We start from the raw sequence: 115,343 nt of genomic DNA on the forward strand, positions 1-115,343 counted from the left end.
GCCGTTTTCATATAACTTGACCATTTGAACTTTACATTCAGGGGTATAGGATCTTCTTTCTCTTTTCATTTGTAAGTCTCTCCTTAACTGAATAAGATGTGGTAGACTACCAAATCAGCGGGGAAATACCGAAACTTGACATGGAGCCTCCGCGGGCATGCTTTCCCTTCCAGGAAGCCAGCTAATCAATATACCTGGCTCGCCAAAAAGGCTAGCATACCCGCCACTCCATATAAAGTTTCTAGAATGGATCACTTATGCTTAATAAGCAGTATATCCAGATTTGACTGTTAGTCTACTTGACCTTAATTTTACTGTCCAGTTGAGTGTAACCTATTCATTCTGATTTCAGGAACAAGGGTTACTACCATGTGTAAGTAATACATGGTGTTTTGTGGGCTGGAGTGTCCCATATATCGGCTTATAGGTATCGGATCATAATATCGAAATTTCCCCCATCTTCGATGCATTTTCTCATACTGTTCACTGCAAATGTATGTCTTAACCCGTGACAGGTTGGCTTCTTACTGGTCTTTCCAAAGAATGAAGTCTTTCTAAGTATGTTGTCAAACAACCTACAGACCGAAGTATTGTTATACTTAGCTGCCCTACTAGATGGAAAAAAGTATTCACGGCCTGGATTCTTAGTCTCCATAACAGAATCATATTTACGGCAAAGTTCAGTCAAATCCGCCGACATATATACCACCCGATTTTTATGACCTTTTGATTCATATATTTTTATTGTGCCATCCTTAAGGTTTATTTCAGAGCATTTGAGATTACATGCTTCAGAATTTCTTAACCCGCAGCAATAAATCAACCTAAACATCACTGATGTTACCAAGTGTCTGTATGGAGGATATTTAACTGCCTTTAAGCCATCGCAGATTCGAAAGAATTCTTCTAACTGAGCATCTGTAAAAATATGCGGCTCTTTAGGTTTTGCTCTTTTAAGCTTGTTTTTAGTAATGTATGTATCACCCCGCAGGGGTAACATATAGTTACCAAGATGCATCATTGTTCGAAAGCGTTTTTGTACTTCCTGTATAGATTTTGATTTTGTATGATATACCCATGCCTCGACCAGTTCCTTATCAAGTGAAACCTTATTGGGAAAGTTGTTTCTGCAGAACCAATCAAACTCATCAAGGTGCTTTTCCATATATTTTAAAGAAAATCCTGAATTATGTTTTTCTTTTATCAAGCTTTCCATATATTGTGCAAAGTTGCTTTTAAATCTCCCATTCATTGTAGTTCCTCCCTTGAACATTCTATTCCATAGAGTCTTAAAGCACATTTACGCATCTTTTTGGAATCCGTAGAAATGTAGACATCAGCTGAATTTGGATTCAAATGGCCAAGCGATGCAGAAATGATACTTGAAGATACATTGTTTTCAAACAATTTTGTTGCTGCAGTCCTTCTCAAAATATGCAATCCCTTCTCAGGGCAATCGTCCGAGTCAAACTCTGAAAGGTATTTAAGAGGAACTTTACTAGCAGAGGCCGGCTGCATTGCCTTGTAAGGCGCATGTCCTCTTAGAAATATTTCATCTGCTTCAGAATTCATTCGTGAATTGAGTATATAATCCATTAAAGCATTTCCAACATCTGTTAGAAGGGGGAGTGTTACCGGAATTTTCGTTTTCTGCTGTATAAATGTTATCGAGTCATTCTGCCAGTCAATGTTCTTGAATTTTAACCCGACTATATCAGAACGTCGCACTCCAAGACGTAACGCTAGAAGAATTATAGCCTGATCCCTTTTTCCTAATGGGGTTGATAGCTTATCAATCGGATACAAGCTTCTGCTCAGCATCTTTGGATATCGTTGTTACTATTGAAACCTGCTTTGCATAAACTTTTGGAATTGCAAGATGTAGGTTTTCTTGTCTAATGAATCCATTTTCTTCGAGAAAAGTGAAGAATTTTTTTAACTTATATGCATAAGCCTGTATACCCGTTGGCTTTCTGCCGGACAGTACATCATTTCCCCAAAAGTCTGAGACATTTTTAGCTGTGAGCTTGCTTAAGTTGTCTATCTTCATGCTTTCAAGAAAACGAAAAAACATGCTCACCACTCTAAGTGAAAATGTTATAGTAGCTTTCGACATATTTTCTTGTAAAAGATATTGTTTATACTGTTCTAGTAAGTTTCTATAATGTTCGGTGGCTGGTCTTTGAGCTGTCTTTAACGGGTATACCTTCCATTCGCCAAGTTGATCATTCTGTGAGTCAAGCAAAAGCAGAGAAGCACGCCTATGAGATAGAAACAGTTTACGTTGACTTCGTGTTCCTTTCTTTAGAATCATAAATCCAGAAAGCCACTGCTCAGCATTCTCGGCAGAGAAACACAGGTTATTTTCTTTTAGGAAAGTTTCAAGGAGCCTGCAAGACCGCTTAAAGTTTTTTATTACACTTTTACTTTTAATGCCGAACGATCTGATTTTCTCAAGAGTTACTTCTGACAGTTCTTTAAAATCATCCAATTGTTTACCCTCCGATATATAAAATTGTCAGAGAATCTGACAAATCAATAATATCCGGAAAACAAAAAAAATATTCTGAGCTTTACAAGAAGAAACCTTGATAAACAAGGCTTTCTGGTAAAGATCAGAATAATTTAATGATTGGTATAAGGCGGGTTATTAAAACATTAGAATAACCCGCCGAAAATGCCATTCGGCCCAATGTTATCGGCCGCAAGAACTGGATCCATTCCGTTAGCGAGGCTGGCGCAAAGGCGAACGCTATTTGTTTGAGTCTTGCAGAGACGGCAAAGAGTAATGGCATCGATTTCTATGAATACCTGAAGAAGCTACTGATGGATTTGCCAAATCTCGATATTCATCAAAACCCTGAAGTTTTAGATCAGTATTTGCCCTGGTCTAAAAATATCCAAGCAACATGCGGAGGAAAATAAAAAAAGCCGTCTATTTCGATTCGAAAAATCGATATAGACGGCTTTTTGTGATGCGTACCGAAAGGTGCGCTTATTTTTTATAATTCGGGCTTACTCTTTACAAGAGGGAGCATTACAGTCTACAGTGAATGAAATATGTTGTATTCATAAAAATTGTTTTTATGACGAAAATAAGCTCCAACAAGAATTTGATTTTTATGCAAACACATATAATAAGTCAAGAGTACTACAAGTTTAACTAGAATCATTCTACTCATATAAAATAAAGACAACTCCACTAACAGGGAAATGCGACCAAGCCATAAAAGCCGGTCGCATTTCTAAAAAACATTACTCTTTATCGAAGGGATGCCGTTTCTTTACCGGCTATTGCATCATGGTAAAGATTATCGCCTTCTTTAAGAGTTTTTGTAATTTGTTCCGCTGGCAAGACTCTGGCAAATCCTCTTCTCATAGTTCGTAACGTTGCTTCATGTGCAAGAGCACTATCTGTCGCATTGATATCTTCCCCAAAAACAATATTATAATTTAGAAAGTAGCCGGTTCTGGCTGTCGATTCACAGCAAAAATTTGTTAATGTACCGCTAATAATCAGTGTTTTAACTCCTAAATTCCTCAATACGTAGTCTAAATCAGTGCCGGCAAAGGAACAATATGCATGTTTTGTTCTAATTACCCTTTCGTTTGGAAGAGGGTAGATCCCTTTATAAATATCTGCACCTGGTGTACCCTCTTTGATGGCCCCGTTTTTGATTGGCTCCCAGTATTGATAGAAACCCGCACTACAATCTTCTGCAATATTATGAGCAGTGAAAATGACCGGAACATTCTGGTCTCTGCACTCTTCGATGACGTTTTTCATCCGGGGAACCATCCTGTATGCCTCCGGAACACACATAGGATGAGACGGATTAACGAAATCCTCTTGCATGTCGATAACTAACAAAGCACATTCTTCTTTTTTGATTTCAAAAGACCAATGTTTGTCGGTATTATAGTCTTTTTCAGCAAATTCTATAAATTCTTTTTCTCCTGAAAATACACCTTTGGATTCCAATTGGGCGGGTGAAAGCAACTCTTCTTCTTTGCGATTATAAATCTGTAAAAAATCTGAAACTACTTTACTTTGCATGATTAATCTCTCCTTCTAATATGTGTATTTTTACTTCATTCTAATAAAGTGAATATTGACAAACATTCAAAACCAGCAACCTTCATTCATTAGTTCCAATTATTTTATCACTGCCTCTTTTTGGGATAAAGAAACTGTTGAAGTCTCAATTTCTTTATTTTCCCTCAAAAATAAGACGGAAATCAGGGATGCTATACATAGGATGGCTAAAAATGATGCAAGTGGAACCCAAGAATTATTGTATTTGCTTAACAAAAGTGTCGCAATCATTGGAGCCGTTCCTCCAAATAATGCAGAGCCCGTTTGATATCCAAGTGTGATTCCTGTATAACCAACATTGGTACTAAACATTTCAGAGAACATTGTACCGATTAACCCGGCAATAGCCGACCACATAATTCCTAAACCTATGATCGAAGCGGCAAAAAGCCAGATAGTAGATTGCAATGATAATAGATAGAAATATGGAAAAGAGAAAATAGTGAGGGCTAACGCACCCATAAGAAAAACGCGTTTACGACCAATTTTATCAGATAATATTCCCATTAATGGAATGCAAATCGTTGTCACAAGTGTTGCAACAGTAATTACATTTAACGCTGTAGTTCTTGAATATCCAATTGTATCTGTTGCATAGGATATAAAAAATGTGGTGAATAAATAGAATGGTCCGACTTCAACACATTTAGCACCTAATGAAATTAGAACAGCTTTCCAATGATATCTCAGCGTCTCAAAGAGGGGAACTTTTACGACATTGCCTTTTTCTTTTTCTTCCTTGAAAGCCGAAGTTTCGCTAATCCCGCTTCGTATCCAAATACCAATGACAACTAAGACTGCACTAAGTACAAATGGAATCCTCCATCCCCATGCGAGAAATTGTTGATCTGGAAGTAAACTCGCCAGTGAAACAGCGAATGTTCCAAGTAACATTCCAAGCGGAATTCCCATCGCGGGAAAACTTCCAAAAAACCCCTTTCTATCTTTTGGTGCAGATTCAACTGCCAGGAGTATGGCTCCTCCCCATTCCCCACCAAGTCCAATACCTTGTATGATACGGAAGGCCACAAGAAGAATAGGAGCCCAAATGCCTATTGTACTGTAGGTTGGAAGCAGTCCAATACAGACTGTAGAAATCCCCATTAATAATAATGAAATAACGAGAGTGTTTTTTCTGCCGAACTTGTCCCCCATATGACTAAAGATAAGACCCCCAAGAGGCCGTACAAAAAAGGTAACCCCGAAAGATGCATACGCAAGCAGTAAACTTACAAAGGGATCATCATTAGGAAAAAACAGTTTATTAAATACTAGCGCAGCAACGGTTCCGTAAAGAAAGAAATCATAAAATTCGATCGCGCTCCCCATTAAACTTGCCAATAATACTTTTTTCGATTTTGCATCTAGTTTCTCTTTCTTACTCATTCATACACCTCGATTTAACCAGATTTTTTATGAGATATAATTTCTGCTTAACTTGGAATTAGTTTAGATTAAGGTAACAGAATTTTCCGAAAACTCATTCGGTCAAAGCTGCTTTTTATAGATGAATGAGGATCTTTGAAAAAGGAATTCAATGGGCAATCAATAATAAGAATTCCTTTTTCAAAGTATGTTGATTTAATTACTAGATAAACTTATCCTTGCAATACTTACTGTTCAGCATTAACGATTTTTCCGTACTTTCCTTCAAAGAAGGTTAATGGAGCACCATCGCGAATGACAAGATCGGTTACTTCTCCGATAAAGAGGGTATGATCCCCGGCTATTTGTTTACTATGAATCTTACATACGATATTAGCAAGAGCATCTTTTATCACTGGTATTTCACTTACCCAATCAAACTCAAAATCGCGTTTTTCTTTAATTTGTCCCGCAAAATACATAGAGAACTCTTTTTGATCTTCTGACAATATATTAACAGCGAATGTTCCGGTCTCATTAATTTTATCAAGCATTCTAGCTTTCTCGCCTACAGATATTAAAACTAATTTTGGATTAAGGGAAACCGACATAAACGCATTTGCAGTCATACCATGTGCCTCATCGTCTAGTAAGGTTGTAATGACTGTCACTCCTGTAGCGAATTTTCCCATCGCACTTCTAAAGGTTCTATCGTCCATTAGTTCATAACCTCCTTCAAATTAAATTCATGTTTGGATTCCTGTGTTACCGGTAGCTGATTTAAGAATAGCACGATTTAATAATATTTTTGTCAATTAGAAAATTTTACAGTTTATTTTATTTGCCGTAATAACGGACTTCAAAAATTTTACACCCGTTCGGAGCTTTCCATGGTCCGTGTTTCATGCCGGGTGGACGGGTAGCAACCATCCCCGCAGTAAATTCTTCATTCAACTCTAAGTCAATGACGGAACCTTCAATAATATACAGTTCTTCCCAGAAATCATGAATTTGCACACCATTAGGCGATGTATCTGTGTCAGGTTCAAATTGTAAAATACGAGTAGCTACCTCACTCTCCGGATCTTTAGCAATCACTCTTTGGGATAATCCTTTTACGTTCTCAAAATGTTCAACTTCAAAGTTTGTATAAGGTGTAAATTCAAGCTCTTGTTTTGGCATGGTTTATTCCTCCTCAGCATTTTTTAAAAAGTTTGTTTTATAAGAAAGCGTGATTTTTCGCTCGAGCTTCCGGTCATATAATTCCGCCCGAAAAGCTTCTCCGAAAATAAATTCCCCATTTACAATCGGCGGCGTTCCGCAAAATAGCGCCAGGCCGGAGCTGTTATATCCACGCTCATCTACTATTTTCAGAAGTTCATTGGGAGAAAGAAACGACTCCAACTTACCTTCTTGATACAATGACTCTTCTCCGTTATTGGTCATCCAGCTGCGTAATTCAATCTCACCCATATGTTCCTCAATCTCTGCAAGAAGCCACAAGTCTTTACTAATCGGTTTGGGGCATACTTGTTTCGATTTTTGGATGGACACCGCCTCAAGTACTCTGTCGGTATGATCACTGCCCAATCCTATAAACCAAGTTCCATCTACTTCAAGTAAGACCACTTCTACCTCCCCACTGCTATCATTGTTCACGACAGCAATAGAAGATTCTGAAGTTAGTAAGCCGGGAGAAAGATCGTAGAGCATAGGAATTCTTGGCGGAGCCGGTATTCCTAATTCTTTTAATTCTTCGATATGCCTTCTTGCGGCTTCCTGGTCTTTTGCCGTGTAACCGGCAATGACAAGTCGATTGGGCACCCAGTTCTTTTTTTGGTTTTCAATTTGGATTTCCATTTTTATTCTCCTTTTGTCAATTTAAGGTCCCCACTTTTCAAAAAGAATTGATAGATTGTTATAACACCCGGTGCTTCAGCTGCGGAAACACCTCGCGGATGGACTCAATTTGTTCTAGATCGATTTCGGTTTTCACCACTGTTTCGAATTCTCCAGCAGAAGCAATGACAGTTCCCCACGGGTCAACAACCTGGCTATGTCCTCCCACCAAAACATTACTTGTTTTCCCTGCACAATTACTAGAGATTAAGAAACATTGATTTTCAAGGGCCCGCGCTGCATTAAATAACTTCCAATGTTCAAGTCGCTGATGAGGCCATGCGGATGTGACAAGGAAAATCTTTGCCCCTTGATCTACTTGGGACCGGAATAATTCCGGAAAACGCAAATCATAACAAGTCGAAAGGCCAATTTTTCCGAATTCGGTATCAATTACTATCGGCTTTTCCCCTCTGGTTAGGATTTCTCCTTCAGCAGAACCATAACGGAATAAGTGGATTTTACGGCTCGTTCCAACAAGCTCACCGTCCCGATTAAATAGAATGCTTGTGTTATAGTACTTGTCATCCTCTCTCTCGACAAAGCTGCCCGCATGTAAATAAGCTCCTAGTTTTTTTGCCTTTTCCGAAAAGTGCTGAACAAAAGAACCATCAATCGTTTCTGCCTCTTTCATATAGTTATCAAAGGAAAAATAACCTGTCGCCCAAATTTCAGGCAGAACAATCAAATCCTGGCCTTCCAGCGCATCTAACTTCGCGCTCACTCGATCGATACGCTGTTCTTTTGTTTCTTCATCCCTAATTTCAACTTGTACAGATGCTATTTTCATATTCAATTCCTCTTTTTTGTTTATTATAGTACTTGTTCTTCGAATGATTGGGGTATCTGATAACTCTCCAAAAATTGATCGACTAAATCAACCACTTCTTCATAGCGATAATTCCGGAAAGAATACCCTTTTGTCACAAATGGAGCGCCATTATAAAACAATTCGTATTGTTGATGGCGGCCCGCAAACTCTGAACCTATTACATCCCAGGCCAGTTTAAATAATTTCACGCGCTCTTCAGCTGAAACATCAGTAGACTTGATGTATCGGTTAATATCATCACGTGTCTCAGGATTGATCATATCTTTATATGAAGAAGGAACTTGAAGAACTCCGCCACCCACTAAATCTCGTAACATATGAATCACTTTAGGATAAATGGTATCCTGTAAGCCGACTACTCCATATAAAAATCTTCTATTTGGGTAAGCGGTTCCATTTTCATCCGTCGTATAGTTATACTCTGAAGCGAGCAACATTCCCTCTACAGAAGCGACGATAGCGGCTAATTCTCCTAATTTTTCCTGGACTGGCAGGAATTTGTCTATTCCATTCATAGCTGTCACTTTTTTGGCAATCCCTATAATAAATTTCAACTTCGTTACGAAGCGGATTTGTGCCTGGTTGTTTCCGTAAACATGTGCCGGTGTCTCATGGAATTGGGCTCGGACAATATCGATGTTTCGATAAACAAAAACATGTTCCCAAGGAATAAACACATCATCGAAAACGATCAGAGAATCACTTTCATCGAACCTGGTCGATAAAGGATAATCATAGCTGCTTGGTTTATCTGCTGCAAAACTAGGCCTCGAGTATAATTTTAGTCCAGGTGCATCGAGTGGTACGACAAACGAAAGTGCATGATCTTCATCTCCCGGCCTTAGCGGAGTAATACAACTGACAAAGATGTAATCGGACACAGCAGATCCGGTTCCTAACATTTGTGATCCGCGTACGATTATACCTTCTTTCTTCTCTTCATAAACTCCTACTGCGGTAAACTTATTTTCTTGTTCGTGTGATGCTTTACTACGATCCGTCTGCGGTGGAATAATCACATAGCTTAAAAACAAATCATTGTCTCTGGCATGTTTATAGAACTTACTGACATTATCCTTAAACTGCTCCCCGCCACGAGCGAAAACATCTGGGCGGCTTGCAAATCCCGCCAAATATCCGGCGACATGATCTGGACTTCTTCCAACAAAGCCGCATGTTGCGTTTGCCCATTTTTGAATGGCTTCTCTGCGATCTTTTAGATCTTCTATGCTTTTTGGAATCATGTAAATTTTGTTAGCAATTGTTCCATCTTCTGTTAAGTAGGTCATATTTTCCTTTTCATCAGAGGATATATCATATAAACCAGCAATAGTTTGGGAAATTCCTTTAAACGCAGGGTGAGTAGTGACATCTTGTACCCGTTCTCCACCAATATAAATGCAACGGTTATCCTTAATTGATTCTACATATTGCGCACCTGTTCTGACCAATGTAATCTTCCTTTCTAAAAAAATGTTTTATTTAAATGTTATCGCAAATTGAAATAACCAGTATCAAAAGGGAGTATGCGCTTTCATTTATTGTTGAAAAATAACCACATTTTTCATTCATCTTAGATGCAAATCTATAAATTTATGACTGACTCAGGAGACGGACTTACATGATTCACGTTTCTTTATTTACAAGCAACGATGTTTTGATTTCGTCGAAATGAATTCCTCCTTTCAGAAGTTTTAAGAGTTATCAACATCATTCAATGTCTGTTTCGTTTTGTATAGATGGTCAAGAATAAATTTTGAAGCTGATTTTGAATCCCGCTCCTCTATAGCCTGAATGATTTGACGGTGTTCCTTAAGCACATCTTTCATTCTTCCTTTCCGGCTTACCGCTTTTAACCCCATCAGTTGAGTAAGGTTATGGAGATTATTTAAAACCTGTTCCATTAGTGTATAGTTTGCAAGTCTTGTTAAGGACAAATGAAATGTTTGGTCTAAATCGATGAACGTAATATTATCATCATTTTTCATTGCTTCTTCTTGCTGTTGAATGATTACCTTAAGCGGCAACAGCTGTTCCCTTGAAATGTGGCTTTTGGAAAGCTTTTTTATCACTTCCACTTCAATAGAACTTCTTAGCAAAAAGATTTCATCTTGTTCTTCAGCGGTTATCTTTCTTACAGTCAATCCCTTTCTTGGAATAGAAACAAGCAAGCCTTCTTTTACTAAATTCTGGATCGCTCCCCTTACAGGTGTTCTGGAGGTGTTTAAAGTTTCTGCTAATTGAACTTCTGTAAAAATTTCTTCACTAGCAATAACCCCGTTAAGTATTGCTTCCTTAACCTGCTTATAAACTATGTCTTGTGTAGTGAGTTGTTTTATTGGCTTTAACCTGATTTCTTCCATTATTTATCGCCCTCTTCATACGTTGTTTCACACTACATACAATACCGATTTTAGAAGGTTATTGTGTTATGTGTACATTGTACATAATACAGAGTACAAGAGTCAACACAATATTAGAACTTTTTGAATAATTTTTATAACAGCATCAGTTATATTGAATCAATAAAAGCAGCCGATTGGCTGCTCCATTTTCATATATTTATATAATTTGTTAGCAAGGATGGCTATAGGTTAACCGTCCTCCTTCAATGCAAAGGTTTGCTTCAGCCAGCCGGCAACCTCTTCCACAAGGGCGTCCAAAATTACCTTGCCAGCAGCTGGGCTTGCACTGACTGGGTTCCCGAAGACACCACTTGGACTAATTGCGCGCACACCTTTAGCTTGCATGGTCTCCATCCATCCCGGGTCCCCTGTGGTATAGCCAGTTACTGTTTTATAAGACCGCACCCGGTGCTCACCCAACACGTGAAGAATAAGACTCGTCTCAAGCGCACCTGCGTGACTGTCTGTGGGTGCAAGGGACAATCCTGCCGCCAACCCGGCTTGGAACATGATACTTACAAAGCGTTTGAAATCGTTATATGCAACGACCTGGATTTCAGTCCGTATGTTGGAGATGCTCTCGGCATATTCACCGAGAAAACTGAAATTTCCTCCATGAAAACTAAGCAAGCAAACGCGTGTCAAACCCATATTCTCAAGCGTGTTGATATATGCCTGAATCTCGCTCCCAAGTGTCACCGGATCAAGTGTCACCGTACCGGGGAAATCCAAGTGGTGTTCCGAAAGTCCCGCCATGAGAGTGGGCGTTACAATAATCGGTTCCCTGCACCGGACAGCGACTTCAGAGGCAAGCATTTCAACCATGACGGAATCTGTAAACAGAGGCAAATGCGGTCCATGCTGTTCAAGCGCACCAATGGGGATCAAACCTATCGCACCGTGGTGCTCAGCAATCGCCTTTGCTTCAGATGATGTAAGATACTTCAGATCGATAAAACTCATGATAGCTGCTGTTCACCTGCAGTTTCCGGCACAGCGTTGCCTCCTATAGGTAGAAATACATCATCAAAGGTGATTTTCCCGCCTTCCCGCTTCTCTTCAGCGTACTGACCGCGGTTGATCAGCTTAAGTGGAGCGCGATCTTTTCGCATTTGTTCCCGTAATAACCGAGTGGCTTCCTCGTCAACTATATAATCCGTAACGAGACCCTGCATTTGCTTCTGGACAACTACACCATAATCTATTTCAGCAATTTCAATAGAAACTAACTGCCTTAGTACATCCATGCGTACAGCCTCAACATCCCGTTCCAACGGATCCCCCCAGCCGCCTCCGCCAGGGGTTGTAACCCGAATGATATCGCCCGCTTTTACAGGGATCCCCTCCTGGCAGAATTGGACAAGCCTCTCATTTGGTGTACCGGGGTTGATCCATGTTCCGCCTGGTTTACCTGGCCCTCCACCGTTTACACCAAAGCAGTTGAACGCAGTTCTGTCAACATACGTGACATAATTTCCATCGGTAAGAATATGGATATCCTTGACGTACCCCATACCGCCGCGATACTTCCCTGCACCGCCTGAATCAAGGTTAAGCGCAACACGTTCAATAACCACTGGATATCTTTGTTCGATAAATTCCGTTGGAAGGTTCTTGGCATCGTTTACCATGTCCACCGCATCAGTTCCATCCGCGTATGGCCGAGCACCAGAACCGCCTCCAAACACCTCACGGTAGAGCCATGGCTTCCCATCTTCGTCGTACCCGTAAACCCCGTAGACCTGTACACAGTTATTATCCGCGACCACATTTCCTCCAAATGCCTGTGCGAGAGCGGCTCCATACGCTCCAAAGCTCCTGAACCAAACCTGCATGCGGTTAATTACAGCAGCTGGGTATTCAGAGGTGAGCACTGTCCCGTTTGGCAGTTCACAACGGAAAACCCGGGTAACTCCCTCGTTGATCACGGTTCCAGGAGCAAACTGGGCCAGAAACGAGCCCACCCATTTGGACAAGAAGCGGCCATCGTTCGGCGCGTTCAGAGGACCTTCCGTTTGCGGATTTGTGCCTGTCCAGTCCAAAATGATCTTCTCTGGATCCTTGCGCAAGGTTACTTTCAGCTTGACAGGATCTTCAAGGTTGATTCCATCATTATCAAGGAAATCTTCCCCAATGAACTCGCCATTAGGAAACATAGGCAAGATCACGTTCCGTACCGCCTCTTCGCAGCGATCCATCAGCTTATACATAGCCGCCTCCACGATATCTGCACCCAGTCGGTCGCAAAGCTGTTTCACCTGTCGCTCGATAAGTCTGCAGGCGCCGATAAAGGCATCAAGGTCCCCCTGCATAGTATCCGGGAAACGCGTGTTGCGCAGAACGATCTTGTAAATGTCATCCTGAACCTTCCCTTTGCTGTAAAGCTTGACGGGCGGAATTTGGATCCCCTCTTCAAAAATGCTTGTAGAAGTGGTCGGCCAACTGCCTACAGACCGACCTCCAACGTCTTCGGTATGCCCGAAGATCATGCTGAATGCAATTAGGCGTCCACTGTGAAAGATGGGAACGCAAATGCAGTAATCGGGCAAATGCGTGATCGAACCATGCGAGTCGTAAGCATCGTTGAATAGAAATACGTCCCCCTCCTGGATCTCTTCCAGAGGAAAGTGGGCACGCACAGCGTCCGCACTGGCACCCCACGATACAGACGTCACATTATTACAGTCGACTGTACAAATGGAGGCCCGGTAATCGTGTTGCTCACGAATGATGGTCGAGCGTCCGGCGAGCTCAACGGCCGCTTCACCCTCGTCTACCGCTGCTTCTAGTCCACCCTCAACTACGTCAAGTGTTATGGGATCTACTTTCCCCTTGAAGTGTTCTATACGATCCCACTCCTCCCGAGGGCGTGGCCACTCCTGCTGCCGGAACGGCTTGTACTCGGGGGACTTGTATATGGAAGTATCGAAAATCTGAACGTTTTCATTCGTCATGCTATCGCTCCTCCTTCAGGGTTTCGGGTGATGAGTAAGTGACCGTACTCGTTCACTGTGACAACCCACCCGGGTTCCACAACTGTAGTAGTATCGTATTGTTCAATCACTGCTGGACCCGCAAGCTGCTCAGAGATTGGTTCTGTTGGACGTTCATACACAGGACAATTGACATAGTCAGATACTTCGCTAATATACAATGGCCGAGTGAACTTCAAAAGGTCGCTCCATTTGAGAACTGAATATTGTTTCGGAAGCTGACGAGGTGGAGCAAGTTGCCCAAATCCGGTAACCCCGATGTTTACGATCTCGACCAACGATTTGTTCTCGTAGGAATACCCGTACTGATCCTCATGGGTAGCATGGAAATTCTTGATCGCACCCGCAATTGTACTTGCAATAGACCCGTCCAGAATGTACAGGGGAACACGGATTTCAAAAGCCTGGCCAACATATCGCATGTCAATGAATGCCTGCAGGCGGATGCCTTCACTCGCAAACCCTTGACTTGCTAGATCCTCCTTAACCCGATTGCGCACTTGAAGGAACTCGTCATTTAGCTTTACCACATCAAGTTCGTCTTCGCGTTGCACGTCGGTAATAACGTGGTCGACACGCACATCCGAATAAAGGAGTCCTGCCGCAGCAGTAGCACCTGGTGATGCAGGAACAAGGATACTCTTCATATCAAGGGCATTGGCGACAGGGGATACCAAAAGCCCGCCCGCACCCCCAAACGGGAACAAAGCATAATTGCGCGGATCACGTCCGCGTCGGACAGATACAACACGGATTCCTGCGGAAATGTTTTGCGTAGCAATTTCTAGAATGCCCGCAGCCGCTTTCTCAACTGAGAGCCCCAGGGGTTCCGCAATCTTAGTCTTGATCGCATCATAGGCTGCTTCTCGGTCCAGTGGAATGGAACCGCCTAGCAAATATGGTGGGATCCGGCCAAGTACGAGGTTCGCATCGGTAATGGTTGGTTCTGTTCCGCCCCGTCCATAGCAAGCAGGACCAGGGGTTGACCCTGCACTTTGCGGACCTACCCGCAGAGCCTTGCTGCCTGCAAGCCAGGCAATGGAACCTCCGCCCGCCCCGACTGTGGTCATGTCGATCATAGGGGCCTTGATATCATAGATGTCAATCTTCCCTTCCGTTAATAGACGAGGGATACCTCCTTCAATCAATGCCATGTCGGTGCTCGTTCCACCCATGTCAAGTGTTAGAACGTCCTCGACCCCAGCAACCTTCGAAATGGCCGCCGCTGCGATAACACCTGCAGCCGGCCCCGATAGGGAGGCTGCGATAGGCCGTTTGATCAGTTCACCCACAGTGGCAACGCCTCCGCTTGACTTCATGACATAAAGCGGAGCTTCTGTTCCTGCCTCTCTTGTCCGGTTACCAAGGCGGTCGAGGTAGGTGGAAAGTAGCGGCATCAGTCCAGTGTTCAAACAGGTTGTCAGTGTCCGCTCGTACTCGCGGTATTCCCTGATTACATCTGCTGAAATCGAAACAAAACAATCCGGATATTCGTCTTGAATAATCTCTCGTGCCCGCTCTTCATGAGCAGGATTCTGGTAAGAGTGAATGAAAGATACTGCAATTGCCTTCACTCCAAGCTCGCGATATTCACGCGCAGCCAGCCGGATCTGTTTCTCGTCCAATGGGCGTAATTCTTCACCTCGATAGTTAAGCCGCCCATCGGTCTCGCGCACTAATTCCAGAGGCACAATCCGCGGCGGTTTAATCCAATAACTGATGGCTCCAAACTCCCCGGGCACATTCTGGCGAGCCACCTCCAACATGTCGCGGTACCCCTTTGAGACAATGAGTCCTAGACGAGAATATTTCCCCTCCAGTACAGCATTAGTGGCCACTGTTGTTCCGTGCAGCAACATGGCAATGTCTGAAGCCGGTGCATCGATCTCGTCGAGAACACCCTGGATTCCGTCCAGGAAGGCGCGTGAGGGATCGTTGGGTGTGCTGGAGGTCTTGAAGACCTTCTCCTCGCCTGTAGCATCATTGAGGGCTACTAAATCTGTAAACGTACCTCCTGTATCAATTCCTATGCGCCAACTCATTTATTTCTCCCCTTTCTGGTTCATCTTTATTGGGCAGGGTGTTGAAAGCGGTTTCAAAAAAAGCGCCGCGTATTCGTCTGCCTTGTCACAGTATACCATCGTGTTTACCTTCCGATATGTTCATTAGTTACATTCGAAGAGACATTTTATAAATTATCTTTTAAGAGTCTCTGGAACTATGGTATCACAGGTCCATACAGTGCTCAATCAATTCCAAAAGCCGCCAGTTGCTCAAGCCACGGCAAATCCTTGAAGGAAAGAGAGCCCTTCCGGAGATCCACAATCCCCCTTGCCTTCCAGCCGTTGAGTACTCGCGTCACCATTACCCTGGAGGTGCCCATTAAAGAGGAAAGTTCTTGATGGGTAATGGTTAATGACTGAGTACCTTCAGGTTTTCGGGTGATCATTTCAACCAAAATACGAGCAAGGCGGACCTCTGAAGGATCGAAGGTAATAGTCATCATTTGGTTGCTCAACATCCAAACCTTGTGGGCCATTGACTTCATTAATGTAAAAATAAAGTCTGGGCGAACACGATTGATTTTCTCCATAACTTCCTTTGAAAACACCCTCACTTCGGTGGACTCTACAGCTTCGCATGTATACCAGTGATTAGATTGCTGAAAAAAAGGAACATCGGCAAAAAACTGGCCTGGCTCTGCGAAGGCCAGCACTTTCTCGATACCATCCTGACGTACAATTGTGGCCCGTACATGTCCGGTTTGTACATAGAAGAAATGCCAAGCTGGCTCTCCTTGTAGGATAATAATACTTCCCTTTGAAAACAATTTAGACGTTACTAGTTCACTGACCTCGGGTGGCAAGGGCCCGAAACGACGAGGATGAAACGCTTCATCGACGACATGTTGCATTTCCATAGAACAAACTCCTTCCTCAGCTGATTAATATAATAAATAGTGGTTGATTTTAGGTATAGATCAATTACCTCTAGTAGTAACTATAAAACTTATTAACTATGTATTGTGTACACATTGTACATAATAATAAATATGTGAGTCAATTAAATAATAAATATTTTTTGAACTATTAAATTGGTAATTTAGTAATATGTCAATTATCCTATTTAAAGAATCGAGGTTTTTATTCAAAAGTATTGAGGTTCTTAGAAGTGATCCTCATTTTTCTGCTGGATCATTTCTAAGGGGAGCCGCTCTATGTACACAAATAATTTCTAAAAAGGATACAAACAAAAAGACCACTTTTATATTAAGTAGTCTCTAGCGTATTGCAATGAAAATGCCTTTATTAATTTTCCTTTTTATTTTTCCTTTTTATATGTTAACATCAGTTCAATTGCGATTCTGCATGCAAGGTATCATCATCCTTAGCGAGTTCTTCAAGAACCCTAATTGAAGTTAAATAATTTCCAAAAATCACTCTTTTAGAAAAAGCAAAAACTCCTGCATTTATCTAAGTGCTATCGCTCTTCCTGCATGCTGAACATAGGAATATACCTCTAAAATGGATACATGATGCAAATTAGCTGCCTGCTTTACTTCCTCATATTCTGGAGATATCTGATAAATGGTTTCCCCTTCGTAACCTATTTTAACGGTAATGTCGCCATATGGAGATTCTACTTTCTTAAATTTACGTGAAAGGGCTCTTCTGGACCATTCTGCTCTGCGTATTCCAAAAGTGCTCGTTTCCCGCAATAACAGTTCTTCCAGCTGTTTTTCATTCTCAGCCTTGCTTAAAACAGTTATTAGTGTGCCTGGGCGATTTTTTTTCATAATCACCGGAGTATAATAAACGTCAAGGGCACCGGATTCAAAAAGTTTTTCCATCACAAACCCTAATTGTTCCCCTGTCACATCATCGAGCTGGCACTCCAAGACAATAACGGTCTCTCTATTTGTTATTTCTTGCTCTTGAAAAAGAATCGCTCTTAACACGTTTGGATGCTCAAAGTCTTTTTTTCCTGCACCGTAACCGATTGTTTCCATAGTTAGTGGCGGGATCGGTCCATATTCATGAACCAAAGCATTTAGAAATCCTGCTCCGGTTGGGGTCGTCAATTCACCTTCCACTTCAAAATTCATCAACGGGATCCCTTTTAAAAGTTCTGCGGTGGCAGGAGCCGGGATCGGATAAAGTCCATGTGCCATCTTGAGCTTTCCAGATCCCGTCGGAACCGGGGAAGCGACAATTTTTCCAACATTCAGGTTTTCAAGTGCAAGGCATACACCGATCACATCGATAATGGAATCCATGGCACCCACTTCATGAAAATGAACATCTTTCGGATCCATTCCATGAATTTTACCTTCTGCTTCTGCAATTACTTGAAACACGACACTGCTTCTAGATTTAACTCTTTCCGGAAGATCGCTATTAGTAATCAAATCTAGTATTGTTGAAGCCTTTCGGTGACTGTGTTCTTGATGGGTATGGACATGCTCTCCAGAATGCTGTTCATAGTGATGAGTGTGACTATGGCCTGCATGGGAATGACTGTGTTCTTCAGAATCCAGATCATGATCGTGATGATGATGACTGCGGTCTTCATGGGAATGGCCATGTTCTTCAAAATCCGAATCATGATGGTGATGCTCATGAATGTAATCAGGATTAGTATCAAATCCCAACACAAGTTGCTTTGATGAAATACCCCTTTTATCCACTTTTATAATATTCATGTAAAAAGGATCGATTGGCAATGTTTGTAACTGTTCAATGATATAACTAAGATCAGCTCCCAAGTCGATCAGGGCAGCAAGTGTCATATCACCTGAGATCCCCGACTGACAGTCAAGATACAGTGTTTTCATTATTGGCCTCCTTCTGAAACGAGCTGGAGAATGGTCGCAGCTTGATAGGCTGCCCCAAACCCATTATCGATATTTACGACACTCATACCTGAAGCACAAGAGCTTAGCATGGCCAAGAATGTTGTTAAGCCTTCCAAATGGGCTCCATAGCCAATAGATGTCGGCACGGCAATGACCGGACGTTTGACCATCCCCGCCACGACACTTGCCAGGGCTCCTTCCATTCCAGCGACAACGATGAGTACACTGGCACTCACAATGTCTTCCCGATAGGCTAATAGCCGGTCGATCCCCGCAACTCCGACATCGTATAAACGTGCCGTTTCGCATCCCATCCAATCGGCGGTTTGTACAGCTTCCTCGGCGACAGGCAAATCCGAGGTACCTGCACAGATGACCAGAACCTGGCCAGTGTATTTTTTTTCTGTCGCACCATATGTTAAGATCCTTGAAACCTTGTCATACTGAGCATCCGGACACTCAGTCATTATGTATGCAGCTTTTTCTTCTGAAAGACGGGTTACCATTGCTTTCCGATGAACTTCAATCAGTTTCAGCAAGATATGTACGATTTGTTCTGCTGTTTTTCCCTCACCGTAAATCACTTCGGGATACCCTGTACGTCTTTCCCGGTCATAATCCACTTTGCTAAAACCCAGATCTTCAAAGTTTTTCATTTTCAATCCGCCTCCCTTGTGTAATAAATGCTACTGAAAAAATAGCCCATCGATAAACCCAATCGTATATATATAATAGAATCCATAACTAACGCTGATAATCGAGGCCAAACTTCCTAACACCCGATTGAATGTTTGCTTTTGTCCAGCCAATAGAAACGGAATGCTAAGTCCAGCCGTAAATAATAACATTCCGATGATGGTACCAATTCCAAACAGACTAATATAAACAAAAGCGTCCTTGATTGAATCTACGACTGAGAGAGCGATAAGTGTCATCGCTGCGCTGCCCGCCATTCCATGAATCTGGCCGATCACCATCGATTTCAAAAATAAACGATTTTCTGACTTATACCCCTTTTCAGTGCTTAGCTTCTTTTTCGAATGTGAAGAACGAAAGGAGATAATGCCTAAATATACAAGCATCACTCCTACAACGAGTTCAAAAAGCAAGGACCATGTCTCGGAAATCGCTTCTTTTGTGAGGGCCAATACCAAGAAAACTAACAACAGGGTTAACGTATGGCCCAATCCCCAAAAGAAACCGAGTAGGCTGGAACGCCAAATCGTTTTATGTTTTCCGACAATGGTAGAAACTGCAATGACATGATCTGGTTCTAATGCATGTTTAATTCCTAGCAAAAAACCGATTCCGAGTATGCCTAGTAAATTATCCATAACGTTTATTCCTTTATCCCCTGAAGAATCTGATTCATACTGCCACTTTTATAACCGATAAGATCCATGGTTACATAAGTATAACCAAACTCCTTCAGCTTCGTGACGATTTGGGTATGGTGCTCCAATAGAGTACTCATCGCATGGGGCTCTACTTCAATCCTGGCCATTTCCCCATGGGTTCGAACACGTACCTGCCGCACGCCAAGTCCTCGGATGAATTGTTCAGATTGATCTACTCGCTTCAGCTTTTCAATCGTTATCTGCTCTCCATATGCAATTCTTGAGGAAAGGCAAGCAAATGAAGGCTTGTCCCAAGTCGGCAGGCCCATTTCTTGGGATAATTCCCGAATTTCGTTTTTAAATAAGTTCGCTTCTTGTAATGGGCCGCGCACATTGTGCTCCTTTGCCGCCTGTGTGCCAGGACGATGTTCACCCATATCATCTGCAATCAGCCCGAAGACGATATTTTTGTATTGATGCTTTTCCATAATCGGAATCAGGTGCTCGAATAGGCTTTTTTTACAAAAATAACAGCGGTTTGGGGTGTTTTCTGAATATCCTGGAATACTCAGCTCTGATGTTTCGATGATCTCATGTCTTGCTTTTAAAAATATAGCGAGCCGTTTGGCTTCTTCTAATTCCTCAAAGGGATAGGTTTCAGAGTCAGCGGTAACAGCAAGAACGTTATCAGGCCCTAGGGTATCAAGTGCAGCCTTAAGTAAAAACGTACTGTCTACCCCTCCGGAAAATGCGATCACGACGGTTTCCATTTCGGTCAAAATTTCCTGAAGCTTTCCATATTTATCTTGCAACAACCAGATCACTCCTTCTTTGTTGGTAAGCACCAGTATTTCATGACATTATTCCTCGACATACGGAATGGTAAGCGGGCCAAGCGGAAGAACAGCGACGGACATCTTTTCCCCATACGTTTGCTTTAATTCTTCAAGAGTTGCTTCAATATCGTGGGTCGGTTTTAACATGGCCCGTTGAACCTGAGTGTCTGAAAGCGTAGAATACACAAAAACATCTGCCCAAACTTGAATGACAGCCTGTTTTTGAACCTGCCACTGATCAAACATCTTAAATGACGGATCATTGATCATCTCTAATAAATCCTCAGGGGTTTTGGCCATTTGTAAAATTCCCGAATAGTTTCCATGGTTCGGCAATCCATCAATGCATTCCGAGGCTACAATAATGGTGCCTCCTTGTTTCACAATTTTTTGAGCAGCGCTCATTCCTTTCACTGCCTGATATAGGTTTTGGTCTAAAGGGTAACCGGAATTGGAAGTAATGACGACATCAAAACGTCCATCACAACGAATCATGGCATGCTCTTTTACAAATTCGCAGCCTTTTTCATGTGCTTCAAAAAGCTCCCCGGCAAATACGTTGGTAATTTCTTTTTCTCTGTTCAATGTGACATTTAGCATAAAGTCTGCCTTGCACATACGATTGATCTCGCGAGTCATTTCTTGTACGGGATTATCCACCATATTTCCCCATGTAGAACGAGCGTCTCCAATCATTCTTGCATTATGGAATGTCATGATCGTTTCAATTCCGGCAATCCCGGGCATCATCCCTTTAGGCCCGCCAGAGAACCCCGCAAAAAAATGTGGTTCGATAAAGCCAGTGACGATTTTGAAGTCTGCCTCTACATAGTCTTTATTTAAATAGACATCACAACCGAATCGGCTCTTTCCTACATTGACTAACGTATCTTTGTCATGACAACTATTGTTAATGATCCGGACGTTATCTACGACCCATTCACCAAGCATTTGCACAAACTCTTCTCTTGTTTGATCCCGATGGGTCCCCGTTCCGTTAATAATGACAAAATTCTTAAGTGGTACATGGTCTAACTCTTTGATTAACAAGGGAACCAATTTATCGTTCGGCGTTGGCCTGGTAATGTCGCTAATGACAATTGCGACGGTATCACTCGCTTTCACCATCTCTTTTAAAGGTGGAGAAGCAATAGGATTTCTTAAAGCTTGTGTGATTGCTTCTGCATCATCAGCTAAGCCTGCAAGATTCTGCGGTTCCACCAAAAAACTATTCCCTGGTACATTTATCGTAAGATCGGTTTTTCCATATAGTAAAGCTGTTTCCATGTATATCCCTCACTTTCATCCATACGGTTCTATTAAAATAACGTTCCATCTGATTATTCGATGATATTTTCTTCCTATTATACCGAGATTGACTGCTAATCGTATACAATTATTAGAATTTTTATAAATTAAAAGTTTACAAGGATATCTATCTTGTTTTTTTGTACATAATCTTATTCATGTACAGAGGGTTACATACATGCCCACCTTTTAATTAATAATAATGTATCAAAGAAAAAAACGATTCTCCCTTTGAAGAATCGTTGAAAGTAATTATCTATTATCTGTATTAATATAATATTGATCCTCCCCGCTTGGCAAGATAAGAAACATAAATAATGCTAAAATGTAGAATATCGTTTTGGTCATGTTCATTCTGTTTAATCTGAACATGGATTCCTTTCTAGGTAGCATCAAGCTATGCTTTAAACAAGTTAAGAGTCCCACAAAGAACCTCCGGATTATTACATATAACTATGTGTTTATTAGCCATTTTCATTAGTTGTAAGCTGCCAATCAGATTCGATCTTTTCTCTAATATGGTCCATACACTCTTCGACTGTTTTTGCAAATATACGCTTACCATTTACAATCGCGTAAGGTCTTCGAGCACACATTCCACAAAATGACAGGCAATCGTTTTGAATTACCGCAACTTCAGGGTATTCATTTTCTAATATCTCTTCTACATTAATTGAAGTGATTAAACTGCCATCACATATTTCTACAATTACAATTCCTATCACAATACCCCTTTCTATTTTTGACTGCCTTACTAATCATTGATTCCGAAAAATATTTTCGCATTATGCTTATCAAGCTTCATTTGTTTTATCAACGGGTCAAGCCCGGAAAATTTAATTTCATTACGGATATAGCTAAGAAAAGATAACGTACCTTTTTTTTCGTACAAATCACCAGAAAAATCTATCAAATGTGCTTCAATTGAATATGTTTTTCCATCGATTGTTGGACGATACCCTGCACTTATAAGAGAATACCAATATTCATTTCCTAGATAACCGTTGTACCTTCCAGGGATCCTATTGAACAAAAAAAAGAGACCCTCTCTTTCGAAAAAGTCCCTCTTCTTATGTTTATTGTGGATGCTGCTTAAGCTGCATTTCATTTTTTTGTTCTTTTTCATGATCTACTTTATGTTGCTTGTAATTTCCTGCCGCTAAAACCCCGATTACAACCAAGGCTTCAAATCCGTATTTTACAAATGGATTCGTGAAGTAATCATGCAGGAAAGGTTCTCCGACAATCATCTTCGCAGCGGTCCAACCGAGAATACCGGAGCCGATGGTGATGATAAATGGATACCGTTCAATGAGTTTTAAGATCAAGGTGCTTCCGTACATCACTACCGGAATCGATACCAGTAATCCGATTACTACCAGTAGGAAATTACCATCTGCCACTCCTGCAACAGCTAACACGTTATCCAATCCCATGAGAGCATCTGCTATAATAATCGTACGAATAGCGGCCCACATAGAGTCGGCAGCTTTTACTTCGTGTTCTTCTTCATCAATAAGGAGCTTATACGCAATCCATACAAGCAGCAATCCTCCAATTAAATGAAGGCCAGGTACATCTAATAGTACGACTACCAACAGTGTTGCGATGATCCTGATCACAATCGCCCCTACCGCTCCCCATATGATCACCTTTTTTTGCTGATGTTTCGGAAGTTTTCTTGCAGCAAGGCCAATCAGTATCGCGTTATCGCCAGCGAGAACCAAATCTATCATAATAATTGCAAGCAGCCCTGTTAAAAATTCCATTTCCATGATATCTCCTCCTTGTTTTTTTTTTGCAAAAAATAAAAGAGACCTCTGCCAGTAATGGCAAAGGTCTCGCTAAGCACTAAGTAATTAGGCCAATAAAGCCGGTAGAAAAATCCCACGTAATGACGACTTTATTTCAGGGTTTACCTGACGCTACTCCCCCTTACGGGATAAGTCAATATGAAGTTTTAAAAGCCCTTTAAACACTAGAAAAAATAAGTAATTCTTATAAGTTATTATATAGCTATTGATATATCTTCTTTATTATAACAGAAATCAAGAAAAAAGGTAAGAAAAAGAAAATATTATGTTTGATAGATTGCTATCTTTTTTTTGGTTACTTAACATCACTTACCTTTAACAAAACTTTTCCGATACTTTGTCTGCTTTCCACCCACTGGTGTGCGCTTGCTGCATCTTCCAGGGAAAAGCGTTTGCCTATTTTCATGTTCAACCGGCCATCCGCTAAAAAGCCGAGCACCTGATTTGCCGTATCACGTAAAAAATGCGGACGGTTATTGCGGGTTGTTCCTAAACTAAATCCGAGAACCGAGCGGCAGCTTGAGTGCAGATCGGTTGTCTTAAACTGCCCGACCATCCCTCCTGCTGCGTTGCCGAAATTCACCAATCTGCCGTACATCGCCAGGCATTCCAGGCTTTTTTCTGCGACCCATCCGGAGATTGAATCTAAGATCACATCCGCACCCTGCCCGGCCGTTAATTCATTTACCTTCTCCGCAAAGTCTTCCGTCTCATAGCAGATGACATGATCAGCGCCGGCTTCCCGCGCTGCCGGAATCTTACGCTCACTTCCTACCGTTCCAATAACACGGCCCGCACCCAAAATCTTTGCTAACTGAATCGCTGTCGTGCCAATTCCGCCAGCAGCCGCATGGATGAGAACCGTTTCGCCAGGCTCAAGCCTGGCTACATCTGCGAGAAGCTTATATGAGGTAAAAGAAACAGTCGGACAGGCTGCTGCAGTATCAAAATCAACGTTGTCAGGAAGTACAAAGGTAAGGTTTTCGTCGGCTACTACATATTCTGAGTAGGAACCATTTTTAGGAAAGGCAATTACTCGGTCACCAGCTTTTACATATTGTACTTCAGATCCTGCCGCCTCAATGATGCCTGCTGCGTCCAAGCCGGGAATAAACGGCGGCTGTCCGGCACCATGATAGTTGCCGTGCCTTGATTTAATATCAGCAAAATTGACACTAGTTGCCACAACACGAATTAATACTTGTTTTGAATTAATTAAAGGTTTTTCTGTCTCCATATATTTGAGCACTTCAGGTCCGCCGAACTCAGTAACAACAACTGCTTTCATCGAGGATCCTCCCAATCTATTAATATCGTTTAGGCCATTCGATTACCAAGGCGTACCCATCAGCACGAATAACAGCCACGCAAGTCCTGGTCCAAGAGCTATAAAGAGGCCAGCAATCAGCAAGAGCTTTCGGAAAAATAGACGCTCATTCACACCCTGTACATTAGCCATAATCAGTGCCCCGTTCGTCGAGAAAGGACTTATGTCCACAACACTTGCCGAAATCGAAAGCGCTGAGACTACACCGATAGCCGACATGGTTGGATCCTGTAAGATAGGAGCCGAGAGTGGAATAACGGCCGCAAGAAAGCCTGTTGTAGAGGCAAATGCTGAAATGACTCCTCCTACATATGATGCCATAAGAGAAGCAAGTATCGGATTTCCTACGCTGGCAATTTGATCCGTCATATAATCCATAGTCCCTACCTTTTCCATTACTCCCACATAAGTCATGATTCCTGTCACCATAATCATGACAGCCCAAGGCATTTGCTTAATGATATCTGATTGCTTCTTTGGAGCCATCAATCCAAGCACCAGGCCAATCATCAATGCGCCAAAGCCCATGTTCATGTCAAATACAAGTGCTAGGAAAATCAGGAGGCCGATGCCAAAAAGGGTGGCGATTTTATACCAAGTTGATCCATTATCTTCTGTTTTAACAGTAATGTTCGCGGCATTTCCTTCGGCAGCAGCTGCAACTGCCATTTGAGTTTTTGTATTTTGTTTAAGCAAACGAAGTCCGCCAAAAGCAATGAAAACAACAATGGAAATTAATACGTAAAAAATAAAACAGTTAATGAAGAGCATGATTGGTGAATGCGGAATATTTTCCGACTTCATGATACCGTTTACAACCAATCCGAAAATATTTAGCGGCGAGAAGGAACCGGCATACATTCCCGTGGAAATCAACGTACCCATCAAAAGCGGATTGATTTTGTGCTGGTAAGCTAATCTTAATGCGATCGGGAATAGAATCGGACCGACCGCAACCGTCGACGCTCCAACAGCTGACAGTAGGGCGCTTAAGAAAAACAGAACCCACGGCAGGAGACCCACATTCCCTCTAACCAGGCGGAGCCCGCCGGAAATGATTAAGTCAAGCGTCCCGTTGTTTAGTGCAATCGCAAACAGGTAGGTAACCCCTGCAAGAAGGATGAACATGTCAACCGGAAAAGCGGCATAGATATCTTCTACGGCTAATCCGCTGACAAAGGTACCGACGACAAAAGCGGCAACCATGCCCAAAATGCCCATGTTTACTGAAATGATCGAGCCGATGATGAACATGGCCAGCAGTACGATAATTGTAATAAGTTCTAAACTCATATGATTCGCCTCCTATGCGGATAAATGTGTTGTAGGTCTGGACTATGCCCGGAAAAATCCAGTGTCCTGCCTGATGGATGATTTTCGAAATTCTTAAAGCGCTTACAAACAAGATGTAAAAATAGACCTCATGTCACTGAATAAAAGTTGTGTTCGGATCAAAGGTTCAGCTTGCCATCTCCTGTTTTTTCATATTTTTGAAGCATCACTCTCTGACGATCTAGTAAACATCAAAATTGACCACTCTTAAATTGTTGTAATAGCTCATAAAGCTGTATAGTTGTCTATTAATCTGAAGATGAGCCTGCTGTTAAATGAATGGCTTTCTTCTTATTAAAGAAGCGTTTACTCTTTCTTCATGGGTAACATCAGAAAAAAACGAATTTACAACGGTAAGAATTTTTTTATAAAAATCCCGATTATCTCATTTTACTTTGAGAAATCGGGATTTTCTTATTGAACTATGATCCTCAATCGTTCAATAAAAAGGCAGGCTATAGATGGTCTGTTCTTCCCCATTTTATCTTTTGTTCATTTTGTAAAATAACATAGCCTTGTAAAGCGACACCAATTCCTTCCATTTCCACCAGCTTGGTTAAGCTATCAGAGCAGAGGCCACCTAGTCGCCGTCTTCCACGATGGGCAATTCCATGACTTGTGTCCTTTAAACGCTCATGTTACTTCAGAGTGCCCAGAGCTGAGCTCACGGACAGCTAGCGCTTTTCAGCGTCCAGCTCGGCTTCGATGTGGGAGACCTTCGAAGACTCACCCATACGCCAGTAGACGATCAAGCTCACGGCAATGCAGGCAGCTACGTAGAAGTAGAAGAGCGACTCGACTCCAATGTTCTTCAGCCATAACGCGATGAATTCCGCTGTCCCGCCGAACACCGCGACTGTGAGTGCGTAGGGGAGTCCCACGCCAAGAGCACGGATTTCGGTCGGGAAGAGCTCTGCTTTCACGATTGCATTAATGGAAGTGTAACCAGTGACAATGATGAGACCTACCAACATGAGCAAGAAAGCAACCATAGGGCTTGTCGTCTGCTCCATAATTAGGAACAGTGGCACCGTCAACAATGTTCCAAGGATACCGAAACTCAGCAATAGCGGGCGTCGTCCAATTCGGTCAGACAGCGCCCCGGCTAGCGGTTGGAGCACGACGAATATCAGCAGAGCAATAAAGTTAATCCAGCTGACGACCTCCTTCTCGAGTCCCACAGTATTCACCATGAACTTCTGTAAATACGTCGTGTAGGTATAGAATGCGACGGTTCCGCCAAGCGTTAAACCGACAACTGTCAACACCGCCTTGGGGTATTTCATCAGAGCACGAATGGTTCCAGCGCTCTCCTTACTTTCAGAACCCATTTTTGAGAACTGCTCCGATTCGTCCATCGTACGGCGCAGCCACATTACGGCCAATGCGCCCATTGCTCCGATGACGAAGGGAATACGCCAGCCCCAGGCATACATATCGGATTCGCTGAGTACTTGCTGGAGGATTATTTGGACACCAAGTGCCACCATCTGTCCGGCAACAAGTGTGACGTACTGGAAGCTCGAGTAGAAGCCGCGGCGGCCGCTGCTGGCCATCTCAGACAGATACGTTGCAGAGGTTCCATACTCCCCGCCTAACGACAACCCCTGGAGCAGACGTGCGAGAACCAGAATAATGGGAGCCAGTATACCAATGCTGCTATAACTTGGGGTAAGGGCAATGATCAGAGAACCACCGGCCATGACAGTTATGGAAAGTGTCAGCGCGGCACGGCGGCCATGACGGTCGGCGTAGCGGCCCATCAGCAGGCTTCCTATCGGGCGCATCAGGAAGCCAACGGCGAAGATTGCTGCCGTGTTGAGCAGCTGGCTAGTCGCATCTCCCTCTGGGAAGAACTCTGACGAGAAATACACGGCGAAAGCAGAATAGACGTACCAGTCGTACCATTCGATCAAATTTCCAAGCGAACCTTTGAAGATGTTCCCTGTGATGCGTCGCGTCTCTGCGCGCTCAGTAGATTGATTCACTGTTAAATCCTCCTCTGAAGTAACGGTGTCGGACGCTCCTTTATTGGACTCGTCAACACTCACATGCTGATAACTACCAGAAACCCTTCTTCTTTTCGACTGAATCCCTTCATGAAATAGTCTTCCCTATCCCATCGAAATTAGAAGCAATCCGAAGAAAATGGCTGTTGAATGCTTAATTTCCGTTAACATCTAAATCTATATCTCAACATATCAAATTAGTTCTAGCAATCTCTTCCTTCGAACAGTAAAGCTGGCTCATGGTTTGATAGAAACATAGAATATTTATACAGCATCCCCCTATTTATTTAACTACTTTTAAAAATATTCTGCCTATTGTCAATATACCGTCTTCTTCGTTTACCGTCAACAGTTTACGATATATTTTTCATTTCTATTAATGTTTACCCAGTCTTTTTTGATCCTCAGTTTATTATGGCTTGAAGTTGTTCAGTGACCGCATCGCCAACCTCTTGAGTACTTGCTGTTCCTTCCATATCAGGCGTTAGTATCGCTCGCTCAGCCATCACTTTTTCCATAGCATGTAGGACTCTTTTCCCCCATACTTCCTGACCGAAGAAGTCCAGCATTTGACTTGCAGACCAAATAGAAGCAAGCGGGTTGGCAATTCCTTTTCCCGCGATATCGGGGGCAGATCCATGAATCGGTTCGAACATTGACGGGTATTCCCGTTCAGGGTTAATATTTGCTCCCGCTGCAAGGCCTAATCCTCCTGCGATGGCAGCTCCTAAATCAGTGATGATATCGCCAAATAAGTTGGAAGTGACCACTACTTCAAAACGCCACGGCTGCTTTACAAAAAACATCGCTGCAGCATCGACTAAATAGGAGTACGTTTTCACATCAGGATATTCCTTAGCGACCTCTTCAAACACCTGATCCCAAAAGACCATCGAGTAATTCAAAGCGTTTCCTTTGCTAATGCTCGTCAACGATCTTCCCTGTTTCCTTGCCTCTTCAAAGGCATAGCGAATAATCCGTTCTGTGCCGACACGAGAAAAGATGCCGGTTTGCAAAACGACCTCATGAGGTTGTCCTTTAAATAACCAATCCCCGGCTCCTGCATACTCTCCTTCACTATTTTCCCGGATCACCAGCATATCAATTTGCTCACGGGCCACATCCTTTAGCGGACATGGTGCACCATCCAACAGTGTAATCGGGCGAAGGTTCACATACTGATTAAAGCCTTTACGAATCTTTAATAATAGATCCCACAGGGAAATATGATCGGGAACTCCGGGATACCCGACTGCACCCAGATAGATGGCATCAAAGGACATAAGTTGTTCCAATCCGTCATCAGCCATCATTTTTCCATGTTCCAAATAATATTCACAGCCCCAGGGAAAGTGCGTGAACTGAAATTCAAACGATCCATCAAGTTCCGCAGCCTTATTCAATACCTTGATGCCTTCGGTTAATACCTCTGGTCCAATCCCATCTCCAGCAATAACGGCGATGTTATATTGTTTTTTCATCGTTTGATCTCCCTTCCTATGTAAAATGATTACGTTCAAAGAAAAAGGATGGCAGCTCCTACGCCATCCTTATGGCTTCTATTTAAAACTTTCCTGAAAGCAAATGTCCTGCGTTCGGAACATCTGTCTTAAGGTCCAATTGTTTAAGAATTTTATACACAGTAGCAACTCCGGCAGAAAGAACCGGGAGGCCCAAACGGTCTTCAACTCTTTGAATCGCTGGAAGCGAAGGCATCTGGACGCAAGCCGATAATACTACAGCGTCTGCTCCTGTTATATTTAATCGATCTGCATGACCAATGAGATTTTCAGGGTCCAAACGGCCAACTTCGAGATTGTCAGCTACCTCGAGGCTGATCGAATCGATAACTTCGATACCGGCTGCGTTCAAATATTCAATCACCGTGTTGGTTAGAGGTTTCATATACGGCGTAATAATCGAAACTTTTTTGGCACCGATTGTTTTGATCCCTTCAATTAATGCTCCTGCACTGCTGACAATTGGGGCTGGTCCTCCATTTTCAGCTGTTGCTTTCTCCAAACGTTCTTCAGAGATTTCATGATATCCCGGTCCCTGGCACATGATCGCTACCAAACACGCATAGGCTAACACATCACAACGAGCATCAGAAAGTTCCACGGCACAGCGGTCACTTTCCACATCCATCTTCTTTAATTCTTCCGGATTAACCTGCTGCATACGCATGCGTGCAGAATGGAAGGTAAACGTTTCTTCCGGTTTGATTTGCTGTCTCGCTTGAAGCATGGCTGGAATTTCTGTTTCCATAGTAGTATTCGAACTTGGCACGATTAATCCTACCCGATAATTTTGACTCATAGTGATTCCTCCTAATTATTTTATTTTAGTTTCCTTTAACTTTATGAAAATGGCCTGTCAATTCGCGAATCGTTAACGGTCTGACTAATTCCACACAGTTTAAGAGTGAAGGGAGATCCACCCCGGTATCAATCCCCATCTCATGCAGCATAAAGACGACATCTTCTGTCGCGACATTGCCTGCTGCGCCCGGTGCAAACGGACATCCTCCAAGCCCTCCAATTGAAGTGTCAAAGCGTGTGACGCCAGCTTGAAGAGCGGCGATAATATTGGCCTGGGCTAAGCCGTACGTATCGTGGAAATGGGCGGAAATCATCGCTTTCGGCTTTTTGGTGAATGCTTGTTGAAACAAGTCATACACTTGTGCTGGATTCGCCCGGCCAATCGTATCACAAAGAACGATTTCATCGACCCCTAAACGATCAATTCGCTGCAGCATCTCCAAAACGAGATCGGCATTCACCTTTCCTTCATAAGGACACCAGAACGACGTAGCGATATTATAACGAATGAAAATGCCATTTTCCTTTGCCCTTTTAATAACACTTTCAAACGTTTGGATCGACTCGTCCCTCGTCATTTTGACATTTTTCAGATTGAAGCTGTCGCTGGCACCTACGACCAGAGAAAGGGCATTCACGCCATTCTCTATCGCCCGCTCATAGCCTTTTTGATTCGGAATCAGCGCCATGTACTGAATGGAAGAGTCACGATCCATACCTTCCAAAACTTCTTTGGCATCCTTCATTTGCGGGACATAGACCGGATGGACAAAAGAAGTCGCTTCCATTCTTTTAATCCCGGTTTTGTTTAATGCATTAATGAGTGCAATCTTCTTGTCCGTCGGAATAAAATTTGCTTCATTTTGCAGTCCGTCTCTCGGCCCTACTTCAATTATTTCTACTTTTTTCGGCAGTTTCATGGATATTTTCACCCTTCCCGATTTAAGAGATTCCCAGTTTATTAGCCAAATAAGGCTCCAGGCCTCCAAGCTTCACCATTTCAATCAAATGTTCAGGCAGCTTCGTTCCTTTGTATTCGACTCCTTTCGTGTGATTGATAACTTTCCCGGCTAACAGGTCAATTTCAACCTCATCCCCTTCTTCGATGACAGAGGTATCCACCATCTCTACCACAGGAAGGCCAACATTGATGGAATTCCGGTAAAAAATGCGCGCGAAAGAGTTGGCGACAATTGCCCCTATTTGATGGTGTTTCAATACCATCTGTGCCGTTTCCCGGCTGGAACCAGATCCGAAATTATTTCCTGCTACTATAATATCACCTGCTTGAATCTTTCCGGCAAAATCAGGATCAATTGCTTCCATCGCGTGTTCAGCCTGTTTATCGACAGGCTGACTCATATATTGCCCAGGAGATATAATATCGGTATTGATATTGTCTCCGTATTTCCAGACGCGGCCTCTAATGATAAATGACATTTACATGACCTCCTTAAGGAGATATTTGCGCGGATCTGCAATTTTTCCTTCAATTGCTGTTGCGGCAACTGAGGCCGGTGAGCCAAGATATACCTCGCCTTTTGCACTGCCCATTCGTCCTCTAAAGTTCCGATTCGACGAAGACATCACCACTTCACCGGCACCGATGACGCCGCTCGTGAATCCGCCGCAAGCCCCGCAAGAAGCCATGTTCACAATACAGCCGGCTTCCGTTAGAATGTCCAGGATGCCTTCCTTATTGGCCTGCATCCAGATATGCTGGGAAGCAGGTACCACCAGACAACGAATGTTTTTCGAAATCTTTTTCCCTTTCAAGATTTGCGCTGCAATCCGGAGATCACTGATACGGCCATTCGTACAGGAACCTAGATAGACTTGATCAACAGCTTTTCCTTCTACCGCACTTACTGGATGTACATTATCGACTTCATGCGGACAGGCAACCTGAGGCTCCAATTCAGATGCATTATAATGTAAGGTACGAATATAGGAGGCATCCGGATCGCTGGAAACCATGTCAATCTCATCGGTGACACCCTTGGAACGTAAAAATTCAACCACTTTTTCATCCGGTTCAATCAAGCCTGTTTTTGCGCCTGCTTCAACGGCCATGTTCGATAAAACCAGCCGTTCATCCATCGACAAATCTGTAATCGCACTTCCGGAAAATTCAATGGTCTGGTAGGTTGCGCCTGCATGGCCAAGATCTTTAATCGTTTTAAGCACGAGATCTTTGGCGTATACTCCATGCGGAATCTTCCCATCCCACACTACTTTGATGGTTTCCGGAACCTTCAGCCAGGTTTCACCCGTTAATAGAACACCGATCATTTCAGTAGACCCAATACCGGTCGCAAACGCGCCCAATCCACCAGCCATACAGGTATGCGAATCTGTACCAAGAATCAATCGCCCCGGGCGGACATGACCGTGTTCGACTATAACTTGGTGGCAAGGTCCTTCGAATTCATAGTAATAGGGAAGATCCTGTTGCCGTGACCAATCGCGGGTGAATTTCAGGATATCAGCTTGCTGAACGGTTGCCGGCGGTGTACAGTGATCGGAGACAACGACAACCTTCTCTTTATCAAACAATTTCCCGCCTAAGCGGCGGAATCCGCCGTCCACAAGCCACGGTCCCAATAAATCGTGCATCATCGCAATATCAACATTGACCCATACAATATCTCCAGCTTTAACACTTTCCTGCCCGGATGCTTTTGCGAGAATCTTTTCCGACATCGTCATTCCCATACCCATTCATTCCCTTCTTAGATAATGCCTTTTTCCTTCAACTCTTTGATTTGTTCCGCGGATAAATGGATCTTCTCTGTCAACACCTCATCAGTGTGCTCGCCTAGTTTTGGACCTGCCCATTCGATATTACCGGGGGTTTCACTCATTTTCGGGACAATTCCAGGCATTTTCAACGTACCCAGCTCTTCGACTTCAATTTCACGAATCATCTCACGTGCCTGATAGTGCTGATCATTTACGATATCTTCAATGGAATAAATCGCCCCTGCAGGAACCTTCGCATCATCCAAATACTGCATCACTTCATTGAAAGGCATGCTCTTTGTCCATTCTTCAATCAATGCATCTAAATATTCCGCGTGTTCGGAACGCTTCGAATTATTTTCATAACGCGGATCTTCCGCAACATCTGCACGGTCCATTGCATTCATAAGACGCTTGAAAATTGCATCTCCGTTTGCTCCAATAACCACATACTTTTCATCAGCACATATGTATGTGTTAGACGGTGTGATACCTGGAAGCGTGCTGCCCGTTCTTTCACGAATCAAACCAGTGCGGCCGAATTCGGGAAGCGTACTCTCCATCATGCTAAAAACAGACTCATAGAGCGCAACATCGATTACTTGCCCTTCCCCGGTACCGTTCACATCGCGGTGATGGACGGCCATCAAAGCGCCAATAACCGAATAAAGTGCAGATAAAGAGTCGCCGATACTGATTCCGACACGTGTAGGCGGACGGTCGGGATATCCGGTAATATAACGGAGGCCACCCAATGCTTCGCCAATCGAACCAAATCCAGCTTTATCACGGTACGGTCCATCCTGTCCATAACCAGAGACACGAATCATAATAAGACGCGGGTTAATTGCCTTTAGTTCCTCGTAACCTAACCCCCACTTTTCCATCGTCCCGGGTCGGAAGTTTTCAATGAGAATATCAATCTCCTTTACAAGCTCGCGAACCAATTCTTGACCTTCCGATTCACGAAGGTTAATCGTGACGGACTTTTTATTTCGGGATTGCACATACCACCAAAGGCTGGTCCCATTCTCAACCACACGCCATGTACGGATTGGGTCCCCCGTCTTCGGAGATTCTACCTTAATCACTTCTGCACCAAATTCACCCAACAGCCTCGAAGCAGATGGTCCTGCAATCAATTGTCCCATTTCCAACACCCGTAATCCTTCAAGTGCTTTCTTCGCCATTTCAACCATCTCCTGAATTCGAATTTCATAAAATTAGATATTTTCTTAACTCTTTACAAACAGGTAAAGAGTTTGAAGTAATACTCAATGTGTGGTCATCAATTTTAGATTTAAACAGGATATGAACCAAGCGGAATCAACGGATTCCTTCTTAAAATCTACGAAAATATCAGTAAGCGTTTTCATTTTTTATAATCGTAACCCTTATAAAGTAAACTGTCAACCGTTAACAGAACATTTTTTACTTTGTGTATTATTTTTATAATAGATAAACTAAGAACGATATCTACGTAGTGTTATCTATAAAAGGTTGGACTTATATTGGAAGTATTGTAAACTATTTGATAAGGATATGAATCAGTAATCAGCGAAAACCAATCGGATAAGTTATATAGATACCTTAGGGGGATATTCGAATGAGGGAGATTAAGAAAACGGAACCGCTTCATAGTCAGGTTTATCATATCGTGAAAGAAATGATTATGGAGGGAAAATACCAGCCTGGTGAACGCCTGGTTGAAACCAAGGTAGCGGAAAAACTCGGTGTAAGCAGAGGTACCGTTCGCGAAGCGTTTCGAATGCTTACGAAAGATGATTTGCTTGTGCAAAATGACAATATTTTATTAGTCTATAACCCTGATGCCCAGGATATTTTAGATTTATACGAATGCCGCAAAAGCCTGGAAACCCTTTCAGCAAAACTCGCATCAATCCATATAAGCGACGAACAACTCGAGCAATTACAGCTTATTATTGAAGAATCCAAAGAAGCTTTAAAAATAAATGACACAAAGAGGCTCACTATTCTAAACCAGCAATTTCACGATCTAATTGCCCTTGCATCACAAAATAAGCAACTTATTCAATTATTTGAAGTCATCAATGCGAAAGTCCTTTATATACGAAACTGCATTCTGAAAGAACGTTTAGTTAGCTTCGCGGTACTAGTGAAAGATCATGAACAAATCTATTTGGCACTTAAGGAGCGCAACCCAGCAAAATCAGAAGAAACAATGAGCGCCCATATCCAGAGAAGCTTACAGGTAGCTAATACTTCATTACATGAACAAATGGCTAAGCCGGAAGAAAGCCTCAGTTAAAGGTGCAGGATCATTCTTTCATAGCACAATCTCTATTAGGCAGACTTTACCTTTGTTGCCCCTGAACTATGGATAATAATATTTAGAGTTGTTTCAATAAACAGTATATAACGTGCAAACATGTAAGTGACGCTGTCAAACAAATAAGAACAGTATCTGCTCCAGCTTGAACGCCAAGCCGATAAAAATAGGAATCAAGGTTACCACTGCTGTAGAGACGTTCACAACAGCAAGATCTTATCAAGCGGCATTAGTGCAACAGGAAGTAGTAACGCTGTCCTAACAGCAGCAGTAGTCGGTTTTATCCCTAATAGAAAAGAAAGGATACGTACACCCATATCCTTTCTGCACGTTCTAAAGAATCTACTACTTAACTAATCCTTTTTCCTTGGCAATTTCCTTGTATTTTTCTGTCTCTTCTTTTACTGATTTAGCGAAACCTTCAGCATCTTCATAAGCAGGGGTTACATTTATCGTTTTTAATTTTTCGATGAATTTAGGGTCATTTAGCATTTTATCAACTGTAGTTTCCCACTTTTCAACGACATAATCGGGAGTTCCAGCCGGTGCGGAGGCGCCGTACCATTGTGATGCATCAATGTCATTGATACCCTGTTCTTCCATTGTAGGTACATCAGGAAAAAATGGGCTTCTCTCAGGTGCAGCTATTCCTAAGATCTTCAACTTGCCTGCTTTCACGAGATTGGATACTTCACTTATCCCTTGAACGGCTAACTTGATATGGCCGCCGGCAACTTTTGGAAGGGCGTCACCTGCACCATTGGTTGCAACCTGTCTGGCTTTTGAGAAGTCAGCGCCAATACTATCCATAAACTGGATCGTGCCGAACGTACCGATAGCTGTAGGACCATTGCTGGCATATGTGAGTTTATCTGGATTTTTCTTCACCCATTCGATTAACTCATTTATATCCTTGTAGGGAGCATCAGAACTTACAACATAGGCAAGTGGTTCGCCTGTCAATTTGGTAAGAAACTGTTGATCTTCCATACTAAATGGTAAATTATTATTACCGGCGTAAAGAGCCGATACAGCGGAAACACTTTGAATCAAAACGGAATGTCCGTCTTTAGAACCTTGTTTAAGAACCGCTTGAGTTCCTGTGGCACCTCCAGCACCCGGTTTGTTTACGACAACAACAGGCTTGTCCCACTCCTCACTTAAATATTCAGTTACCGCTCTGGCAGTAAGATCTGTTCCTCCACCGGCTGCAAATGGTACGATCACTTCAATTTGTTTTGTCGGATATTCAGGATCCTTATTTTGATCACCTGAAGCCGAGTTATTTGCTGAAGAGCAGCCCGATAATGCGATACCCACTGATAAAACACCGGAAAGTAAACCTGCTAACGCTCTTTTCTTCATTCCATGTCCCCCTACACGTTTTTATCAATTAATGGTTATTCTGAAAGAACTTGCCCCAAATATATCGATTATGATACAGCTGCAGTTTTCTTTAATCTGCTGCAAATTTCGTCAGCAACTTCTATGGTGGTAGCATTCCCACCAATATCAGACGTTTTAATTCCATCATTCGTAACTTCTTCCACGGTATCGAGCAGTTTTTGGCCAAGTTCACTTTCGCCAAAATGGTCAAGCATCATTTTTGCCGTCCAAATCTGGCCTATCGGGTTAGCGATTCCTTTTCCTGCAATATCAGGTGCAGACCCATGGACCGGTTCAAACATCGAAGGATACCTGCCGTTAATATTAATATTTGCCGCAGGAGCAATGCCAATGCTTCCCATGATCGCCCCGCCTATATCCGTTAAGATATCACCGAATAAGTTGCTCGCTACAATGATATCGAAGATCTGGGGTCTGGTTACAAAGAAGGCTGCTAATGCATCAATATGATAGGAAGCGGTTTGGACATCGGGATATTCCTGTTCGGTTTCCTTGAATACTTCATCCCAAAATGGCATGGAATGGACAATTCCGTTCGATTTGGTCGCAGACGTAACGTGATTCCTTCTTTGTTTCGCCAGATCGAACGCATATTTCATCGCACGCTTCGTTCCCGTTTTTGTGAAAATAGCATTTTGAATCGCGATTTCATCCTCGCCTTTATGGATTCTTCCACCAACTTCACTGTACTCCCCTTCGCTGTTTTCTCTGACAACGATCAAATCAAAATCATTAGGATTCACAAGCGGTGACCTTAGCCCTTTGAAAAATTTAGCGGGCCGGATATTAATCGATTGTTCAAACTCTCTTCGAATCTTAATTAACAGCCCCCACAAAGATACATGGTCAGGTACAAGCTTTGGATTTCCGATGGCCCCGAGAAAAATAGAATCAAAGTTTTTTAGAATACCAAGCCCGTCATCAGGCATCATTTGCCCGTGCTCCAGATAATACTCACAGCTCCATGGAAATTCTTTATACTGAAATTTTAGACCACCATGTATATCAGCAATTGTATCCAGGACTTTTAATGAAGCAGGCACTACTTCTTTCCCAATCCCGTCTCCAGGAACTACAGCAACCTCATATGTTTTCATTTTTATAATACGACCCCTTTATCTGAATTTTTATGGTAGTTTTCATACTTTGGAATTTCCTGTTCATATAAATCCTGCCCATAAGAGTCATAGGCAACTAATAAAGGAAAATCCTCCACTTCAAGTCTTCTGATTGCCTCTGGTCCTAGATCTTCGTACGCTACCAGCTCTACAGCAGTAATCCTTCTGCTTAAAATCGTCGACAGTCCTCCAATAGCAGCAAATGAAACCGCTTTATATTGCTGGCAAGCTTCTTTGACACTTTCTCTTCTCGGTCCTTTTCCAATCGTTCCCTTAACGCCGTATTCATACATAGCGGGTGCATAAGGATCCATTCTGTAAGCAGTCGTCGGAGCTACCGGTCCAATTATTTGTCCAGGCTGCGGCGGGCAAGGTCCTGCATAAAAAATGATGTCTCCTCTTAGATCAACCGGAAGAGGCTGATTTGCTTCAAGAAGCTCAACCATTCTTTTATGTGCCGCATCCCTGGCCATATATATAGTACCCGTCAACAGCACACTGTCTCCTATTTTCAAGTTTTTAATATCGTCATTTGTTAGCGGAGTTGTAAGCCTATGTTCAGCCATTTCTTTCCCTCCTTATATTTCAATCGTTTTCTTCCGGGCTGCATGGCATTGGATATTGACCGCAACAGGAAGTGCGGTAATATGGCAAGCAAACGTTTCAATAGGCACCCATAAAGCAGTACTTGTTCCGCCCAAACCTTGAGGGCCGATGCCTGTGTTGTTGATTGCTTCGAGCAGTTCGTTCTCAAGCTCAGCAATATGGGGCTCCGGATGGTGTACGCCAATCTCCCGCAAAACAGCATGTTTCGCCAATGATGTCACCTTATCAAAGCTTCCGCCGATGCCAACACCGACAACAACGGGCGGACACGCCTTTCCGCCTGCCTCTTTGATAGTCTGGAGAACAAAATTCTTTACACCCTCCGCACCTTCTCCAGGCAGCAAAAACTTCATTGCACTCATATTTTCGCTGCCTCCGCCTTTTGGAAGAACCGTAATTTTGATTTGATCGCCTGCTACTATTTCTGTATGTACAACAGCAGGTGTATTATCATCCGTGTTCACCCTCACAAGTGGATCTCCGACAACTGATTTTCGTAAGAAACCGTCTCGGTAGCCAGTTCTTACCCCTTCCTGTACACATTCCATAAAATCTCCGCCAGTGATATGCACGTCCTGGCCAATTTCCATAAAAACGACGGCCATGCCTGTATCATGGCAATAAGGCATATGATTAACTTTGGCCTCATTTGCATTTACGAGAAGCTGTTGGAGAATACTTTTTCCAATTGGAGATGCTTCCGTTTTTTCTGCGCGCTGAAATCCTGCAACTACATCCTCAGGCAAATAATAACATGCTTCCCAGCAAAGTTTTGCAACCGCTTCCGTGATTTCCTTCGCTTGTATGATTCGCAATAATTATCGCTCCTTTTTCTGTCCGAGAATATGGACCAAATTTTTCAGATCTTCCTGAATATGTTCCTGCAACTTTTTCAATTCTTTTTCGGGGTTTCTTTCTTTGATAGCTAGAAATATTTGGGTATGACCCTTTAGTATTGTTTTCGCCCGATCAAACCCCACCATATTTAACACTCTGTAATAATGTGTTAAAGAATGAAGATCATCAACAAGCTTCTTTAATCTCAAAGATATGTTTATTTGCTTTTTTGTCGGTTGTCGACAGGCTTATTTTTATAATAGTATTTATTTTCTGACTCTTCAATTACTTTTTATTTTACTTGATGCTTTTTTAACACAATTGCTGTATATAAGCCCGTCATTTACAGTGTCTTCCATTAATCTTTCTTTAACAGAAAGCCCATCTTCACTACCATATCGGAATCCCTTTCCTTCTTCACCAATTAAATTTTTCTTCAGGAATCTCCGCATTTTCGAAAAATACTTCAGTTGTAGCATGGTTTATCATTGAATCAATGGGCTAGTCATAATCAGAAAGGCGTCATCCGTTTCGGACGACGCCTATTACATACTTTAATTAGCTAGGGGGCTGTGGACACTACCTTCAGTAGAATTGTAGACTGTAACTCCTAAGTATTGACTTACGATTACCCAATATTCATTTTTACTGTTGGAATGGCGATTTCCTGCTCGAATGAATGAGCAAAACGATACAGATTAGCTTCTTCCAACTGTTTTCCGATTAACTGAAGACCAATTGGCATGCCTGACGATGAGAAGCCGCAGGGTATTTGCAAACTTGGAAAGCCGTTTAAATTTGTTGGACCGTTAAGACGATTGATTGCAGAGCGGGCATGTTCCGGATATCCGTCAATAGTTACTTCGCGTTGTTCAATATCGGGCGGCAAAACCGGGACGGTCGGAATTAATATGACATCAGCCTCTTCAAGGACCTGGTTAAATTCATGAATAGCAACCTGTTTCATCTGTAAGGCTTTAACATAATCCAATGCTTTTGGTGTTGAGCCGCTTAATAATCGTTCTTTTACTTCCAAGTCATACAACTCCGGGGAATTGACTAGGGGTGATTCATGAATGGTATAGGCCTCGCATTTAACAACCATTTGATGTGCCAAAGATATTTGCTGTAGCTGGGGTATATTTACTGGACGAACTTCTGCACCGAGGCTTTTAAAAACATCAATCGCTTGGCTTATCTGATTCTTTACTTCTGAGTTCACTCTCTCAAAATAGAAGGATGTGGGGATGCCGATTACACTTCCTTTTATTCCTTTATCTAACAGCCTGGTGAAGTCTTCCTGTGTTGTTTTGATAGAATAATAATCTTGACTATCATAACCTGACAATGCGTTCAGGAGAATCGCGTTGTCTTTTACACTTCTTGTCATTGGACCTATATGATCCAGCGTCCAGCTAGTCGGATATAACCCGTATTTGCTCACCCGTCCAAAAGTTGGTTTCATCCCAACAATCCCGCAAAATGAAGAAGGGATTCTTACTGATCCGCCTGTATCAGTACCCAAAGCTCCGTAACATAATGCAGACGCAACAGCTGCAGCGGATCCACTGCTAGAACCACCGGTCATCTTTGACAAATCATATGGATTTCTTACAGGACCAAAATAGGAACGGTCGCCAGTAGGACCATAGGCAAATTCATGCGTGTTTTGTTTTCCGATGATTATTGCACCAGCTCGCTTTAACTTTTCGACAGCTGTGGCATCGTAATCCGGGGAAAAATTCTTGTACAATTGCGAACCCATCGTTGTTTTAATGTTTTTAGTATAAATAACATCCTTCACACCAATTGGAATGCCGTGAAGGGGTCCTCGCCAATTTCCTTCAGTAATTTCTTGCTCAGCTTGTTCCGCATCCTTTATCGCTTGTTCTGCTAATACGGTTATAAATGCATTTATTTTTGGATTAACCTGAGAAATTCGATCGATTAAGTGCGTCGTTACTTCCACAGGCGAGATTTGTTTGTCGAATATCGCATTGGACAATCTGAATAAGTCCCATTGGAGTATCTCATCCTTATAAGTTGCTTCCACTTGCCATTTCCCCTTTCTGCTTGCTATTAATAACCGAGCTCCCTGGCTTTACGAACATCATAGCGACCATACCGATAACTGTTGCGACAACAGCTGCGGTAAACATCGAAGGATAACCGTATTTGACAACCAAAAAACCTGTTAAGGTAGGAGCGATAATGGTGGCCAAATTACAAATGAAGTGTGAAATTCCCCCAAAGGTACCAGCGAGGTTTGGCTCAGTATCTAGAATGACAGACCAATATACAGAATTAGGTAAAAAATTAAAGGCATTGCCAATGCTCATCCAAAACATCACACCAACGATGCTGTCAGCAGTCGGTATTAACAGGAAGCACACAGCAGTTAGGAATAGCGAAACGACCGCCAGACCAGATCGGGCTATTCGTAAGTTTCCTGTTTTCCTTCTCAAGTAATCTGAAAGCTTTCCTCCTAAGATTACTGTAAAACAGGCGCCGACCCAGGGGATCATACCTAAATACCAGAGTGAAGCAAGTTCAAAGTCATACACATCCTGAAGATATTTAGGAGTCCATGTTAAAAGAAGGAAGGTGATGTACTGTAAAGCAAAATAGCCAAACGCATTAAAGACTAAGGTTGGATTTTTGAAAAAGTGGTACCATTTTTTTGTGCTAGAAAAATCCTCCTCCACTAATTCTTCATTAGGAAGAAGGTCAGCTTTTGAGCGGATAAGAGCTAATTCTTCCTTGGAAACCCTTGGATTATCTTCCGGTAGGTTTGTAAAAACTTTCGACCAGATTATAACCCATAGAATTCCAATTGCACCCAGAAAGATAAACATTACCCTCCAACTTGTGATGGATAATAATCCAACAGCTATAGGTGCTGTCAACAATGCACCCAAAGGGCTTCCCAATAGCCCCAAAGATGCTGAAAAACCTCGCTCTTTCGTTGCTGCCCAATTGGCGTTTGTACGATTAATCGTAGAAAATGTCGGTCCTTCCGCCAAACCGAATAATATTCGAAATACCGCGAAACCAGCTAAAGCCGAACCTCCAAAAAGCACCATACCGATTTCACCTGCAAAGGCAGTGGCAATTTCAAAAATCGACCATGCTATTCCTGCAACTATCCATACAAACTTCGGTCCTTTGAGATCAGCTAACAACCCGCCGAAAAAAGAACCAAACAGATAGCCGTAACCAAAAAAGCCAAGTACCGCTCCCCATGAAACGGCATTAAAACCAAATTCTTTAATCATGTCCTGCTGGGCGTAGGACAGGGCCCCGCGGTCAACATAATTAATCACGGTCATAAAAACAATCATCCCCATGATAAAGTAACGATAATTTTTCATAATTTACCCCCTTTAAATTCATTGAAGGTTTAGGAATTAATGTCCAATTATTTTGCGGATATTCCGGTAAAAGAAGAAGGCGGTATAAGTTTTGCAGGTAAACATTTTAAAGCGGAAAGCAATTGTCGATCATGATACTTTCTTGCCCAGATTTGCATTCCTAAAGGCATCCCATCCCTATCAAGGCCTGTTGGAATTGATGCTGCCGGAATGCCAATCATACTGCTAATGACCGTCATTACCGGATCTCCTGTAGATTGAAGGCTTGCTGGGGCCGGGCCCAAACTGGAAGGAAGCACAACGATGTCAAATTCATCAAATAGCAGATCTACTTGTACACTTAATTCATCTCGCTTTTTCAAAGCTGAGAAATACGACTCTATCGTAACTTTTTTCCCCTCTTCGATCACATCCCTAATTTCGGCCCCAACTTTGTCTCCTTCACCTTGCTTGATGATATACCCTAGACAATCGCTTGCTTCCGCAAGAAAAATAGGCTGGAAGATTTCCTCTGCATGAAAAAACCAATCTGGCAAAGGGATACCCTTTACATGGAAACCCTCTTCTTTGAGTCTGTGAGTGTAATTGGTCAGGGCTTGACTCATTTCAGGGTTTATAGAAGCCAGTCTATTGCAATCAAAAACCCCAATTGTTAGATCCTGAGACAACTCCTGTCTGATGGCTAAATTAATAGATCGTGGATCATTCTTATCATATTGCGCTAGAACTTCAAACACGCTTACGATGTCTTCAGGGCTACGAGCAAATATACCAGGATGGTCAAAAGAGGGGCACAAATGCGTCATACCGGCGCAACTGACCACTCCAAAGGTTGGCTTAAAACCATATATACCACAAAAGCTGGCGGGCCGAATTGTTGACCCTTTTGTTTGACTACCAATTGCTACCGGAACCATACCAGCAGCTACAGCAGCCGCAGAGCCGCTACTAGATCCACCGGGAGTGTGTTCCAGGTTATGGGGATTGCGGGTCGGGCCAGGGCGAAACCAACAGAATTCAGTTAGTTCGGTTGTTCCTAGCATGATGGCTCCGGCATTTTCAAGTAACCGTACCAAAGTTGCAGTTGTTTCTGGTATTCTTATCGGTTTTACATTGGCACCGTTTCCCGGTGGCCTTCCGGTCATTTCAAAGATATCCTTTAAACCGATTACTAAGCCTTTCAATGGACCGTTCTTAGCACCGTTATCTAGTTGGGCGGCCTGATTTCGCGCCGATTCTTCAAAAACGGCCTCCCAAGCGTGCAATTGATGGTCTTGACTTGCGATCGCCTGAAGACAAGCTTCCACATTTTCTCGCACAGAATTAAATGCGTTTTCCATATGCCAAACCTCCTTGAAAGATATATTTCAAGAGCACAGTGCCCGGAAATCCGCACGCCAGGTTTTGTGGGGTTTGAGCCGCCAATTGGGCGGCTCTCTGCCCGGAGTAGGAGGATAGATAGTCACCCCCTCCAACTTCGTTTATTACAATACATCCTTAACTCTTCAATACTTCCAAACCTTGCCTTAATTGCTTAGTAGCTTCTTCATCGATTGTTAAATCATCTCGAATAACCACTCGATAATCTTCTTTAGCTTTTTCTTTTGTAATAAAATCATCGAGTATATCTTCTAAAACGGCTTGAGGATCACGCTCAAAAGGATTTCCGTAACCTCCAGCACAAGGGGTACGAATTTCTAGCAAATCACCTTTTCGGATTTTATAGTTTGTTAGTTTAGCATGAAGATTTTGTTCACCATCAGTATCAGGATTTAATGTCATCGACCCAGTTAATCCGTTCTTTCCTCCAAAAACACCGCGGGGAGGGTCGGTATGTCGATCTCCTTCTCCTGTAAATAAACTGTCTGTAATAAATTCCCAGGTTCTGACGATGCCGATTCCACCACGCCATTTTCCCGCTGAAGCTCCTTCTTCTCGCAGTTCATATCTGTTACATCTCATTGGAAGACGCATTTCTAATTCTTCAATAGGATTATTTCTAGTGTTTGCCACAAGATTATCCACACTATCTAAGCCATCTTTACCATAGCGTCCTCCGTAGGAACCTTCATTTACTTCGATATATACCCAGTAATCGCCTGATTCTTCTTTTATACCAGCATATGAGTTAAAGTGTACATGTGCGGCGTTACCAGCAGTCGTCTTATCAGGTAAGACTTCTGAAAGGGCTAAATTGATTTGATCCGCCAGCCGCTGTACTTGATTAATACGGGCCGTACAGGCTGCTGGAGCTTTCGGATTCCATATGCTTCCAAGTGGTGCTTCTACTTTAATTGGTTTGAAGATCCCGCTATTTTGTGGGATAAAAACTTCTGAACTTGCTTCATCTAGAAGGATTGACCTTACAATTGTATATGTGGCGGGCAATGTCGAACCTGAGAAAGGGACATTGTAGGCGGTTTCAACCTGACCTGAACTTCCTGACAAGTCAACGGTTAAGTCACTTCCATTAACTATTACGCTGGTTTCAATTCGTAAACGCTGCCCATAATTTCTGCCATCATCATCAAGCCATCCAGTAGGGGCTTTGTATACACCATCTGGAATCTTTGCAATTTCTTTTCTTATCATTTCTTCAGAATAATCCATCCACCGTTTTTGAGCTGCCAGCACGGTTTGTAAGCTATATCGTTCAATTAGCTCGAGGTAGCGTTTTTTACCTAACTTGGCGGATGCAATCATTGCTTCAACGTCCCCTTTGTTTTCCTTTGGAGTACGTACGTTTTCAAAAATATGACGCCAGATTTCCTCGTTCTTTTCCCCTTTATTATATAATTTAATAGCATTATAATGCTTTCCTTCGGCGTAAACATCGACCACATCCACCATCAACCCTGGAGACATCCCGCCAGCATCAAGGACATGACCGGTATTAGCTGCAAAGGCTACAAGCTTACCCTCATAAAAAATCGGGATTATAATAGCTAGATCTGGAGTATGTGAAGCTCCATAATAAGGGTTATTGTGCAGAATGATATCTCCATCGTTCATATTATCTCCTAAAAAGTGACGAACCCCATCAATATACCCAGGCAGGGATCCAATGTGCATAGGAGTCGAATCACTCTCACATATTTCATTTCCGTCTATATCAAACAATCCGGCACCGAGGTCTTCAGACTCACGGATAATACTCGAATAAGCCATCCGGTAAAGTACCAATGCCATTTCTTTGGCAATAGAATTAAATGATCCGGCAATCACCCCTAGGGTAACGGGATCTATATTTTCATATCCTTTATTATCAGTCATGTGTATCCCCTTTCTATTTTTAAAAAGTATCTTTTTATCTACTAAACTATCTATAATTTCTGGAAAGAGAAAATTTTAATACACCGTTCAAATTGTTATCAGTTTTTTACTTGGTTAACGATGCCAATACTTCTTTAGATCTTTTTGTAGAAAGCTTCTTTTTCATATCGATCACAATGTTGCCGTATTCGTCAAAGGTTGCTGTACAGCTTGGAGGTATAAGGGTTGTACTGTCTTTCTGTTGAATTACTGCAGGTCCTAAAAGCTTTGTCCCTATTGGTATATCCTCACGATTAATAAATGTAGAATCCTGCTTTTCAAGCTTATCTTGAACCCAGAAATAAACTGGATAAGAAGGGTAGTTGTTTACATTGAAATCATCTTTACCTTGATCCAAAAATGATTGTTCTTTTTCAGGCTGAACCAGACCAATGCCAATAACACGAACATTAATGGCGACCACTTCCTGATCAGGAAATTGACTTGCATACTCACGCTCATGTGTTTGATGAAAGCGTTTAATGACTTCTCTTATCCACTCTTCATTGATTTCCCCTTCTGGTGCATCTACTCGAAGCTCGTACCCTTGTCCAGCATAGCGGCAATCACATACTCGTTTTAAAACAATTTGTGCCTCTGACAATCCGTCATCTGTTAGGGTTTTTAAAGATTCCTTTTCAAGCTTTTTAATTACATTTTGAATGGATGCTATATCAGGATTTGTTAAGCTTCCCCATAGTGTATGAACTTTTTCATATGCTATATCCGTTGACAGAAGTCCCATTGCAGCTGTAATTCCAGGATATGGAGGTACAACAACATATGGAATATTTAATTCTTCAGCGATATCACAAGCAAATAAAGGACCTGCACCGCCGGCAGCAACCAATGTAAAGCCTCGAGGGTCATAACCTTTTCGTACACTATTCATTTCGATTGCGTTAACCATGTTATGTGTCATGATTTTTAGAGCTCCGGCTGCAGCTTCTAAAGGAGTAATTTGTAACTTAGAAGCGATATGTTCATCAAATGCTTTCTTAGATAGCTCTGGTTTAATTTGCATGGAGCCAGCTAAGCGGCTTTGTGGATGAATGCGGCCCAATAGAACATTAGCATCTGTAGATGTAGGAACTGTTCCTCCACGATCATAACAAGCTGGACCAGGATCGGCACCGGCACTTTGGGGTCCTACACGAAAAATCCCTCCTTCATCAACATAAGCAATCGATCCCCCGCCTGCACCAATCGTATCGATGTCCACCATCGGAACCATTGCATTATATTGACCAATACGGGTATCTAATAAGTGACGCATACGCATATTTCCGTTTGGAGCAACACCAATGTCTGCTGATGTTCCGCCGATATCAAGAGTAATAATATTATCAAAATTAGCTTTTTTAGCTGCTTTAATTCCTCCAATTAACCCTGCGACTGGTCCGGAAAGAAGTAAGCTTATTGGCTTTTCAGCGGCCACCTGAGCAGTAGCAATCCCGCCATTTGACTGCATTAAGTTTATACTCGTTTTCAACCCCATCTTTTTTAGCACTTCTTCTAACCGTTGAATATATCGACTGGTTTTCGGTCCAATATAGGCATTCAAGGCAACCGTACTGAAGCGTTCATACTCGCGATACTGAGGTAGGACTTCGTTACTAATAGAAAGATAGGCTTCTGGATACTCTTCTTGAATAATTTCTTTTACTCGGTCTTCATGTTTTGGATTTTTAAAAGAATATAGGAAGCATACGGCAATTGAACTTACTTTTGCTTCTTTTAGTTTTCTTACTTGCCGGCGTGTTTCTTCTTCATCTAAAGGAGTCAATATTTCACCAGTTGCTAAAATTCTTTCAGGCACAACCAAGCGATTACGACGTCTTACAAGTGGATACTTTTGCCAAGGCAAATCTTGATATAAGGAAAAATTATAGGGGCGTTTATGACGGGCAATATGCAAAATGTCTCTGAAACCTTCAGTCGTAATCATCCCAACATCAGCACCGTTATGCTCTAATACAATATTAGTGGCAACTGTAGTACCATGGAAAAATTGTTCGATTTCAGACGGTTCAATACCGGCCATTTCACATATTTCAGTGACACCATTAATAACTGCTTCCGATGGATCTAAAGGTGTTGATGGCACTTTATGAACCCATGATTGATCACTTTCCTCAAGGGTTAGAACTAAATCGGTAAATGTTCCTCCAACATCAACGCCTAAACGTATCATTGTATTCCTCCTCGTATCCTTTGATTAATATATGTTAATACTTTGAAATACCTAAATAAAAACTGCTAGGAATCTTGTCCTCACCTTCATAAAAATTTCCACTTCAAAATGATTGCTTAAAATGACGATGGACTTCGATCGACTAAAAAGGAGTACTGCTTACGTGCAAAATCAATATCCTCGGCATTGTGTACTGCAGTTAATACTGCTTCATCTTGATGATCGACTCAAAGTTCTCCTTTTCTTAAAGTAGTATATTTTAAGTAATGCAAGTAACGTGCCAAATTACAAGATATTAAATATTTTTGTATAGAAACAGGCTGGGCTTGAGTATTAAGTTGTTTTTTTTAGAATCTATCTTTTAAAGATGCATATAAAGTTACTGAATGTTGCTCATTCCATTAGAAAACTATTATAATTGTCATAATAGTTAGTGAATTTGGAATAAAGGGGAGAAAATTTTATGGCGTTTTCAAAATTTGAACTGACAGATACAATTCTAAAGGAAGCATTTAATTCGTTCGGAATTTCATATCAGTTATATAGTAACAATCAAAAATTGATCTATGAAACAGTCAATGCTGAAGTTCATGATTTGTTTGAAAACCAAAAAGAAGAGTTCCTCCGGTATTTAAGTTATATTTATGAGAAAAAAGACTTGTGGCAAGGAACAATTGTAAGTAAAAAAAACATTGATATGCAAGTTACTATACGAATGATCCCCATTTTTGAAGTTCAAAATTTTGAAGGTGTTTTAGTAATTTACTCCAAGCCAGTTTTGAAAAGACTTGAGGAATACCAGGATATGGCGACAGATTTACAAGTCCTATTCGATTCTTCCTATGACGTTATTTTTGTCTCAGATGCAAATGGAAAAGCGTTAAGGGTTAGTTCAGCTTGTGAACGGTTATGGGGTAAAAAAAAGGAAGAGTTTTTAGAACAAACTGTTTATGAATTAGAAAAACAGAACGTTTTTTCTCCCTCAATCACAAGAATGGTACTTCAAGAAAAGCGTAAAATATCTACTATTCAAAAAACGTCGACCGGAAAAACCCTACTTGTTGTCGGAACACCTGTAAAGGATAAAGATGGGAATATCATTCGAGTTGTCAATGCTTCAAGAGACATAACAGAAATCAATAAATTACAGAGTGAATTAAAGGAAATGCGTGGGATTGCTGAACACTATCAAAGGGAACTTGAAGAAGTAAGACGAGATTATACTAGTCCCAAAAAACTAATTTATTCAAGCAAAGTAATGGAAAAAATCGCTGAACAGACCAAGAGGATTGCAATATTTAACAGTACAGTTCTGATAACTGGTGAATCGGGTGTTGGAAAAGAAATTATTGCTTCTATGATACATGAATTTAGCAATCGTTCTGACCAACCTTTTATCAAAGTAAATTGTGGTGCAATCCCGGAAAGTTTACTAGAGTCTGAGCTGTTCGGATATGAAAAAGGTACATTCACAGGAGCTGACAAAGAAGGTAAAAAAGGTCTATTTCTTGCGGCTAACAACGGAACAATACTCTTAGATGAAATTACTGAAATGCCACTCTCTCTTCAAGTGAAGCTTTTACGAGTAATACAAGAATCAGAAATACGCCAAATTGGCAGTGTGAAAACCAAAAAGATCAACGTTCGAATCATTGCTTCTACAAATCGAAAAATACAAACCTTAATTAACAAAGGACATTTTCGAGAGGATTTATACTATCGACTAAATGTCATACCACTTGAAATTCCACCTCTTCGGGAAAGAAAAGAAGACATCCCTCTATTGGTTGATTATTTTATTCAAGAATTTTACAAAGAATATAAGATTAAGAAGCCACTTTCCAATGATGCCATATATGAATTAATTAAACATTCCTGGAAAGGTAATATACGTGAGTTGCGAAACTTTGTTGAAAGGTTATTAATTTTTTCAAAGAAAGATAAAATAGATAAGAAGGATGTATTGGATATCTTAACTGATGATTCACAGGAGAAACCTTCAATTAATGTTTACTTTGAAGATAAACTCGATTTATTTAAAACTTTAGAGTCTGTTGAAAGTCAAATTCTAAAACGTGCGTCAATGAAATTTCATACAACAATAGAAATAGCTGAGGCCCTAAATGTTAATCAGTCAACCATAAGCAAAAAGTTAAGAAAATATAATATCAAATATAAAAAGGAAAAATAAAAGCGAACGGGATTTGAACCTTTAATCTGAATGATTTAAGATTCAAATTCCGTTTAATACTATCATTTAGGTTTTTCATAAATTATTTAAGATTCAATAATCGGCAACCAAGTTGGAAGAAGAAATCGCCATCTTTTCATATATCGATACTTACTAATGACAACCTTTCAATATAATGTAAGGAGTTGTTTCTACCATTACACCTAGTTGGGAACTTCATAATTTAAGATTATGTGAATTTTCCTCCACGGTATCCAGTGAAATTCCTGTTGTCCGCGGGGCAAGTATTCCAATATCCAAGATGAGAAGTAGCATGGCTGCTGCAATTATGGCGAACACTGTCGTAGCCCCATATTGATTTAATATAGGAAGTAAGATAAAAGGTAGTAATCCACTCGTTAAACGGCTCAAACTGTATGCGCTTCCTGCTGCTGTCGCTCGAATTGATGTGGGAAAGATCTCAGCTTGAAAAACATTAAAGGTACTGGTGAAAATATTGCTGACGACTGTAAATAAAAATCCTGCTAACACAATGAGATATGGGGAATCAGCCATGCCAAACGTCATTCCAAACACTCCCATACCAAAGGCGGATAGGATAATCAGCCATTTGCGATCAATACGTTCAACTAACGGAACTGCAAGCAATGAGCCTAAAGGATATCCAAGGAAAGATAAAGCTGTATATTCAAGAGAAGATGTAATTGTATATCCTTTAGAGTTTAATATAATAGGGGCCAGGGTTCCAAAACCATAATACCCAACGGTTTGAAATATTTGAAAGATATACATCATCAAAGTTCGCCTAATATATTGCTTTTGAAAGATAGCAGAAAAGGGTACAGGTTGTGAAATCTTTGCATTAGTCATACGGTCCGTACTCTTAAAAGCGGTTTTATTTCCCTGGGTTACATTTCCTTCAAATTGTTTCATTATTTCTTCTGCTTCGTCTTTCCTTCCAACCAACGCTAGCCATCGCGGGGATTCCGGCAATTTGTAAATCCTTAAGAATACGATAACAGCCCCAATAGAACCGATTAAGAACATCCATCTCCATCCTTCAATTCCAAGAGGCGCTAAGGGAACCAAAACTAGAGCTAAAAAACCTTCAATGGGTATTGCAAGAAACGCGATCGTATATGCCCAAGCAATAAACTTTCCACGTTTAGAAGCAGGAAGAATCTCACTCAGGTAAGTAGCACATAAAGGTGGCTGTGCGCCAAGACCTAATCCTGCTAAAAATCTGAAAATAATGATAAAAGTTACATTTGGACTAAGAGCAATTAAAAAAGTGAATATTGAATAGATAGTCAAATTGATTATGAATGCCTTTTTTCGCCCGTATTTGTCAGCAATTCTGCTTAAGAAAATGGCTCCAAAAAACATTCCAAAGAAACTAGAACCCAACATAAGAGGCATTAAACCTTTATCAATCTAAAATTCATTTTGGAGTACTGAAGCTAATACACCTGTTAGAAAAACTTCGAAAAATTCAAAGAAAAGTGCCGTTCCAATCAATATTGTTGCAGATTTATGGATCTTTCCAACAGGAAGTTGATCAAGGCGCTGCGAAATAGTTGCTTCCAATATATTTTCCCCCTTTGAAAAACAGAATAATATTCAATACAGTTCGTTACGGCTTACTTGACAGTTGAACCATATTTAGATGAAACGGTTGCAATGACTTCATCGGTTTTTAATACGTCAGCATATTTTTGCTGTAGGTCAAACAGGCTTTGTTCATGTGATGCTGCTGAACGATCACCTACTGCATCTTCCACTACAATCGGGCTGTAACCATATTGCAACGCATCCACAGCTGTAGCGCGAACACAGCCGCATGTAGTGCACCCTACGATAATAACTGTATCAATATTGTTTGCATTGAGACGTGAAGTTAAATCTGTTCCAAAGAAAGCGGAGGCATATTTTTTTATAATTAAGCCATCCCCTTTGCGAAAGTTTAATCTATTATCAACTTTTACAGCTTCTGTACCAGATTTTAATGTTTTTAATCCTTCCATTTTTTTGAACCATATTCCAGAATCACTAAGTGCTTCATCATCATAAGAGATTGTGGTAAAGATCACCGGCAGATTCAACGAATGCATTTTATCTAAAAGCTTATTAACCTGCACAATTTGTGAAGATAAATCAGACCCCATAGGCATAGCAGGATCTGTAAATCCTGTAATTATATCCACCACTACCAAGCATGGGTTTTTACCGAAACCTAATAATTTCCCGAAACCTCTGTCCTTAAAAAAAAGCTCATCGTCTTTACTGTTAGTCACTAGAATATCCCTCCATAAAACTTCCAAGATCTTTATCTGCATCTTGAAAATCATTAAATTTAGATTTTCAAACTTGTAATTTCTTAATTTTTTAAAAATAATAAAGCTGTTTTTTCGTAGTTCATTCTTAATTTATATAAAAGTAGACCATTGCGATGAAATGGTCTACTTTTATTCAGAGATTATTCTTAACTTCTGAGTCAATTGTTTTTATTTGCTCATAAATAACTGCTTCTTTTTCTTAAAACGAACGTGGCAATCCCAATACATGCTGCCCCACATAGCTTAAAACGAGATTATTTGTTACCGGGGCAACTATAAACAACCGTGCTTCCCGGAATTTTCTTTCAATATTATATTCTGTGGCAAAACCATAACCGCCATATGTGGTCATAGCGGCATTGGCTGCCTTCCAGGTAGCTTCAGTAGCTAAATATTTTGCCATATTCGCCTCTGCTCCACAGTTTTCACCCTTATCAAACATTTCAGCAGCCTTGTCCTTCATTAATTGAGCGGCTTGAATCTCCATGTAAGACTGAGCTATAGGGAACTGAACACCCTGATTTTGACCAATCGGACGATCAAATACTACTCTCTCATTAGCGTATTGGACAGACTTATCAACAAAATACAAGCCATCTCCAATACTTTCTGCAGCGATGAGAATACGTTCAGCATTCATTCCGCTAAGTACATATCGGAATCCCTTTCCTTCTTCACCGATTAAATTTTCTTCAGGAATCTCTACATTTTCAAAAAAGACTTCAGTAGTAGCATGGTTAATCATTGTATCAATTGGACGAATCGTAATATTATCTTTTTGCTCTTTCATATCAAGCAAGAATAAACTTAATCCATCCGTTTTTTTAGCAACCTGCTCTTTTGGTGTTGTTCTTGCCAAAAGTAACATCAAATCTGAATGTTCCGCTCGGGAAGTCCAAATTTTCTGTCCATTAACAATATAACGGTCGCCTCTTTTTTCTGCAGTGGTCATGATACTTGTTGTATCACTGCCAGCAGTAGGTTCGGTAATTCCAAATGCTTGAAGGCGAAGTTCCCCGTTTGCGATTTTGGGTAAAAATCTTTGTTTTTGTTCTTTACTTCCATGGCGAAGAACAGCTCCCATCGTGTACATTTGAGCATGGCCGGCACCTGCGTTGCCTCCAGATCTGTTCACTTCTTCAAGAATTGCACACGCTTCCTCCATTCCTAGACCTGCCCCGCCATATTCCTCAGGAATAAGAACAGATAACCATCCTTCTCTGGTTAAAGCTTTAATAAACTCTTCAGGATATGCTTTCTTTTCATCTAACTCTTTCCAGTATGTTTCAGGAAACTTTGCACAAAGAGACCGAACACTTTTTCGAATTAAATCAATTTCAGCAACTGTACTTGTAGTCATTTCATTTTTCCTCCTAGTCATTTATATAAGTTTTCCGGCATTATTTTCCTTGCCAAGCTGGCTCTCTTTTTTCATTAAATGCTTGGATTCCTTCTAATCTGTCTTCAGAATCTGCGCACTTATAATAAGCTTGAAGTTCAATCTTTAAAGCCGTGGTTAAATCCACTTGAGAGCCCGCATTTATAGCTGTTTTGATCTGTTGCAGCGAAATGGGAGCATTTTTCTCCATACTTTCAACAAATGAGAGCGCTTCCTCAAGAGCATTGTTGAAACTGATTACTTTGTTAATTAACCCCATCTTCTCAGCTTCCTGGGCAGATATTTGTTTACCGCTAAACAACAATTCCTTTGCCAAGCCAATCGGCACCAATCGTGTTAAAAGCTGTGTGCCACCTATTCCTGGCATTATTCCAATCTTAACTTCCGGAAAACCTAACTTAACATGAGAGGCAGCAATTCTCATGTCGCAGCTTAATGCTATTTCAAGGCCGCCGCCAAGTGCGTAACCATTGATTAAAGCCAGCACTGGAAATGGGAATTCACGAATTAACAATGTTACTTCTTCAAAAATATCATGTTGATTTTTCCAATCTTCTTTTGTCATTCCATTTCTTTCTTTAAGGTCAGCCCCAACACAAAAAGCTTTTTCTCCAGAACCTGTTAGGGTTAAAACTCTGCAATCATTTTGCTTTTTCAACATTTTTAAACATTCAATTAGATCATAGCCCATTTGTGTATTTAGGGCATTCATAGAACCAGGGCGATCTAATGTAATGATATATGCTCCTTTAAGACGATCATTTTTTTCTAAAATGATGGTGTCCCATTTTTTCATTTCTTGCAACTCCTTATAATATCGATTTTTTTCATAGTAATGAATATGATCTTGGAGTATTACCAGCATATCCCTCCCTATTTTTGTTCTATATACTAATAGGATACTGGATCCAATTTACTTTGTCCACATTTTCTAAATATTTTAAAAACTTATTTTCACTTTAAGTTTAAATTCCTTGGTTTTTCAATTATAATCGCTATGGTTGACTTAATTTCTCATGGATCCGCTACTTCCAATTAAGAGCTTGTTACACGCACAAAAACCTTATCTATTGATAAGGTTTAGGCAAGAGAATAAAAGCCAATGTGACTTTGGATTTTGTTTTACCTTTTATTTCTGTTATCCTGCATATTTTTAACCAGTAAAACACCTGTGCGTTTAATATGGTTTGATATAAGTACTCCTGCATGTTCTGCGTCTTTTCTTTTGACTGCTTCTAGAATTTCTTCATGTTCCTTATTTGACTTATCTATTTGCCCTGATAACATAGTAGGCGTGTGCTGTGGAAAACCATTCCATAATTTTTCAATCATGGCAGTCAATCTCTTCCAGGTACAATGTTTCATTAATATAGAATGAAATTCAATATTTGCTTTTACAAAGTCTTCTACCTCTTCACTGTTTTTCATTTGTATAGTCAACTTTTCTAATTCGACAATCGCTTCTCCACTTAGTTTATCTGCACTTTTACTTACAGCTAACCCTTCAAGTCTTGACCTTAATTCATATATTTCTTCTACATCTTCCACTTCCATGGATTTCACGATAGCGCCTTTGTGAGGTTCTAGTTGAATTAACCCTTCTGCTTCCAATAATCGTAAAGCTTCTCTTATAGGCATTCTACTTACACCTAAGGAATGAGCAAGGTCCTCTTGAACTAACCTTTCCCCAGGTTCAATATTACCATTTAATATTTCCTGCCGAATTACATTCGTTACTTTTAAATGTAGAGTATCACGATCTTCCAATTTTAAATTCAAGTTTTTCTTCAATTCTATCAATCCATTCTTAATTATATTGTCCTATATTTAGGATATCATTACCCTTGATAATAAGTAACGATAAAATATTTTTATCATTTTCCCAAAGTATATGGTTAAAAAACCTACCATATACAAAGTATCGATAGGTTTTATAGGTTTCCCTTAATTTTGGAAAGCATCTGTCTTTTTACTTTGTTGGAGTGTTTCTATACCAAATCCAAATTCCTTTAAAACCGATTCTGTATGTTCTCCTACTTGCGGTATAGGATTCATAATGACATCAATATCTTCAAACGTAACGGGCGGCAATAATGCTTTTAAAGTACCAACCGGTGAATGAACCTCTCTCCAACGATTCCGTTCTCTCAGCTGAGGGTGGTTAGCCAGATCATTTATTGTATTTAGACGTGCATTGGCAATTCTTGCTTTCCCAAGTAGATCAATAACCTGAACTGAATTTAACTTTTGGAAAGCGTTATCAATAATCGGCTTCAGTAAATCCCTGTTGGAAACACGCATAGAATTGCTGTTGAATTGACTATCAATTGCTAATTCAGGGTTTTCTAATACCTCTTCACAAAAATAAGCCCACTCTCTTTCATTTTGTATTCCCATAAAAACAAGTTTGTTATCTCCTGTTTTAAAAGGGCCGTACGGATAAATAGTAGCATGGCTGGATCCAGTGCGTTTTGGATCCGTGCCTCCATAATCCGAATAATAAAGCGGATAACCCATCCATTCAGCAAGAGCTTCAAGCATAGAAACTTCAATGACCGTACCCTTTTTTGTTTTATGCCTGGCAAGAAGCGCGGTCAAAATCCCGGTATACGCATACATCCCTGCAGCTATATCCGCGATCGATATTCCTGATTTTGAAGGATTGTCTTCTGTGCCTGTAATCGAAACTAAACCTGCCTCACATTGGATGAGCAAATCATAAGCTTTTTTGTCCCGGTAAGATCCATATGAACCATATCCGGATATTCCACAAATAATTAGTTGAGGGTATCTTTCCTTGAGAACAGATGGACTAAAACCAAGTCTATCTACTGCACCAGGTGCTAAATTTTGAACAAAAACATCAGCTTCTGACAGAATCTTATCCAATATGATGGTTGATTCTTCTTGTTTCAAATCTAGACACACAGATTCCTTTGAACGATTTAACCAAACAAAATGGCTGGACATACCGTGAACAGTCGTATCATAGTTTCGAGCAAAATCTCCAGTATTTGGCCTTTCAATTTTAATCACACGCGCTCCTAAATCTGCTAATTGTCTGGTAGCAAAGGGAGCGGCTACCGCCTGCTCTAAGCTAACTACAGTTATTCCCTCTAACGGCAACATAGAAATCCTCCTCATGTCTTTATATAAATATCGCTAGTATCATGATTCGTATATTTTCTAGATAGAGCGATATGTTTCACTGCCTTGTTTATACCAATCATTACCGTATGAATCATTAATAACGATAGCCGGAAAATCTTCTATAACCATTTTCCGAATCGCTTCTGTTCCTAAGTCTTCATAAGCGATTACTTCTACTTTTTTTATCGTCCGCGCTATTAAGGCTCCAGAACCTCCTATAGCACCAAAATATATTGCCTGATTACTTCTTATCGAATCAATCACATCCTGGCTTCGATATCCTTTACCAATCATCCCTTTTAACCCTAATTCCAGCAGTTCTGGTGTATACTTATCCATCCTGCCGCTTGTTGTCGGCCCTGCTGAGCCAATGATTTGCCCTGGCTTGGCAGGAGTTGGACCGACATAATAGATTACTTCCCCATCTATATTAATAGGAAGCTCTTCACCCTTTTCCAGGGATTCTGCCATTCGCTTATGCGCAGCATCCCTTGCAGCGTAAACCTTTCCGCTTATTAACACTCGATCTCCTGCTTTTAATGATTGAACTATTTCTGTATCAAAGGGAACTGTTATTCTTTTAACAGTCAAAATAAACACCTCATTTAAAGAGTGATTTCTTTATGGCGGCTTGCATGGCAGTTTAAGTTAATGGCTACCGGTAACGCGGCGATATGGCAAGGAGCAATTTCAATCTTCACATCGAGTGCCGTTGTACTTCCTCCCATCCCTTGAGGACCGATCCCCAGTTTATTGATATCTTCCATTAACTCCGCTTCGAGTACTGCTATTTCTTCAAGATGGCTTCGTTCACCGATAGGCCTGAACAAAGACTTTTTAGCCAAATAGGCACATTTCTCAAAATTCCCGCCGATTCCCACTCCTACTACAAGTGGGGGACAGGCGTTGGGACCTGCAGTTCGTACCGTTTCCAGGATAAAATTCTTTATTCCTTGAAGACCGTCCGAGGGCTTTAACATTTTAAGGGTGCTCATGTTTTCGCTTCCTCCACCTTTAGCGGACATGTGAATGGTTAACTGATCTCCCCTTGCAATTTCAACGTGAATCACTGAAGGTGTATTGTATCCAAGGCTTTTTTTCCGTGTAATTGGATGATCAACGATTGAATGTCTTAAATAGCCTTCCTCGTACCCTTTTTTGACTCCTTCATTGATTGCTTCATATAGATTGCCTCCATCAATATGGCACTCTTGTCCTAATTCCACAATAAAAACGGAAACTCCGGTATCCTGGCACATCGGAACTCGTTCTGTCGTTGCAATATTTGCGTTCTCTATCAATTGGCCAAGAACATCTTTTCCTATTTCTGATGCCTCATTTTTCATAGCCGTTTTAAACGCATTTACGACATCTTCTCCAAGGTCATAATTTGCTTCCTGGCATATGACTGCAACCTTATCAACAATATCTTTATAATGGATGGTTCTCAATCTATTAACCTCCCTTTCATTATTATTTTCTAAACCAGCTTCTAAACACATATCTATTCGCTGCATTATTTAATTCTGCAAGAGCAGTTGTTAAAGGGATTTCTTTCGGGCACACTTGAACGCAATTTTGCGAGTTTCCACAGTTTGCTATACCTTCTTCACCAATAACAACTTCCATCCGATCTGCTTTTTTCGAAGCACCGGTAGGGTGCATATTGAAGTATTTGGTTTGCCCCATTGCCTGCGGACCTAAGAATAAAGAGTTACTATTCACATTAGGACAGGCATCAAGGCAGCATCCGCAAGTCATACAAGTGGAATATTCGTATGCCTCTTGTTGTTCATTTGGCATTATTTTCGGCCCTTCATCGAGGGCATACGTTCCATCTATCGGAATCCAACCTTTAATTTTCTTTAATGCATCAAACATTCGCTCCCGATTGACAACTAAATCCTTTTCCACAGGAAAGGTACTCATTGGCTCCAAAACAATCGGCTGTACCAGGTTATCTACCAGGGCTGAACAGGATTGCCTGACTTTTCCATTGATTCTCATACTGCACGCACCGCAGACCTCTTCCAGGCAATTATAGTCCCAAATAACCGCACGAACCCTTTCACCTTTGGTATTGACCGGGTTTCGTTGAATTTCCATCAGCGCAGAAATAACATTCATATTGGGGCGATAAGGAATATTAAATTCTTCCCAATATGAGGGAGCGTCTGATTCATCCTGTCTTTTGATTTTAAAATGAAGCACTTTCTCTTTAACTGGGATCATTTTGCTCCCACCTTTCCTGCAGCTACTGCATTCTTGCTGTCCTCCTCATCGTTATTGTTTGTCATCACATCATACCTTCTTTGACGTGGTTTAATATATGCTAAATCAACAGGTTCATAACTAATCTGCGGACCATTTGGTGTATATTCAGCGATTGTCGTTTTCAGCCAATTTTCATCATCACGATCCGGAAATTCCGGTTTATAATGTGCTCCCCTGCTCTCATTGCGATTTAAGGCACCAAGTGTAATTACTCTTGCTAACTCCATCATATTCCGGAGCTGTCTGACAAAAGTGACCGTCCGATTATGCCAGGCTGATACATCATCAATTCCAATTTGATTCCAACGTTCCAATAACTCTTGCAGTTTCTCATCGGTTTTTTGAAGCCGGTCATTATGCCTTACAACAGTCACATTATCAACCATCCAGTCACTCATTTCCACATGGAGTTGATATGGATTTTCCGTCCCCTTCATTCTATAAATCTTTTCCATTTGCTCTTCTTGAAGCTTTCTCTCATTCTCGTAAAGCGAATCTGGCAGGTCATCACATGATTTTTCAAGACCCTTCACATATTTGACTGCGTTTGGACCACTAACCATTCCTCCGTATATGGCGGAGACTAGTGAGTTTGCACCCAGCCGGTTGGCACCATGGTATTGATATTCACATTCCCCGCAGGCAAACAGTCCTTGAATATTCGTCATTTGATTATAATCAACCCACAATCCCCCCATTGAATAATGCATGGCCGGGAATATTTTCATCGGAACTTTCCTTGGATCATCTCCTGCGAATTTTTCGTAAATATCCAAGATCCCTCCAAGTTTTCGCTCCAGCTTTTCTTTCGGCAAGTGGGAAAGATCAAGGTATACCATATTCTCGCCGTTAATCCCCAGCTTTAGATCAACACAAACGTGAAAGATTTCTCGAGTGGCAATATCACGAGGAACTAAATTTCCATAAGCGGGATACTTTTCTTCAAGGAAATACCACGGCTTTCCATCTTTATAGACCCATACTCTTCCACCCTCCCCTCGGGCAGATTCAGACATCAACCTCAGTTTGTCATCGCCTGGTATTGCTGTAGGATGGATTTGGATGAATTCTCCGTTGGCATAATGAGCGCCTTGCTGGTATGCTATACTGTGGGCACTTCCGGTATTGATTGTTGAATTGGTGCTTTTTCTATAAATGTTTCCGATTCCGCCAGTAGCCATTATCACAGCATCTGAACGAAACTCTTTAATTTCCATCGTTTTTAAATTTTGGGCAGTAATTCCACGACATTTTTTTTCATCATCAAGCACTAAAGATAACAATTCCCAGTGCTCAAACTTTTCTACTAATCCCTCAACTTCATACTTTCTAACTTGTTCATCCAAAGCATACAGAATTTGCTGTCCTGTCGTTGCCCCAGCAAATGCCGTTCTGGAGTATTTAGCCCCTCCTAAGCGGCGAAAATCAATATTTCCTTCTTCCGTTCGATTAAATTGGACACCCATTCTTGCAAGAAGATAAATAATATCGGGTGCAGCATCACACATATCCTTTACTGGAGGCTGATTGGCCAAAAAATCTCCACCGTAAATCGAATCATCGAAATGCTCCCAAGTTGAATCTCCTTCACCTTTCGTATTCACGGCTCCGTTTATACCGCCTTGAGCACAGACGGAGTGCGACCTGCGTACAGGTACCAAGGAAAATAATTTGACCCTGCCGCCTGTTTCAGAAATTTTTATGGTAGTCATCAATCCGGCAAGTCCCCCGCCGATGACAATATAATCCGCTGTATTCACCTTCTCCACCCCCGGTATGTTAATTAATAATCTGTAACGGTATATAACCGTTTGTATGCCAGCGCTTTCAATAAATGGCTTTGTTCCATCATTAGATGAAACTAAATCGTCATAGCGTTTGTATAAAAATGTTCTATCATAAATAATCCAAGTGGAACGATCCCTGCTAAGTAATGTAAACGGGAAACAAGAATTTATATTTCGTATTAGTTTTTGGAGTCATTACTGCTGGTGCAATTTCTCTTGCCCCCATAGTTCACCCTCCATTTCTTTCTCAAAAAAGTTACTAACAACACTGAATTTCTCCAAGTTCATAATCCGCTCCATATACATCTTTGTTTCTTTTCCATCGTATCCACTTGTAAGTTGTTCAAATTTAGTAATCAGATCTTGAGATGATACAGCATTTTCAGGGTCCCCTTTGGGATATTCCGTTTTTTTGCTAAGGATTTTTCCGTTCGTTAATTCTATCTCAACTACAGCCCCCCACTTTTCGGGATATGATTCATTAACTACTGGATCTACTGATAAGTCTATACGCGACATCACTTCGCGAATCGTTTCATTCCATAATGTATCTTCGTTAAAATCTTTTAAGCTGGCGGATTGATTAATTAATCCTAGTGCTACGCAAAATTGAAGACTGAATTTAGCTGCATAAACAGTCTGGGGATCTGGATTATCTGTAATATCTAGTACGACTTGATAGGTATTAACATTTATTTTAGCGATTTGGCTTAATGGAATTGGGTTTTCTTTCACTATGTCGATAATCATATCTAAGGCGGGATGGGTATGGCGGCAAGAAGCATGAACTTTAAAGGAATTTTCCATAATCTTATAGCTTGCACCCAACCCATGAGTGATCCTTGATTCATCAAACACATCGGACATTGCTTTGAAGAATCCCCGTTTTCCCTCCAGAATTTTACTTGCTGACGTAAATCCTTTTTCTGCTAAAAGGGCGGAAATCACTCCATTTGATGCAGCCTTTGCAGGGTGAAGCTGTTTAGACATCGCCCCGTCCTCAATAAACTCCCATAAACCTGCTGCTTGCGTACCTGCACTTCCCAGAGCAGATGCAATTTGTTCCTCATTCAAACCAAGTAACTTAGCCGCAGCTGCAGCTGCACCAAAGGTTCCACAAGTAGCCGTATTATGCCAATAGTAATAATGAGAAGGTGAAACTGCCTCACCAATCCTGAAACAGATTTCATATCCTACAACCACTGCTTCGATTAATTCCTTGCCGCTGCAATTTCTTGCTTCTGCTATACTTAACGCGGCAGGTATCACAACAGTTCCAGCATGTAAAATAGAGCCTTTATGAACATCATCAAGTTCCACAATATGGCTTGCAGCCCCATTTAGAAGCGCAGCATTTACAGCGGAAGTTTTCATGCCTGTAATCGTAGTTGATTGAGGGTTTCCCCCAATTTCCTCCACGAACTGGTTAATCATTTGAATAGGTGCTTTATCTTTTCCCGCAAGTGCCGAACCAAGCCAATCAAGTATACAAAGCTTCGTAAATTCAATAACCTCTTCCGGGATATTTTCATACCTTGTGTCATAAATAAAACGCGCAAGTGTCTGGCTATGTGTCATCATTGCTCCCTCATCTCTTCACATTTATTAGGTTGTATATGATTAAGAAACAAAACATACTTGGATATTGGATCCAGTAATACTTCAAAAAAAGACTTAATGTATCATTCTTCTAAAAAAGGATTCAATAATAGGATACAATATCCAAAAATAATTGTCTATATATTTTAATAAGTTTTAATTTTCGAATAATGTTTAATGAAACTATTTCCTTCAAAAACTTCTTAGCAGCCTTATAGTTTTTATTTATAATAATCCCAGCCAGTTCCACCATGTAACGGCGGTTATGAGTGTTATGATGCTCATCCAGATTGTTAACTTTAATCCTGGTATAAAAAACTCCTTTTGTTGAATTTTCCCTGAACTGTGGACAATAATATTTGGAGTTGCTTCAACAACCAGGATATAACCGTGCAAACATGCAAGTGACGCTGTCAAACAAATAAGAACAGCATCTGCTCCAGCTTGAGACGCCAATCCGATAAAAATAGGAATTAAAGTTACTACTGCCGTAGAGACGTTTGCAACAGCAAGATGTAGAATTTGAGTAAGAACCAAGATAGTGATCACCGCTAAAACAGGAGAACGCAGGAGATCAATCATCCACTCTGTACTTAAACTTTTTCCGACTAGAGCTGCAGCTCCGGATTTATTAAAGGCGTAACCAAGCGATAACGTAACCCCCATTAAAAGTACCGTATTAAAATCAATTTTGATTATGTGATCCCACTTTGTACACCCAATGCCTGGAAGTGCCATTAATATAACTCCGATAAGCGCAGGTACACTGGGATGTAAACCGTGCCAGGGTTCTGTAAACCAAAGAGCAACAATTAAGAGTAATATACCAAGACATCTTTTTTCCTGGCTGTTTATTTTTCCAAGGTCAGAAAGTTTATTTTCTATCTCTTCTTTTACATGGGGAAAGTTTTTTTCTTCTTCTGTTAATGGAAAACTTTTTATCAATAAATACCACGCGATAGGTATAAGAGCAATCCATATAGGAAACGTGTAATAAAACCATTGAAGATATGTAATTTTTATTCCGAGAAATTCATTTAATAATTCAACGGTCAAAATATTACCTATGGCTGCTGTCATGATAGCCGTACCACTAATAGTTGACCCGAACGCAACCCCAAGCAAGATCATTTTTGTAAGGTTTCCTTTTCCCCGTTCACCAATCGTATCAAGCGACATTAAAGCAACAGGAAGCAGCAAAGCGGTTCTAACAGCAGCAGCAGGGATAAAAAACGATTGAATTTGCGGTATAACTAAAATACTGGCTAAAAGGCCTTTGGCTGTACCACCCCACTTTGCCAAAAATATATAGGCAATTCTTTCGGCAAGAGGAGTATCATTGACACCTCTTGCCAGCATCATTCCACCGATAATCAGAAAAATAGCCGGGGAGGAGAACCCACTGTAAACTACTTCCGTGGAAACTACACCAAACACAAGCATAAAAACGAGCAAGATTAGCGCTGTCAATCCAATTGGTACAGGTTCAAACGTCCAATAAAAAACACTAAGTGCTAGAAAGGCTAACATGATTCTTGCAGACTCAGTATACTCCTGCGGTAGGATAACGTATACAGCACTCATGATAATCAGACCTAAAATTAAAATAAGCATTTTATGAATTTCAATGGTATAAGACTGTGAAGGTTTCGCTGAGATTTTAACTTTTGGTGAATTCATAACTTCTTTCCTCCTTCCCTTCCAAAAATTCAAACCATCGAAATTCACTTTTTCACTTTTTTCTGTCAATATCCTTAACAGAAAAAGAAAGGATATGTCACCCATATCCTTCCTGCACATTCTAAAGTATCTACTACTTAACTAAACCTTTTTCCTTGGCAATTTCCGTGTAATCTTTTGTTTCTTCTTCAACAGATTTAGTGAAATCATCAGCATTCATATAATCAGGGCGAACATTGATGCTATCCAATTTTTCGAGGAATTTAGGGTCTTTGACCATTTTATTAATTGTAGTTTCCCACTTCTTCACGACATAATCCGGAGTTCCTGCCGGTGCAGATGCGCCGTACCATAATGATACATCAATATCTTTAACACCTTGTTCTTCCATTGTAGGAACATCAGGGAAGAATGGGCTTCTCTCAGGTGCTGCTATTCCTAAGATCTTCAACTTGCCTGCTTTCGTTAGATTGGATACCTCACTTACCCCTTGAACAGCTAGTGTTATATGTCCTCCGGCAACCTTTGGAAGTGCGTCACCTGAACCATTGGTCGCGACAAGTCTAGCTTTTGAGAAATCAGCGCCGATACTATCCATCCACTGGATCGTGCCGAAAGTACCGATAGCTGTAGGACCGTTACTTGCAAATGTAAACTTATCCGGATTTTTCTTCACCCACTCGTTTAACTCATTTATATTTTTGAATGGAGCATCTGCACTAACGACATATGCAAGTGGTTCGCCTGTCATTTTGGCAAGAAACTGTTGATCTTCCACACTAAACGGTAAATTTGTATTACCAGCGTAAAGTGCCGATACTGCGGAAACACTTTGAACCAAAACGGAATATCCGTCTTTAGAACCTTGTTTAAGAACCTCTTGAGTTCCTGTAGCACCTCCAGCACCCGGTTTGTTTACGACGACAACAGACTTACCCCACTCTTCACTTAAATATTCACTCATAGCTCTGGCAGTAAGATCTGTCCCACCACCTGCTGCAAACGGTACGATCACTTCAATTTGTTTTGTCGGGTATCCCGGATCCTTGTTTTGTTTCCCTGAAGCAGAATTCGTTGAGGAGCAACCTGATAACACGATACTTACTGATAAAACACCAGAAAGTAAACCAAATAATGCTTTTTTCTTCATTTTAATTCCCCCCATCATTTTATAAATGAAAAAGTTGATTTTTTATTCAGAAATGTCCAGATCTGTACCCACCACTTCTTTCACTCGTGTTTTTGTGCGTCTTATTAAAATGATTGAAATAACAAACAGCACCAGCGAAATCACGAGAATGGTTAATGAAATGGGGCGTTCAACGAAAATGGAAAATTCCCCTTTTGACATTGATAATGATTGGACAAAGGACTGTTCTAACAACGGGCCGAGGATAAAGCACAAAATAAGCGGAACGACAGGCCAGCGATACTTGTGCAAAAAGTATCCGAGTACACCAAACACCAATGCGACAAATACATCAAATGAGTTGTTTCGAACCGTATATGCTCCGATAAAACTAAGGATCAGAATAATAGGAGCAATTACACCATAAGGAATTTGAGTCAACTTCGCCCATAAACCAACTAATGGCAAGTTTAAAACCAACAACATGACATTACCGATAAACATACTAGCGATAACCGTCCAAACAAAACTTCCGTTCTGTTCAAACAGCACAGGCCCAGGTTGAAGGCCGTAAATCATCAGACCGGCAAGGAGAATCGCTAATGGAGGTGAACTCGGAATCCCGAGAGCAAACAATGGAATAAAGCCGGCGGAACTCGTTGCGTTGTTTGCTGCTTCAGGTGCCGCAACCCCTTCAATAGCACCTTTCCCAAACTTTTCAGGTGTCTTGGACATTTTCTTTTCTATGTCATAGGATAAAAACGTTGTAACCGCGGTGGAACATCCCGGTAATATACCCAAGATAAAACCAATGATTCCACCACGGAACATCGCTTTGGAACTCTTTCGTAAATCTGATCTGCTTGGATAAACGCTTCCAATCTTACCTACAGATATGGCAGTTTGTTTCTCTTCCATTCCCTTTAATACTTCTGTAATCGCAAACAGACCAATGATAATGCTGATCATATCAAAACCGGCAGAAAGTGCATCGATACCAAAATCGAATCGAGGTTGTCCTCCTGAAGGACCTATTCCCACCATTGATATCATATAGCCGAAGAGCCCCATAATTAAGCCCTTAATAATTGAATTACCTGCCAGGTTAACAATGACAGTGAGGGCTAATATCATAAGGGCGAAATATTCAGGAGGCCCAAATTTCAACGCTTGATTAGCGAGGATCGGAGCAAAAAATACTAAGCCAATTACTCCTAAAACTCCCGCAACGAAAGAAGATATTGCTGCGATACCTAGCGCCGGCCCTCCCCTTCCCTGTTTGGCGAGCGGATATCCGTCCAGACAGGTCGGTACAGATGAAACCTCTCCGGGAATATTGAGTAAAATCGCGGTTGTAGAGCCGCCGTACATGGCACCGTAATAAATGCCGGCTAACATGATGATTCCTTCTACCGGTCCAAGGACGCTGGTAAGCGGCAATAAGATTGCAATCGCTGAAGTAGGTCCAAGTCCCGGCAACATTCCTACTAATGTTCCTACCAAAACACCTATTACTGCCATCATCAGGTTAATTGGTGTCAATGCATCTGTAAAACCGTTTAATAGCATACCAACTGCTTCCATGTTATCACCTCCGCTTTATTAAATATTAAAGATTCCGGTTGGGAACGGCATACCTAGCCAAAATATAAAAAGTAAATAAAGAACGGTTGTTACTAAAATTCCATACATAATCGATTTGATTATGCTGTAGTTCCCAATAACTATAAATAAACCTATGGATACTAATAAGGTAATAATGGTATAACCCAGAATGCCAAGTAAAAACCAATAGACAAATAATAAACCTAGTGTGAGAAGCATACCTCTCATTGTTTTACGATTAGGGTACTCTGCCTTAAAGACTTCTCCTTTAACAATGAAAATTAATAAACCTAACAGAACCATCAAACCGCCCACAATTCCCGGCATCGTATGGTCCCCTATCAAAGGACCCGTCCTCATTGGATACAAACGCATAGCTTCCGATATCGCAATTCCCCCAACAATCATACAAATAATTCCGGCAATACGGTCAGCTAACATATTTTTCGCCAACGTACGCTCCCCCCCTTTACTAAACCAGACTTTAATTCTATTTATATTTTCGTTTTTACAATTCTCTTACATTATCTCTTCCAACAGAATGAATACGCTTACAAAGATATATTTAAATTAGGTGTTTTTTAAACTTGCCCTATCACCCCCTATAAATTTTGAAAACAATTTGTCTTTTTTATAGGCTGGCATATTGTAAAATTGTCTTTGCTTTTTTATAAACAGGATAGTCCACAAATTTTTCTCCAATTGAAATAGAAGCACATCCTTGATGCTCTGCTAGTTCAAAAACCTTTACAATATTCATCGCCTCTTCAACCTCTTTTTGGCTTGGAGTATGAACATCGTGAATTGGATCCAATTGTTTTGGATGAATAGCTAATTTCGACCTAAATCCTAGCTGCCTTGATCTTAATGCTTCACTTTTCAATCCTTGTTCATTCCCAAGGCCTGGATAAACTGCATCCACCGGACTTCCAACACCTGCTGCCTTTGAAGCAATGACTATTTGTGACCTGGCGTACAGAAGTTCATCTCCTTGTTCTGTTAACTGACAGTCTACATCAAGAGAAAAATCAATAGAACCAAAAACCAGACGGGGAATCAGAAAATGTGAAGAAGCAATATCATAAGCGCAATGAATCCCTCTCGCTGTTTCAATTAGAGGCAGAACCTCGAATAGATTACCATTTTTATTTTTCTTCTCGAAATGTTCAAGTGCCGTTTGGCAAATGAACTTCATGTTACCAGCACTTTCGGCTTTCGGTACGATGATTCCTATTGCTCCGGCATCTATAGCAGCTATTAAATCTTCCCTCCAAAGCGGGGTGGTAATATCATTGATTCTTATATAAACATCCTTTTTAGGACAATTGCTTTGAAGAGCAACTACCGCCGTTTCCCTTGCTGCCTTCTTTTCATTTATCGCCACTGCATCTTCTAAATCAATAATCACACTATCTGCCTCGCTGCCAAGAGCTTTCTCAATCATCTTTAATGAAGTGCCAGGAACAAATAAATAGGATCGTTTAGTATACAAGTCAAAACCTCCTTCTTCGGATACTGGATCCAATAAATCCACAAAAGAATAGCTTACAAAAAGAAATTAGTTAAGAATCTACTACTCTTCTTCACACAGATCAAGCTGGCTCACAATGTTCATATGAACAAACTCTTTTTTGTAGATTGGATCCAATATCTTAATTCTAATTACTAATATACTAAAAGCTCATTCAAAAATAAACAAAAATATTTATTTTTTATTCGTAATTTTTAAATAACTTATTTTACCCTAAAATATTATACAGATAATGCCTATATTGAAAAGCAGTGGAGTAACTGAAAATTAAAGAATTCCGTACCGAGGTTTCCCAAGACCCACAATGGGTGTAAAGAAAAATAGTGAAGAGAAAAACGTCTTTTGGTACGGCTATAAGGCCCTTAGCCGTTGGGGTGTAAATTTCTTTTTAAAAAGCAATTATGAAATTGACTCATTAGTCATATAAATCTCCGTTCTTTTTTAATTTGAAAGTAATAACATATAAATAAAGAAGAACGACGGCCATGCCGGTATCATGGGAATAAGACATATGATTAGCCTTGGTCTCCTCCGCATTTACGAGAAGCTGCTGGGTATACTTTTTCCAATTGGAAATGTCCCGGTTTTCTCTGCCCGCTCAAAACCTGCAACAACATCCTCTTGCAAATAATAACAGGCTTCCCATCAAGTTTGGCTACTGCTTCCGTAATCTCCTGCGCATGTACGATTCGCAATATTATCTCTCCTTTTTCTATCCTATAATTCGGACTAAATTGGTCTTCCTGGGTATATTCCTATAATTATTATTTAGGCTCTATTTATGTAAAATGTTTTTTATCCAATTTTATTGAAATATACTTACTCTATTTAAAAATATTGCAAAATCCGTTATAATTTGAATTATATATAGAAAACTTCAATATTTTTCGTATAGTCGAAGGAAGGTTAATTAAATTGGATATTAAACAATTAGAAGTTTTTAATACAATATGTAAACATAAAAACTTTTCAAGTGCTGCTAAAGAGCTATTTATATCACAGCCCACTGTAAGTTCTCACATAAAGTCTTTAGAAGAAAATTTAGGATTACAGCTTTTTAATCGTAAAAATAAAGCGATGGGAAATTTGACTGATGCCGGAAAAATTTTATATCAATATTCTACTCAAATTCTTTCTCTCGTTCATGAAGCTGAAGCCTCTTTAGACCATTATAAACAAGGAAATTTTGGTGCATTATCTTTAGCTACATCACATACTTTTTGTAATTGGTTTTTGCCGAATATATTGGAATCTTTCAAGCAAAAATATCCTTCTGTGGAAATAGTATTACATACAGATTTCACTCCAAAAATGGTTAATATGGTAGAAAACCGTGAAGTGCATTTTGCAATTGCAAGAACAAACTCACCTACTTATACAGATAATGATTTACATAGTGAACTAATTGGACAGGATCCTTCTGTCTTAGTTGTTTCTCCTCAGCATCACTTGGCCGATTCCAAAAAGGTAACGATTGACGAAATTATAAAAGAACAATTTATTGTTTTTGGAAAAAAATCAAGTTATTGGCCGCAAATTAATAATTTATTTGCAAACGAGGGACATGAACTAAAGACAAGTATGGAATTGAATGACATTAATGCCGTTAAAAAAATGATCGAGATTAATATGGGTATCGCGATTCTTCCTCTCATCTCTATACAAGACGAGCTGGAAAAGGGAACTTTAATAACCATTTCCGTAAAGGGATTTCCTCAAATGATACGTTATTCTCACTTGGTCTATCAAAAGGATTTAATTATTACGGGCCCCATTGAAAATTTCCTTCAATTTATTCAGGAAACCAAGCCGTTTTCATTATAATTAAAATTTTTATAATAAGTTTCAGGTCCCTTAATAAACTGGGACCTGTATTTCTTCATGCTGACGGAACGTACACTGATCTAATTGGATATTCGCAATATTAATAGTTTTAAAAGAAGCGTTAACTAAAAGTTTTAATAGTTAACTTTTTCGAAACGTCACCATCTTTATCGAACAATAATAGATGCGTATCTTTATTAGTAAATTTTCTATTTGTTCTCTCTAATTCATTTAAAACCGGCAAAGAAACATAGATACGCTCTAAATGAAGCGTATTTGGAATTTGTACTATTTTAATAGCATCTTTATCAATCTTAGATCCTAAGCTATGGATGGCTGTTTCTACTGCTTCCTTGTCTGTGGCATAAATCATCGGGAGCATAGCTCTTCTTAAATATGTAGCTGTGAGAGCATTCGTGTAAGTTGATTTCCGGTCCATTTTATCTACTAATCTTTGTGTCGTAAAATCTGCAAGTCCTATTCCTTGAGCATTACCAAATGATTGTTCAGCCAGATCTAAAACAGCCAATTTACTTATAGTTGGACTTTCCGGTTCAGGAACACCATCTATTCTCCATCTGCCAATAATATTGGGATCCATTCCCGTTCCGCTGAAGCATTTGCCCATTTCCTCAACAATTAATAAATCAATGTTTTCTATTGGTAAGCTTGGCATCATAGATTTGGAATATTGTAGAAGCTCCGATTCTTTTGTATGCCAATTGTCTACGGATACACCTACTATATCGGCTGTTTGATCATACCCATTTTCAATTATTGCCAATCCCATTAGAATCCGACTTTTTTCCAGGGCATATGAAGAAACGTCTTCGATATTATCAGCCATTTTCAATGAACCATCACTATGAACAATAGATGCCCCTTTTATTTTCCCAAGTCCAATTGTCACCATTTTACTTAAGCCGCTCTCGACATTTCCTCTAAAAGCTGTATGAGCTTTAATTCGGTTTATTACTAAAATCCCATCAGCATGATAGGCATTTTTATCCATATATACCGGTTGGCCTTTCTTTGTATGCCCCAATAGTTCCACATCCATAGATGAACGGATTTCTGCACCAACAATCTCCTCGGTAATACCTAAATGTTTAAGTACTTCAATTTGACCTCCAGCAGTTGCACCTCCGTGACTTCCCATCGCCGGAACTAAAAATGGCCTATAACCGGAACTTTTTAGAAAGCACACCGATTCTTTAAGAATCTGGACGATATTTGAAATGCCGCGGCTGCCGGCTGTAATTGCAATTTCAGCATTCTGAGGCAATGAGTTTTTTTGGAGATATTTCTTTATTTCATCGTGAATCTTACCTTTAATATTTACTAACCTTTCATCACGGAGCATTTGTTCGATTTCGACCAATTCAAACATGCTGTCACTCCCCTTTATTACTGATATGTATCCTTAGAATAAGATTAAATTTTATGGTAATCAGACCTTGTAACAGACGTGGGTAATGATGAAGCAGGAGGGGCTTTTAACAATGGGATCCTCTTCCTTTATCCTGAATTATTCATAGCTGTAACCTCATTCCACCGAAAAAGCAATGCTGGCAATGGATGAGGAGAAAAACACGCATCACCCAATAGGTGAAGGTTAATAAACGTGAAAAGGAGCCCCATTTTTGGTAATGTCATAGTAACGAACCAAAACATACCAAGGGGGCTCCTCAATGACTAGTTTAAATGACCAGACCATGGATTTCAATAGGCGGATCAAGGTTAATTTTGATGGTGGTGACCTCACCAGTGATGCTGGGCTGTTACTTTACAAAGAGTTTGATGAAAAGATCGGCCTCAGCGAGCTGATTCAATCGACGGTCCATCTTAATGATCCAGTTGAACACGATGTGCATACCAACGATAGTGTAATCATGCAAAAAATCTATCAGCACATCGCGGGGTACCACGCAGATGATCATGCCGACAGTCTTAGGTACGATCCTGCCTTGACGAGCATTTTAAATAAGGAGAGACTGGCGTCCCAACCTACGATGTCCAGGGTCAATCAGCACTTTGACAAAACGACCGTGAAGCAGCTACAGCGGGCTAACGAGACCCTGATTGAACGTTTCCATGTGTTAGCTCCTCCTGAGAACATCCTTTTCGACCTTGATTCTACGAATGCAGCGACCTATGGCAATCAATATGGCGCAGCCTACAACACACACTATGGTGAAAATGGCTACCACCCGATGCTTATGTTTGATGGCCTGACCGGAGATTGCCTTAAGGCCGAACTTCGAGCCGGATCCGTCTATACTTCCAGACAAGTGGTTCGCTTTATTGGCCCTACTCTTAAACGACCACCTGCTAAAGCAGGTGGATTTAGACATAAATGTCTACGACTTAAAGTCGTTCTGCAAGACTTAAGTCTTCTTAAAGCCCTTAAGCTGAAGCATAAATGAGACTAAACTCATTCTTCAATCTTGAATATGTCGTTCTTTTCTTCATTGAATTGGTTAGCTATATAGTTTCTGATGATTTCTTCCGTCCCCGTTCCAACTGTGGCGCAAAAATAGCCTATTGCCCATAAGTGCTGCCCCCAGTATTTCTTCTTGAGCTCTGGAAATTCATCCTGCAACAACTTTGATGATCGTCCTTTTAAGTATTGCATGATTTTACTCGGTGCTAGACTTGGTGGACATGATAGCAATAAGTGGATGTGATCTTTTCCTACATTTCCTTGTATGATCGTGATTCCCCTTGCTTCACAGCCCTGTCTGATTAACTCCCTTACTCTTACCGCAATCGGACCTCGTAAAACCTTATATTATATTTTGTCACCCATATAACATGAAACTTGATGTCATATACTGCATGACCACTTTTTTGGTAGCCGTCCATACTTTCACCTCACACTTCAAGTATGGACACATAAGTTCAAGGCTAAAAGCTTATACCGTCTAAAGACGGTGGAGTTGAACCACGCATTTATAAATTAAACGCTACAAGACTCTATATCCCTGGATCACTCCCGTCATTCGTGGCGACAGTGGATTTGCCGTACCAGAACTCTTTGAATTGGCTGAGACGAAAGAAACTCACTATGTGATTCGATTAAAAGCGAATAAGCGTCTCGCTGCTAAAGCAGAGGAATGGTTAGCTCAAATCCCGGATGATAACCTTCACAACGGATTTCGAAGATTGTGTTTGCCGAAGGACATCAACAAAAAACTCATCGATACCGTCCGCTTACAGCTCATAAAAATTGCAGGGAAAATCATCCGATCCGGCCGTTATCTCACGTTTAAGCTATCGAGCCATTGCTTGTATCAAAAGGAGTTCAAGGAAACGTTAAGGAGAATCCAAATGCTCCCGCGTTTTGGTTAATAAAGCAAGGGAAAAACAGGAAAATCAAATGCTGATTTTATTCACCACAGGATACGTCTGCCCTTTTTTAGAGAGAGAAGGAAGAAAATGGATTGAAATTTGTGATTCATCACTAGATTATATCAATAGTGAGACAGAAATGTTCCCAACAAAACGAATAAGAACCCGTTTTTATGCATTGTGTTTAAAATGAGCCCCTTTTTAGGCTCTATGAATCATTCAGGTTTATCTTTCATATATTTAAACGATTCTCTTGAGCAGTTGACGGCTCCAAAGAGTTTTAGTCCTAAATCTTCCTTCCACATGTTTTCTTTTACATTTTCAAATGGGTGCGCTGAAGAAGTTCCGGCATTGTTGATTAAAATATAGTGAACCATAGTGTGATATAGTTTCTTCTATTAACCTCTTCCAATTCTTAGCTTAGATACATCGGCTTGGATAGCGTAGATTTTTTCACCTGTTTTCTGATATATACTGGAAGCGGTATATTTTAAGGTTTCTTTTTCACGTCCGCATATGGAAACCTTGGCCCCTTCCCTCACTAACTGGCAGGCAGTTTCATATCCTCTCCCCTTACTTCCGCCAGTACAATAGCAACCTTGTGTTTTAATCCTAAATCCATATGTCTCCCATAGATCAATTAAGTTTATATGACACCTTCTTCTTTTAACCTAGTAATTTCAGCTTTATCTAAACCTAGCTCTTTTTCTAAAAATTCATCTGTATGCTCACCCAGCAATGGAGGATGTTTTTTAGTTTGAATTTCTAACCCTGAAAACCTAATTGGACTTTTTACCATTTTTATTTTTCCTAGCGTTGGATGGGAAACCTCTTCAACTGCTTCTCTTGCTTTCACCTGCGGATGATTAAATACCTGTTCGATATTATTTACAGGGCCTGAAGGAACCCCTGTATCCGAGAACAATTTAAACCATTCGTCAGCTGTCTTGTCATAAAAGATGTCTTGCATTTTTCTGGTGAGTTCCTTGCGATGTTCAATTCGTTTATTATTTGTTACATATCTTTCATCTTCTGCCAATTCAGGATGACCCAGTCCTTCACAGAGCTTTTTATAAAGACGATCATTACCAGCACTTACCATCAATGGTCTATCCATGCATTGAAAAACCTGATATGGAACAATATAACTGTGGTCATTACCGATTCTTTCAGAAATAGAACCGGTATTTAAATAACTGCTAGCTACATTTGCAAGTGAACTTATTTGAACATCCAAAAGTGAGATGTCGATATGCTGTCCTTTGCCGGTGTTGTCTCTCAACCGAATTGCAGAAATGATACTTATCGCAACGAATTGGGAAGTCATGATGTCAACTACAGGAAGTCCTACTCTTGTAGGTTCTCCTTCAGGAAATCCTGTAACATTCATAACGCCTCCAATTGCTTGAATGACAGGGTCAAATCCAGGGTCATTACTAAAAGGACCTGTTTGTCCGTATCCGGTTACAGAACACAGAATGATTTTAGGGTTTACTTTTGCTAATTCTTCATAGCCTATACCCATTCGCTGTAATGTTCCGGTTTTGAAATTTTCTAAAACAACATCTGCATCTTTAATCATCTCTAATAGTAGTTTTCTTCCATCCTGATGTTTGAGGTTGATTGTGATGGATCTTTTGTTTCGGTTGGCACACATGTAATAAGTGCTTTCTCCTTCAATAAAAGGAACCCATTCTCTCATACTGTCAGTACCTTTAGGAGATTCAATACGTATAACGTCAGCTCCTAAATCTCCTAAAATCATTGACCCGCCTGGACCTGCATATACCCGTGACAAATCCAGTACTTTTATATCCTCTAAAGGCTGCTTCATACGAATTCCTCCTCGTTAGAATTCTGGACTAATCAGGGATTATTTCACATATTTCTTCAAACAAATTCCTATCTATTTTTCCATATGGCATGTGTGGTCTCTCTCTTTAAACAGCTTGTTTACCGATGTCCGCTATATCTATGAAAAATTTTTGCCTCTCACTAGGTATACAATTCATCTACGTACAAGAATAAAAACTACCGGCCCCCGCTTACAGTAACAATTTGACCCATCATATAGTTTGCAGAATCTGATGCCAAAAACACGACTACTTTAGCAATATCCTCAGCGCTGCCTGCACGGCCAATTGGAATTGTCGGAACGATTTTATCAATACGTTCCTGAGTTGAGTATTTATCCTGGAAGGGTGTAAGAATAAACCCAGGGGCGATTCCGTTCACTAAAATGCCGTGTGGAGCAAACTCCTTGGATAAACCTACCGTTAATGTGTCTACTGCTCCCTTAGCAGAGGCATAATGGATACTTTCTCCTGGTCCGCCAAGTCTGGCGGCTATTGAGGATATATTAATGACTTTCCCTGATTTACGGGGAACCATATGTTTTAAGACAGCTTGGGAAACGAGAAACATACTTTTAACATTCACATCATATGTTTTTTGCCATAAATCTTCATCTATTTCTAAAAATGAGCTTCTTTTAATAGCTGCCCCCGCATTATTCACTAATACATCAATATATCCAAAAGCTTCAACAGAGTGATTAACCATGTCAATCACTTGTTCTTTATTTGTAACATCGGCTTTAACTAGAAGGCATTCTCCTCCTGCGTTTTCTACGATTCGTTTTGTTTCCTCTGCCCCATCTTTGTTTGAATGGTAGCACGCAATGATTTTTGCTCCCGTTTCTGCTAACAACTTAGCTGAAGCCTGACCAATTCCGGAGCTAGCTCCTGTTATGAGAACAACTTGTTCAGATTGTTTTTTCATTCCCTTACTCCTCATTTTTTAAATTTATTAACTCTAATTTCTATGCTTTCATTTTATTTACAAATGTACAGGATCCAGAGGCGACCATTTGGCCATTATCCATTTGACCACCCCTTCATCCTAATTATAATGTCAGATATTCGTAGTAATCGAATTAACTTCCACACCCATATATTCAAGACAATCGATGACTATTCTTTTACCTGCACGGCTTAATGCATCATAAGTAAGTCCAGCAATATGCGGAGTAGCTATGAAATTTTCAAGCTTAAAAAGAGGCGAATGATAGCATGGTTCTACTTCCTGAACATCCAAACCAGCAAATCTTAAATGGTTGTTATGTAAATACTTGTATAATGCATTTTCATCAATAATACCGCCGCGTCCAGCATTTAATAAAATTGCATTTTTTTTCATTGCTTTCATTTCTTCTTCACTAATCAAATGATAGGTTTCTTCGGTAAGGGGAGTATGTATGGTTACAACGTCTGCTTGTTTTAATAACTCTTCCAAAGAAACTAATTTTCCTCCTGCGGTATGTGCTTCCTCCTCTGAAATGTAAGGATCATATGCTAGAATGTTCATTCTAAATCCATCTTTAAGAATTTTACTGACACTCTTGCCAATATTTCCAAACCCAATAATACCAATCGTTTTTCCACTGAGTTCCAATGCTGAAGAAAAGCCATGTTTATTCCAAATGCCTTTTTTCATTTGTTCATAAGCAAAAAGTATATATCTCATTCCGCAAAGTAGGAGAGAAACTGTATGCTCTGCTACTGATACAGAGTTAACTCCCGGAAGATTAATTAATTTAATACCTTTTGATGCTATATATTCTTGGTCAAATTGATCTAAACCTACTGATGCAATTCCAATGACTTTTAATTTTCCATAGTTCTCTAAAAGCGGCTCTTCAATTGTGCCAGTTAAATGAGTTGCGCGTCCAAGTAATATGTCATAATTTCCAACAATACGAGCCAATTCCTCGGATGAAATATCGTGAATAATGTCTACTTCGCAATATTCTTTTAGCATCTTCACACCATCCTCATGGATGTGATCGATTATTAAGGCCTTCATTGGTAGTACCCCCTTGTTATTATTATGATATTCTAATTAATTAGAAAACGTATTTAAAATCCGTATTTTACATTTTTATTCAGCTGATTTATAGTTATCTTATACTCTTTTAGGATCGTATAGAGAAATTGCTTTCCCTATACAGTTTTTTTCATAATTATTGACTCAAAAAACATGAGAATTTATATGCGAGCACAGCTGGGTCGTCATTAATAAAAGGGTTTTTCTGATTCTCCTGATTAATTTTGGCGTGAATAACAATCGGTCCATCTTTTTCAATGGATGTCTGTACTGCATGTTCGAATGCATCCGCCGTCTCTACTTGAATTACCTCTAGGTTATATCCCTGTGCAACCTTCCCAATATCGAGGCGGCTTGCCAGCGAACATTGTCCTCCTGTTGAGGCAAAACATTCATTATCAAATACAATCAACAGCCACTTTTTGGGACGTAAATAACCTGCAGACGCGAATGCGTTTGGATTCATTAAAACGCCGCCATCACCTTCAATAGCAATACATTTTTTGAACTCTTTATTCTCTAAAGCTAAACTGACGCCGATCGCTACAGATGGTGTCAATCCCATTGTATCCACCATATATAAATGATTGTCACGTCTGCCTAAACTTGCCCACTCTCTTGAAGTATTCCCGCAAGATGAAATGACAGGTATGTTTTCTGTGTATTTGAAAAGTACTTTTAACGCATCCAGTCTAGACATCATTGTTCTGCACCACCTTTTATATTAAACATAACAATAATTGGGCGATGAGTATCCTTTGCATATTGTGCAGCCTGTTTGATGGCAACACTCCACTCTTTTAGTGGGAGCCGATAGTCTAGCTTAAATGTCTTAACACCTGCATCATCCAATATTCTAGGCAAAGGCTCAGAAAATAGATTGACTGCAGAATTGATTTCACCAAAACCACCTCTGCGAGTTACCAAAATTAGCATAGGTACATGATAAGCCTGAGCAAAGGTTGTAATAGCTAAAATTGAATTTCCAATCCCTGTATCTTGAATGAGCATGATTGGCAGTTTTCCACCTAAGCTAAGACCAGCTGCGATACCTACCCCATCTTCTTCTCGGCTAACTGGGAAAGAAGTAACCTTATCCGATTTCTCAAAGTGTTCGATTACTGGACCAACTGTACTGCAAGGTATCGATAGGAAATAATCAGGTTCCACTTCTTCGATCCCTTTAATAATTTCCTCACAAGCTAAATCACGAAATGTTGTCATGTTCGTCCTCCTCTACCATTTACTTGGCGGCAAAATTTCACTTAACTCTTCAATTGTCACACCGCTTTCAAATAGTCTAACTACTTCATCTTCCCTTCTTGTGGCTGCGATCGTTTTTTCCAAAACTTCTTCTACTTTTTCAAATGGAACAACAACGACACCACTATCATCTGCAATGATTAGGTCTCCGGGATTAACCCTTACTCCTGCGATTGAAATTGGACCATTGATTTCCATTGCCTCAACCCGATATTTTCCTGTGATTGGCGTTTGGCCTGTACTCCATACTGGATAATCAAGCTTGTGAACGTTATCTATATCTCTTACACCGCCATCTACTATATTGCCTGCCATCCCCCACTTTTTAGCGACAAGTGTGGAAAGCCCCCCCATCACTGAAATATCTCCTAAACTCGCAGCATCGAATACTGGAACATCTCCTTTTTCAGCAATAGCATACACATCCCGATCCGCTAATTTAGCGCGTTCCTTATTTGAATAACCATAGTCGGTGGTGTTACTTTCAGGAATATAACGTATCGTCACAGCAGGCCCAACTATTTTTTTTCCATTTATGATTGGACGAAGGCGGCTTGCTGAAATAGAACCCTTTATACCCATTGAATCTAATACATCTGAAACTGTTGGTGTTAATCCATCCAATTCAAGAAATGCTTCTATTATTTCTCTAGAGGGTCTAGGGAATTCAACCTTCATTATTCGTTCAGGCGGGATTAAACCCATTAATTTTTTTTTATATTTTTCTAGTTCCGCTGTTTTCAAGTTCAGTCACGTCCTTTTTTATATGAAGTATTTAGTCAAATGTAAAGCTTTTTGATGATTCTTACGTTTTTCCTCTTTAAAATCATTTTTGGTAACAAAATCCAACTTTTAAACGACTGATATGTAGTTTGTTTTGTACCATCACCTCCCAAAAATGAAAGCTTTTCTAATAGAGATTTCATCGATGCAAATGAGCTACAGTATTTGTTCAAATATTCAAAAAAATTTATTTAAAAAAAGATCGATATTGATGATATGAAAATGATTGAAAAAGTATATTTGAAATTCCAAATTCCAATTTCGAATGCTTTTGTCTTAAATAAATTTGCTGCAAGTAAATTCGCTGCAGAAACAGGCGAAAGTAAGAGTGTTATTTCCCAGCTCATTACAAGAGTTAATACAAAAAGTTCCGGTTTAAGACCGATGACTTCTGGTGACAACGTAGTTTCAAATATTGAGATGGGAAGTATTTGGTGTATAAAAATGGATGCTATTACACATGTTAAAATAATGATGAATACTGTTAATACGAGAGACAGTTTGCTAATGTATTTAAAATAGACTTGACAAGAAGGCAGGGAAATTTGTCAGAAGTACCCTCTGTGAAAAAAATGTTGCAGATATAATCATTATTGATTCTGTATGTACATTTAGTGCGACATTTGTAAAATAATCTTTTAATGAGAAAACATATTGTTTTATTTTTTTAATTGCAAGTGACCACGCAATAGAGTAAGAGATAGCTAAAATTGAAATTAATAAAAGAACATTAAAGTGAAGCCATTTTTCTAAAATAAATAAAGCTAAAAACAAACCCACAAAGGCAATAATTCCGGCAAAATAGGGTGACCAAAAGGCCGCAAGAGAAAATCCTTGTAAAAGACTTCTTGCAAATAATTTGTTCAAATATTCAAAGCGGCCTGTGAATAAATCGTACATCACTCTTAATGAACCTAAATTCGAAAAAGAGCTGACAATACTAGTCAATGCCGTAATAAATGCTACTTTTTTTAAATCCTTCTTCAAATAACGTGATATAAAATGATCGGTATACTCAATGTATCCACCATTTCGCAGAGGATATGACAGTAAGGGAACTGTAATAAAAAGGGGCACCAAAGCGACATTATCGAGAATAGAACTGACCCAATATTTCCAGTTCCCATCGTATAATTAAAAAAAGAAGATTTCCAATACTAGCAATAATCCACTCGTTACTTTTGGAAAGGTTGCCATCCACGGCCAGGATATAAAAAATACAAGAGCCACCAATGTAACAAGGAAGAAACCAAGAGGTATGGAGAAAAGTGAAAAAGCAATATATAAAGTAAAATAAATCCTCTTGTTAATGTTATAAACGCCATAAAGTGTTGCATGGTTCCACGACCCTAACCATTGTAGTTTCAATTAATAAGTCAGTGAATATCTTCAAAGGATGCATGTATCTGAGTGATTCTATTGACTAGTTATAATTACTTGTGGTTAAAATTCTAGGATAATATCACTCTCTCGCTTTTAACTTAAAACTAAGTCACTGTTTAACGAAAACCTTCTTTTGATATGGTGGCGATTTGCATTTTTCCAGCCTAATGCATCATTAGCAATTAAAATTCTTTGGATATTTGCAGAACCCTCTCCAAAATGAAGCATATTAGCGTAATTTACATATTTCATAATTGGATATTCATCCGAAATTCCAATAGCACCAAATATTTCAAGAGCACTTCGAGTTACTTTAGTGGCTACCTCCGAAGCGAAATACTTAGAATATGAACTTTCCCTTGTTGCAACCTCACCTTTATCCTTTAAGAAGGCACTTCGATACGTCTGCAGCCTTGCTGCGTCAGTCTCCACCACCATATCTGCGATTAAACGCTTAATCATTTGATATTCACCAATTTGATTTCCGCTTACTTCTCTTTCTTTACAATATTTTAGAGATTCATCTAAACATCCTTGAGAAATTCCAACCAGCCGGGCCGGAACAGTGAGACGTCCGTAATCAAGAGCGTTCATGGCAATTTTGAATCCTTCCCCTTCCTTACCTAGAAGCATGTCTCTTGGAATACGGTAATCTTCAAAGAACACTTCACAACTCCTCATCATATAGCCTAAAGAACTAATTTCGATCGGTTTCGCTTTGAATCCAGGACGATTTGTTTCAATAATAAAAGCAGAAATCCCTTTGTGCCCTGATTCCGTATCGGTCTTTGCAAATAAAACACCTACATCAGCTTCATTAGCAAACGTAATCCAAACTTTTGAACCATTTATTACATATTCATCACCTACTAATTGTGCTGTGGTTTTCATTGAGCCAGCTGGATCAGAACCTCCACCAGACTCAGTCAATGCAAACATGCCGATTAGATCAGCTCTTATTAAATCTGGAACATATTTTCTAATTTGTTCTTCTGTCCCCCAATTAAGTATGGTAAACGGACAGGTCATCGCTTGCATATTAAAAGCATATCCAAAAGCAGGGTGCGCTCTTGAAATTTCCTCTGCAATTATAGCAAGGTTCATAAATCCCATTTCTGATCCACCATATTGCTCAGGAAAACAAGCCCCGAACATCCCTGCTTCACCCATTTTCTTCAGAATATCTTTAGGGAACATTCTTTGGTTCTCATAATATTTCACGTAAGGTAAAATTTCTTTTTCAGCAAAATTTCGGGCCATTTTCTTCACCTGAATATTATCATTACTCAAATCAAAGTTCATTTAGCTTTCTCCTTTTCCCTTAGACTTTCTATTCTCTGGTTATATATGTGAATATTAAAATAGTTTGGCCAATACTCGTATTAGGCTGAAAGTTCTATAATAGTGTGTTTTTTTCTGCGAAATTGGAATGCTAAGATCGCGACTGTACCAACCATTGCAAGAGATGTAGCAACCACATTGGGGAAAATAAACCCTACTGCACAAAGAACCAGTCCTAAACGTCCCAACCAATTCAGCTTGCTAAATATGAATCCTTCTACAGATGCTGCTAAAATCGTCACTGCAACCACTAGAGAGAGTGTGTTCAAAGTGACATCAACAAAACTTGAGTTTAGAATCAGTATGGACGGTTTATAAACAAATACAAAAGGTACAATAAATCCTGCAATTGCTAGCTTGCAAGAAATCCAACCTGTCCGTTGTGGATCAGAACCCGCAATTCCGGCTCCCGCAAAGGCCGCAAGTGCAACGGGTGGCGTTAAATTTGCAATCACTCCAAAATAGAAAACGAAGAGATGAGCAGCTAATGGACTAATGCCAAAATTAGAAAGTGCTGGAGCTGCCATGGTTGCTGTAATAATGTAACATGGGATAGATGGTAAGCCTAATCCCAATATTATAGAGGCTAACATTGTTAAGACTAGAGTTATGAAAAGCTCACCCTGCCCCAATGCAATGATAATATTAGCAAATTTTAGACCTAGTCCAGTCAAACTAAAGACTCCTACTGTAATTCCAACAGCTGCACAGGCAGCTGCGACACTTAGTGTGTCTCGTACCCCTGCTTCTAAACTGCTCAGTATGTCGCGAAAACCCATCCGAGTTTCTTTACGCAGTGCGGCTATAACGATAGTTGCAAGGATAGTAAAGACTCCTACGTATGTAGGTGAGAAGTGCATGGATAGTAGGACAACAAGTAAAACTATTGGCAGTAATAAATGACCTCTTTGTTTTAATACATCCTTTACTTTTGGTAAGTTTTCTTTTTTTAAACCATGTAAATTATCCTTGTCAGCACGGAGATGAACTTGGACAAGTAAGCCATAATAGTACATTAAAGCAGGAATTATAGCGGCTATACAAATTGTTACATAGGGAACTCCCAAGGTTTCTGCCATGATAAAAGCTGCTGCTCCCATAACCGGCGGCAGGATTTGTCCACCCACGGCTGCAGTGGCTTCAACTCCCCCCGCAAACTCCGGTTTATATCCTACCTTCTTCATCAAAGGAATGGTAAAGGACCCTGTCGTTACAACGCTCGCAACTGCAGAGCCGTTGATTGAACCGTGCACTGCGCTTGCAATGACACCTACCTTTGCTGGTCCACCTTTAGAACTTCCTGCAGCAGCAAGAGACAAATCATTGAATAATGTACCCATTCCACTTTTCGTTAAGAAAGCACCAAAAATGATGAACAAAATGATAAACGTAGAAGATACGGCGATTGCATCTCCATAGATCCCTTCAGTTGTCACATAAAAATAGGAAAAGATATCTCCAAGTGTATATCCTCTATGACCTAATGCCCCTGGAAGGTAAGGGCCTAAATATGCATACGCAATAAAGATACCCGCCATCGCAGTTAACTCCCATCCTGCAACACGCCTAGATGCTTCTAAGACGAGTACACAGGTAATAGTAGCGAAGATGATATCAACAGAAGATGCGATCCCTCCACGATTTACGATCTCTGTGTAAAAAATAAAAATATAGCCTGCTGAGGTTAACGAAAGAACAGCAAGGGCTGAATCAAAAAAAGAGAGGGTTTTGCGAGAACTCTTTTTGAACCCAGGGTACAATAAAAAAATGAGACAAAGAATGACTGCAACATGTAAGGATCGGTGTTGTAGTGTAATCAGAGGACCAGCCCAAGCCGTATATAAATGGAATAACGCTAAACCAATAGCGATGACGGATACTAACGCAGTAAGCCATCTTTTATCAAATTTTCGATAGTTTGCTTCTGGATCATATTCTTCTAATAGGGCTTTTGACTTGTCAACATTTTCTTCATACATATCTTTCTCGAAATCAATGTTTTTACTCTTTTCTTTCATGTTCAACACTTCCTTTCTCTACGACTACCTGTCATCTTCATTACACTCTGAAATTAAACAACTAACAATCTCTTCATTCTCTGAAAGCAAAAAGCTACTATCGTCAATGGAATGAATTCATTCCATCTTCAGACTTGCAGTGGTTGGACAGGATGGGAAAGTCGGAATCTTAAAGAGATCCTCCAAATTAGAAAAGCTCAGGGCGCCTTGTTCAGCCCCGACAAGCATAAGGCGAGCAGAAAGAAGGCGTTCTTTCCTTCTTACTGTGATTTACTTGTGATCTCGAGGGACTAGGGCGTTATGCGTTAGACACCTTTCAAATTTCAATAAATTATATTTTCTCTTATCTTTTAAAAAAGTATAGGGGTAATGCAAGCTAAGAAATCATCGTTGGCTATCGACTTTATACTATTTCTATAACAGTAGCCCCCGTTTTAATATTTAAATTTAGTTCTTTCCGATTTCTTTAAAGTACTTTTCTGCCCCTGGATGAAGAGGAATTTCTAAATCCTTTACAGCTGCATCAATACTAATTTGTTCTGCGGTTTTATGGGCTGCGACCAATTGGTCTAAGCTTTCATAAAATGTTTTTGTAAGTTCATATGCTTGATCTTCTGGCATGTCGTCACGGACGGCTAAGATATTCTTTATAGCTACAGTAGGAACAGCTTTATCGTTTTTATAAGTTCCTGCAGGAATTTCACCCGGAGATACTGCAGCACCATCCGCTTTCATTTTCTCAACATCAGCAGTTTCAACTGGTACAACTTCTACATCCAAGGCTGTTTGTAAATCAATTACTGCAGAAACTCCCAACCCTGCTGTGATAAAGGCTGCGTCAATTGATCCATTTTTTAACTGTTCTACACATTCTGCAAAAGAGAGATAATCTGGTTTAACGTCATCATAAGTTAACCCATATCCTTTTAATACCATACGAGCATTTACTTCTGTACCGCTATTAGGTGCTCCAACTCCAATTTTCTTACCTTTAAGGTCCTCCACCGATTTAATGTTTTTGTCTTTAGGTGCAATTACGTGTACATAGTTCATATAAAGACCGCCCAAAGATTTCATATTTTTTATAGGACCAGTCTTTTCCCAGCTTGCTTTTCCAGCTGCAGCATCAGAAGCAGAATCAACCATAACTATAATCATGTCTACTTTTTTCGCATTTAGGAGGTTGATATTTTCTACAGCGCCGCTCGTAGTCTGTGCGGAAGCGTTATATCCTAATTTTTCGTTATAGAATTTTGCCATTGCTCCGCCAAGGGTATAATACACACCAGATGTTCCTCCTGTAGCGATTGTCAAATATTTATTTCCAGCAGGCGTCTTTTTCTCCGTATTCCCACTTGCAGCATTGTTATTTGTGGTGTTAGCGCCACAACCTGTTAATACCAAGGTTATTGCAAATATAAGTGCCACAAAACCCATAAATTTCTTTCTCATAGTATTTCCTCCCTTTTTTTTATGCATAGTACTCTTTTGAACTACCACACCATCATTTGAAGCGCTTTCACCTTTGTTATGTCAGAAATATGGACATGTTCCCCCTTGAAGTGGACAGGTATCCATGTACAGAGGAAATCTCCCAATTTGGAAGGAAAGGCCCTCCCAACAAATCAAAATCAAATATAATGATGGCGATTGATCTTCATAAATGTAAATGCAAAAAACTGTATTAAAGACCAACACCGAATACACCTAAATCTTCCCTAATAATTTTTATAGCAGCCAATCATGCATTAACCACCTCTTTTGAAAATAAAATTTGCATTAATTTAAATTTTTAGATTTTTTAATTAATTTTATTTTATATTATTACACTTTTAAATCTTTTACAATATTTTATAGGTTTTTTCTAAGAATTTATTTATTAATTTGAGTCTTGCTAAAAACTAGTCTTAAGAATTTGTCGATATATGACTAACTTTGAATAATTTCTAAAAACGAATAGCACCCCCTAATTTTGAAGAATTAAAAGGTTGCCATTCCGAATAAAAAGGAGGTATTTGGCCACTAATCTAAAAAACCCAATTTTTATAATGTACTTCTACGGAACTTTATAATTTCCAAGTCTTCATTGGATTAAAAAGCTCCTTATAATTAGGTTTGGTAGTCATCTCCAAATCCCTAATTAAAAGGAGCTTGTATACCGCATATATAATTTGATGCAATTAGTACTTCTCAATTTTCCCAAAGTAAGGTGCTTGGTCGCGAAGCAGTTTGCGTAAATCTTTCATAAATCTTAGGCTCTCTATCAAATCTCAAATGAAACAGGCAACGTTCATTCGAGATAACGAACCTTGTTAAAAACCAACTTGACAAATCATGAAATTCTTTATGCTATGTTAATGGATTAAAGTATGTATTTTATTTTACTTCCCTCAACCCATCCAAAGAAGTTATCGACTGCACCATCTAAGAATTCAATCGTCAGTTCATGGGTAAGATTGCCCGTCTCATCGAATTTTTCATGAGTTGAAGATACATACACTTCATTTCCAGGCAGGAGCCGGGAGGAACCCCTGGTGCGAATAAGACTTCCCTCAAAATGAAGCTAGGCACGAATTGTTCCCATTAAGGATATAGAAGCACCAACAATCCACGATGGCTTGCCTATTACTACCTTATCCACGCGAGGCAACTAATCAATCGTATTCTTTAAGACACCCGGAATGGAGTAATTGTATTCAGGTGTGACATACAAAACAGCATCCGCTTCCGCCATTTGCTTTTTAAATTCTTTTACTATTTCTGGCGGATCATTTTCAATATCCTGGTCAAAATGTGGAAGATCACGAATGTTTAGAATTTCGATATGAAAAGAATTAACATACAAAATGTCTAAGAATCATAAATTATAACAGAAAGAATAATCCACTTTAAATTCAATTGTAGTAAGGTCATTCGTTGCAAAGTCTAAGCCAAAAAAAAAGGGAGATGTTTGGACATGAATGATATGGCAGGTAATTGGATGGGTTGGTTGGGTATCCTTTCGGCAATTGTTGGATTTTTCTACGCACCAATTTGGCTAGGTGGTATTGCTATTATACTCGGACTAATTGGCCTGGCTAGCCCCAAAAAAGCTTTAGCATGGTGGGCAATCGCCCTTGGAATTGTTGCGATTATCATTCCATACCTTTTTTAACCAGCAAATTAGGGGGGGCCGCTAAAGAAGCGCTACCCCTTTTTTTATTACAGAAAATGTGACCTTATGGCCCGAATGATTTGCATTTCATTAAAAATAATTTTACTCACCATGCATCCACAACGCATATCTTTGAAATGATTATAAACGGGTTTCTGGCATATTGACACAGAAAAACCCGAATAAAGGACTTTTTTCAAAATTGTCCATTATTCAGGTTAAGTTCAAAAATCTTGGTAAGGTGGTTTTTGTTATTTTTCGAAATTACACAATTTTTTCATTTTTATAGAACTGAGGGTACACCCTAGTGAACAAATTTTCACATGGAGGACCGGCAGTAACAAGCATACTCTTCTCAGTTAAATCCATTATAATGGATGCTAATGTTTGTATATTTCCCTCGGATTCCAGATGACGGCAAATTGAATTGGGATAGTTATCATGGTTCCTTAACGCATTTTGGATTTGATCAATTCCCACCTCGGAAAATTTTGATAATTCATGTCTTATGCGATTCGCTCTACCTGGAGAATCTGGTAATATCTCAAGAGTTTTATCTTCAAAATGAGTGTCGACTATAAAATTGTTAGCATGGCCTAATATCCCCTCAGTGGGCTCTAAATAATAAATATTTTCTTTTCCCCCCGGGCCTGTTTCCAGATCCAGGATGGTACCTTTATCATTTGCAATAACGAAGTTACCGGAGGAAGCCCGATATGGAAGAGTTACCGCTCTGATTGCTTCATTAAAAGTTTGCGAATTTAGTATTTTTCTTAGAATTGCATGGAAAGGAACACCTACTTCACCCTTATCTAACGAGCTTACTAGCAGGTTTGCACATAAACCAATGCCGGCTGAGTTAAAGCCAATTTTGCCCAAATGACCCGCCTCAGCCACCATAATGATTGACGGATAAGGTTCTTGTTGTATTTCGGTTATTATCGTATTTTTTTGGACTGGCGTTTTCCAATCCCAGTTTTGTCCAATTATAACGTGTTGGTTGGTCACATTGTCTTTTGATAAAGCATATGAAGTACATTCAGCTTCCACTCTTTGCGTTAAACCAAACATAATTTCAGTCCTTACATTTAACGCCATTAAATCAGCCAAGTCCAATTCTGAACCTTTAGCCATTCCTTTCAATTCTTCAACCATTTCAGGGGCATAATCCTGAATGGGTTCCACAAATTGGAGTGCCTTGTTCCGTACAGTGTCCCAATCGGCGTCAGCATACTCCTTGAAAATATTTTTGTAAATCTCCACATTTCCGTTGATTTTATCAGAGACTCGCTCGCCAATAAACGTTCCTCTTTTAAAAGGATCCGATTCTTGTACTTTCAAGTGAAAAAAAGGACTTTCTTTTGTCACGCAATTTCACCTCCATATATAACTTATTAGCTGCTCAAAATAATAAATGTTAAGCCAAAGAGGGAAGCCTAATTGACTATTTGCTTAGGTGTGCGGATACCAACAAATGTGTGCTTGGTATCCGCTTCTGAATATCTTGGCTTTAGTGCCGATTAACTATTACGCATAAGCAGGTGTATTTGGGAAAGCAAGCATATCGTAGTCTGAAACAGATATCTTTCCTTCATTAATTAATTGATTTACCCGTTCTCCACGATTAATTAATTTAAGCGGTTCCCGATTTTTTCGGATTTCATCTCTAAGTTGCTTTGTAGCCGATTCATCTATTTCGTATGCACGTCTCGGATTTTCAACCTTTTGAAGAATAACACCATAATCATCTTTGGCGCTTTCAAGTGATACGATATTCCGTTGTACATCGAGACGTACTCTTTCGGGATCTCGTTCTAAGGGATCTCCCCAGCCTCCACCCCCAGGGGTGGTAATTCTAACAATATCTCCTGCTTTAATAGGAATAGATTCGTGGCTGTGGATAATCTTTTTTTCCTGAGGAGTCCCAGGATTAATCCAACAAACCCCAGGCTTTCCTGCCATACCTCCGTTTACACCAAAACAGGCAAATTCAGTTCGGTATGCTACAGGTGAAAAATATCCATCAACCAATGCCCGAACATCTTTTAAGTAACCAAGTCCTCCTCTGTGTTTACCGGGACCTCCAGAATCAATATATGCTCCTACTCGTTCTACGATTACTGGGTAACGCTGTTCAATGAATTCTGCAGGTAAGTTTCTGGAGTTTGGAACCAAGTCCACCATATCAGTTCCATCCTCGTATGGTCTTGCTCCAGAACCAGCGCCAAAGATTTCACGGTACAAGAAGGGTTCGCCTTTTTCATTTTCCCCAAAGATCGCATATAATTGGATGTTTTGCATAGCTGCTACTGCGTTTCCTTTTGTTGCTTTTACCATTGCAGCGGTAAATGCATTTATCATCATTAACATAGATGTCATCCTGTCCGAACTAGGTGCTGGAAACCTTGCTGATAAAACTGTTTTAGGAGGGAGCATACACTGGAATACTTTCGTAAATCCATCATTAATGACCATTCCAGGAGCATACCCTTTTATAAATGCTCCAAGCCATTTTGAAAAGTGTCTGCCATCCATGGGCCAGTTTATAGGTCCTTTGGTTTGGGGATCAGTTCCTTCGAAATCAACTATCATACGTTCGGAATCCTTGAGAATCGTTAATTTAATTTTAACGGGTTTATCACGATCCACCCCATCATTTTCAATAAAATCTTCTCCTATAAATTCCCCTTCAGGGATCTGAGGAAGGGCCTTTTCAATAACTGTTTTTTCACATCTATCCATAATCTCATAAAAAGCAGCTTCCACAGTATCTGTATCATATCGTTGACACAATTCAAGCACCTGACGTTGAATAAGTCTGGCACAACTAATAAATGCATCAATATCCCCACGCAACTCATCTGGAAAACGACTGTTTCTTAGAATAATGCGATAAGCTTCTTCATTTAATTTTCCTTGGTCGTACAACTTAATCGGTGGACACATGGTTCCGTCTTCAAAAATACTGGTCGAAGACAGAGGCCAGCTTCCTACTACACGTCCCCCAACGTCCGTACAATGGCCGAAAATCTGAGAAAAGCCGATTATCCTCTCATCACTAAAAACCGGAACTACCGCACAGTAATCAGGGAGGTGGCCAATGGTTCCTAGAGAAGAATAAACGTCATTATACACAAAAACATCTCCTGGACGAATATCCTCAAGTTCATAGCAGTTTCTAATAGGATCAGCAGTTGCTGCCCATGATACATGAGTTACACTATTACAATCCACTGTATTGAAGGATGCCCGGTAATCATGTTGCTCCCGAATGATAGAACCTCTAGCCATTCTTTCAACAACAGCTTCCCCTTCATCTATAGCCCATTCAAGGGCACCCTCAATAATATCGACGGTTAAAGGATCTAATAGCTCTTTTCTCTCTTGAATTCTTGGCCAATGTTCATCATGTCTTGGCCATTCCTTAAATCGAAAAGGATCATACTTCTCCCTGTCTTCGTATTTATTCATGTCAATTTTCATGTTAGATACCTCCCTTTTTCTCACAAATGATATAACCAAGATGATCAACTTGCGCAGTCCATTCAGGTTCCATAACAAAAGTAGAGTCAAATTGTTTAATGATAGCAGGTCCTTCAAACGGTTTATTAACAGGGATTTTGTATCTGTCATACACAGGTACAGAATAATATCCAGATTTTCCATTTTTGGTTACGTACATTTTGTTTTCACTAACTAGAGCATCATTTAAATCACGAGAGTTGGAATCATATTCAGTTTGCTGCAGCGGATTAAGTAAGCCAACCCCGGTTGCTCCAATGTTTACAATCTCAACCAGTTCTTTGGTTTCATAGGAGTACCCGTAACGGTCAAGGTGAAAATGATGAAATTTATTAATGGTGTCCCTAATGATCTTTTCAGATACTTGCCCGCCTGCAGGAAGATCTACAGGCACCCTAATTTCAAACGCTTGACCCCAATATCGGAAATCCATAAAACAAAGAATTTTCAGGTTCTTTTCATTGAATCCTTCATTTTTTAAGTAATTTATTGATTTTTCACGAACTATTTTAAATTCGGACTGGAGTTTTGTAATGTCTAGTTCATCTTCACGTTGGACATCGGTTATAACCTCATCTGCTCGAATATCTGTTAATAGCAACCCTTCGGCTGAAGTTAGTCCAGGAAGCAGAGGAACAATGACCCTCTTAATTTTTAGGATATCGGCTGAACGGCAAGCATGTAACCCGCCGGCACCTCCAAACGGGTACAGTGCATACATCCTAGGATCTTGCCCTCTAGAAATGGAAACCAGATTGATCCCCCTGGCTATGTTTTCGGTTCCTATTTGAATAATTCCGTCAGCTGCTTCTTCTACAGTTAAGTTAAGAGGAGAAGCAATTTTTTCCTCTATAACTTTTCTTGATGCTTCCGCTTTCAATACAACATTACCGTCTGCCAATGAAGTCGGAATGCGGCCCAATATAAGATGGGCATCTGTTATAGTAGGATGTTCACCACCGTATCCATAACAGGCCGGACCTGGATCAGATCCTGCGCTTTCGGGACCCACTTTTAAACTATTTCCAGCTGTCAACCACGCAATAGATCCTCCACCGGCACCTACTGTAGTCATATCTACCATAGGCGTTTTAATGTTGTAAACATCAATCTGCCCCTCAGTCAGCATCTTCGGTTCACCATTTTCAATCAGACAAATGTCAGTGCTAGTTCCACCCATATCAAGTGTGATTAGATTATGAAAATCGCTTGTTTTTGCTAAGGCCGCCGCTGAAACCACTCCTGCTGCAGGCCCAGATAAAACAGCACTAATAGGTTGTTTTTTAATCGTTTCACTATCCGTTAATCCCCCGCTGGACTGCATAATATAAAAACGTGTTTGGTTTTGAGTGTTTTCAAGTTGTTCTGTTAATTTTTCTACATAGCTTGAAAGTGACGGCATTAGCCCCGTATTCAAACAAGTACTGACCGTTCGTTCATATTCTCGGTATTCTCTAATAACATCAGTTGATATAGATACATAGCAAGAAGGATATTCATCTTTTATAATCTCTCGAACTTTTTCTTCATGTATGGGATTCCTATATGAATTTATTAATGACACAGCTATAGCTGGGACACCTATTTCTTTGAATTCTCTGGCTACTTTTCTTACAGCTTCTTCGTCTAAAGGCCGTAATTCATCCCCCTTGTAGTCTAATCTCCCAGGGATTTCTCTAACTAGTTCAAGGGGAACTACACGAGGCGGTTTAATCCAGGTAACAATATCACCAAAGTCACCTGGAACCGTTTGCCGTGCGCATTCCAACATTTCTCTATAACCGCCAGTTACAATTAAACCCATTTCACTATACTTACTCTCTAGAATTGCATTCGTTGCAACGGTAGTACCATGCATGACCATGGATATATCTGATGATTCAATCCCCATATCTTTTAAAGATCTAATCCCATTTAGAAAACTTTCTGAAGGATTTTTTGGCGTTGAACGGACTTTTAAAGCTTTTCTACTTCCGATTTCCTCGTTAAAAGCGACTACATCTGTAAACGTACCACCAATATCAATACCAATTCGCCATGACATAGTATTTCCCCCTCAATGTGTAGTTCTTGCCAGGATCCTATATTCTTTATCACGTTTACAAACGCTTCATGCGTTTGTAAACGTAACCTGCAGTTATAATTGATTATAAAATTCTTTGGATGTTAACCTCGATTAATTTAAGTAGCATTAACCAATGCAGGGGGACGTTTATTTTTCCAAGGACGTGCTTGTTCGAGTTGACTGGCTAGATTAATTAGCGTTGACTCCTCAGCATAGCGTCCGCCAAACTGCATCCCTATCGGCAGGCCATTGCTGCTCCACCCGAGAGGGAGCGATATCGCAGGCTGGCCTGTTGTATTAAATAGATTAGTGAATGGGGCATAAGTAAATATTTGTTCAGTCCATTCTTCAGCATTGATTCCTGGAGCATTTTGATTTAATTCACCTAGAGGGAGTGGAGGCTGGGCTGTTGTTGGTGATAATATGATATCGTATTTCGTGAAAAACTGTCCTACCGACCTTGTAACTGCTGCCATGATGTCGGTTGCTTCCAGTAACTGGGGAGCAGTGATTGCCTGACCATATTGGTAACACGCAAAGCTCGCTGTTTCAAGATTTTCTTCTGAAGGAACGCGGTTTAAGGCTTTAGCTACTCCATTTACCATATGGGCCACATGCGCGGTCCAAATTCGTAGTGTAGCAAGATTATGCAATTCTACATCGATCTGTGGGGATGCCTCGACAACTTCGTGTCCAAGTTCTTGACAAAGTTTTACCGTTTCACGCAAAGCGTTAATACATTCTTGATTCACCGGCACTCCAGTAAGCGGCTTTTCCATGTATGCAATGCGAAGCCGTTTTGGCGGAGCATTAACCTCTTCTAGAAACGACCTATTGTGAGGGGGCGCAAAGGAGTAAGCACCAATATCAGGACCGGCAACAGCATCTAATAATGCCGCTGTATCACGGACACTCCGCGAAACAGCAAACTCCACCCCGATACCACTTAGCAATTCTCCAAAAGGCCCGGTTGGTGTACGTCCACGAGTTGGTTTTAACCCTACCAATCCATTACATGAAGCCGGAATTCGGATTGAACCTCCTCCGTCATTAGCATGTGCTAAAGGTACAATACCCGCAGCTACAGCGGCACCTGCCCCACCACTTGATCCCCCTGGACTGTGATCCGTATTCCATGGGTTTCGGGTTGGCCCGTAAAGAATCGATTCTGTTGTCGCGTTATACGCCCATTCTGGAGTTGTAGTTGTTCCAACAGTGACTAATCCCGCATTTTTGAACCTCATCATTAATTCGGTATCATCAGAATAAACTAACCCCTCAGCTAACCGACTTCCTAGATTCGACGGAACATCCGCAGCATGCAATAATGCCTCTTTAATTAGAAATGGGACTCCAGCGAATGGTCCTTCCTGTGATCCTTCAATTTCTTGGCCTGACTCAGCAAGAAGATTATTAACCGCGTTTAACTTTGGATTCAATTCTTTGATTGCTTCCACAGCTATATTTTTGAGTTCTTTCGGAGTCACCTCCCTTTTTCTAACCAGCTCGGCCAAGCCTGTCGCGTCATAATTCGAGTACTCAGAAAACTTCATCTCCAAACCTCCTAGTGATTTGATAGCGTGCTTAGCTGTATTATCTCAGATCATGTTTTCTTTACATATTACTCAAAAGTGTGATTTTTCAATAACTAGTAATCCTCTAAATTACTATCATCTTATTTTGTTTTAAGTCTAATAAAAGGAGTATGGAATAGGATTTTATTGAGTACACAAAGTAATAAAATTGATAGAAGTGACCCATCTGCTGATTTTTCGGTTCAGAAAATAGTACTTTCGGGTGATAAATAAAACACAAACCGGTGTTATACTATTCATAATATTTCGTATATTAGAGGTGGAGCATTGATTAAAGATTACCAGTTATCTAAGAAAGAATATCGAGGAATATTGGAATTTTTAGAACATCTGGCACATCCGACTGAACATTTCCGCCATCAGATTCAACATGTCCTTTCAAAAATATGGGGATATCATCAGTCTGTTTTATGGTTCACGGACGAAGCTGGGAATATTTCTTATCCACACCTATACCAAATTAAGGATAAGGTGATCTATGATTACATGGCCAATTATGATGAACTAGACTTTCTCCATCCGAAAAAGCACTTGAATAAAATGTCGGAGCAAAGAGCATTTTGTATCCACGATATGGTTTCCTTTGATCAGTTTGAAAAGAGCGAATATTTTAGAGGCTTTATAAAAAAGCATGATTTTCATGATGAAATGGTAGCCAACTTTACTTACCAAGATAAATTGGTAGGAACGCTAGGATTGTTAAGATCTAAAGATGACCGCCCTTTTAATCGGCGAGACATGAAGATATTTGAAGCCATATCGACGTTCATTTCGCAAAAAATTTCCAGTCAAATCAGGTTGCAGAATATAGAACAACAAAAAAGAATATTAGAAGCCCATGCAGATAAATCTCCTCTTGGTCTTATCATTTTAGATTTGTCCTTTCGCCCCCTTTATTACAATACGTCTGCTAGAGACATCACTTCAGAGCTATTGACCAATGAGAATGAAAAAACGATAGACCTTTTTGTGATAAAGTACCTGATGTGTCAACAAAACGTACAATTAGGCTTTGTAAAATCCGTTATTTCCCCTTCTTTTCAAAAATACACCATTCAATTCGATCCGAAATCAGACTATCAAAAGGATACAGTATATTTAGTCCATCTTATCCCTGAAAAAGGTGACAGATCCTCTACACCATCGGTTGATCAAAAACTCTCCTTATTAACACCAAGAGAGATGGAAATTTGCCATCTAGTTCGGAAGGGGTACACAAACCAGGAAATTTCGGAACACTCATTTATCAGTATTAATACTGTAAAACGACATATTCAAAATATTTTTAGCAAACTGGAAGTCAAGAACCGTACTGGTTTGCTTAGAAAATTGGATCATTTATGAATGCCTTATTTATTTTATTGAAGTAAACCAACACAAAAAGACTCGATATGGAAACCGAGTCTAACGTTGCATAGACGTATATTATTTCGATTGCTCCTTGATCTGCTCAACAGTTTCTTCGGCCCAAGAGTATTTCTTGTAAAACTCTTTATGAACACCCTCGGTTGCCTGGATCATTTCTGATTTAAAATCTTCATCCGGCACGGTTATCTTTAATCCGTTTTCTTTTAGGAATTTTTTATCATCTTCTTCACCTTGTTCGGTCAGCTCCCACTCACGCTTAACTGTTGCCTGTACAGCCTCTTCCACGACCTTTTGCTGCTCAGGGGATAAGCTGGTCCAGAATTTCTTACTTGCAACATAATTGTTTGGTAAAAATAGATGGCGCGTTTCTAAAACATGAGTTTGTACTTCATACCATGCATTAGAGCGCAATGTTGAATACGGATTATCTTGTCCATCTATTACTTTCTGTTCAAGGGCTGGAAAAATCTCAGGTATAGGCATCGGGGAAACAGTCGTTCCCAAAGCTTGGCCTGTAGCAATCATTTGAGGGACATTAGGCATCCTTAATTTTAACCCTTTGAAGTCTTCCATTTTTTTCACAAGTCTGTTACTTGACACTACACGAAAGCCGTTAATTCCATATCCAAGATGCTTTAAACCAGTTTTAGCTTCAAATTCAGTCTTGATATCCCCTCCAATCGGGCTGTCGAGTACACCTTTCGCATGAGCATAATCTTTAAACAAAAAAGGTAATGAGAAGAGCCCGACCTTAGGTACATCCGGTTCCATGATTTGACTGAGAACTGCCATTTCAATAGTTCCATTACGGGTACCATCATACATAAACTCTTCTCCACCAATGGTGCTGTTTGGAAAAAGATCCACTTTTAACTTTCCATTTGAATTTTCCTCAACCATTGGCAAGAACTTTTCTTTTATCGCTTTATTGACAGCGTGGTCATCGGCATAAAAATTGGCTATTTTAATGGTTGTCGTTTTTCCTGATTTTTCTCCACCGCCAGACGAACTTGTATCTTTAGTGCTTGCGCTGCATCCTGTAAGTAAAATAAAAGTGAATAATACTAAAAATATAGATTTCTTCATAAAAAGCGCCCCCTTAAACATAATAGAATCACAAGCATTAAAGTGTTGAACTAATATTAGTTCGGAAGGAATGTATACTCGATCGAAAGGCTTCAATTATATATTCCAAAGGTTTTTAACTCTAATATTCGTATATACCAATTATTCTATCTTTTCCTTCATTATAAAGGCAGTCATCGCATCCCCGAATTCATCGTTCCCCACTTGGCTAATCGATCTTACTTATGTCAAGGCATAAGGAGTGGTACTGCCACTTAACACATGTACAATATTCAACGCGGCCTTTTTTCTCAATTCCACCATAGCTTCCTCCGAATACCAGGCACTATGGGGCGTAATAATTACATTTTCCATATTTAAAAATGGACTATTAGTACTCACCGGTTCCTCTTCCAAAACATCAAGAGCGGCACCGGCAATCACTCCTTTAGTAAGGGCATCAACTAGCGCGGCTTCATCAATAATCGGTCCGCGCGCTGTATTGATAATCACGGCGTTCGCTTTCATTTGGCTTAATCTTCCTTCATTAATTAAGTGATATGTATCTTTGATGAGAGGTACATGAATGGAAAGAAAATCTGCGACTTGAATCACTTCATCTAGATCCATTTTTTAAACTCCGGCTTTTTCCATATCCTCCGCTGAAACAAACGGATCATAAGCCGCCAGCTTAAAGCCCAAAGGCTTTACCTTTTCAACCAGGCTGCGCGGAATTCGTCCGAAACCTAATACACCAACCGTTTGTTCATTAAAACGGTGAATGGGCACGGAAGCTTTGAAATCCCAATTTCCTTTTTTCACTTGATTATTTAATAAAGTAACTTTTCGAGCCAAGGATAAAAGAAGTGCCAGCGCATGGTTTGATACTTCCTCCATGCCATAGTCCGGTACATTGGCAACGGTTATTCCTTTTTTGGCTGCGGCTTCTAAATCAATCGTATTAACCCCGACACCATATCTCGAAATAACTTTGCACTTATGAAGAGATTCAATCACCCGTCTGCTGACAGGAGCATATTGATTTAAAAGGGCATCGGCATCTTTGGCATGATGAATCACTTCATCTTCCGTTTTACATTGTGCCTTTACAAAATGAATTTTAATTCCTGCTTCTTCGAATACTTCCTCTTCATACGCTAAATTTACAAATTCATAGTCTGTTAGGAGTACTTTAAATTCCATTATTTTTTCTCCTTTTAATTTGCCTTATTCTTTAAGAATCCCTGAGCCAATAAGGATATATTATGATCAGCCCAGGGACACATTAAATTATTTTGAAATAATTGAGGTCACAACCTTTGGTATGCCTAGACCTGCCGCTCCCAGTTTGGAAGTTTTGGCCTCTGGATAATAGCGTTCAATCATCTGGACGCCAAGCGCAGCTCTTCTGACACGTTCTTGGGCTAAAGAAATATTTGTGCTTTCCCACTGTTTTCCGGAAGGATACACATCCGGATGGTTGCGCAAACCAAATTTAATATAGACAGGAGCCAGGACACGGATTATTTCCGGAATTTCGTAGTAGCGCAAGAATCCGCCGAAGTTGTCAGGAACTTCTACGTATAAATCGATCGGAATATCTATTGCCTGGCGAATTGATGCCAGTTTTGCGAGGGTAAGGGCAGTTGGCACATTGTATGTGCCAGCTCCTAGATCTTCCATTAACTTCACGGAGACCGGGTTAGCAGATCCCATTTGAACGGATACTTTAATCACAAAGTCTTCCGGCAGCTGTCCATGCTTTTTCATTTCTTTTGTCAACATGAGCAGCCCTTCGTCGGCAACTAAAGCGCTGCGCAAGCCGAGGTTTGCACCTCTTTTTAAATCCTCCATTGCATAGACCAATTGGTCGACACCTTCATGACGCAATGCAATTGACTTTCCTGCGCTTGTTAAAGGCTGTGCACTAATATCCCATGTCCCTCTCGGACCGACAAATAAACTGAGCTCCATGCCTCTTTCAGCAGTGATTTTGCACATTTCCATGATTTCTACATCTGTTTGCAGCATGATACCGCTTCCTTGTGATATACGGTGTACCGTAATGCCATGGAGATCAATTGCTCGTATGGTTTCTTTTAAAGCTACAGGGCCTTCCACACTCGGCAATTCGATTCGATATTGAGCTCCGTCTGGAAACGTTTTTGTAGAAGTGGGCAGTTCTTGAAAATCCGTTGAAGGATACCCTAGCTTTTCTAATAGTTCACGAGATTCTTTCACTGTTTACACCTTCTTTAAGATTAATATTTTTCAGAAGTGACTCTGTATGCCCCACATATCTCTCCTTCGTTTCATTTTTTAAAAAGTAGGGCCTATTCTCCAGATTCCAAAGTCATGCTGTTTTAAAATTTCTGCTTTCGTAAGCTTGCCATTGGCTACATGTTGAATTTCGCGCAAAATTCTATTACCCACCTGGTCTACTGATTCTTTACCATCCACAATACTCCCCGCATCCAAATCCATATTTTCAATCATGCGCTCAAACATGGGAGTATTCGTTGATATCTTAATGACTGGAGCAATCGGGGAACCGGTAGGCGTGCCTCTGCCTGTGGTAAAGAGCACAATTTGTGCGCCACCAGCTACCATGCCCGTCAGCTGCTCAATATCATGACCGGGAGTATCCATCCAAACGAGCCCCTTTTTCGTGGGAACCTCTGCGTAGTCCACAATCTCTTCCAAGCGGCTCGATCCTGATTTAGTTGCAGCTCCGAGCGATTTCTCCTCAAGTGAGCTTATTCCGCCTTCCAAATTTCCCGGACTTGGATTGCCAGTACGAATGTCAACTCCCATTTGAATCGAGCGATTTTCCATCGCACCAATAATTTGATAGGCTTTAATGGCTACTTGATCATTAGCTGCTCTGGTTGCTAGTAAGTGTTCCGCTCCAATTAGTTCCGTAGTTTCAGCCAACATGGCTGTTCCCCCTTGCTCAACAAGTAAGTCACTGGCTTTTCCTACCGCAGGATTAGCCGACAAACCGGAACAAGCATCAGAGCCTCCGCACTCTGTACCTACAATAAGTTCGCTGAAATCACACAGCTCTCTTTTCACAATAGAAGCATCCTGCACCATTTTCACAGCTATTTTAGCTGTTTCGGCAATGGCTTGAAGCGTTCCGCCATGATCCTGGATTGAAACAACTTCAACCGGTTTATTAGTTTTTGCAATTTCCGTCGCCACCCGGTTAGCCTGATGTGTTTCACAGCCCAATCCTAAAACAATTACGCCATAAACGTTTGGGTTTTTCCCCATACCTGCATACGTTCTGAAGGTTTGATCATAATCGATTCCTACTTGTGCGCATCCATGCTGGTGAATGAAGGTAACAGTGCCGCTTACGAGTTCCGTTACTCTTCGCGCTGTCTGTGTGGCGCAAGTAATTGTCGGTAAAATGAGCACATGGTTCCGGACACCGACTCTGCCGTCTGGACGGCGGTAGCCATAAAATTGCATATTTTCAGTTAACAATTTTGTCACCTCTTCCTCTTTTTCCTTCCAGATTATGGACATGGACGTGGGCTCCAGCTTCTATATCCATTACAGCTGCTCCAATTACTTCACCGTATTTTTTAATATCTTCGCTTTTCTTGATGAGCCTGACCGCGAATTTATGCCCAAACCTTATCGGTTCCAAAACTTGCACAATTATTTCTTTGCCGTTATTTCGTATTGCAACAGACACATTGGCGGGAATCTCAGACAATGCTACGGCTACATTATCTTTCTCACTTAAATAAAGAGTTTTATACTCTTCCATCATTCCCACCCCTTAATTTGCTTTAGTCAGAATAGGATTTGGCAGTTTGACAGGATTGCTCAAAACTCCAATTCGCGGGATTTCAATTTCCACTCTGTCATTGTCTTTTAAGGTGAATTCGTTAGGTGGTACAATACATGTGCCAGTAAGTAATACTGTGCCGTCAAAAACTTGATTATCAAGAATGAGGTAGTCTACTAGTTGATCAAGTTTACGTTTTAACTGGCTTACCTGTGCTTCTCCTTCAAAAACAATGTGCTCATTTCGATAAATACGGCAGATGATTTTAAGTTCATAAGGATCAGTTACCGCCTCTTCTAATAGAATCGCTGGCCCAATTGAACAAGAATTCTTCCACATTTTTGCTTGTGGTAAGTATAAAGGATTTTCACCTTCAATATCTCTGCAACTCATATCGTTGCCTATGGTGTAACCAATGACCTCCCCACTTTTGTCAATAACCAGGCCTAATTCAGGTTCAGGAATTTGCCAGTTAGAATCAGAACGCAAATTTACAGGATCATTAGGGCCAACTGTTCTCGCTGCTGTGGATTTGAAAAAAATTTCCGGACGTTCTGCATCATAGACTTTGTCATAGAAAGTCTGACTGTCCAGTTTACCTTGTGTCGCTTCATAATTTCGGGCTTCTTTGCTTTTTTCATATGTGACTCCTGCCGCCCACACCTCGGGAGCATCAATTGGGATCGTCACTGTTACATCCTTCATATTTCTCTTCGGTTCGCTCTTCTGGTTGATCAACTTGTTAATAAACTCCAATGGTGATTGGTTTTCCCGTTTCATACCATTAATAAAAGAAAGAAAATCTTCAAATGGCAAATCGTATATTTCATCGCTTTTAGATAAAGCTGCTAACTGCTTTTGATTTCGCTCATTAATATACCTGATAATTCTCATTTTTACCTCCTGCTTTACTTCTTAAGAAGTTTGGCTTTTTGATAGTTAAACCCTAATTCTTCTGAGATATTAAACGTGCATTGTTTTAATAGATTTACATACTCCTCGAGCTTTTCACTGGTCGCCTTTGCGACAGGTGTTGACATGCTAGCTGCAGCAATAACTTTACCTGAGTAATCTTTGACGGGTACAGCTACGCAAACGATCCCTGGTTCATTCTCTTCGTTGTCCAAGGAATATCCCATTAAGCGAACTTTTTCTACTTCAGCCATAAACTGTTCCTGTGAATTAATTGATTTTTCGGTAAGCTTAGTAAATTGATAACCAGTTATAAGTTTTTTTATCTCGTCGTTGCTTTTATTCGCAACAAGTGATTTTCCAACAGCACTAGTGTGAATGGGAACTCTTCTTCCGATCCTGGAATATACTACTGTTACGCCGCTGCCTTCCACTTTATCGATATAGACTCCATACTGGCCATCCAATATAACCAAATGGACAGTAAGATTTGTTGTATCTGATAGCATTTCAAGATGCTTTCTTGCTACAGTACGAAGGTCCAGATTGCTAACAACAACGTTCCCTCTCTCAAAAAGCTTCAGCCCCAGCATATACTTTCCATTCTCTTCATTTTGAATAATGTATCTATTTGATTGCAGCGTTTTTAAAAGCGAATGAACTGTGCTTTTATGCAAGTCCATTCTCTTGCTGATTACTGTGATGGTTAATTCTCTCGAGCGTTCGTCAAACAAGTCTAAAATCTTTAAAGCACGCTCAACGGATTGAATAATGGGCATTTTTCATTCTCCTCTGTTCTTGTTTCTTCTTATTATAAGTATTTTTATCCCATTATTCTCTTTAATGACTTACTGTACTTTTGCCACTTTGTATAACATCAGACCGATAATCAAGTTCAGCATCGTGATAAACAGCCAGCGGAACCACACCGTTTGCTGCATCGGTATGTCCATGCATCCTATTGCTTGCAGCCACCAATTTCTGACGTGCATTCATCTTTTGCTTTCTCTCTTGCATTAAATCTTTGCGTTCATTTTTTATTACCTCGGAAAATTCATAAACTATTTTGCCTTGAGATAATTTTTCCGTGTTTACAAATTCAATCCGACGATCACTTAGACCGAGATATAATAAATCCCCTGTCTTTAAATAACCTATGCCCCCGCCTTCAAAAGCTTCCGGAGTCATGTGTCCAATTGCTGCTCCATAAGTAACGCCGGAGTATCTGCCATCGCTGATAATGGTAGCAAGTTTTTTCAATGTACGGCTGGCATTGATATGTTGCATAGGCGTAAACATCTCCGGCATCCCAAAAGCAACCGGTCCTTGTCCAGCGATGATAACAGCGATTTTCAATATGCCTTCTTCAGTCATGGTATCGAACAATTCACCATATTCTTTGTCCTTCAGGTTATCCCAGGCAGAAGCGCTATTAAATTTTAAAACTTCAAGCAAAATATCGTGTCTGAAAAGCTTATGCTCACGTATTTGTGTGAGCGTGTCAGGATCGAGTAAACTTCTGTTCGCATCGTCTTCATTTTCATAATATAGAACAAAAGCAAGCTTTTTATCGAATTGGCTAAGCTGTGGCGTTGACATGCCACTGATTTTAACAACTGCGCTTTCAAAAAAATTTCCTCTTAACACATCAACGCCACTGAACGGCCGGCGAGGAGTGGACAAAATGACTGAATTTTCTTTTACATTTGATGCCTGTAGGCTTTGTGTTATTTCAAGTCTTTCTTTCCATGTTTTTGCTGCCACGGTATGAGCCTCCACATCCATTGGCACTCCATTTTCCATTAGTTCGTGAAATAGAGTTTCCATTCCGCGACTATTGCCGCTGCAACACTGCATGGCCAGTTCATAAATATCTCTGCCTTCTGTTAAACTATAATTAAACAAATCAGGTATCGGGTGGGAATGGTGGATTTCATCCAATTCCCATAAGCTGAATTTATAGCCGGCATACAACATACCTGCCACAATGTGTATCATTAGATTAGTAGAGCCTCCAGAGGCGCTATGTATTCGAATTCCATTTCTGATATTAGTAGCGACTATATTGGAAACCCCATACTCTTCCATATTAATCATTTCAGCAAGGCTATCTAATGCCGCATTGATCTGACGCTGGGTTGGCGGATCAGTAAGAAGTTCCAAGGCCGGATGAACAAGACCTAGGCCTGCAACCAAATGCCTCGAACTGTTTCCTGTTCCATTAAACGCACATACTCCACCTTGCCCATCACATGTTGCAACCGCTAAACGCATTTCAAAATATTTATGTTTTTCTTTTGTAAGCAGACCTCTTTCAAACGCTCTTTCGAATACCCCTTGAAATGCTGTATTGGATGAGCATTGTAAGATATATGCCATCGTATCCCGCAGGTCAATTGCGATGTCTGCAGCTCCCTCTTTTTCAGCTTTTCTAGCAAACCCTTCAAGTTCCACTACAACATCTTCAGGAATAGACCCGCCTTCCAAAACATGTGCTGGAGCAAATGTAGCAAAGAACGGCGCTTCCCCCCGGTTTCGACGTAGACGATCCAGGTGGGCAAGACCGCTTACCACGCCAAGCGGTTGTTTGTCGCATCCCTGAATCACAAAAGCGCCGTGATAACTATGTGCTTCCAGTTGATTAACAATCATTTGTGCTACCGCATTCCGGCTTTGAAGAGAGTAACTCATTCCCTGATTACTTTGAGCTGTGCCATCACACATAACCGGTGTAGAGAAATAAAATGGTACTCCGCCATTCTGCCAAATTCGAATGGCAGCTCGTGCAGACGTTTGAAAGTCCATAATATGGGCCGGATGATCAGCTGATCCTCCAATAATTGCGATGCGTGGAGCATTATTTTCCAGCCTTAAGTAAATGTTCTCCAAAGTCCAGTCCGGCTTTTCGCCTTCATATGTTGTCCCTAAAGTAAGCTTTGCTCTGTCCAATAAGCCTGCAACTGTAATTGGTTCATTTGCCTTTCCCTGAACATTGTCCCGATAAGGATTTATGTCACTGTTTATATTAGGATATAAGCGATTCATGATTATCCCCCTTCGTTAAAATATCCACATAATTAATAGAGCAATTAATGTTCCTCGGCTGCTACATAATTCAAAAAAGAGTTAAGTCAACTATTCAGGATAAGATTCGATGATTCTGATAAAATTTCAATTTCTGGTATCTTCTTAGCCTGATCCAAAAAGCTTTCAGATATCAAGATCTCTCCAATCTCCAATGTGTTTTTTATTCTTACTATTTTCGCTTTTTTCAGATCAAACGCATTGCAGGTTTTAATCGCTGCTTTTATGGCCAATTCGTCAGTGTCTAATACCATGGGAAGCTTAACAACTGACGTAACAGTACTTGTGAGCGCGTTGGCATATCCTTTCTCCCATGCGATTTCGTTCATGACAGTTTTGGTTGTCATGTCCGCCATTCCGATTCCATTTGCATTACCATGTGTCTTTTCAGTCAATCCAAGAACGACTATTCTGGTAATATCCGGTCCCCCACTGGCATATGGAGTGGCGTACCTCCCTGTAATATTAGGATCCATCCCATCTCCGGAAATATCTTTCCCCAGCTCGTCAACTATGAGTACGTCTATAGAGTCAAAATAGATACTCGGCATATAGGATTTGGCTTCTTTCAAAAGTTCCGGTTCCATCTCTTCCATTTTCTCTGCCGGAACTGCAACGATTTTTGCAGGGCGGTCATATGCATTTTCTAATGTTGCCAAGCCAAATATAATTGGCGTTTCCTTCATGGTAATCTTCGTCATTTCCACAACATGTTCAGCCATATACTTAAAACTGAAAGCATGAGCAGCTTCGGCTCCTTTTTGCTTCCCCAAGCCGATCGTAATCATTTTCATTAGTCCGCTTTCAACGGGTCCTCTGAAAGCTGTATGAGGTTTTATTCTGTTTATGACGGCAATTTTATCTGCCTCATAAGCAAACCTATCAACATATACAGGCAAGCCACTAGGCAACTCTCCCAGCTGGACTACTTCCATTGATGAGCGGATCGGAGCACCAACAGTATCCTCAGTAACACCCAGCTGCGAAAGAACGTCAATTTGTCCTTCAGCAGTAGCACCTCCATGACTTCCCATTGCAGGGACAATAAATGGTTCTCCACCTACACTTTTAATAGAATTGACTGTCTCTCGTGTAATGATTGCGATATCTGCAACTCCTCTACTCCCAACTGCAATGGCAACGCGGTCTCCAGGAGATACCCTGGAGAGAACGTTAGCCTCTTTTATTGCGTTGTGAACCTCACGTGCTGTGTCTTCCAGTTCTGGAGCGCTAAACTTTTGCTTGACTTTTACCATTTTTGGCAAACTGATTCCTTGTAGTAGTTCAGATATGATATCCATAATTAATGCTCCTTACTGAAGGTTTGTATTACTTACCACGTACTTTAGCCAATTCAGTCATCATTTCATCTACAAGGTTTGCCCCAATTTTTTCTGCAAATTTATCATTTACTGGTTTGATAATTTCCTTCATTTTTTCCCGCTCTTGATCGGATACTTCGTTTATTTTCATTCCAGCTTTTTCGAGTTCTTTAATGGCTTTTTCATTTTCGCTGCGGTTTAAATCACGTTGGAACTTTCCTGCTTCTTCCGCTGCTTCCCGCATTATTTTCTGCTCTTCTTCAGACAGGCCATCCCAAAACTTTTTGCTGACTAGAAAAACGAATGGAGTATATACATGTTTTGTAAGGCTTAAATGAGATTGAACCTCATTATATTTTTGGGTTACGATTGTTGGCATTGGATTTTCTTGGCCATCTACCGTTCCGCTCTCCAGCGCGGTAAATACTTCTGAGAAAGCCATTGGTGTAGGGTTAGCCCCTAATTTTTCAAAAGCATCTAAATGAACTTCATTTTGCATGGTACGAACCTTAAGCCCTTTAAAATCTTCCGCTGTTTTGACTGCATGCTTACTGTTTGTTAATTGGCGGAATCCGTTTTCCCAGTATCCCAGTCCTACTAGCCCCTGTTCCGGCAATCTTTCAAGGAGCTGCTTACCTACTTTCCCATCAAGAATGGCATCCGCTTCTTTTTCAGTATTAAAAACAAAAGGAAAATCTAGCATGCCGTATTCCGGAACCATTCCCACAAGAGGTGAAGTGGAAGGTGTCGTAACTTCCTGCGTTCCTGCCTGGAGTGCTTCCGTCATTTTCAGATCATCACCCAGAGTCGCATCGAAAAAATTTTGCACTTTCATTTTTCCCCCGCTTTTCTCTTCGACAAGTTCTTTAAATTTATTCATTCCCTGGCCTTGCGGGTGAGCCTCACTGTTTCCAATACCGGTTTTAATCGTTCTTTCCTTTATCCCGTCATTAGCCGAACTGGCTGTCGTGTTGCTATCACTATTATTTCCACACGCGCTAAGTACCAAGATTCCTGGCAATACGATGCCTATCGCCCAACGTTTCACCCATTTTTTCATTTTGTTCCCCCTGCAACTTAATTTTAGTTTATGAATCTTTTTTGCTGAACTTCTATGATCCTACGTAAGCCACTCAAGCGGTACTGTTACAATAGAAGGAAATACAATTAACAAAACCAATACAATAATTTCAACTAGCAGAAATGGCCAAACTCCTTTCATCATATCTTCCATACTAATTTTACTTATCCCGCACATTACATTTAAAACGGTTCCAACAGGCGGTGTTAGTAGCCCAATTGCATTATTAAGAATAAACAGTACTCCAAAGTAAACGGGGTCTATTCCTGCGTGTTCTACTACCGGCATTAATACAGGAGTAAGAATAAGAATAGTTGGTGTCATATCCATCGCTGTTCCTATTAAGATGACTAATAAGTTAATTGCTATAAGGAGCAGCAAAGGATGTTCCATAAATGGTTCCAACAAACTGATCACTTCGTTAGGCAAGTTGGCTACCGTAATAAGCCATGACGAAACAAGAGCTGCTGCGACAAGAAACATAACCACACTCGTCATTTTCCCAGCATGGACAAACACTCTAAATAAATCCTTAACTTTCAATTCGCGGTATATGACCAAACCAACAAACAATGCATAAACGGCAGCTACTACAGCAGCCTCGGTTGGAGTAAAAAGTCCCCCTTTCAAGCCTCCAATAATTATGACTGGAAGAAAAAGCGCCCAAATGCCTTTTCGAATTGATATAAGGATCTCTTTCAATGATTTTCGAGGTTGTACTTTTACTTTTTCTTTTCGTGCTACAATTGCCCAGGTAACAGTCAGCCCAACTGCCAACAAAAGACCCGGGACAATCCCGGCCATAAAAAGCTTAGTAATGGAAACGCCGCTCGCCACACCGAAAATAATAAATCCAATACTTGGCGGAATGATAGGTGCAATTATTCCACCCGCTGCAATTAATCCGCTGGATCGATTAACTTCATAACCGCTTTTAGCCATCATAGGAATTAATATCGCTCCTAATGCAGCCGTGTCTGCAACTGCAGAGCCTGACAGACTTGCAAATAATACACTAGCAATTATCGCAACATATCCGAGTCCTCCCCGTATATGCCCGACCATTGTCATTGCCATTTCAACAATACGCCTGGACAATCCACCTGCATTCATTAACTCTCCTGCCAGCATGAAAAAGGGGATCGCCATGAGAGGAAAATTATCTGCACCTGTAATTAAGTTCTGTGCAACAATTTGGCTATCAAAAATTCCCAGGAAGAACATTAAAACAACGCTGCTAACCAGCAATGCAAATGCAATTGGCATACCTAAACCCATTGCTCCAAGTAAAGAGCCAACAAATACCCCGATCATGCTTGTTTTTCCTCCTTGCCTAAGTTTTCATCATGTATAGTTATCATTTCTTCTGAGTCATTAATAATAATTAGTTCGTCATCCGCAATTTTGTTAAAAATAATTCGGTATAAATTATTGATTGTGATTATCCCCATCGAAACACTTACTAGTATTCCAGTCCCGTAAACCAAGGAAAGGGGCATGCCTACAGCCGGAGTCACACTATGTAAGTTAAGCACCGTCATTTTCCAGCTGCCATCCAGAATTAATAAGAGCACAAAAATTATCAATAGGTCACTGATCACCAGTACTATTTTCTTCATTCTTTTTGACAGGCGTTTTACCACCATATCGACGCCTAAATGTTCCTTATTTTGATAAGCCCCGATTGCTCCTAAAAAAGTGAGCCAGACGAATAAGTAACGCGACATTTCCTCTGACCATGTAATACCGGAATTAAAGAAGTAACGGAGAATAACGTTCCCAAAAACTAGAACGACCATAATAGCTAAGGCTAAGGCAAGTATAATATTTAATAGATTTTCTAAGAAGGCTGATATTTTGGCCACTATTTTTCCTCCCTTATAAAACATTCGTTATTCCTAGTCACTCAGCTTTAATTTTTTTATACATTCCTTCAGCCCAGTCATACTCTTTAAAGATTTCCTGGTATAAAGGTTCAGAAGTTTTTCCCATATCTTTAATGAACTTTTCGCTTGGTTCAGAGAACTTAATTCCGTTATCTTGTAAAAACTTCTTATCTTCTTCATAGCTTTTTTCCAATAGTTCGAATTCGTATTCTGCCGCTTCCTTGGAGGCTGTTTCAATAATTTTTTGTTGTTCTTTCGTCAAGCTACCCCAGAATTTTTTGTTAATGATATAGAGATTTGGACTAAACATATGTTTTGACTCTAGTACATCGCTTTGAACTTCATACCATCCTGATTGCCTTAGTGTGGCAATCGGGTTATCCTGTCCGTCTACAACCTTTTGTTCAAGTGCTGTGAATACTTCTGATATCGGCATTGGTGTTACATTGGTTCCAAGCGCTTCACCCAGCTTTATATAATTAGGAATGTTAGGCAATCTAAGCCGTAAACCATCAAGTTCTTTCATGTTTTCAATCGATCTGTTGCTTGAAAACATTCTAAAGCCATTAGCGCTCCATGCTAGCGGTTTTACTCCATGCTTTGGTTCTAAATCTTCAGTCAGTTCATCGCCGATTGGGCCATTAAGTACTGATTTGACATGCTCAAAGTCTCTGAAAAGAAAAGGCCATTCTGGAACACCCATCTTCGGTATGTCCGATTGCATAATTAAACCTGGAATCCCCATTTCAATCGTGCCGTTCCTTACCCCATCGTAAAACTCTTTTTCAGCGCCTAAAGTACTATTGGCAAAAATTTCGACTTTCAACTCTCCATTACTTTCTTCTTCAACCACTTTTTTAAATTTTTCTTTTAATGCTACATTTTGGGGATGATCTTCAGCAAAATAGTGAGCAACCTTAATTGTTCTAGCTTTAGTCTCACCACCTGAGCTGCCTTCCGAACTCCCACCGCCGCACCCCGATAAAAATAACGAACTGGCAACGGCTATACTTGATGCAACCCCCAGAAACTTTCTTCTTCTCAAATTAATTACCCCCTTTTTTTCTTAAATTCCTAATCGTGAAAGCGGTTTCATAAAATAACAAAGAATTTTTTCTCTGTCAATTGGTTCCCTAATCAAATTAATTTTCAACTTTTGAAATAACGCGATTTGTTTTATAATGTAAAACTCAATTTGACAATGAAGAACCTAAGCAATATTATATTGTAATTCAACAAATTGTCAACGAGAATTCTGAAAATAAAATCTATTCGGATTTTTTTCTTCAACATTGTTTTTTTGCAATACTTTTAAAAGTTTTAAAGTGAATGTCTGTCTTAATAACAATTTCACCTTTAAAACTAATTGATTGATCTTCTTTTACAAAATAAATATAATTCTGAATTCCTATTCTGTATTTTTAATTCTCCTCAATCTTGCTGATTCTTATCAGTAGTGAAGACTATTGAACACTTCCTTTGAGACCGAAGCAAACTAACTTCAAACTAGATTATAAACCCATTTTTTTGCGTCCAGAGATGGCCAGTATCTACTGAAAAAACACCCCCCTAATCGAATACATCATCCGATTAGGGGGGTGTTTTTTTATAGTACAAAACTATTTTATTTACAGATTTATTGTTGAAAAAAACGAGAAATAAATACAAATTTAATAAATAAATTCAGTCTTTATTTCCGAACATCCTGTGCAATGTTAATCACATGGCGTATTTTATCCCACTGTTGTTCTTCAAAGCCTCCGTCAAAATCCTGAAGCCCTTGTAAACACTCATTCTAACGATTGCCTTGAGTTTATTTGGTCTCGTGCTCATAACTGAGAGCGAGTCTTTTCTTTTTTGACTTCCTCGATGAAAGATAAACTCCGGCGAAAATGATAAGCAGTCCGATAATTACATTCGGAGTAATTGACTCTCCCAGCAGGAGATAACCCCAGACCATAGCCGATGCAGGAATCAAGTAGGTGACGGTTGCCGCTAATTCAGGGCTTCCATTTTTATTAATATAAAAATAGATAAGCTGGCCAAATCCAGAACCAAAGCATCCAAGACCAATGATCGCGAAAATCGGCAGCGGTTCGAGCAACATGGCAGGCTTGAACGGCTCAGTAAGCACCATCCCGATTAAACCGACGGCTGCACCCGTCAACAAGGTGAAAGTCGTAATCACTAGCACCCCGATATCTGACAAAAATCGTTTCGTTAGCTGGCCGGCAAGCCCATAACAGATGCTCGCTAAAAGCATCGTCCCAATCCCGATGAACTCCTGACCGAAAAGCTGGCCGAATTGAAAATCCATCAGTACCACAATACCGAAAAACCCGATCAGGATGCCGATCCATTGACGGCCGGTAAGTACATAAGAAAAAAGAATAAATCCAATCAGCCCGGTCCAAATCGGAGTAGTCGCGTTAAGAATCGAAGCAGTAGTACTGTCTATCACTGTTTCACTAAGAGGAATCAACCCCCATGCTAAGCCACAGTTAAAAATTCCGATAACAATCAGCGGTTTCCATGGCAGCCTGCCTCTGATTTCTTTCCGCTTCCACCATAAAATCGGAAGCAGGGTAATCGCACCGGCCAAACAGCGCAGAAAAACAATCCCCCAGACGCCAGCTGGCGGAAGCAGCCACTTCATAAAAACAAACGATAATCCCCAAATCAAACTAAGCCCGATTAAGGCTCCATACAATCGAAGCATGATCTGCCTCCTTCCCTCTCTCTTATTATGGCAAACTCTGGGCAAGATTTCATGTAAAAATCTTGCTATTTCATTTTTCCAATAATGATTCCATACAACTAATATATTTGAATAAATCGTATAGGTCCTCCAAGTAAAAATACTTATGATCTTGATAAAATCCAGTGGCCAAACACGCAGTTTTTACTTGATTGTAATCTCTTCGCTATCAATCCTTTACTTTTGCCCAAAAGAATATTAATAATCGGCTGATATTCTTAAAAAGTAGTTTAATAGAGACGGGAGATGGATAGATTGCAAAGAAAATGGATGTCAGCCCTTGGCGCGCTTGTAATTGGATTTGGAATTGTCGCAGGAGGAGAAACAGGAATGGCAAAGGAAAAACACAAGGAGATCTTAAATGTTTCACACCGCGGCGCTTCCGGCTACGCCCCGGAACATACGATTACCTCATACAAAATGGGTGAGAAAATGCACGGTGACTATATCGAAATTGATCTACAAATGACTAAGGATGGCAAGTTAATTGCCATGCACGATGAAAGATTAGACCGGACCACGAATGGTACAGGCCTTGTAAAAGATTATACACTAGAGCAACTCAAGCAGCTGGATGCAGGCAGCTGGTTTAACGAACAATACCCTCAATACGCAAACCCGGAATATGCAGGATTACAAATACCCACTCTTGAAGATGTTTTTCAAAAGTTCGGTAAAAATAAAAAATATTATATCGAAACCAAATCACCTGAAGTTTACCCAGGAATGGAAAAAGAACTGCTGCGTCTCGTAAATGAATACGACATAAACAAAGAGACGCTTCTTGTTCAGTCTTTCAGTCCAGCCAGCCTGTTAACAATGAAAGAACTCGATCCATCGATTAAGCTCGTTCAACTGCTATCATACAAAACCAATGCAGTTATTACGGATGAAGAAATTGCCGCCATTAAAGAATATGCCATGGGTGTTGGTCCGAATTATACCTATTTAAACGAGGAATATATACAAAAAGTGGTCAACAACGGGCTCGAAATACACCCATTTACCGTCAATGACAAAGAAACGATGGAAAAACTGATTGACTGGGGTGTTACTGGAATGTTTACTAATTTTCCGGATCTGCTTCATGAGGTGACTAAAGGGAAGTAAGCATTTCAAGGGCTTTATTATCCAGACAGAATAAATTAGTTTGAGCCAGTGATCTTTTACATCATATACAGCCATGAATGTTCATTACTCGCACTAACAGCATCATCCTATTATTAGGATGATGCTGTTAGTCTTTCTGAATTTTGAGCAGCACCAGCATTTTGAGATAAAACTATTTTAATACATTGTCTGGAAGTAAATACTCCAATTTTCTATACTAAGGCTGAAAGTCTTGATATACTTAAGAAAAGGAGAGATTCCAATTATGTACGAACTAAAAACAAAAGAAACCGATAGCAGTGTCATTGAGTTTATAGAAAATGTCGAAAGCCCAAAAAAACGGGAAGACGCATATAAATTATTGGATATTTTTTCTGAAACGACGGGTTATGAAGCGAAGATGTGGGGACCGAGTATTATTGGATTTGGTTCATATCATTATAAATATGAATCCGGTCATGAAGGCGATGCCCCGCTGGTAGGCTTCTCACCTCGGAAAGCCAAAATCAGTCTGTATTTTGCGACGGGTAACACAAAGCGAGAGGAATTGTTAAAGGACTTTGGAAAACATACGGCAGGAAAAGCGTGTATATACATCAATAAAGTAGCAGATATTGATATTGATGTTCTGAAAGCGTTAATTAACCAATCTATAACGTTTTTGAAAGAAACCTATCCCAATAATTAAAGCCTGCGGATTACTTGAATTTCGTCAGTTATGAAAATAAAAAAACTGTCCAAGTTTCGACAGCCTGAGTCTGCCTGGATAAGACAGTTTTTTAACTATATCAACTCTTAGTACGATTCCGAAAGAACGTTGGAATATCGAGTGATTCTTTCGGTTGTTGCCGTTGTCGGCCATAATCCCGAACCGGTTCTTCACGTTTTAGCGGTTGGCGTCTAGGTGATGCTTTTGGCTGTGGTTTTGACATTTCTGTGGTTAAAGGACTGGAAGACCGTTCTAATGACGTAATCTCCTGATCATTGAAACCAGTAGCAATGACGGTTACCATAAATTCATTTTTTAGGTTTTTGTTAATGACAGAACCGAAAATCATGTTTAATTCCTGGTCTGAAGAAGATGCAACAATATCCGCTGCCTCTTGTACTTCAAATAAACTTAAATTGCTTCCGCTAGTGATGTTCAATAGTACTCCTTTAGCCCCATCGATGGAAGTTTCGAGGAGCGGACTAGAAATGGCTTGCTTTGCAGCTTCAACAGCACGGTCTTTACCAGTTGCGATGCCGATGCCCATTAAGGCAGTGCCTTTATGAGACATGATCGTTTTCACGTCAGCAAAATCAAGATTGATTAAACCTGGTACAGCAATTAAATCCGAAATACCCTGTACACCCTGACGAAGGACATTATCCGCTTCACGGAATGCTTCAACAATTGGTGTTTTTCTATCTACAATCTCCAATAAACGATCGTTTGGGATCACAATTAATGTGTCCACCGC

The 115,343-nt window shown here is 40.3% G+C and carries 100 protein-coding genes and 4 pseudogenes (1 of these 104 running past the window's edge); 11 read left to right on the top strand and 93 right to left on the bottom strand.

All coding sequences use genetic code 11. The annotated features are described in order from the left end of the window. Positions 1-421: 421 nt before the first annotated feature. From ELQ35_RS16810 to ELQ35_RS16820, 3 genes are read right to left on the bottom strand one after another with little or no spacing between them, the layout of a single operon-like run. Positions 422-1,252: a tyrosine-type recombinase/integrase gene (locus ELQ35_RS16810; RefSeq protein ID WP_185861803.1), complete on the bottom strand. Its 831-nt coding sequence runs from the start codon at positions 1,250-1,252 to the stop codon at positions 422-424. Next, on the bottom strand, positions 1,249-1,806 hold the full coding sequence (locus ELQ35_RS16815) for a tyrosine-type recombinase/integrase (protein ID WP_185861804.1): 558 nt from the start codon (positions 1,804-1,806) through the stop codon (positions 1,249-1,251). The genes ELQ35_RS16810 and ELQ35_RS16815 overlap by 4 nt, the downstream gene beginning before the upstream one ends. Beyond that, entirely contained in the window at positions 1,793-2,491 is a 699-nt protein-coding gene (locus ELQ35_RS16820) for a site-specific integrase (protein ID WP_126866264.1), read from the bottom strand. Before ELQ35_RS16820 ends, ELQ35_RS16815 begins: the two co-directional genes overlap by 14 nt. Before the next feature lie 176 nt (positions 2,492-2,667). Here ELQ35_RS16820 and ELQ35_RS23805 point away from each other — a divergent pair. Then, a pseudogene (locus ELQ35_RS23805) lies at positions 2,668-2,925 on the top strand (transposase domain-containing protein); the annotation flags it as partial. 337 nt (positions 2,926-3,262) lie between these two features. Here ELQ35_RS23805 and ELQ35_RS16830 read toward each other — a convergent pair. The 29 genes from ELQ35_RS16830 to ELQ35_RS16970 all read right to left on the bottom strand — a co-directional run bounded on the left by ELQ35_RS16830 (position 3,263) and on the right by ELQ35_RS16970 (position 34,661). Then, the gene (locus ELQ35_RS16830) at positions 3,263-4,057 is read right to left on the bottom strand and encodes a cysteine hydrolase family protein (protein WP_126866266.1); all 795 of its coding nucleotides are present in this window, start codon (positions 4,055-4,057) and stop codon (positions 3,263-3,265) included. 99 nt (positions 4,058-4,156) lie between these two features. Next, on the bottom strand, positions 4,157-5,482 hold the full coding sequence (locus tag ELQ35_RS16835) for an MFS transporter (protein ID WP_126866268.1): 1,326 nt from the start codon (positions 5,480-5,482) through the stop codon (positions 4,157-4,159). A gap of 227 nt (positions 5,483-5,709) precedes the next feature. After that, entirely contained in the window at positions 5,710-6,180 is a 471-nt protein-coding gene (locus ELQ35_RS16840) for a flavin reductase family protein (protein ID WP_126866269.1), read from the bottom strand. 118 nt (positions 6,181-6,298) lie between these two features. Next, the gene (locus ELQ35_RS16845; RefSeq protein WP_126866271.1) at positions 6,299-6,643 is read right to left on the bottom strand and encodes a cupin domain-containing protein; all 345 of its coding nucleotides are present in this window, start codon (positions 6,641-6,643) and stop codon (positions 6,299-6,301) included. Between the two features lie 3 nt (positions 6,644-6,646). Next, the gene (locus ELQ35_RS16850) at positions 6,647-7,321 is read right to left on the bottom strand and encodes a DUF2848 family protein (RefSeq protein ID WP_126866273.1); all 675 of its coding nucleotides are present in this window, start codon (positions 7,319-7,321) and stop codon (positions 6,647-6,649) included. Between the two features lie 58 nt (positions 7,322-7,379). Further along, positions 7,380-8,150: a carbon-nitrogen family hydrolase gene (locus ELQ35_RS16855; RefSeq protein WP_126866275.1), complete on the bottom strand. Its 771-nt coding sequence runs from the start codon at positions 8,148-8,150 to the stop codon at positions 7,380-7,382. Between the two features lie 23 nt (positions 8,151-8,173). Continuing rightward, positions 8,174-9,643: a 4-hydroxyphenylacetate 3-hydroxylase family protein gene (locus ELQ35_RS16860; RefSeq protein WP_126866277.1), complete on the bottom strand. Its 1,470-nt coding sequence runs from the start codon at positions 9,641-9,643 to the stop codon at positions 8,174-8,176. Positions 9,644-9,886: 243 nt separating this feature from the next. Next, positions 9,887-10,555: a GntR family transcriptional regulator gene (locus ELQ35_RS16865; RefSeq protein ID WP_126866279.1), complete on the bottom strand. Its 669-nt coding sequence runs from the start codon at positions 10,553-10,555 to the stop codon at positions 9,887-9,889. Positions 10,556-10,786: 231 nt separating this feature from the next. Continuing rightward, complete coding sequence (locus tag ELQ35_RS16870; RefSeq protein WP_126866281.1) at positions 10,787-11,560, bottom strand: creatininase family protein; 774 nt, start codon at positions 11,558-11,560, stop codon at positions 10,787-10,789. Continuing rightward, positions 11,557-13,551 (bottom strand): hydantoinase B/oxoprolinase family protein, encoded by a 1,995-nt coding sequence (locus tag ELQ35_RS16875; protein ID WP_126866283.1) that lies wholly within the window; start codon positions 13,549-13,551, stop codon positions 11,557-11,559. Before ELQ35_RS16875 ends, ELQ35_RS16870 begins: the two co-directional genes overlap by 4 nt. After that, positions 13,548-15,632 (bottom strand): hydantoinase/oxoprolinase family protein, encoded by a 2,085-nt coding sequence (locus ELQ35_RS16880; RefSeq protein WP_126866285.1) that lies wholly within the window; start codon positions 15,630-15,632, stop codon positions 13,548-13,550. The genes ELQ35_RS16875 and ELQ35_RS16880 overlap by 4 nt, the downstream gene beginning before the upstream one ends. Before the next feature lie 203 nt (positions 15,633-15,835). Further along, positions 15,836-16,510 (bottom strand): Crp/Fnr family transcriptional regulator, encoded by a 675-nt coding sequence (locus ELQ35_RS16885; protein ID WP_126866287.1) that lies wholly within the window; start codon positions 16,508-16,510, stop codon positions 15,836-15,838. A gap of 549 nt (positions 16,511-17,059) precedes the next feature. Beyond that, positions 17,060-18,424 carry a nickel pincer cofactor biosynthesis protein LarC gene (gene larC, locus ELQ35_RS16890; protein ID WP_126866289.1) on the bottom strand — a complete coding sequence of 455 codons (1,365 nt, stop codon included), beginning with the start codon at positions 18,422-18,424 and terminating at the stop codon, positions 17,060-17,062. Next, positions 18,424-19,101: a nickel pincer cofactor biosynthesis protein LarB gene (gene larB / locus ELQ35_RS16895; protein WP_126866290.1), complete on the bottom strand. Its 678-nt coding sequence runs from the start codon at positions 19,099-19,101 to the stop codon at positions 18,424-18,426. The genes larC and larB overlap by 1 nt, the downstream gene beginning before the upstream one ends. A gap of 30 nt (positions 19,102-19,131) precedes the next feature. Then, entirely contained in the window at positions 19,132-19,779 is a 648-nt protein-coding gene (locus tag ELQ35_RS16900; RefSeq protein WP_126866291.1) for an urease accessory protein UreH, read from the bottom strand. Between the two features lie 5 nt (positions 19,780-19,784). Then, on the bottom strand, positions 19,785-20,597 hold the full coding sequence (gene larE, locus ELQ35_RS16905) for an ATP-dependent sacrificial sulfur transferase LarE (protein WP_126866292.1): 813 nt from the start codon (positions 20,595-20,597) through the stop codon (positions 19,785-19,787). A gap of 45 nt (positions 20,598-20,642) precedes the next feature. After that, positions 20,643-21,905: a nickel-dependent lactate racemase gene (larA, locus tag ELQ35_RS16910; RefSeq protein WP_126866293.1), complete on the bottom strand. Its 1,263-nt coding sequence runs from the start codon at positions 21,903-21,905 to the stop codon at positions 20,643-20,645. Between the two features lie 485 nt (positions 21,906-22,390). Next, a complete protein-coding gene (locus ELQ35_RS16915; RefSeq protein WP_126866505.1) occupies positions 22,391-22,648 on the bottom strand; it encodes a YuzB family protein in 258 nt (85 codons plus the stop codon). A 32-nt stretch (positions 22,649-22,680) separates the two neighbouring features. Beyond that, complete coding sequence (locus ELQ35_RS16920; protein ID WP_126866294.1) at positions 22,681-23,052, bottom strand: riboflavin kinase; 372 nt, start codon at positions 23,050-23,052, stop codon at positions 22,681-22,683. Further along, on the bottom strand, positions 23,003-23,701 hold the full coding sequence (locus tag ELQ35_RS16925) for a TerC family protein (RefSeq protein ID WP_126866295.1): 699 nt from the start codon (positions 23,699-23,701) through the stop codon (positions 23,003-23,005). Before ELQ35_RS16925 ends, ELQ35_RS16920 begins: the two co-directional genes overlap by 50 nt. 334 nt (positions 23,702-24,035) lie before the next feature. After that, positions 24,036-25,028 carry a quinone oxidoreductase family protein gene (locus tag ELQ35_RS16930; protein WP_126866296.1) on the bottom strand — a complete coding sequence of 331 codons (993 nt, stop codon included), beginning with the start codon at positions 25,026-25,028 and terminating at the stop codon, positions 24,036-24,038. A gap of 42 nt (positions 25,029-25,070) precedes the next feature. After that, positions 25,071-26,360 (bottom strand): SLC13 family permease, encoded by a 1,290-nt coding sequence (locus tag ELQ35_RS16935; RefSeq protein ID WP_126866297.1) that lies wholly within the window; start codon positions 26,358-26,360, stop codon positions 25,071-25,073. Between the two features lie 713 nt (positions 26,361-27,073). Continuing rightward, positions 27,074-28,387, bottom strand: coding sequence for an MFS transporter (locus ELQ35_RS16940; protein WP_126866298.1), 1,314 nt, complete (start codon positions 28,385-28,387; stop codon positions 27,074-27,076). Between the two features lie 425 nt (positions 28,388-28,812). After that, on the bottom strand, positions 28,813-29,889 hold the full coding sequence (locus ELQ35_RS16945; RefSeq protein WP_126866299.1) for a tartrate dehydrogenase: 1,077 nt from the start codon (positions 29,887-29,889) through the stop codon (positions 28,813-28,815). An 82-nt stretch (positions 29,890-29,971) separates the two neighbouring features. Continuing rightward, on the bottom strand, positions 29,972-30,727 hold the full coding sequence (locus tag ELQ35_RS16950; protein ID WP_126866300.1) for a maleate cis-trans isomerase family protein: 756 nt from the start codon (positions 30,725-30,727) through the stop codon (positions 29,972-29,974). Between the two features lie 25 nt (positions 30,728-30,752). Continuing rightward, the gene (locus ELQ35_RS16955) at positions 30,753-31,649 is read right to left on the bottom strand and encodes a hydroxymethylglutaryl-CoA lyase (protein ID WP_126866301.1); all 897 of its coding nucleotides are present in this window, start codon (positions 31,647-31,649) and stop codon (positions 30,753-30,755) included. A gap of 22 nt (positions 31,650-31,671) precedes the next feature. Then, complete coding sequence (locus tag ELQ35_RS16960) at positions 31,672-32,169, bottom strand: LeuD/DmdB family oxidoreductase small subunit (protein ID WP_126866302.1); 498 nt, start codon at positions 32,167-32,169, stop codon at positions 31,672-31,674. Next, a complete protein-coding gene (locus tag ELQ35_RS16965; RefSeq protein ID WP_221884981.1) occupies positions 32,170-33,450 on the bottom strand; it encodes a 3-isopropylmalate dehydratase large subunit in 1,281 nt (426 codons plus the stop codon). It abuts the gene before it with no gap. 11 nt (positions 33,451-33,461) lie between these two features. Next, entirely contained in the window at positions 33,462-34,661 is a 1,200-nt protein-coding gene (locus ELQ35_RS16970; RefSeq protein ID WP_126866304.1) for a CaiB/BaiF CoA transferase family protein, read from the bottom strand. 416 nt (positions 34,662-35,077) lie between these two features. Between ELQ35_RS16970 and ELQ35_RS16975 the strand changes: the two genes are divergently transcribed. Next, positions 35,078-35,761, top strand: a complete 684-nt coding sequence (locus tag ELQ35_RS16975; RefSeq protein WP_126866305.1) for a GntR family transcriptional regulator — start codon at positions 35,078-35,080, stop codon at positions 35,759-35,761. Between the two features lie 366 nt (positions 35,762-36,127). On the opposite strand, the gene ELQ35_RS16980 is transcribed toward ELQ35_RS16975, so the two are convergent. The 10 genes from ELQ35_RS16980 to ELQ35_RS17025 form a co-directional block, all read right to left on the bottom strand. After that, positions 36,128-37,147, bottom strand: coding sequence for a tripartite tricarboxylate transporter substrate binding protein (locus ELQ35_RS16980; protein ID WP_126866306.1), 1,020 nt, complete (start codon positions 37,145-37,147; stop codon positions 36,128-36,130). Positions 37,148-37,215: 68 nt separating this feature from the next. Further along, positions 37,216-38,286: a tartrate dehydrogenase gene (locus ELQ35_RS16985; RefSeq protein WP_126866307.1), complete on the bottom strand. Its 1,071-nt coding sequence runs from the start codon at positions 38,284-38,286 to the stop codon at positions 37,216-37,218. Between the two features lie 2 nt (positions 38,287-38,288). Beyond that, positions 38,289-38,873, bottom strand: a complete 585-nt coding sequence (locus tag ELQ35_RS16990; RefSeq protein WP_126866308.1) for a FumA C-terminus/TtdB family hydratase beta subunit — start codon at positions 38,871-38,873, stop codon at positions 38,289-38,291. Positions 38,874-38,885: 12 nt separating this feature from the next. Further along, a complete protein-coding gene (locus ELQ35_RS16995; protein ID WP_126866309.1) occupies positions 38,886-39,728 on the bottom strand; it encodes a fumarate hydratase in 843 nt (280 codons plus the stop codon). A gap of 3 nt (positions 39,729-39,731) precedes the next feature. Next, the gene (locus ELQ35_RS23810) at positions 39,732-39,959 is read right to left on the bottom strand and encodes an FCD domain-containing protein (RefSeq protein WP_370873462.1); all 228 of its coding nucleotides are present in this window, start codon (positions 39,957-39,959) and stop codon (positions 39,732-39,734) included. A gap of 419 nt (positions 39,960-40,378) precedes the next feature. After that, positions 40,379-41,803 carry an amidase gene (locus ELQ35_RS17005; protein WP_126866310.1) on the bottom strand — a complete coding sequence of 475 codons (1,425 nt, stop codon included), beginning with the start codon at positions 41,801-41,803 and terminating at the stop codon, positions 40,379-40,381. Then, entirely contained in the window at positions 41,787-43,121 is a 1,335-nt protein-coding gene (locus ELQ35_RS17010) for an MFS transporter (RefSeq protein WP_126866311.1), read from the bottom strand. Before ELQ35_RS17010 ends, ELQ35_RS17005 begins: the two co-directional genes overlap by 17 nt. Before the next feature lie 47 nt (positions 43,122-43,168). Next, positions 43,169-44,461 carry an amidase gene (locus ELQ35_RS17015; RefSeq protein WP_126866312.1) on the bottom strand — a complete coding sequence of 431 codons (1,293 nt, stop codon included), beginning with the start codon at positions 44,459-44,461 and terminating at the stop codon, positions 43,169-43,171. 157 nt (positions 44,462-44,618) lie between these two features. Beyond that, positions 44,619-46,394 (bottom strand): hydantoinase B/oxoprolinase family protein, encoded by a 1,776-nt coding sequence (locus ELQ35_RS17020; protein ID WP_126866313.1) that lies wholly within the window; start codon positions 46,392-46,394, stop codon positions 44,619-44,621. 106 nt (positions 46,395-46,500) lie between these two features. Further along, entirely contained in the window at positions 46,501-48,627 is a 2,127-nt protein-coding gene (locus ELQ35_RS17025) for a hydantoinase/oxoprolinase family protein (protein WP_126866314.1), read from the bottom strand. Positions 48,628-49,090: 463 nt separating this feature from the next. On the opposite strand from ELQ35_RS17025, the gene ELQ35_RS17030 reads away from it, so the two are divergent. Then, on the top strand, positions 49,091-50,818 hold the full coding sequence (locus tag ELQ35_RS17030; RefSeq protein ID WP_126866315.1) for a sigma-54 interaction domain-containing protein: 1,728 nt from the start codon (positions 49,091-49,093) through the stop codon (positions 50,816-50,818). 216 nt (positions 50,819-51,034) lie between these two features. Here the strand turns inward: ELQ35_RS17030 and ELQ35_RS17035 are convergent, their stop codons facing one another. The 18 genes from ELQ35_RS17035 to ELQ35_RS17115 form a co-directional block, all read right to left on the bottom strand. Beyond that, positions 51,035-52,237 (bottom strand): MFS transporter, encoded by a 1,203-nt coding sequence (locus ELQ35_RS17035; protein WP_307365485.1) that lies wholly within the window; start codon positions 52,235-52,237, stop codon positions 51,035-51,037. A 15-nt stretch (positions 52,238-52,252) separates the two neighbouring features. Next, positions 52,253-52,405, bottom strand: a complete 153-nt coding sequence (locus ELQ35_RS23210; RefSeq protein WP_246026110.1) for a hypothetical protein — start codon at positions 52,403-52,405, stop codon at positions 52,253-52,255. Positions 52,406-52,458: 53 nt separating this feature from the next. Beyond that, the gene (locus ELQ35_RS17040) at positions 52,459-53,112 is read right to left on the bottom strand and encodes an isochorismatase family protein (RefSeq protein WP_246026111.1); all 654 of its coding nucleotides are present in this window, start codon (positions 53,110-53,112) and stop codon (positions 52,459-52,461) included. Between the two features lie 241 nt (positions 53,113-53,353). Continuing rightward, positions 53,354-54,514, bottom strand: a complete 1,161-nt coding sequence (locus ELQ35_RS17045) for an acyl-CoA dehydrogenase family protein (RefSeq protein ID WP_126866317.1) — start codon at positions 54,512-54,514, stop codon at positions 53,354-53,356. A gap of 40 nt (positions 54,515-54,554) precedes the next feature. Next, positions 54,555-55,349 (bottom strand): enoyl-CoA hydratase/isomerase family protein, encoded by a 795-nt coding sequence (locus ELQ35_RS17050; protein WP_126866319.1) that lies wholly within the window; start codon positions 55,347-55,349, stop codon positions 54,555-54,557. Between the two features lie 326 nt (positions 55,350-55,675). Next, positions 55,676-56,344, bottom strand: a complete 669-nt coding sequence (locus ELQ35_RS17055) for a GntR family transcriptional regulator (protein ID WP_126866320.1) — start codon at positions 56,342-56,344, stop codon at positions 55,676-55,678. A 153-nt stretch (positions 56,345-56,497) separates the two neighbouring features. Next, on the bottom strand, positions 56,498-57,682 hold the full coding sequence (locus tag ELQ35_RS17060; protein WP_126866322.1) for a CaiB/BaiF CoA transferase family protein: 1,185 nt from the start codon (positions 57,680-57,682) through the stop codon (positions 56,498-56,500). Between the two features lie 57 nt (positions 57,683-57,739). Next, positions 57,740-58,303 (bottom strand): Fe-S-containing hydro-lyase, encoded by a 564-nt coding sequence (locus tag ELQ35_RS17065; RefSeq protein ID WP_425466837.1) that lies wholly within the window; start codon positions 58,301-58,303, stop codon positions 57,740-57,742. A gap of 5 nt (positions 58,304-58,308) precedes the next feature. Next, positions 58,309-59,154 carry a fumarate hydratase gene (locus tag ELQ35_RS17070; RefSeq protein WP_126866326.1) on the bottom strand — a complete coding sequence of 282 codons (846 nt, stop codon included), beginning with the start codon at positions 59,152-59,154 and terminating at the stop codon, positions 58,309-58,311. 22 nt (positions 59,155-59,176) lie between these two features. Beyond that, positions 59,177-59,935: a succinate dehydrogenase iron-sulfur subunit gene (sdhB, locus tag ELQ35_RS17075; RefSeq protein ID WP_126866328.1), complete on the bottom strand. Its 759-nt coding sequence runs from the start codon at positions 59,933-59,935 to the stop codon at positions 59,177-59,179. Continuing rightward, positions 59,932-61,737, bottom strand: coding sequence for a succinate dehydrogenase flavoprotein subunit (gene sdhA, locus ELQ35_RS17080; protein ID WP_281278135.1), 1,806 nt, complete (start codon positions 61,735-61,737; stop codon positions 59,932-59,934). The genes sdhB and sdhA overlap by 4 nt, the downstream gene beginning before the upstream one ends. 222 nt (positions 61,738-61,959) lie before the next feature. Further along, positions 61,960-63,345 carry an MmgE/PrpD family protein gene (locus ELQ35_RS17085; protein WP_246026112.1) on the bottom strand — a complete coding sequence of 462 codons (1,386 nt, stop codon included), beginning with the start codon at positions 63,343-63,345 and terminating at the stop codon, positions 61,960-61,962. A gap of 243 nt (positions 63,346-63,588) precedes the next feature. Then, positions 63,589-65,043: an SLC13 family permease gene (locus ELQ35_RS17090; protein ID WP_126866330.1), complete on the bottom strand. Its 1,455-nt coding sequence runs from the start codon at positions 65,041-65,043 to the stop codon at positions 63,589-63,591. A 133-nt stretch (positions 65,044-65,176) separates the two neighbouring features. Further along, on the bottom strand, positions 65,177-66,193 hold the full coding sequence (locus ELQ35_RS17095; protein ID WP_185861806.1) for a tripartite tricarboxylate transporter substrate binding protein: 1,017 nt from the start codon (positions 66,191-66,193) through the stop codon (positions 65,177-65,179). A 42-nt stretch (positions 66,194-66,235) separates the two neighbouring features. After that, positions 66,236-67,756, bottom strand: coding sequence for a tripartite tricarboxylate transporter permease (locus ELQ35_RS17100; protein WP_126866333.1), 1,521 nt, complete (start codon positions 67,754-67,756; stop codon positions 66,236-66,238). An 18-nt stretch (positions 67,757-67,774) separates the two neighbouring features. After that, positions 67,775-68,230, bottom strand: coding sequence for a tripartite tricarboxylate transporter TctB family protein (locus ELQ35_RS17105; RefSeq protein WP_126866335.1), 456 nt, complete (start codon positions 68,228-68,230; stop codon positions 67,775-67,777). A gap of 178 nt (positions 68,231-68,408) precedes the next feature. Beyond that, positions 68,409-69,269 carry an HpcH/HpaI aldolase/citrate lyase family protein gene (locus ELQ35_RS17110; protein ID WP_126866337.1) on the bottom strand — a complete coding sequence of 287 codons (861 nt, stop codon included), beginning with the start codon at positions 69,267-69,269 and terminating at the stop codon, positions 68,409-68,411. 554 nt (positions 69,270-69,823) lie between these two features. Then, positions 69,824-70,003 carry a hypothetical protein gene (locus ELQ35_RS17115; RefSeq protein WP_126866338.1) on the bottom strand — a complete coding sequence of 60 codons (180 nt, stop codon included), beginning with the start codon at positions 70,001-70,003 and terminating at the stop codon, positions 69,824-69,826. Between the two features lie 220 nt (positions 70,004-70,223). Between ELQ35_RS17115 and ELQ35_RS17120 the strand changes: the two genes are divergently transcribed. Further along, complete coding sequence (locus ELQ35_RS17120) at positions 70,224-71,132, top strand: LysR family transcriptional regulator (protein WP_126866340.1); 909 nt, start codon at positions 70,224-70,226, stop codon at positions 71,130-71,132. A gap of 121 nt (positions 71,133-71,253) precedes the next feature. Here the strand turns inward: ELQ35_RS17120 and ELQ35_RS17125 are convergent, their stop codons facing one another. Further along, on the bottom strand, positions 71,254-72,522 hold the full coding sequence (locus tag ELQ35_RS17125) for a nickel pincer cofactor-dependent isomerase, group 22 (protein ID WP_126866342.1): 1,269 nt from the start codon (positions 72,520-72,522) through the stop codon (positions 71,254-71,256). Positions 72,523-72,823: 301 nt separating this feature from the next. Here ELQ35_RS17125 and ELQ35_RS17130 point away from each other — a divergent pair, with 301 nt between their 5' ends. Continuing rightward, positions 72,824-73,558 carry an IS1380 family transposase gene (locus ELQ35_RS17130; RefSeq protein WP_126866344.1) on the top strand — a complete coding sequence of 245 codons (735 nt, stop codon included), beginning with the start codon at positions 72,824-72,826 and terminating at the stop codon, positions 73,556-73,558. 8 nt (positions 73,559-73,566) lie between these two features. Here ELQ35_RS17130 and tnpA read toward each other — a convergent pair. Continuing rightward, positions 73,567-73,997: pseudogene (gene tnpA / locus ELQ35_RS17135) on the bottom strand (IS200/IS605 family transposase). A gap of 93 nt (positions 73,998-74,090) precedes the next feature. On the opposite strand from tnpA, the gene ELQ35_RS17140 reads away from it, so the two are divergent. After that, positions 74,091-74,483: a transposase gene (locus tag ELQ35_RS17140; RefSeq protein ID WP_126866346.1), complete on the top strand. Its 393-nt coding sequence runs from the start codon at positions 74,091-74,093 to the stop codon at positions 74,481-74,483. Positions 74,484-74,698: 215 nt separating this feature from the next. Here ELQ35_RS17140 and ELQ35_RS23815 read toward each other — a convergent pair. From ELQ35_RS23815 to ELQ35_RS17180, 7 genes and pseudogenes are all read right to left on the bottom strand, one after another. Next, positions 74,699-75,133 (bottom strand): annotated as a pseudogene (locus ELQ35_RS23815) (SDR family NAD(P)-dependent oxidoreductase). Continuing rightward, positions 75,130-76,317: a CaiB/BaiF CoA transferase family protein gene (locus ELQ35_RS17155; protein WP_126866350.1), complete on the bottom strand. Its 1,188-nt coding sequence runs from the start codon at positions 76,315-76,317 to the stop codon at positions 75,130-75,132. The pseudogene ELQ35_RS23815 and the gene ELQ35_RS17155 overlap by 4 nt, the downstream one beginning before the upstream one ends. Before the next feature lie 197 nt (positions 76,318-76,514). Then, a complete protein-coding gene (locus tag ELQ35_RS17160) occupies positions 76,515-77,264 on the bottom strand; it encodes an SDR family NAD(P)-dependent oxidoreductase (protein ID WP_126866352.1) in 750 nt (249 codons plus the stop codon). Positions 77,265-77,396: 132 nt separating this feature from the next. Then, complete coding sequence (locus ELQ35_RS17165; protein WP_126866354.1) at positions 77,397-78,347, bottom strand: NAD(P)-dependent oxidoreductase; 951 nt, start codon at positions 78,345-78,347, stop codon at positions 77,397-77,399. A gap of 157 nt (positions 78,348-78,504) precedes the next feature. Further along, on the bottom strand, positions 78,505-79,071 hold the full coding sequence (locus tag ELQ35_RS17170; protein ID WP_126866356.1) for a thiamine pyrophosphate-dependent enzyme: 567 nt from the start codon (positions 79,069-79,071) through the stop codon (positions 78,505-78,507). Then, positions 79,068-79,592 carry a thiamine pyrophosphate-binding protein gene (locus ELQ35_RS17175; protein ID WP_126866358.1) on the bottom strand — a complete coding sequence of 175 codons (525 nt, stop codon included), beginning with the start codon at positions 79,590-79,592 and terminating at the stop codon, positions 79,068-79,070. The genes ELQ35_RS17170 and ELQ35_RS17175 overlap by 4 nt, the downstream gene beginning before the upstream one ends. Before the next feature lie 12 nt (positions 79,593-79,604). Next, a complete protein-coding gene (locus tag ELQ35_RS17180) occupies positions 79,605-80,375 on the bottom strand; it encodes an RraA family protein (RefSeq protein WP_126866359.1) in 771 nt (256 codons plus the stop codon). A 261-nt stretch (positions 80,376-80,636) separates the two neighbouring features. Here ELQ35_RS17180 and ELQ35_RS17185 point away from each other — a divergent pair, with 261 nt between their 5' ends. Next, entirely contained in the window at positions 80,637-80,936 is a 300-nt protein-coding gene (locus ELQ35_RS17185) for a hypothetical protein (RefSeq protein WP_126866361.1), read from the top strand. Here the strand turns inward: ELQ35_RS17185 and ELQ35_RS17190 are convergent. The 5 genes from ELQ35_RS17190 to ELQ35_RS23215 all read right to left on the bottom strand — a co-directional run bounded on the left by ELQ35_RS17190 (position 80,928) and on the right by ELQ35_RS23215 (position 88,001). Further along, positions 80,928-81,317, bottom strand: coding sequence for a hypothetical protein (locus ELQ35_RS17190; RefSeq protein ID WP_126866363.1), 390 nt, complete (start codon positions 81,315-81,317; stop codon positions 80,928-80,930). The genes ELQ35_RS17185 and ELQ35_RS17190 overlap by 9 nt on opposite strands. Before the next feature lie 573 nt (positions 81,318-81,890). Beyond that, on the bottom strand, positions 81,891-83,099 hold the full coding sequence (locus ELQ35_RS17195; RefSeq protein WP_126866365.1) for an acyl-CoA dehydrogenase family protein: 1,209 nt from the start codon (positions 83,097-83,099) through the stop codon (positions 81,891-81,893). Positions 83,100-83,179: 80 nt separating this feature from the next. Beyond that, complete coding sequence (locus ELQ35_RS17200; RefSeq protein ID WP_246026113.1) at positions 83,180-85,156, bottom strand: TRAP transporter permease; 1,977 nt, start codon at positions 85,154-85,156, stop codon at positions 83,180-83,182. 447 nt (positions 85,157-85,603) lie between these two features. Next, positions 85,604-86,608, bottom strand: a complete 1,005-nt coding sequence (locus ELQ35_RS17205) for a TAXI family TRAP transporter solute-binding subunit (RefSeq protein WP_185861808.1) — start codon at positions 86,606-86,608, stop codon at positions 85,604-85,606. A gap of 1,198 nt (positions 86,609-87,806) precedes the next feature. Then, positions 87,807-88,001 (bottom strand): NADPH-dependent FMN reductase, encoded by a 195-nt coding sequence (locus ELQ35_RS23215; protein WP_246026114.1) that lies wholly within the window; start codon positions 87,999-88,001, stop codon positions 87,807-87,809. Positions 88,002-88,112: 111 nt separating this feature from the next. Here ELQ35_RS23215 and ELQ35_RS17215 point away from each other — a divergent pair, with 111 nt between their 5' ends. Next, a complete protein-coding gene (locus tag ELQ35_RS17215) occupies positions 88,113-88,310 on the top strand; it encodes a C4-dicarboxylate ABC transporter (RefSeq protein WP_126866369.1) in 198 nt (65 codons plus the stop codon). Between the two features lie 264 nt (positions 88,311-88,574). Here ELQ35_RS17215 and ELQ35_RS17220 read toward each other — a convergent pair whose 3' ends face one another. The 4 genes from ELQ35_RS17220 to ELQ35_RS17235 form a co-directional block, all read right to left on the bottom strand. Continuing rightward, a complete protein-coding gene (locus ELQ35_RS17220) occupies positions 88,575-89,678 on the bottom strand; it encodes a C45 family autoproteolytic acyltransferase/hydrolase (RefSeq protein ID WP_126866371.1) in 1,104 nt (367 codons plus the stop codon). A gap of 159 nt (positions 89,679-89,837) precedes the next feature. After that, entirely contained in the window at positions 89,838-91,793 is a 1,956-nt protein-coding gene (locus ELQ35_RS17225) for a hydantoinase B/oxoprolinase family protein (RefSeq protein ID WP_126866373.1), read from the bottom strand. Position 91,794: 1 nt separating this feature from the next. Next, positions 91,795-93,876, bottom strand: a complete 2,082-nt coding sequence (locus ELQ35_RS17230; protein WP_126866374.1) for a hydantoinase/oxoprolinase family protein — start codon at positions 93,874-93,876, stop codon at positions 91,795-91,797. A 137-nt stretch (positions 93,877-94,013) separates the two neighbouring features. Beyond that, positions 94,014-95,450 (bottom strand): amidase, encoded by a 1,437-nt coding sequence (locus ELQ35_RS17235; RefSeq protein ID WP_126866376.1) that lies wholly within the window; start codon positions 95,448-95,450, stop codon positions 94,014-94,016. A 309-nt stretch (positions 95,451-95,759) separates the two neighbouring features. Between ELQ35_RS17235 and ELQ35_RS23820 the strand changes: the two genes are divergently transcribed. Further along, positions 95,760-96,836 (top strand): LuxR C-terminal-related transcriptional regulator, encoded by a 1,077-nt coding sequence (locus ELQ35_RS23820; protein ID WP_370873461.1) that lies wholly within the window; start codon positions 95,760-95,762, stop codon positions 96,834-96,836. A gap of 81 nt (positions 96,837-96,917) precedes the next feature. Here ELQ35_RS23820 and ELQ35_RS17245 read toward each other — a convergent pair whose 3' ends face one another. The 14 genes and pseudogenes from ELQ35_RS17245 to ELQ35_RS17310 form a co-directional block, all read right to left on the bottom strand. Further along, entirely contained in the window at positions 96,918-97,946 is a 1,029-nt protein-coding gene (locus tag ELQ35_RS17245; protein ID WP_126866378.1) for a TRAP transporter substrate-binding protein, read from the bottom strand. Positions 97,947-98,168: 222 nt separating this feature from the next. Then, positions 98,169-99,128: pseudogene (locus tag ELQ35_RS17250) on the bottom strand (C-terminal binding protein). Positions 99,129-99,215: 87 nt separating this feature from the next. Then, positions 99,216-100,166, bottom strand: coding sequence for a U32 family peptidase (locus tag ELQ35_RS17255; protein WP_126866380.1), 951 nt, complete (start codon positions 100,164-100,166; stop codon positions 99,216-99,218). A gap of 78 nt (positions 100,167-100,244) precedes the next feature. Continuing rightward, complete coding sequence (locus ELQ35_RS17260; protein ID WP_126866518.1) at positions 100,245-101,402, bottom strand: UxaA family hydrolase; 1,158 nt, start codon at positions 101,400-101,402, stop codon at positions 100,245-100,247. A gap of 4 nt (positions 101,403-101,406) precedes the next feature. Next, the gene (locus ELQ35_RS17265; protein WP_126866381.1) at positions 101,407-101,706 is read right to left on the bottom strand and encodes a UxaA family hydrolase; all 300 of its coding nucleotides are present in this window, start codon (positions 101,704-101,706) and stop codon (positions 101,407-101,409) included. Positions 101,707-101,718: 12 nt separating this feature from the next. Further along, positions 101,719-102,621: a fumarylacetoacetate hydrolase family protein gene (locus ELQ35_RS17270; RefSeq protein WP_126866383.1), complete on the bottom strand. Its 903-nt coding sequence runs from the start codon at positions 102,619-102,621 to the stop codon at positions 101,719-101,721. 14 nt (positions 102,622-102,635) lie between these two features. Continuing rightward, a complete protein-coding gene (locus tag ELQ35_RS17275) occupies positions 102,636-103,418 on the bottom strand; it encodes an IclR family transcriptional regulator (RefSeq protein WP_126866385.1) in 783 nt (260 codons plus the stop codon). Positions 103,419-103,479: 61 nt separating this feature from the next. Continuing rightward, on the bottom strand, positions 103,480-105,684 hold the full coding sequence (locus ELQ35_RS17280) for a dihydroxy-acid dehydratase domain-containing protein (protein ID WP_185861809.1): 2,205 nt from the start codon (positions 105,682-105,684) through the stop codon (positions 103,480-103,482). Between the two features lie 86 nt (positions 105,685-105,770). After that, positions 105,771-107,024, bottom strand: coding sequence for a nickel pincer cofactor-dependent isomerase, group 22 (locus ELQ35_RS17285; RefSeq protein WP_126866389.1), 1,254 nt, complete (start codon positions 107,022-107,024; stop codon positions 105,771-105,773). A gap of 28 nt (positions 107,025-107,052) precedes the next feature. Then, positions 107,053-108,105 carry a TRAP transporter substrate-binding protein gene (locus ELQ35_RS17290; protein WP_126866391.1) on the bottom strand — a complete coding sequence of 351 codons (1,053 nt, stop codon included), beginning with the start codon at positions 108,103-108,105 and terminating at the stop codon, positions 107,053-107,055. A 60-nt stretch (positions 108,106-108,165) separates the two neighbouring features. Further along, positions 108,166-109,440, bottom strand: a complete 1,275-nt coding sequence (locus tag ELQ35_RS17295; RefSeq protein ID WP_126866393.1) for a TRAP transporter large permease subunit — start codon at positions 109,438-109,440, stop codon at positions 108,166-108,168. Then, a complete protein-coding gene (locus ELQ35_RS17300; RefSeq protein ID WP_246026115.1) occupies positions 109,437-109,991 on the bottom strand; it encodes a TRAP transporter small permease in 555 nt (184 codons plus the stop codon). Before ELQ35_RS17300 ends, ELQ35_RS17295 begins: the two co-directional genes overlap by 4 nt. 37 nt (positions 109,992-110,028) lie before the next feature. After that, positions 110,029-111,057 carry a TRAP transporter substrate-binding protein gene (locus ELQ35_RS17305; RefSeq protein WP_126866397.1) on the bottom strand — a complete coding sequence of 343 codons (1,029 nt, stop codon included), beginning with the start codon at positions 111,055-111,057 and terminating at the stop codon, positions 110,029-110,031. A gap of 768 nt (positions 111,058-111,825) precedes the next feature. Then, positions 111,826-112,731: a DMT family transporter gene (locus tag ELQ35_RS17310; RefSeq protein ID WP_126866399.1), complete on the bottom strand. Its 906-nt coding sequence runs from the start codon at positions 112,729-112,731 to the stop codon at positions 111,826-111,828. A gap of 285 nt (positions 112,732-113,016) precedes the next feature. Between ELQ35_RS17310 and ELQ35_RS17315 the strand changes: the two genes are divergently transcribed. Continuing rightward, entirely contained in the window at positions 113,017-113,880 is an 864-nt protein-coding gene (locus ELQ35_RS17315; protein WP_185861810.1) for a glycerophosphodiester phosphodiesterase, read from the top strand. A 265-nt stretch (positions 113,881-114,145) separates the two neighbouring features. Next, positions 114,146-114,568, top strand: coding sequence for a DUF1801 domain-containing protein (locus ELQ35_RS17320; protein WP_126866403.1), 423 nt, complete (start codon positions 114,146-114,148; stop codon positions 114,566-114,568). 100 nt (positions 114,569-114,668) lie between these two features. Here ELQ35_RS17320 and ftsZ read toward each other — a convergent pair whose 3' ends face one another. Beyond that, positions 114,669-115,343, bottom strand: the 3' portion of a protein-coding gene (gene ftsZ / locus ELQ35_RS17325; RefSeq protein WP_126866405.1) for a cell division protein FtsZ. Its footprint extends 465 nt past the window's final position; 675 of the gene's 1,140 nt are visible here — the last part of the coding sequence; the start codon falls outside the window, past its right edge; it ends in the stop codon at positions 114,669-114,671.

This window comes from Peribacillus cavernae (assembly GCF_003989135.1).
GTDB classification, from domain to species: Bacteria; Bacillota; Bacilli; order Bacillales; family DSM-1321; genus Peribacillus; species Peribacillus cavernae.

Excerpts from the sequence above, each read along its gene's own strand:
- ELQ35_RS17100 (WP_126866333.1), bottom strand. The coding sequence starts at position 67,756 with ATGGAAGCAGTTGGTATGCTATTAAACGGTTTTACAGATGCATTGACA.
- ELQ35_RS17125 (WP_126866342.1), bottom strand. The coding sequence starts at position 72,522 with ATGTTTGAATTGGTCGAAATCGAACAAATGCTCCGTGATGAAAGGTTA.
- ELQ35_RS17085 (WP_246026112.1), bottom strand. The coding sequence starts at position 63,345 with ATGATGACACATAGCCAGACACTTGCGCGTTTTATTTATGACACAAGG.
- ELQ35_RS17200 (WP_246026113.1), bottom strand. The coding sequence starts at position 85,156 with ATGAAAGAAAAGAGTAAAAACATTGATTTCGAGAAAGATATGTATGAA.
- ELQ35_RS17285 (WP_126866389.1), bottom strand. The coding sequence starts at position 107,024 with ATGGATATCATATCTGAACTACTACAAGGAATCAGTTTGCCAAAAATG.
- ELQ35_RS16970 (WP_126866304.1), bottom strand. The coding sequence starts at position 34,661 with ATGGCGAAGAAAGCACTTGAAGGATTACGGGTGTTGGAAATGGGACAA.
- ELQ35_RS17185 (WP_126866361.1), top strand. The coding sequence starts at position 80,637 with ATGATTGAAAAAGTATATTTGAAATTCCAAATTCCAATTTCGAATGCT.
- ELQ35_RS17280 (WP_185861809.1), bottom strand. The coding sequence starts at position 105,684 with ATGAATCGCTTATATCCTAATATAAACAGTGACATAAATCCTTATCGG.
- ELQ35_RS17310 (WP_126866399.1), bottom strand. The coding sequence starts at position 112,731 with ATGCTTCGATTGTATGGAGCCTTAATCGGGCTTAGTTTGATTTGGGGA.
- ELQ35_RS16985 (WP_126866307.1), bottom strand. The coding sequence starts at position 38,286 with ATGAAAACATATGAGGTTGCTGTAGTTCCTGGAGACGGGATTGGGAAA.
- ELQ35_RS17205 (WP_185861808.1), bottom strand. The coding sequence starts at position 86,608 with ATGAGAAAGAAATTTATGGGTTTTGTGGCACTTATATTTGCAATAACC.
- larC (WP_126866289.1), bottom strand. The coding sequence starts at position 18,424 with ATGAAAACACTGTATCTTGACTGTCAGTCGGGGATCTCAGGTGATATG.
- ELQ35_RS16990 (WP_126866308.1), bottom strand. The coding sequence starts at position 38,873 with ATGGCTGAACATAGGCTTACAACTCCGCTAACAAATGACGATATTAAA.
- ELQ35_RS17290 (WP_126866391.1), bottom strand. The coding sequence starts at position 108,105 with ATGAAAAAATGGGTGAAACGTTGGGCGATAGGCATCGTATTGCCAGGA.
- ELQ35_RS16955 (WP_126866301.1), bottom strand. The coding sequence starts at position 31,649 with ATGAAACTGCCGAAAAAAGTAGAAATAATTGAAGTAGGGCCGAGAGAC.
- ELQ35_RS17230 (WP_126866374.1), bottom strand. The coding sequence starts at position 93,876 with ATGTCATGGCGAATTGGTATTGATATTGGTGGTACGTTTACAGATGTA.
- ELQ35_RS17320 (WP_126866403.1), top strand. The coding sequence starts at position 114,146 with ATGTACGAACTAAAAACAAAAGAAACCGATAGCAGTGTCATTGAGTTT.
- ELQ35_RS17245 (WP_126866378.1), bottom strand. The coding sequence starts at position 97,946 with ATGAAGAAATCTATATTTTTAGTATTATTCACTTTTATTTTACTTACA.
- ELQ35_RS17195 (WP_126866365.1), bottom strand. The coding sequence starts at position 83,099 with ATGAACTTTGATTTGAGTAATGATAATATTCAGGTGAAGAAAATGGCC.
- ELQ35_RS17060 (WP_126866322.1), bottom strand. The coding sequence starts at position 57,682 with ATGTTGCCGTTAGAGGGAATAACTGTAGTTAGCTTAGAGCAGGCGGTA.
- ELQ35_RS16930 (WP_126866296.1), bottom strand. The coding sequence starts at position 25,028 with ATGAAAGCAGTTGTTGTTACTGAGTTCGGCGGACCTGAAGTGCTCAAA.
- ELQ35_RS17260 (WP_126866518.1), bottom strand. The coding sequence starts at position 101,402 with ATGCAATTTTATGGCTACCGCCGTCCAGACGGCAGAGTCGGTGTCCGG.
- ELQ35_RS17020 (WP_126866313.1), bottom strand. The coding sequence starts at position 46,394 with ATGACTGATAATAAAGGATATGAAAATATAGATCCCGTTACCCTAGGG.
- ELQ35_RS17010 (WP_126866311.1), bottom strand. The coding sequence starts at position 43,121 with ATGAAAAATTATCGTTACTTTATCATGGGGATGATTGTTTTTATGACC.
- ELQ35_RS16960 (WP_126866302.1), bottom strand. The coding sequence starts at position 32,169 with ATGTCATTTATCATTAGAGGCCGCGTCTGGAAATACGGAGACAATATC.
- ELQ35_RS17050 (WP_126866319.1), bottom strand. The coding sequence starts at position 55,349 with ATGAAAAAATGGGACACCATCATTTTAGAAAAAAATGATCGTCTTAAA.
- ELQ35_RS16965 (WP_221884981.1), bottom strand. The coding sequence starts at position 33,450 with ATGGGTATGGGAATGACGATGTCGGAAAAGATTCTCGCAAAAGCATCC.
- ELQ35_RS16830 (WP_126866266.1), bottom strand. The coding sequence starts at position 4,057 with ATGCAAAGTAAAGTAGTTTCAGATTTTTTACAGATTTATAATCGCAAA.
- ELQ35_RS17315 (WP_185861810.1), top strand. The coding sequence starts at position 113,017 with ATGGATAGATTGCAAAGAAAATGGATGTCAGCCCTTGGCGCGCTTGTA.
- ELQ35_RS16870 (WP_126866281.1), bottom strand. The coding sequence starts at position 11,560 with ATGAGTTTTATCGATCTGAAGTATCTTACATCATCTGAAGCAAAGGCG.
- ELQ35_RS16945 (WP_126866299.1), bottom strand. The coding sequence starts at position 29,889 with ATGAAAAAACAATATAACATCGCCGTTATTGCTGGAGATGGGATTGGA.
- ELQ35_RS16950 (WP_126866300.1), bottom strand. The coding sequence starts at position 30,727 with ATGAGTCAAAATTATCGGGTAGGATTAATCGTGCCAAGTTCGAATACT.
- ELQ35_RS17025 (WP_126866314.1), bottom strand. The coding sequence starts at position 48,627 with ATGATACGTTTAGGCGTTGATGTTGGAGGAACATTTACCGATTTAGTT.
- ELQ35_RS17095 (WP_185861806.1), bottom strand. The coding sequence starts at position 66,193 with ATGAAGAAAAAAGCATTATTTGGTTTACTTTCTGGTGTTTTATCAGTA.
- ELQ35_RS17155 (WP_126866350.1), bottom strand. The coding sequence starts at position 76,317 with ATGAAGCAGCCTTTAGAGGATATAAAAGTACTGGATTTGTCACGGGTA.
- ELQ35_RS17295 (WP_126866393.1), bottom strand. The coding sequence starts at position 109,440 with ATGATCGGGGTATTTGTTGGCTCTTTACTTGGAGCAATGGGTTTAGGT.
- ELQ35_RS17045 (WP_126866317.1), bottom strand. The coding sequence starts at position 54,514 with ATGACTACAAGTACAGTTGCTGAAATTGATTTAATTCGAAAAAGTGTT.
- ELQ35_RS17275 (WP_126866385.1), bottom strand. The coding sequence starts at position 103,418 with ATGCCCATTATTCAATCCGTTGAGCGTGCTTTAAAGATTTTAGACTTG.
- ELQ35_RS16840 (WP_126866269.1), bottom strand. The coding sequence starts at position 6,180 with ATGGACGATAGAACCTTTAGAAGTGCGATGGGAAAATTCGCTACAGGA.
- ELQ35_RS17265 (WP_126866381.1), bottom strand. The coding sequence starts at position 101,706 with ATGGAAGAGTATAAAACTCTTTATTTAAGTGAGAAAGATAATGTAGCC.
- ELQ35_RS16845 (WP_126866271.1), bottom strand. The coding sequence starts at position 6,643 with ATGCCAAAACAAGAGCTTGAATTTACACCTTATACAAACTTTGAAGTT.
- ELQ35_RS16900 (WP_126866291.1), bottom strand. The coding sequence starts at position 19,779 with ATGGATAATTTACTAGGCATACTCGGAATCGGTTTTTTGCTAGGAATT.
- ELQ35_RS17170 (WP_126866356.1), bottom strand. The coding sequence starts at position 79,071 with ATGATGTCTAGACTGGATGCGTTAAAAGTACTTTTCAAATACACAGAA.
- ELQ35_RS16835 (WP_126866268.1), bottom strand. The coding sequence starts at position 5,482 with ATGAGTAAGAAAGAGAAACTAGATGCAAAATCGAAAAAAGTATTATTG.
- ELQ35_RS16935 (WP_126866297.1), bottom strand. The coding sequence starts at position 26,360 with ATGAGTTTAGAACTTATTACAATTATCGTACTGCTGGCCATGTTCATC.
- larA (WP_126866293.1), bottom strand. The coding sequence starts at position 21,905 with ATGGAAACAGCTTTACTATATGGAAAAACCGATCTTACGATAAATGTA.
- ELQ35_RS16810 (WP_185861803.1), bottom strand. The coding sequence starts at position 1,252 with ATGAATGGGAGATTTAAAAGCAACTTTGCACAATATATGGAAAGCTTG.
- ELQ35_RS17270 (WP_126866383.1), bottom strand. The coding sequence starts at position 102,621 with ATGAGAATTATCAGGTATATTAATGAGCGAAATCAAAAGCAGTTAGCA.
- sdhB (WP_126866328.1), bottom strand. The coding sequence starts at position 59,935 with ATGATCCCAGTTAAAGAGAAAGTGCTTCATTTTAAAATCAAAAGACAG.
- ELQ35_RS16855 (WP_126866275.1), bottom strand. The coding sequence starts at position 8,150 with ATGAAAATAGCATCTGTACAAGTTGAAATTAGGGATGAAGAAACAAAA.
- ELQ35_RS16925 (WP_126866295.1), bottom strand. The coding sequence starts at position 23,701 with ATGGAAATGGAATTTTTAACAGGGCTGCTTGCAATTATTATGATAGAT.
- ELQ35_RS17225 (WP_126866373.1), bottom strand. The coding sequence starts at position 91,793 with ATGAAAATTGACATGAATAAATACGAAGACAGGGAGAAGTATGATCCT.
- ELQ35_RS17235 (WP_126866376.1), bottom strand. The coding sequence starts at position 95,450 with ATGAAGTTTTCTGAGTACTCGAATTATGACGCGACAGGCTTGGCCGAG.
- ELQ35_RS16920 (WP_126866294.1), bottom strand. The coding sequence starts at position 23,052 with ATGAAAAAGAACAAAAAAATGAAATGCAGCTTAAGCAGCATCCACAAT.
- ELQ35_RS16850 (WP_126866273.1), bottom strand. The coding sequence starts at position 7,321 with ATGGAAATCCAAATTGAAAACCAAAAAAAGAACTGGGTGCCCAATCGA.
- ELQ35_RS16885 (WP_126866287.1), bottom strand. The coding sequence starts at position 16,510 with ATGGAAATGCAACATGTCGTCGATGAAGCGTTTCATCCTCGTCGTTTC.
- ELQ35_RS16880 (WP_126866285.1), bottom strand. The coding sequence starts at position 15,632 with ATGAGTTGGCGCATAGGAATTGATACAGGAGGTACGTTTACAGATTTA.
- ELQ35_RS17030 (WP_126866315.1), top strand. The coding sequence starts at position 49,091 with ATGGCGTTTTCAAAATTTGAACTGACAGATACAATTCTAAAGGAAGCA.
- larB (WP_126866290.1), bottom strand. The coding sequence starts at position 19,101 with ATGAAAAACTTTGAAGATCTGGGTTTTAGCAAAGTGGATTATGACCGG.
- ELQ35_RS17175 (WP_126866358.1), bottom strand. The coding sequence starts at position 79,592 with ATGACAACATTTCGTGATTTAGCTTGTGAGGAAATTATTAAAGGGATC.
- ELQ35_RS16975 (WP_126866305.1), top strand. The coding sequence starts at position 35,078 with ATGAGGGAGATTAAGAAAACGGAACCGCTTCATAGTCAGGTTTATCAT.
- ELQ35_RS17090 (WP_126866330.1), bottom strand. The coding sequence starts at position 65,043 with ATGAATTCACCAAAAGTTAAAATCTCAGCGAAACCTTCACAGTCTTAT.
- ELQ35_RS16865 (WP_126866279.1), bottom strand. The coding sequence starts at position 10,555 with ATGGAAGAAATCAGGTTAAAGCCAATAAAACAACTCACTACACAAGAC.
- ELQ35_RS16980 (WP_126866306.1), bottom strand. The coding sequence starts at position 37,147 with ATGAAGAAAAGAGCGTTAGCAGGTTTACTTTCCGGTGTTTTATCAGTG.
- ELQ35_RS17160 (WP_126866352.1), bottom strand. The coding sequence starts at position 77,264 with ATGAAAAAACAATCTGAACAAGTTGTTCTCATAACAGGAGCTAGCTCC.
- ELQ35_RS17215 (WP_126866369.1), top strand. The coding sequence starts at position 88,113 with ATGAATGATATGGCAGGTAATTGGATGGGTTGGTTGGGTATCCTTTCG.
- ELQ35_RS17035 (WP_307365485.1), bottom strand. The coding sequence starts at position 52,237 with ATGCCTCTTATGTTGGGTTCTAGTTTCTTTGGAATGTTTTTTGGAGCC.
- ELQ35_RS16875 (WP_126866283.1), bottom strand. The coding sequence starts at position 13,551 with ATGACGAATGAAAACGTTCAGATTTTCGATACTTCCATATACAAGTCC.
- ELQ35_RS17130 (WP_126866344.1), top strand. The coding sequence starts at position 72,824 with ATGACTAGTTTAAATGACCAGACCATGGATTTCAATAGGCGGATCAAG.
- ELQ35_RS17165 (WP_126866354.1), bottom strand. The coding sequence starts at position 78,347 with ATGAAGGCCTTAATAATCGATCACATCCATGAGGATGGTGTGAAGATG.
- ELQ35_RS17015 (WP_126866312.1), bottom strand. The coding sequence starts at position 44,461 with ATGGAAAACGCATTTAATTCTGTGCGAGAAAATGTGGAAGCTTGTCTT.